We start from the raw sequence: 115,343 nt of genomic DNA, 5'->3' as shown, positions 1-115,343 counted from the left end.
GCAATGCCGGAATAAAATACGGAACGGCCAGCATGACGCATGCTTTCGTGCACCGCATCGGGTACATTTTTGCCCAGGGCTAAGGCCAGACGAAACCGGTTGCTAATGAACAAGGCATAATCGATACCCACCCCTAATGCCAAAAAACTCACGATGTCTGTTAAAAAGACAGAAAGCTGAATGTGCGTTTCAATCAACGACACAACAGCCAACGCCAGTTCGGATCCCATCACAGCAATAATTAAGGGCAAGGTGATCGCGGCCAAAGACCCGTATACAAAAAACAAAAGAACCGCCAAAAAAGGTAGGGCGAGTATGCCACTTAAAGCCAAAGTTTTGGAACTGTCATGCGATACGGTTTTTCCTGCGGTATCTTGCGTAACCTCTTGCCATTGCCCGTGATGCTGCCGAATTAAGTGGGTAAACGCATTCACCTCGGCCAGTGAGGTTTTAGGGGCTGGCAAATAGAGCGCCTCATTTGTGGACATGCGATGAAGGCTTTGGCTCGCAATATGCTCTCGGTGAGCCAATAGGGTCACTTGGTGAAAGGACACACCCGTAATCAAAAGCGGTTTAGGCGTCTGGACGGGGTGAAGTCGTGACAGCTGGTTTGTCGCCCACGTGGCACGGGTACCGGGCCGATTAAATCCATTCGCCGTTAAATGTTTTGTGACATTTAACGCCAAAGGCAGCGTCATCGCCAGAACAATAATCCAGCCGGCAATGACAAACCATTTTCGCCGGGTCAAAAACAACGTCCACCCGTTCGCCATCATGTTTCCACCTCAACTAGGCTGAAATCTCCCCATAAAAATAATGGTATCACAATCCCCATAGGCTATTTCCTTGACCTTCACTTTGCAACGATATTTTCCGATGCGCCTTACAATGATGCGGATGGGTAATGCACAAATTTACCGATATTGGTTACACTAATTTATGCATGAAAGATTTTCCTTAAGTCACGTGATTATCGGGTTAAGCATCAGGCTTACGCGACTCTTTTGTGAGGATCAAAAACCCTCACAACGTGATAGCATAAAACAATTCAAGGAGGAATCGATATGGCTCTGGTAGGAAAACCTGCCCCGTCTTTTGATATGCCGGCTGTCATGCCTAATGGTGAAACCGAACATGTCCGGTTAGAACAATACCGTGGCAAATGGCTCGTGCTTTTTTTCTATCCTCATGACTTCACCTTTGTGTGCCCGACCGAAGTCACAGGATTGTCTGAGGCCTATGACCGTTTTCATGAGTTAGATGCCGAGATTTTGGGTGTTTCGACGGACAGTCCTTATGTTCACAAGGCGTGGATGGCACAAAACCCCGATCAAGGTGGCATAGGACAAATTCGATATCCGTTAGCCAGTGACTGGACACATGATGTATCCCGACGCTATATGGTCTATGTGCCCGAAGAAGGTGCAGCATACCGCGGATTATTCATCATCAATCCTGAGGGCATTGTGGAATATGAAGTTGTACATAACCTCAATGTTGGTCGTTCAGTCGATGAAACCTTAAGGGTGCTTCAAGCCATTCAGGCTGGAGGTTTATGCCCTGTCAACTGGACGCCGGGCAAACCGTTGTTGAACCCCTAACAGCCTCCAATGTCTCAAACAAGGATAAAAAGGTGCTGATAGCCAGCACCTTTTTCTGATCGGAAAAATCATGGGAAATACCTGGTTTATCGTTCTAAACATCCCCTTTTGGAGCGTATGCTTGGGTGGAATCTGTAGCCTCTTGTCCGGTTCCACAACCAGCCAATTATTTTTTCGGACACGGCAGCAGAACCGTAACATTACCTAAGAGACTGGCGTTACATTAGTGAAGCAAGTGATCGATGGCCTCGCGGATACGTCGCCACCATGGGAGGCTCGAAGCCCTTTCTTAAGGACTTTGTTCATGGTCTCTAAGGGAACTTCATGAGGTGAATATGATGCCAAGACCCGTAGAGGGCCAGGCACGCTATATGCCTGGTCTTGATGGATTACGCGCATTAGCGGTATTAGCCGTGATTTTTTACCATTTGCAGTGGCCCTTTGCTCCTGGGGGATTACTGGGAGTCAACGTGTTCTTTGTCCTGTCTGGTTATCTCATTACCGATATCTTATTGGCGCATTATGAAAAAACAGGAAACCTCAATCTCCGCCATTTTTGGGTGCGGCGAGCTCGGCGCTTGTTACCTGCCTTGTGGGCTCTCTTGCTGATTGTGATGAGCTGGGTCATTCTCTTTGATCCCCATCAAATTATAGCGCTTCGTCAAGATGTGCTGGCTGCTCTTTTTTATGTGAGCAACTGGTGGTATATCTATCATCATGTCTCATATTTTTCACAATTTGGCCCCCCTTCTCCCCTCACGCATTTGTGGTCCCTAGCCGTTGAAGAACAATTTTACCTGTTGTGGCCTCTACTCCTCTTTGGGCTTTTACGTTTTGTGAAAATACGGCGACACCGCCTTATTCTCATCCTCGGATTGGCGCTAATCTCCGCGGGGCTCATGGCCATTTTGTACCATCCTGGAGCTAATCCTAACCGTGTCTATTATGGGACCGACACCCGGGCTTTTGCCCTCTTAATCGGCGCTGAGCTGGCCTTCCTCTGGCCAAGCCGCCATCTTCCTGTACTCTCTCAACGAAAACGCCATCTCGTTGATTTGCTTGGCCTGTTGGGACTTCTCATGTTTACCGCTATGGTGATTTTCACCAATGAGTATCAACCCTTCCTATATCGCGGCGGTATGTTCATCTTAGCGGTCACGAGCGCGTTTTTAGTGGCGGCTCTCGCGGCTCCTTGGTCCTACCTCAACCGTATTTTAGGAAGTCGCCCGTTAAGATGGCTCGGGGTGCGTTCTTACGGCATTTACTTATGGCATTATCCGGTGATTGTATTGACTACCCCGTTAACCTCTATGGGGACCCCCAATATCCTCCGGGGCATTTTACAAGTCATAGCCAGTATTCTTATTGCCGCTTTATCGTGGCATTTTCTCGAACAACCGATACGGCAAGGGCGGTGGGACAAAAGCTTTCGTCAAATCGTCCATCCCTCCCAGTGGAAGACGCTCTCATACAAAGCCTGGACCGGAGCGATTGTGCTCTTAATGCTCATAGCAGTCGACACCAGTGGAATGAGCGGTCTTTTGTCTAAAACCACAGCGGTGGCAGCAGATCCGGTCACAACCACACAAATCCTTCCATCATCCTCCTCCACAAATCCGGGCACAAATGCACCATCTTGGCAACCGATTTCCAAAACCCTTGTCAAATCCATCTCATCATCCAGTCCGCGACCGTCCTCATCGTCTTCAACGCCTAAGGGCCCATCTTCCGTTGCATCGTCCCAGAGCCTTGATCCGCATCAGGACACGGTCACCGCCATTGGCGATTCCATCATGATTGATGCCACGCCCTATCTGCGGCAATTACTGCCCGGAATTGTGATCAGTGCCCAGATTGGCCGACAATTTATCCAGGTACCGGAAGTTATTGCCCAATTGCGCCAGGCAGGATTCCTCGGACATTACGTGATTATCGAATTAGGAACTAACGGACCTTTTACCTTACAACAACTTGATGCGGTCATCACCTCCCTGGGTCATCGCCAAATTATTTTCGTCAATACCAGGGTACCCCGACCATGGCAAAATATCGTTAATAGCACGCTCGCCCAAGGTGCACAACAATTTCCTCAGCGCGTACACATCGTAAACTGGTATCAAGCGAGTGCTGGAAAACCGTATGATTTCTATCCGGACGGGGTTCATCTCAATCCCCAAGGTGCGGCATATTATGCGTCGTTAATCGCCCATGCCGTAAAAATTTTAGAAGATCGCTCTTTAAAAGGTGATTTAGCTTATCCTTCTCATTGATATGACTGAGCGGTGGTCGCGGTATTTTCGAAAAAAACAGAACACCTACAGACAACATCTCGGGTCAATTCCACCAAATCAAAAAACCCGATAACAGCCGTGCCGTCACGTGAAGGCGCTTTTTAAACCCGACTTCTCTCTAGCCCCTAAGAAGAATTGCGTGACGTTCTAATGTCTCGGAACATTGCGTGTTGTCTCACCATAAATTCTTGATTGACACGATTTTTGGGATAATTCATGATGAATTCAGCACTGATCGGTTGAAAAATCTCATTAGTCTTGCAAAAGGAGATAATAGTGCATGCAATTCGTTACCGGTCAAGGAACAATCTGGTATGAGGTTTATGGTATGGGGCCGTCGGTGGTTTTTCTTCATTCAGCTTTAAGCGATCACAGGCAATGGACAGAACAAATCACCCTATTGTCTCATCACTACCAGTGTATTACTTACGATTTACCGGGCCATGGATTAAGCGATAACGTTCCGGGTCATGACGATCCGGCGGATACACTGATGGCGCTGTTAGATTATTTACAGGTAGACACCGCGACCTTGGTAGGATCCTCTTTAGGGGGCGCAATATCAATCCACGCGGCAATTCATTACCCCCATCGAATCCGCTCGATTGTCTTATTAGGTAGCGGACTCTTTGGGTATCAACCGGAGCTTCATATCCCGGAACCATCCATCTACAAGGAATATGAAGCGGCCTTAGCCACCCGTGATACCGAGCAACTTCTCAACCTGGCGGAGGCCATTTGGCTGATTGGCCTTAAAGGCCGTAAACAGGATGTATCTGAGGATCATCGCGAATTGTTTCGTCTGATGTACCGGGATTTTCTCAATAATCACCCTGAGGGCTTTGCTTCCTATCTTGATATAGATGATACTCACGCAGTCGAAAATCTTACCATGCCTGTCATGGTCGTTGTCGGGGACCATGATACGGCCTTTTGCTGGGCGGTCAGCGATTATTTAGAACAGACATTAGCGCAAATTATCACTGTTCGTATACCCAATGCCGCACACTTTCCTAACCTGTCCAAACCCCAAGAGATTACCGAACTGCTTTTGGGATTCCTCAAAAAGATCTACCCATAACGGTGTGTGGAAAGTTTTCATGGACCAAACGATAAATCCAAAGGGTGATCACTCCATAGCACTCGACGAACAGATTCATCCCTTGGGGTCCATGTTCTAGTCAATTCGTCCAATAATTCCTCCCGTAAACCAAATTGGTCGCGACGCATCTTAAGAAATTGGAGGCACCCCGGATGATTTTTCAGACTCACGATGCCGATGTTCATTTAGTCAATCCCTCGGATCCTAAAGAAATTGAACAGTTAGTTCATGTATATAATTCCCACACCCTTTTTATCCAGACACATCTCGGAAAGAATGGGATAAATCGGCAATGGATGACCGATGAAATTCATTTCATGAAAGAAGCTGGATTTTGGTCCTGTAAAGTGGTAAACAGAGCATCTCAGGACATTACTGGACTGATCGATTTCAAGCCGGATATCGAATCGTATTTATCCCTGCTGATGATTCATCAAAACTTTGCTCATCAAGGATTAGGTCAACAAATTTATCAGGCGCTGGAAGATTACTTAATTTCTTCTTACGAGACTCGTTGTATCCGCATCGACCTCGTCAAAGACTACAGTGACCGGGTTATGAATTTCTGGATTCGCAACGGCTTTCATCTCGTCGATAACATCTGGTTGACTTGGGGAACGAAGTCCATGCCAGCCATGGTCATGAAAAAATCCCTGTGAACAAATCAATTATCCACACGACCAATTCTTTCGCATCCTTTGGGCTTTCGGGAGCTTTATCATCATGAAGGTGAATCTTCTGTTTGAAAAAACCGCCCGCACGCATTCCCCTTATTAAGCATGAAATCACCAAAAAATACGAGGTTCTACAGGCATTTTTAACGTCTTAGGTTTGAGGACCCCATTCGTGGAAACATCTATATCATTTTCAACGTTGTCGACTTTCTCGTATTTTTTGAGCGTTGTTCAATGTTGCTTTCCATTTATTGTTTGAGGCAGGGCCACGAATCTCAGACGGTTATAATAAAATGAAGGTTCATCAACCACATTGCCAGCATCGATTTTTTAGGTTCTATCACCCATTTGTGAAGTTTCCCATCCTCGGCAATTTTATCCGCCTTCCCCCAAATACCAAAAGTTCATTCATCATGGTTATAAACCCTATCGCTCAACGTTTGTAAGATAGGAGGAGAGGTTATGACCCTAAAGCGAAAAATGCCCCGTCATATGCCAGACGTAGACTGTTTATACGCCGAGCAATTCGACAAACTGGTTCGCTATGCCCAATTCCTATTAGGGAATAATCGTCATAGTGCAGAAGATGTCGTACAAGAAGCGTTTACGCGCTTAATTCATCAACCTTTAAAAGACTATCGAAATACTCCCGCTTGGCTCCGGACCGTCGTGACCCATTTGTGTTTTGACCGGCTGCGAGAAATAAATAAACACCAAGAGCATTCGCAAATTTTGGACGCGGCTAGTCCTTCTGCCGAAGATTTATCTCTTCAGGAATTGGATCGGCAGCTCCTTAAAAAAGCTTTGACCCAGTTATCCTCCCGGGATCAAGAAATTTTATGGCTCAGACACAATGGATACCGATATAAAGAGATTGCCCAAAAAATGGGCATTGATTCTGCCCAGGTCGGCATGGTGTTGTTACGCGCGTTAAAAAAATTGCGACAAGCCTATTACACAGAACAGGAGGGTGCGCATGAACAGTTGTCCGCTCGACCAGCAGTGGCTCGAGTTCCTCGACCACGAAACAACTGACTTTATCGATGAAGAACTCACAGAACATCTTGCCTCTTGCAGCAGTTGTCAGGCCCGATTGCGCGACATGGCCGTTCTGAGTGCCATGAGTGCTGAAGCTCTAGGTGAAGGAAATTCCCCACACCACTTATGGCTTAATCCACCCATTCGACTTCCCCGCTACAGCCTCATTGCCTCACTCTTAGCTTTATTGCTTATCGTATCCTCTCTCATTCCGTTTAGTCGCCGGGTTCTGGCCAGTGTATGGCAAACGCTCTCTTTTCGCCAGGTCAATGCCTTCCAGCTAACCCCGCAGCAAATCGCCCAGATCTCTTCGCAAATTACCGAAGGAGGACACGTTAATATCCGCCACTATGGGTCCATTACTATGACATCATTAGGCCATATTCAGACCTCTGTAAATTGGCAGTCACTGGCCCAGCATGATCCCACCGTGGCCATTTGGCCTAAATCCTGGCCCACACCCACTGCGACGATCCAGCCGCCTAGCCGTCTGCAACTAACTTTGAATATTCCGGCCATCAATCAATTGTTAGCCGAAGAAGGGGATACAACACGGTTCCCGGCCTCTCTCAATGGGGTTCCAATCGTAATCAAGATTCCTGCCATCACGCAGTTAACTGCACAAAGTCAGAAGCCTTTCATCACCCTCATCATTGCTCACGTTCCGCAACTGGTGATTGCGCCAGACGTTAATGTCAAACAAGTTATTAAAGCTCTTCAAGGATTGCCATTCTTGCCGCCTCCGGTATCGCAAGAATTATCATCGGCGGGTAATCAGTTGGATTCCACGTTGTTCATTCCCACCCAAGCCCCCATTATCCATTGGCATGTTCAAGGCGCGCCAGCCATCATCGATATCATGGGTAATACCGATCAAATCACGTGGATTCGACATGGCGTGCTCTATAACCTGAACTATTCAGGACATCTTTCTCTCAAACAATTTGAAAGGCAGGTCTCTATATGGTTTCCAACGCCATAGAAGCTGTAGCCTTAAAAAAGATATACCGCACACGCACCGCAGTCCACAATGTCAGTCTCATTGTCCGGCCAGGAGAAATCTTCGGATTTTTAGGGCCCAATGGTGCGGGCAAAAGCACGGTCGTCAAAATGCTATTAGGGTTGGTTTCTCCCACGGCGGGCACTGCCCGTCTTTTGGGCCATTCTTACCGGGATGTGCAGATTCGCCAAAAGATTGGATACTTACCTGAACTCTTCCGATATCCTCCTTGGTTAACGGTCTCTGAGATCTTGACGGAACATCAGCAACTGTCCGGCTTACCCCGTGATTCCCAACGAATCGAAGAGATCTTGGATCAGGTTGGTCTCAAGGGACGTTACAGAAGCCGGGTCAAATCCCTGAGCAAAGGATTACAACAACGTCTTGGCCTTGCTATCGCCTTGATCGGGGATCCCCAATTGCTTTTTCTCGATGAACCTACGTCGGCATTGGATCCCTTAGGGCGTCACGATATGGCTGAACTGTTTAAAGCCTGTCGTCAACAAGGACGTACAATTTTTCTTAACAGTCACTTGCTCAGTGATATGGAAAATTTGTGTGACCGTGTGGCCTTAATAGACCGGGGGGAGATTCTCTATATGGGCTCTTTGACCGCGGCCTTAGACAATCAGCATGGTGGTTACCGCATCTATGTTGAAGATTTATCAACACAATGTTTAGACGCACTGCACACTCAGGGGCTAACTTTAACATGGGTTGGACCATATTGGCATTTCCCGCATTCCCGCAGCGATTTGCCGCGTCTTCATCAAATTCTTCATCAGTATGGCACGTTAGTCTATGAGGTGGAAGAGGAAAAAAGGAGCCTGGAACAATGGTTTCGAGAACGACTACACCATGCATAAGAAAAGTTACTCTCTTAAAACATTACAACCACATCTGAAGGACGGGAAGATTTCATGTACAATCTTCGCTTAATTATTGCCATGACCGTTAAAGAACTCATTCGGCGTAAAACGCTGCCCATTCTCATCGCCATGACTTGCCTCTTTCTTATCGTCTTTGACCTGGAAATTCAGCAACAGCGTATCTATTCAGCCGCTACCAATCCCTTAGGCAATCTCACCACCCTCTTCGGAGATAAGCTTTTAGCAGCATTTTTTATGAACTTGGTCATTGCCTTTATTGGTATTTTCATTGTGGCGGGATTCATTCCTAATGACATCGATAACGGTACCTTGTTTGTGGTTTTGGCGCGCCCCATTAAACGCTGGCAACTCATAGTGGGCAAATGGCTTACAGTCGCTTTCCTGGAGTTGCTGTATTTGCCTTTAGTGATCGTTACGGTCCAAGAGATAATCGTCTCCCATTTCCCGGGTGCCGCGTTGAATATTCCCACGCTCATGCAATTGCTTGCAGCGTTTATCACTGAAGCCTGGGTGATTAACATATTAGCCCTCTTCAGCTCCATCGTTTTGCCTCACATCACCGCAGCCATTATGGTGGGGCTAGCATTTATCGCGAATTTCATCCTAGGATCCATCGCGCCATATTCACCGTCGAATTCTTGGACCCACCACCTCTTTGTGCTATTCCAATTCCTTCTCCCAACCGATGACTTATATCGGCGTGCTTGGTATGAATGGAATGGTGGGGCCTCCAATCCTTTAATATTGACCGGAGGGCCTTTTGGGGGGAACCATCCTGTGCCCGTTGCCATTGTCATTTATGCCCTATTTTACATAGCCAGCACACTGTGGCTGTCATGCACCGTGTTTGACCATCTTGATTTTTAGGTGTGACGTAAATCGGCCGCTACAGCCAAGAATTCTAATCTCAGCAGACAATCGTCCACAAAATGGTACGTTGTGCAAATAGTGATGCAATTATAGAGCAGCCAAGAATAACATGGCCAATATACTCAAAGAACTAAGCCTGTTTTCGGTTCATATGAAACATCCACCAAAAAATCAATACCAACACCAGTTCAGTGAGTGAAAAGGGCGTGATTAAAGGGGAGCCAAATGATGGTTGCAAAACTGAAATCATAAGCAAAGGGATTGCCACTATCACAGAGATCAGGGGACCTAGCCAAAGCGCAACTCTTTTTGAGGCATAGCCATTAGGCTGACCATTTAAACCAAAATGGGTGGCCACGCGTTCGGGCAGATAGGGGGCATAATGCCGACTGATCAACAGTTGTATCGCCACCGCTACGATCATCACCATAATAATCAGAATCATTCCATATGGATTGGATGGTTGAATAGCTACCGCAGTCAAAGGTATATGGTTTGTTGTCTTTAAAGCGTAGGGCAACTTCGAGATTCCGGGCGATGAAAGCAATATGGTCTCGGTGGGGGAAAGGATGACAAGAACCGGGAAATCTCCGTATTCAAAGACCCACGCGGATCGCCCATTTGCCAATACAAATCGTCCAGCATGGTAAGATCCTGTGCTCGTACCAATGATACGCTCCTCAAGAGCATAGGATCCGTGATGATTCACCCACAAGGTATGCACATCGCTTGCTGCCACTTTGACCGTGCCGACTCCCGTATCGACCGTTAAAATACCCCTTTGCAACGACCACCCGGTTCCTTGAGTCGACAAAGAAAGGGACAGACCAAAAATGACCATGACAAGCCCGAATACGACGAGAAACACTGTGATGCTTTTGGCGTTTTTATAAGAAGACCCATGTCGCCAATATAAAATAGCACTGATAGCGGCCATCGCAAATATTATGAGAGCTGGAAGAAAGATCCATGGCCCGGTGACTCGTAACGCTTCAGCATAGGTTAGGCGAAAATTCATGAGACAAACTCCTTTCCCTGTCCCTTCTCATCATCAGCATACTCCAGGCAATAATGCCCAAGGAGCGTCGTAAAAAATGTCACCTGAAATTAGGTCGCCAGGCTCCATATTTTGTCTAAGAATGGTTTTTAACCTGAAACTTCCCTGAAATTCAATGGATTTATCAGTGAGATGCAATTCGATCTGCTATTATCGGTAATGCCATACGCTCATCCCAATCAAGTACTTGTTTGCGTATGAACTTTGCCAAGGGGCGGATGCTGTGGACGGTCATTCTAAGTTCGATACACGTTTTGTTGTTTGGTTTACGGGATTGTCGGGAGTTGGTAAATCAACACTAGCGCAAGGACTCGCTTCCCGTTTAAGAACGTTAGGTTATCCCACGACCGTATTAGATGGGGATATTCTGCGAAAGGGCTTATGCCAAGACTTGGGTTTTTCTCCGCAAGATCGGCACGAAAATATTCGCCGTGCTGGACATGTGGCCAAAATTTTAGTGGATGCGGGCGTCATCGTGCTGTCCGCCTTTATTACACCGTTTGAAAAAGATCGCCAAATGCTGCGCCAATTATTTTTACCGGAACAATTCATTGAAGTCCATGTCGACTGTCCATTAGAAATTTGCCAACAACGCGATCCCAAACGGCTCTATCAAAAGGCGCAAGCAGGGCTTGTCCCTGAATTTACCGGAATTTCTTCACCCTACGAACGGCCGATCCGACCCGATCTTCGCATTCCTACCGACCAATTAGACGTGATACAAAGTTTAGATGTTCTTTGGCAATTTTTACAGGGGCGCTATCCTCTGATATCACCAAGGCCGTGTTGACATGAAGGCGCTCTTGATAACAGGCAAAATGCCCCTATAAACAAAAGGCTTATTGGAGGAGGTGGAGGTATCACGGAGCAATTGACTTGTGTCATCGGGATGCACCGCAGTGGGACATCACTTACGGCTCAGCTTTGTCATGAACTCGGTTGGCGCGTGACGGGACCGGAAGATTTTTTGCGGCAAGGTAATCAATATAATCCTCAGGGTTATTGGGAAACTTCCGATCTCGTGACCATTAATCGAAGAATTCTCTACGCCTTGGGCGGCGATTGGCATGTTCCTCCACACTTTCGATCACACTGGGAAGAATCTCGAGAACTCCTCCCGTTAAAGAAGCGGGCCATGGCTTTTATTCAGCAGATCACCTCGCCACAAGCTACCTGGAAAGATCCCCGATTAACGCTCACATTACCTTTTTGGAAACCGCTTGTTCGTAACGCGCGCTATATCGTCTGCATTCGCAATCCTCTAGACGTTGCCCTGTCTCTTTCCCGGCGTGACCATATGACACAAGAACATGCTCTAAGTCTCTGGCTTCTTTATACCACGCAAGCCCTCTTGCACACGCAACAGGCCCGCCGTCTCATCCTCTTTTATGAAGATTTAATGGGACCAAAAGCTCCAACACAGCTTGAGCGGTTACAGCGGTTTTTAGAGAGAGACGGCACCCAAACAATACCGTTGCCAGTCATTCGCCCAGAATTGGCCCATGGTCAACACGGTTTAAGCTCTCCTGCAATCATCGGAAAAATTTCACCCTTAGCGCAGGAGATGTGGAATGCTCTTCTACGTTGGCGTGAACAGAACTTCACGTCAGACCACGAAGTTCTCGCTCTGGCTCGATCCTTTCCCATTCCACGAACACCATGGCACACCATGCAAAAATACCGCCTCAATTTCTGGATGCGGCTCATTAAGATGCAGTTATTGGAGGGACCAGGTTCATGACGCTTAATAGCGGAACTCAGTTATTGCCATGGAAAGAAGACAAGTTGAAGCGCTACGAGAGATCCTCTTTGGCATCTCTCATGCCTGTTATGATCGATAATCGAACCATTGCCGATATGTATCAAATTGCTACGGGAGCGTATGCCCCTTTGACCGGATTTTTAGAAGAGGCTGACTACCTCACCGTTTGTTCGGACATGCGCCTGACCAATGACAGTCCCTGGCCCATTCCCATCACCTTGGCAGTCGACGAGGAAGTTGCTCGGCATTTGCATCTCGATCAAGAAATTGTTCTGATTGACAGCCACCACTTGATACGGGGACGGATGACCGTCACGAGTATTTACCGGCCTAATTTGCGCCGTGAAGCCAAGTGGGTTTATCACACCACCGACTTATCCCATCCCGGTGTCCGCTATTTATTAAGCCGAAAGCCTGTGTATGTCGGTGGGCCAATTACCGTTGATTACATTCCCGATTTCACTTTCGCCCCTCTTATCTGGCGGCCTTCTGAAGTGCGCCGAGTTATTTCAGAGCGGGGATGGAAACGTATTGTGGGATTTCAAACACGCAACCCCATCCACCGGGCTCATGAATACATTCAAAAAACCGCTTTAGAAATCATGGATGGACTGTTAATCCACCCACTGGTGGGCCCGACCAAAGATGATGATATTCCCCCCGCGGTGCGCATAAAAACGTATCAACGGGTCATCGACAAATGGTACCGAAAAGACCGCGTACTGTTAGCGGCTTATACCGGTGCCATGCGTTATGCTGGACCCAAAGAGGCTATTTTACATGCGATTGTACGCCGCAATTACGGATGTACCCACTTTATTGTTGGCCGCGATCACGGCGGCGTCGGCCATTTTTATGGCCCTTATGATGCCCATCACATTTTTGACCAATTTCGTCCCGGGGAACTCGGCATTACCCCACTCTTTTTTGATGATGCCTTCTATTGTCGACGCTGTCAGGCCATGACCTCGGCTAAGGGCTGTCCCCATGATGAAGTCCATTGGGTTCGTCTATCGGGATCCGAGGTGCGAAAACGCCTCAATGAGGACGAGCCGATCCCTGAAGAATTCATGCGCAAGGAAGTTTCCCAAATTTTGCACCATTACTATCATAGGGAAAGACAAGGCCATTAGAGAGGTCCTTGCCTTTCACCTTTAGATATTCTGTCTAACCCCATATCCGCTATGGAATATCTTCTTTAAGGGTTTAAGGAATTTCCGCCATTTGCGGTGTCGTCGTGTTCTCGTCGATTTGCATCAGACGAGATGCGACCCCCCATGGCAAGAACACAATTAAACTGACTAACACCACAATAACGCTGCCCACATCAATATTTATCCATTTTTGGGCACCCACGCTGCCGATATAAGTCATCGCCGTCAAAAAAGCAATGTAGACCACATACCAGATCGCATTTTTCGCCCCTTCATGGACCTTGTAGGCCACCCCGAAAATAAGGGATGCGGCAATGAGCAAGATGCTGGCGTAAGGCACAGAAGGCCATCCGCTCCAATAGACAATTAACGACGCAGAGGCAAAGGCAATGGCAGCAACGAGTCCACTCTGCTGCAATTTGCCTTCGCGGCCTTGTTTGCGCAGGGCTAACATAACCACAGGATTGACGGCAAAACCTAAATACCCCGCAACGACCGCATCGCTAATCAGGTTATATATCGAGGGCAAGGGCGCAGCAATATAGGCCACAATCGCCCCCACCACCGTAAAGACGACAAGCGCCCATACCGGAATTGCATAATGCTGGTTAATTTCTTTCATCCGTGCACTCACGAGGCCTGTCCGACTCATAGCTAACAGAATTCGAGTGCCTGCCCCTTGATAGATATACCCGGTCACAAAAGGCCCCAAAATCGCGATGACGACGGTAAAGGCGATGAGCCATCCAATGTGGGCGCCACTCGCGATCGTTAAAAAGGGATTGCCGGCAATCGATGAAATCGCACTCCACGATCCCGCATGGAGTTTTAAGGCCACCCAGTTAATCGAGGTCAAAAAGCCTACGGCCAATAAGACATAGATCAAGGTTTGACCTAAAACGACCCAAATAATGGCGCGGCCAATAATCTTTGGCGACCGCACCTCTTCCGCATAATCTGGAATGACTCGAATACTGCCAAAAGCAAACATGCCTAGCGGAATTGCGGCAAAGATTCCGCCCAATCCAAAAGGCACGATCCCGCCATATGCTGTAAAGTTGGAAAAATGGGCAAAAGCGATAAATCCGATAGCTACTAAGATATATAAAAGAAGCTTTATCACACCAAGAAAATCCGTGGATTTAGCAAACGCACGGACACCAAAATAGTTAAACGGAAAAAAGAGCACCATCAATACGACCCCTAATAGGGCACCTAAGGTGGTCGGGCTGCCAGCTGAATTGATTAAGTGAGGATAAAAATAATTGATGCCTTCTACCGACGCTAAAGCTTCCACGGGAGGAATAAATAGATACCATATCAAGTCTGCAAATGCATTAATCAGATTGGTAATTTTCCCGTAACTATAAAGGCTGTACCGGGACGGTCCTCCTGCTTCGGGATATAGCGCACTTAAATCGACATAGGTTAGTCCAACGAACAGATACATAATAGCACCGACGATCCAGGCAATCACAACACCCGGTCCCGCTAAAGCGGTCATACCCGCCGTAGAAAACAACACGCCGGTACCGACAGCACCGGCAATACCAATGATAATGAGATCTTTCAAATCGAGATCTCGTTTGAGACTATTCATTGATTGTCACTCCTTAAGATGTGATATCACATGATGCGGCTGCATGTCTTACCAAGGGAATGAAATGTCTCATGAAACAATCGCGATGTAATGATGGCCCTCGCTATTCATTGTACAGAATAATCTGTCGCCTTTTCTAGTGCGGTTTTCTAAATTCTGGTCATTATTCACCGCGCATTAGGGAAACCCACTGCCACCTCCTATCTCGAATGGCATCAGTTATCACGAAAAAATAGGAAGATAACCAACAAGTATTGACCAGAATTTTTAAGCAGTTATGGTTGAATATAGCAGAAAAGAAGCGTTGTTCCGTATTTTGCTTTTTTAAAGTCGCCGAGACTTACAAGAAATTGCTTTGAGCGCTCGTTATCACTAAGCCGGTTAGTATAAGACATGCCATCATCTGTTTTTGTTCATGTGTATTATTTCCTGGGAGCTAGCAACTTTCTTTGAATTTGTGAATCGAAATCACGTCAAACAGCCATCTCGCCTAATTTTCTGGTACCATGAATGTAATTGACTTGCTCTGGGCTCACGACAATTGGCATGCAATAATTCGTGTTGACTCAAAAGAGATCGATGCCCAACCCATTAACACAACCAGCCTGAAACGATTTTTGGAAGGGGCGGCTTTATGAAAATAGGCCCACACTTAATGGCTCTCTTTCTCGCGGGAAGCATATTCGCAGGATGTGGAACTATTCCTTCGGCTCATCCAGCCACGATACCGCACAGAAAACAAAACATTCCAATACAGACAATACAAGCCGCTTTAAGTCACGCAGCCCCTAGCGGCACAATCTCTCATGTTCACATCATCAGCGAAAAAGCTATTTCAGGACAGAGATATGCTTATCTTTCCTATAATAATCAGGATACGTTAGAATATGCCGGCCTATTGGAATCGCCCAGTGGCGTCGATACGATGACATTTTCTCTCAAGAAACCCCATACGACGCCGCTGCAAGCTGTTGAACTCAATGACCAGACCTATATCTTGGTTGTCGGTAAGGTGACAAATCACCCGGACATCATGACCATCGTCCTAACATTTGCTAACGGTCAAGTGGCGGATGTGCCGGTTTCGCATGGATATTTTTGGTATTTTCATCGTGTAGGAAAGTCAAAAGGTCCTAGATTTTTTACCCATCTAATAGGCGTATCGACAACAGGCGCAATCATCCAAAATGCCCACTCCTGATAAGTACGGTGCGCTTTGAGAACCGACGTTTATGCCCATGGAACTTCTGGACAAGTTCCTAGAAGTGAATCAAGTATGGGACGAGTAATGCTTCAAATCGGACGAATCGTTCATCTTTATTCGCCGGGGGCTGAATCCGAGAATCACCAGGTAATGGCGATTTTTTATGATTCAATTCCAATGATCAAAAAAATCGCGGATCACATGAGCAACCTCCGGACGCGCGTAATGCACAAAATGACCACTGTTGACTTCGTATAGCAACACGGGCAAGCCCTTTTCATCAATTTGAGTCAGGGGAGTATAGTGGGTCATATGTTCAGGAACAACTAACAAGGTAGCCGGTTTAAGTCGATTAAAAGCCATAACCGGTTTGCTGCGGTAGATCCCCAGCAATAAATTTATCGCGAGCGGGTTGAATGTGACCAATTGATGAGCGGTGTAAAAGGCCTCACGTAATTCATTAGTAATCAATAAATGCTGGGATTCAACAAATTCTTGAAATGCCTTTTCCAATTCCTCACTCGAAGGTCCTGAACCCTCGGTAACGCGGCCGCTTTCACCAATCCAGCGCGTTAACACCCGAATACCTCCCCAAGATGCCAAAAAATTGAGTGCAGGAACCAAATACCGAAAGGGCTTGGCAATATCTTCGGGAAACCGGGGAATGGGTTGATAGCCAGCGTCCAAGAGGACTAATTGATAAACACGCTCAGGAAATTGATCGGCATAGGCCAAAGCCATAATACCTCCGAGAGAATGCCCAATAATCCGAACCTGATTCCACTGCTGCTGTTCACAATAGCGGTGAATCCATAAGGCAAAATCTTTCCAGCTCGGAACTTTGCTAAAAGGTTCACTGCGTCCAAATCCTGGCAAATCCAGTCGGTGAAATTGATAGCGTTCCTCTAACACGCTGACTAAAGGCCCCGCTGATTCCGCCGTCCATCCCATAGCTGGCAAAAAAATTACGGGATCTCCTTGGCCGCTGACTTGCGCATATATTTTAATACCAGTCCCTCGCTTCCCTTTACCCAACCGGTCCTTCTCTTTTTTTGAAGGGTTAAGTCTCTGTTCCACTCCAACCTCAACGATTCTAAGCAAAAACCTTTTCAGCCCGCTAGAGTAAAAAAACATCACTCTCACGACCTATTAAGCAATCCCGTTCATTCTGACCGTATTCATGATAACGAAGTCATCTTCACCCTGCAGGACTCTTAAAGAAAAAGATAATGGATATTTTTAGGCGCTCGATGTGTCGTTTCCTTCTCTTTTCCCTCCGGGCTGGATAATCTTGCCCCGCCTAAATCAACAACCCGTGAGCAACACATGTTTGACCACAGTCTTTTCACCACGCAAACGGTTACGACCAAATGCACATCTTTAAACATGGGAGATAGCAGATTGGTGACATCTCTTTTGAACATTTTTGAAATCGATCCGATAAATCCTGACATGAGGTATTAGGAAGATGAATATAAAGATTGATCCACTTGGAATCTATTCTACGGTGCATTTGACCCTGATCTTCTCATACTTCCCTGTGGCATGGTCTTGATATGACCTATCCTCCAAGGAGTGTGACGTGTTTGAATCAGTTTTGGTTCGCCCCGTCGTTTCAAGAAAATCGCACCGCCACAGATTTTCAAATCCGCTTAGTACACAGTCTTGTTGAGGCCGGTTTCACTTTGAGCTCACAAGTCGAAAATGCCAATGTCGTGTTCCAACTCGTGAGCGATAAGACGCGTCCGTTTCGTCGTCAGCATTACGCCGTTTATGTCATAGGTGTGGCTTTTGTTTCATCTCTCGATCCGCATCGCGATCTTTTGAAGCAATTTTATCCCATTCATATCCGGTCTCTATCCAATATCCTCATTGTGGTCGCAGGCTCTCTCGATAATCCCTCTTTCGTCATTACAACGCTGGAACGAGGTGCTGTATTGCTGTCATCGCAAGATGATAGTGTTGAACAACGTTACCAGAAACTCACTGAGCGCATTGCGCCATTAATGCGCAGTCACCTCATAATCCGCAATCGCTTTCATCCTGACTTACGGCCCTCTTTGTGGAACGGCACACGACAAACCCATAGCCTATCTTATGCCGGAGAAATTCTCGAGAGTTGGGATCTACTTCCGGCCCCTTTCCCCATGGACGAATATCTCACCCCCGAAGATATGGCCCATGTGCGTCGCCTGTTCGGTATTGGTGGGCTGAGTTATGGCAATCTCAGCGTTCGGCACGACGATGACAGTTTTTGGATGAGCGCAAGTGGAGTGGATAAAAGCCGACTCCATGACATCGGCCGAGATATTCTTCTGGTAACGGGATTCGATGCTGAAGACGAAAGTATTCACTTAAGTGTTCCCGAAACAGTGACACCACGGCGTGTCTCAGTCGATGCGATTGAGCATTGGAAGATTTATCAACAACATCCTGAAATCGGTGCGATTATCCATATTCATGCCTGGATGCCAGGCGTTTTGGCCACAGAATTTAACTATCCTTGTGGTAGTAAAGAATTGGCGGATGAGGTGGCTAAACAGCTTGCAGCAGCCGATGATCCCGCCCATGCAGTCATCGGATTAAAAAATCACGGCTTAACGATTACCGGTGATAGCCCCGAAGAAATTTTAGCCCGCGTTCATGACCGTGTGGTTCGGCAGGTTCCGATGCAATGACGGTGATGGGTCTTCATTATCATTTATCGTGGCCGCATGTATTACGGCAGAAACTGATCCCTAGGACACGCTCATGGGGTGCCATGAGTACTCTTCACTACGAAGAGGTGATGAAGCCTTCTTGGACGAGATCGACTCCTCATGTGGAGATAGCCCCATTATTAGCGGGTATTTGTGGATCAGATCGGGGATTGATTCTGGGACATAGCTCTCCTTATTTAGCGCCTTTGACAAAATTTCCGGCTGTCTTAGGTCATGAAGTGGTAGGACGTGTTGTCGAAGACTCTCCTCAGTGGTCGAAGGGGACGGTGGTTGTCGTCAACCCCGCCTTATCCTGTACGTCGTTAGCATTAAAGAATCCCTGCCCCGCCTGCCGTAAAGGTCGTCCCGATCTTTGTTATTACCGCGGCCAGCACGACATCGGTCTACTCATGGGATTTCATACTCATTTTCCCGGCGGATTTGCCGAACGGATGTGGGTTCCTTCTCATCAGGTTTACCAAGTTCCTTCGGAGATGAAACCAGAACGGGCTGTTTTGACTGAACCCTTAAGCATTGTTCTTTATGGATTGTCCCACATTGAATGGTCTTCAGTGCATCGCGTTTTAGTCATTGGTTCCGGCACCATTGGACTTCTCACTCTATTTGCGCTGCAAGAAAAGGATCTAACCCACGATTTGGTCATGGCTGTTGCCCGTTATCCTCACCAACAAAAGTGGGCAAAACGGCTCGGTGCTGAAGTTGTTTCTAATCTCAGCGCTCCCGCTTTAACGGAAATCACCGGAACACCCTATCCCCACATTTGGCATACTCCCTCGTGGCGTCCCCGCGGGTTCGATCTCGTGATTGATGCTGCCGGATCTTCATCCTCCTTACAAGGAGCCATCAGCTGCGTGCGCCCAGGAGGCCAAATCTTGCTGTTAGGGGCCGCTAATGAGATGAAATGGGATTTCACGCCGATATGGTCTAAAGACATTACCTTTTATGGCACGTATGGCTATGGTCCCAACCCTGACCAAACCTTTAATCAGGCCTTAAACCTCTTACATACGACAACTATTCCCATTGAACAACTCATCACCCACACATTTTTCTTGGATGATTATCAAAACGCTTTCGCCACCTTGGAGAACCAAGGCCGGGAACCGATTAAAATCTGTTTTAAACCACGTGACCCAGACTTTCCCCCCAAAGCATGAAAATCACAGATCCCAAAGTTAAAATACCCGCCTGCGGCATTTTGACACATATCCAATCTCCAAAGCACGTCAGAGCGAGGGGACTACCGAAAAGTCATTTCCTCTCATCTTCACCCATGCCTCATAAAGGCTGTTGCACAACCATTCCCTTATTGTACCGGGCATCAAAGTCCTCATCGGACATGGAAAATAGGCGAATGGCTTCAATAAAAGCAACAATCATTGGAATAAAAGTCCAGCTAAAAAGTATATAAAGAATTCCTTGCGTCTTTTGACCAAGATAAAATTTGTGCACGCCTACAAATCCAAAAAATAACGCCAAAATTCCTGCGCTCACTTTACTCTTCATAATAAATGCCTCCTGATCCTATTGCGTTCCTTCTCTTCCTATCGGGTTGAGGAAAAATGCCAGTCCGTTCCTAGCGCTCATGTTGACAGTGATTGTCATTATCAGTATAAAGAATCGGTTTGTCTGCTGCACTGTAAAACTCCGTCGTTCAGAGCAAAGATATCAAGATGTTGTGACGTTGACATTCTAAGCATAGGAGTTTAATGCTTTTGACCCTCCTTAATGAGATGGCTTGTCACTAGCTATTGTCACTCAAGTGCACACAATTTTACAGCAGAATTTGCACGTCATCACGGTTTCTGACTCAATACATTCTATTTCAAGTCGGTCACACTCATATTCTCTACATAGATAATATAGGACGAACATCATACCATCACCATTACCACGCGACAACTCCTATGGCACGGGCACACCGAAACATTTGGGTGGGCGTGGGGATTAGCTCACGGTTTTCGCACTATAAGCCCGAATCATGAGAGATGCGATTATGCTGTTTGGGTGGAACAAAGCGCTGAGTATGACTGGAATCTGACAATCTCTTTTCGCTCGGCGCCATCCTTCCATGAAAAAAAACCGACGGTTGTTGAAATGATACCGTGAAGACAGTTCCTCTCCAATTCTCAATCTGGTTAGAATTCACGAAGGAAGGGAGGAACTTTATTATGTCTCATAAGGGCGAACAACTTTCGTGACGACGGGAGGACCGAGTCAAACCATAGTTTCACGTAATGAAAAAGCTTCAAATCTTAGAGGTTCTGAGACATCTATCTTATACTGTATGATTGTAGGCAAGTTTCATCCGCTCGAGAAAATCAAGCTTATCCGGGGAAAGGGGTTTTGAGAGAGCGTGCATCGGCCATTTTTTCGTCTCGTGTTGACCATCGCCGTCTCCTTAGGTCTCTCGGCTTGTGGTTTCAATCCGCCCACTTCATCATCATCTCAAAATTCGGCGAAAGCGCCAGCGTCCACTCAAAATCGCGTTCGCCAATCTCCTCAGCACAAATCCTTAATACCGTGGGGTGCCACTGCCGCCAGTTCAATTTTGCCAGGCGACATCTTAATTGCTGATTCGCATAACAACCGTATCTTATTGGTTACACCACAAAAAAAGATTGTCTGGCAATACCCTAAACCGGGACAAGCATCGTTACTGCATGATGATGACGACGTGTTTTTCGGTCCCCATTTTGATGAAATTATTACCAATCAAGAAGGCTATAACGTTATTTCCATAATTAATTTTAAAACCCGGCAAATCGTTTGGAATTATGGACATGCTGGGGTAGCAGGAAGCCTTCCGGGATATTTAAATACCCCAGATGATGCGTTTTTGTATGACAAGCCTCAAGGCGATATCATTACCGTGGCCGACATTAAAAACCAACGGATCCTCTTTATTTCCCGAAAAACCCATCAGATTATTAAACAATATGGACAAACCGGGATCATGGCCGTTAACCCACCGACAAGCTATTCTGCACCCAACGGAGATTTTCCTGCGCCCAATGGGGGTATGCTTGTCACCCAAATCAATGGCAACGACGCCATTTTACTGAACCGACACAACCAGGTGCGTTATACCGTGCATTTTCCGTCCTTCTTGTCCTATCCCTCAGACGCGAATTTCACGCCGCATGGGAATATTATCGTCGCATTTTATACCAATCCCGGTGCAGTGGTTGAGATGAGCCCAACCGGTAAATTGCTGTGGTTATACCGTCCGTTAAGTGGCCCTGGTCGTCTCGATCGCCCGTCTTTAGCGGTGAAATTACCTAATGGCTTGGTTCTCCTCAATGACGACTATAATGATCGCGTCATTGTGATTAATCCTAAAACCAATCAAATAGTCTGGCAATATGGGCATACGGGTATTCCGGGCACAGCCCCAGGTTATCTCAATATTCCTGATGGCTTAGACCTCTTGCCCGCAGGTATCATCCCCGGGGGACACAATGCAGTGGGCCATCATCTATGGAGTTATCCGCATAATGGCTACTAAAGGGCAGAAATGATCAATGAAAAGACAAAATTATGCATGGAGTAATATGGTTTAGTTCTTCGTGTGATCTTTGGGCTGGCGCAATGCGGTAATGGACAAGACCGTCGTGGAAAAGGTACAAGACGATTTACTACAAACCATTTTCGATCCATTTGTATCCTTAACCACTTGCAAAGGACTCCCGCAAACCGGGCAACGGCCACTGGCAACCTCTAAGCTGTTGCCTAAATTGCGGCGGCGCCGGGTAAGACGCCCTAACCAAGAATGCTTTAAAGCATGATGCCGTTTCCATTGCAGTAAGGTGCGAATCACATATTCGCGTTGCGCGGGAGAGAGTGGTTGGGGAATACTGGCATTCGATCGGGTAATAAAATCCACTAAATGAGAAAACTGCACGATATGCGCCCCTGAAATTTCTTCAATATACAATTGAAGGGAATTAGGCACGGCAATTAAGGAAAACCAAATATCTTTAGGTAAATCGGGAAAAGCCCGCCGCAACGTTTTGATATGCGTCGCATTTTGACGGTGAGGAGCATAAATCCGCCGTTTCTGCATGCCAACTACATGAGTCCAATACACTTCACGGCGTTTTCCGTGCAAAGCCCCTTGAATATTCTTCGTTTCAATCACAAAAATTGCCGAGGACCCCACGACAATATGATCAATTTGACAAATACCCGATGCAGTCGAAGTGCAAGGCACCGTAATATCATGAAAAACATCGTATTCCAGGGGATCTAAAAGCCGTAGAGCCCCTTGCACAATTATTTCGCCTTGCTTTCCACGAATATAAGCATTTGGTGGACGCAGCGCGAGAACCAGAATCGTAACAGTAATTAAAATTAAAGTTCCCGCAAATACAATCCCCATACTGGCCTGCCTTTCTGCTTTCTTATTTTAAAGGCCCAATTCCTTATTTCTTACTATAATTTATTATAAGACAACGGAATTTTCACTTAACATCTTTTTTAGCAATATTAAACGACTATCTGACGCAATGGCATTTCCTTAAGGAACGTATAGGAAAAACGCGGGGAAGACACAAGATTTGCCGCCTATATTGGCACAGTAACTGAAGATCCGCTCAAAGCTGGACAACGTTAATGTCCTTCTCTTGATAATTTAGAACATCTAGATGCAATCACACCGCTCTTAAAAAAGTGAGTCCCAAGCCGACATTTTGATAAGAGAGAATTACCGTTAGAACAAAAAAGAACAAAACGATTACATGATGAGATGTATTTTCGCGGCCTAAAAAGGCATAAATAAGGCTCTCTTCCCATTTCGCATTCACGCCATGATAGGAACAACCCATAGGATTGTTCCTATCATGGAAGTGGTCTCTTTTAAGACAGTAACAATGCATTTTATCTGGTGTTCACGACTCAGTCATTCCCATGATAACCGCGAGTCTACTCGCTCATCCAATGCTCATTTGCGTTCAATGTCCTATGAAGATCGACAGCATAACCAAAAAGATCAGTCCACCGATGATGAGCCAAGAGATAGGATGGGCAAAATTTAGTGTCCATCCCACGCCAAATCGTTTAGCCACGAGCCATTTGGGATCATCCGGATTGTAATACCATAACCCCGCTTTCCACTGAGCATCATCATCACGATGATCATAAGGGGTGGTAATAAAAGAAGAATGTGTCGTCAGCCGACTACCTTCCTGACCCGTGAACAAACTGATTGCCATTACGGCGAACACAGCGATTAATACCGGACTCGCCAACACCATAGGCGATGGATGTTTGAGCCATCCCCACATGCCAAAGATGGTAAGCATCAAGGAGAGAATCAGCGCCATTTCTACAATTCCCAAGGCATGAATCATGCGGCGTACAAATACATAATACTGGATGAAAGAGTCGTGAGGTTCACGCGGATCAATATCGGGTCGCAGATGGGTAAGCAAATAGGCTTCAAAGAGACTTATGCCCAACACGATAACAGCACCCACTAAAATCGGTTGAAAAACCGTTAGCCAATTCTTGGTCACACGCGCCGTTACGTTGCCCTGGGTAGACCAGTGAACAGGTAGCATTTTTGGCAAATGAGGATAAATAATCCCCGCGATTAGGCTAAGGATTCCAATGAACACCGCGTTAATGATTAACCATCGAATAAAAGTCTTGCGGAGCATATTGGTATCGTTTGTGTCAATGAACGCCATTCTTGCCTGGAGATGCCCTTGGTACCAGTCTTCATGCTGTTTTCTCATACTAATGCGTGCATGGGCGATTTCGTAATTTCCGATCAGGAATAGTAGCAACAGCCCACTTGACGTCAGGACCATGACCTCGTTCATAAAATGATTACGATAATAACTGACAATCCCCGCAATGATTCCCACCAGAAAAATCCCGATCTCATAATCCCGTCTCACAGATTTCAGATATGGATCCCCTCGCCGCTCATGCGGTATGCGGACGCCAAAAACCAACGTTTTGGGCATCAGATACGGCACGATAGCATAGGTCAAGATCATCGCAAGCCAAATAGTGATCACCAAAAAATTTGGTCCCATCATGATCCGTTCCCTTCTTGAAGAGTAGATAATTCATCCAGCGTTTCACGGCAATATTGAAGGACCTGGGCTCTGTCCACAGAAAAAGCACGAGCTTCGGCTAGGACGAGGCGTAATCGCTCTCGCCATGCCCTGTCAAAATCGGCAGGCGGTTTTGGCCTAATGACTCCTCCGCTCCGTCTGGTGAGAATAATGTAGCCATCTTGTTCTAAGATTTGATATGCCTTATTCACCGTGTGTAAGTTAATGGAGAGAAGTTCCGCCACCGTGCGAATAGGTGGTAAGATATCACCCGGTTTGAGTGTGCTCCGGGCAATCGCCTCCACTACCTGATTGCGCAATTGCACATAAATCGGTTCATCGCGATGTTCATCGACTACGAAAATCACTATCTGTCACCTCTGTTATATTACAAATATAACATATAGAACATAATTAGCAAGGTTTGCACACATGCTTTGCATAGGGATCAACGCTTTAGTCATGGAGATCGCAAAATCTCCTTCGTAACAGAAAATTGAGCTAAACTTACCGCGGCTTATTTCTCCATATTACTTGCTCACCGCTCGCAGCAGCCAAGAGGTTGGCCGTTAACGATGACACATGATAGAAAGAGCATCTTTCACGTTAAATCGACACCGTATTTGCAAAGGTAAACGGATCCTTATGTTGACCTGTCATGATTTCACCGAAAATGCCATCATTCATGGTGTGATTTTCAAGAATTCGCTACGGTATAATCAAATTGGTAACATTAGTTAAAAATTATGTCGTCATCATTTGGGGGTGTCCATGATAAAAACTCAACATGCCTTGTTGCTCACGTCGGCATTAGCCTTAGGACTTTCTACGGTTTCACCGTTTAATTCGGCAACCGTCAAGGCCTTCAGCTTGCCGGGGCCCATTTACAAACTGGCGGACAAACCCACCGTCTATATCGAGCGCAATGGAAAAATGCATGCCATAGCCAATGAAACCATCTTTTACGATTTAGGTTACCAATTTAGTGAACTCCGTGTGGTAAACGCTTTACCTGCTCCTATCGGCAGTGCTGTCGATCTTTTTAAGTTACCCAATAAACCGCAAGTCTATTGGTATTCGAATGGCATGTTACATTGGATTGCCTCAGCTCAAATATTTTCGGCACGCGGCTTCAAGTGGGACAATATTTATACGGTCTCACAATTACCGGCTCCTATCGGAAGTCCTATTGCTGCATCCTCAACTCCACCGGCTACGATCCTTCCCTTAGTGGGATTTCCAGACGTTATTGTCGGTCAAACTAAAAATATTGTCGTTGACGGATTAACTTCGGCCAATACCGTAGATCAATCCTACTCGGGCATAGTCCCTGTAACATTGTCTGATAGTTCCCACAATTTTTCCATTTGGAACGGGTCGTCGTGGGTCGATTCGGGTACTGTCGATGTCTCTCTTCATAACGGTACAGGAATCATCCGGGTGAAAAGCGGAAATACCCCGGGACAATGGGCTAACTTAACCTTTGGATCACCGGATAATCAAATCACACAGCAAATAACCAGTGTTCCCGATACCACACAACAGGTTGGATGGCGTGTGTTTACTGATAGCTCCCAACCCATGCCCGTATCCGGCGAGCATCCTGCATATATCAATGGGTCTTCAACATTTTTAATTGAACCGGTCAATGCCTACGGACAAATTGTCCCGGGAACCTTAGCCGATAAGGTGGACGTTACAGCTGATCCGCAATTACCCTTTACCGGTCCATGCCCCGGCGCCTCACCTATGTGTAACGTTATTAGTTCTCCTTATGTCAGCACCAAGGGCATAACTTTCACCGATAATCACTCTTTTCTTTCGCCTTCCACGCCCATTGTGTTTGCATTGACACCACAAGCTCCTGCCCAAGCACGAGTGACGGCCGTAATCCCATCGGGCTCCTCTTCAGAAATTACCCCGAGTGCCGTAGTGAACACAACCGATGGAATTGACATCCAGACCGTTTCCGGCATCCTACCGCATCACTCTTATGTCATCCAATTGCAATTAGAGACGTCATCGGGGCAAAGCATTTTAGGCTTACCTGAATTGGGATTGCGTACAGATACCCAATGGTATCTGTATCAAAATCACCGTGCGACTCCCTCTACATTAACCTTCGAAAAGGCAGGAAACAACCATTGGTATTTCCTTTATAATACGGGTTCGCAAGACAACAGCCCGGATATCTTAGGTTTATACGGTAATCCCGGTGAAAACGATCTTCCGCCAGCATTGCAAGGATCTTTTCTCGAGTTGATAACCAATAGCTTCTAAACGACCGGAGCACAAAGCGCCATAATCGACATGTTGAATAGACTTGGGCAGGAAAACTACCACCGTGCAAGGATTATAATTTCCCTTGCACGGTCCTGATTTCATAATGCCAGCTCTTTGACTTATTCATCAAATTGCTACCGGAACACAATGAAGCCATGGGGATTCACGAGTTCTCTCCAACCAACTTGTTCCCACTTAAATGTGCCCTGGCCACTACCTGTTTTTCCACGATCTGCGCATAAATTGGTCAGTATTTTGCGAAAATTTTATGGTCCCAGTTCTCTGTATCAACTGGGATATTTCTTAAGAGGTTTGATACGCTTCCCTCTGAACCGGTGGACGCCGCCTACGGCGATGGGCTCGCTTTCTCATACCATCAGGCGTAATGTTGTACACAATGAGTCCATCAACATCATATTTAAATTCAATCGTACATGTGGAGCAAAAGAACCAGCCGGGAGCGGTTAGCCTTCCAACCCAACGGTTGCCGCATTCAGGACAAACGGGATACGTTACTCGCATAACCATTCTCCTTTACTCACTTTTATATTTACCATAACGTCACAAACGAGTTGTTGGTAACAAGAATTCGAAAAAAATTTGTTGGTTACCTGCACAATTCTCGTTATTTTCTATTTTATTATCGGTTTTTTCCTTCAATTAACGTGTCCTAGCATTATATTAGAATAATTTTCCATCTTGTGACGCTATATAGCGCTTAGCTAAAATAACCACGCCACAGCCAGCTGCACAGTGGTCTTCGATAAACCACAAAAATCCGCCGGCTTTAAAGCCGGCGGATTCATGTTCGTACCATATAGAGCTTTCGATTCTGTCATCTACTTAATCCTACCCCAGTGATCATTTCTTAGGCGGGAGGGGTCATAACCAGATGCACGAAACGTCCGAGGAGAGCCGTCATAAACTGCAAGCCTTTTTGGACATCGGGGTCTTTCATCATCGCCATCATGCCACGAATCCCCCCAAAGGTTGATGTTTTCATTTGCGTCTTCTCAGCAACATCTTTCACGGTGGCCACGATTCCGTCTATATTCAAGTTTCCTTCATGCGTCCATAATCCCGGAAAGAGTTCCATCCACGGGATTTCCGTCTTCAAGGTTCCCAACAGCCCAATCCCTTGCCGCATGACATCCCACCCATGCACGGCATCAATAAATTGCAACACCTCAACGCCCACCTGCAATAATTGGGTCATTGTTTCTTGCGGAATATCTTTAATGACCCGCAACGCGGAAATCGCTGTCATCACCACCTCGTTTTGAGTGGCGAGGACCGTTAAAGCCATGAGATTGTTCCAGTTTGTCGATTGCAACGACTCAATCACATGATTTTCGTTAATCCAGCGGAAAAATTGATCGATAGTGTCCCCAGGAGGCAATAACTCGGAGAGGTCATCTAAATATTCTAGGGCTAAGAGTAAATCATCAAACGCCCCACGCTCATTAGCAATTTCGAGCGCGGTGAACAGTTTTGGTAAAGCTTCAAGAATTCCCGGATGCGTCATATTCTCCATCACCCGGAGCATTGACGACACGGGCAGATGACTAGAAATCTTCGCAAATCCCACAAGCAATGCTTGCACCTTTTGAGGATCTTCAATGGCTTCCACAGCCTGCGCCAACGTCATCAAGGGTTCAGCAATGGGGTCTTGACTTAACAACTGGGTTAATTTCACCAAATTGTCCGGTTGAATGCGAAGAGCTTGATCAATGAGCTGTTGATGGGATTGATAGTAGGATCCGACTTTATCCGATAACTGGTCGGTGTCAATGGCATCGGGATACATGCCCATAAATTCGACCAATGTTGTGAGCATGTCGATAATGCCGCTGTCATTCAGAATTTCTAAGGATTTCAGCAATTTAATCGCGGCATCTAAAACTTCAGGCTGTTGGGCTTCGTCGAGAAACTCATCCATTAACACATCTTGGTCGAGATGGGACAGGCTCTCTAAATTTTTCATAGTGCCTCCTTGTCGTCACAAAAGACAGACATTTTGTTTGGTCTCGAATTCATAGACCAAACAAAACATCTTTTGTGGATGGATTGTGCAATGCGTTTTAATAATTCTCAGTCTGAAACCCATTGACCGACCCGACTAGGAGCTTTTGACCCATGCCTTAAGGGACCGTTGGTTCCCTATTTCTTATTCTTTGTTCTGTTCCGTTAAGAGAAAACGACATAAAGAAAAAGATTGTCCTTTACTCTTTAGTCTTTAGAAACATAGGCTGGTTGGATGGCAGCATTTCCACATCGACGCTCTCATCGGCATTTATTAACAACTTACAACCACCAATAATGCTCCCCTCTGGACCACGATTACTCTGTCTTCTGTCTTAATCCTCTCAAACAAGAACATGTTTTGACGGGTCACCACAAAAATTTTTTTAACACCGCTTTAATACATCCCGTTCTTCGATATCATACGATTAATGAATATTTAACGTTTCAAGAACAATCGTCTTGATGCATAATATCTCTTCATCGTCTAATGGCTCACTAAAGGGGTATGACGAACGTGGTTCAGATCGAAGTCAATGATGTTTCGGTTAAATACGGTAGCTACCAAGCTTTACAGCATGTGTCTTTGAAAATCCCACGGGGCGAATATTGGATATTACTCGGAGAAAACGGCGCCGGAAAATCTACCTTACTCCGCTGTTTAGCCATGTGGATGCGCCCCACACAGGGATCGATCGTAATTGAAGGCAGTAATGCGGAACACAATGAACGCGTCTTGCGCTCCCGCATCAAATTTGTTCCGGATACACCGGTGTTTTACGCAGAACTGACAGCATGGGAACATGCGCAGCTTATTGCCACATTACACCACCTCAACAACTGGGAATCTAAAGCCCACGAATTGTTTCGAATTTTCTTCTTGGATCAGCATCAAAATACCTATCCTGTCAGCTATTCCCGTGGGATGCAATATAAACTGGCGGTGTTGCTCACCCTCATTGTTAAACCCGCTCTTTTGTTATTGGATGAACCGTTTGGTCCTCTTGATCCCACATCCCAATCTCATCTTGCCACGATTTTGAAACAATTGTGCCAAGAAGAGCATATGACCGTTGTTGCCAGCACCCATTTATTGCCCGAAGTCATTGAACCCGACCATTTGGTATTCCTCAATCAGGGTCGTATCCTTCTTGATGAATCATGGGAACCCGTCAAAAACCAGTATCCGGGTTCCGTGGCGAGTTTACCCTACCGTTTGAGTCAGAGCCTTTTCAAGAATCCCCCACAAATGGAGATCGTCCGTGAATAGACACAGTCCCACAACAAGCTGGCAAATGCTGAGCATAATTCATTGGCGGCGATTTCGCTCGCAAAGTCTTTATTGGTTACGCAATGTAGGCATTGATCCCAATGACCGCGACATTTTTTCCCGCCTCTATGTCTTTTATCTCATTGCCTTTGGAGGCATTTGGGTCGCCGTCAGTTATTCCGGACTCTTAACTTTATTGTGGCATAGTGGTCATAGTCTCCACGTTCCCATCAGTGTTGTGATGCCACCGGTTGCCATTATATCCGCCATAATCAGTATCACGCTCACGGCTTCCCGCTCCCCCTTGTATTTGAACCATGGTGATCTCGAATGGGCCATCACCTCACCAATCTCTGCCCGTGCTTTCATGCCCTTTTATCTGGTTCCGAGACAATTTCGCCTGGTACTTCTTACCCTATTGATCGCCTCGCTTGGGGCCGCGTTCGTTCACGATCCCCACCAAAGAGCCTTGGCCATTTCTTGGGCGTTATGGATGCTTGCTGCCAACACTAGTGGATGGATCATTGCCGCCCTCCATTTTTCACGGCCTGCCAAGCCCTACAGATATTTTTGGCTCGCGGTTCTCGTTTCTCTTCTTCTCCTCGTCTTGCCCTTTCACCAGCAATTTATCATGCTAGCCCAAAGGGTCGATCCCTTGCCTGCTCACTTCGTGGAGTTATCTATTGCCCTAGGAATTCTTTGGTTTATAGCCGTTATGATCTCTTCGCGCATTAATCTCATAAGCGTGCACGAAGCCAGTGGCCTTTATGCCGATATCCAGGACCTAGGAATCATTTATTTGCCCAATCGCGATTTGGTTCAGCAAATTCGTAACCAAAGACGTTTAGCGGGACACCGGGTTATCGGTCATCTTCCCTCGTGGCCCGAACCCTACTTCGAGTTAGGGCGCTTTGTGATTACGCTTGTGCGCCGTCCTCGTTTTCTGTTCACGTTAGTGGAGTTATCCTTATTATTTCGATCGGCCCTCATCTTGTTGGGAAAAACGTCCAATCACTGGGCTTGGCTGTTCTGGCTCTTTATCGCCTACCGATTCCGCCGAGGACACCTGGCACAATTTTTTATCGAGGATATGACCAATCCTTTTCTTTATCAATTTTGGCCAGAACCTATCGTCATGCGGTTCATTCAAAGCAGTATTCTCCCCGTCTTCACAGTATGGCTTCTTACATTAATTCTCTGGGTAATTTTGCCCCTCGGCATACCCTTTACGGCCATGCATCTCCTCGTTGCCAGTTCCTTGATTTTGGCGTGGGTCTTGGCAGAAGGCGTTGCCGTCCTCAAAAGTCTTCATAGCCAACAAACCGCCGAGAACTATCATGCCGCTGCCGTTATAGCCTCAGGAATCGTCCTAGTTTTTGCCGCCGTAATGCATCATATGGCATGGACGCCTTTGATCCCTTTCGTGTTATTCAGCGTCCTATGGCAATACTACCGCCGTGAAAAAACGTCATCTTCCCGGACCTTCTCCTAAGAATACAAGGATTGCACCAAGAGAATATGCTCATGGCCATCATATGGGGGGATTAGATTTTTGGCATTCACCTAAACCCACGATTTCGTGATATCCTCAAAACAATTCACATCGCATCACTCAGCGACAAGATGCATTCCATGGATTTGCTATGAAACAACGTTGAGGGGAATTGGGGTTGTCCATATTCGAGGAGGTTTTTCATGTCCCAAGTGTCCATTTCCGTTACGATGAGCCCACAAGACATTATCAATCGGATAGGTTCTACTTTTTACCAGCGCGGGATGCAATATGTCAAAGCTCACCGTGTCGTTGACATCAGGGAGGATTCTTTAAGTCCTGGAACCATTCACGCAACCGTACAAGGCAGTGCGCCCTATCATGTTCAATTGACGATCGACCCCACAGGATATTTCCGCGAAGGGTCTTGCACGTGTCCTGCGTTTTGGCAATATGGTGGCTGCAAACATATAGCCGCCGTTCTCATTGCCTTGTCGTCTTCTAAGAGAGAAGTCCCTGAGACCAAGGCGCGGTCAAATTCGCCCTCCTCTGCCAAACCAGCCTCATCCCGGCTCGTACGCCAGTTTTTTGAGAGTTTTCGCGCTCAAGATGTCCTTCCTACCGCGTCTCCGTCATCAAAAGAAACGCTTCGCGTTCAATTTTTCTTGGACATGCCTTTCAATATCTATGACCCCATTTTTACCCTCGAGATGAAAGTGGGGAATGATCAGCATCTTTATGTGATTCCTAAACTGGCTCAATTCTTAGAAGACATTCAAGCAGGGCGTGCTCACGTCTTTACCAAACGATTTACCTATAACCCGAAAATACACCAATTTCGGCCGGAAGACTGGGCCGTCATTGATTTGCTGTTACAAATCTTGAGCCAGTTTGACTTTTTTCGTCAGCAATTCTACATCAGCGAAACGCGCTATTCCTTGGGATCAGAGCGGAAGATGCCCATTTTGCCCGTCATGTGGCCCAAATTCTTGCCATTATGGCCGCACGTTGAGGTTTTCTGGGCCTTGGCCGGGCAAAAAATTGAATGGAGTCCCGATCCGTTACCGCTCGTTTTTCGCTTAAATGCAGCCCAGGAAGGAGAATATCTTCTCTCCTTTGATAAACCGCAAGCCACGATTTTACCTGAATACGCGTGCGCTGTCGCCGGTTCCACGATTTATCCCTTAGCCCCAAACCATGCCAAGGTCTTACACCAATTGCTCAACTTGCCCAGTACCTCCTCTCATGTCCAAATTCCGTTATCCCAAGACGACGTGGAACAAGTCGTCACCACCATCTTGCCGTCGTTAGAACAACTTGGGACCTTGCAAATCGCCCCCGAAATTTCTTCCCAAATTATTTCTGACCCGCTTCAACCTCGCATTTACCTGGACTGGGATGGGGATCAAATCCAAGCCCTCTTGCATTATGTTTACGGTCCGTCCGTCATTGTGCATGGAGATTTAGAAAGGGAACACTCCCAACAAATTATCCACCGTGACCGCGTCCAAGAAGCGCAATGCGTCGCCAAACTCCTGCGTTATGGTTTTGTACAAGACGAGAGCCAATTCCTCCTCACGGACGAAGACGCTATCTACGAGTTTATGCAAACCGGGCTTAAAGAGCTGAAAACATGGGCCGATGTGCACATCAGCGAAGCCTTTGCTCCGGTATACCGTCCAACCTATCCTCCAAAGCTGAGGCTCGATACGGATGCGGAAAAATCATGGCTTGATGTATCCTTTGATTGCGGCGACCTGGCGGAAGATGACGTGAGACAACTTCTTCGGTCCCTCAAAGAAAAAAGACGGTATCACCGGTTAACAGATGGGCGTTTGCTGTCTTTAGAAGAGGAGCATTTTCAGGCCACGGCACGTGTCATCGACCAGCTAGATGTGGATCCCGTAGAACTCAGCGAAAAACCCCTTACCCTGTCTATTGTCCAGGCTGTTCCCCTTATCGATGCCGATCCCACCCAGCAGGCGTCCCTCTCTATTGGCAAATCACTCCGGCGTTGGCTCGATGATTTACGCCATCCCGATAACTTGGACATTACTCCGCCCAAATCCCTTCAAGCGACCTTACGCGATTACCAAGTGACCGGATTTCTGTGGATGAAAATGTTGAGTCAATACCGCTTTGGGGGCGTGTTAGCCGATGACATGGGGCTTGGTAAAACGCTACAAAGTATTGCCTATTTATTATCGGAACGCGAATCAAATTCCTGGCATCATCCTGCCTTGGTGGTGGCTCCCGCCTCGTTAATTTACAATTGGCATCATGAATTGGCCATGTTTGCCCCGAGCTTACGCACCCTCGTCGTCGCCGGCGATCCCCAAGACCGGCAACGGCAGTGGAAGCAGGCGGACGAGGAGATGGTTGATGTGTTCATCACCTCGTATCCCTTGTTGCGGCGGGATAGGGATTATTACCGGGATCAGATGTTTCATGCCGTCATTTTTGATGAAGCCCAAACTCTGAAAAATGCGGGGACACAAGTCGCGCAAGCTGCTTCTCACATCAAAAGCCCGAGACGGTTTGCCCTGACGGGTACGCCCCTTGAGAATTCGCTGAATGACCTCTGGTCCATTTTTCATATCATCTTTCCAGAGCTATTGGGAAGCCGCCAAAAGTTTTCCCGCATGAAACCCGAGCAAGTTGCCCGCCGCGTTCGTCCGTTTATTCTGCGCCGGCTCAAACACGATGTGTTAAAAGAATTACCCGATAAAATCGAATCGGTGCAGACGACGGAACTCAACCGGGAGCAAAAAAAGGTGTATCTGGCCTATTTAGAAAAGGTACAAACCGAAGCTCGCAAGGAGCTAGAACAAGCCGGGTTTCAAAAAAGCCGAATCAAAATCTTATCCGCCTTAACGCGTTTACGCCAAATTTGTTGCCATCCTGGCCTTTTTCTCGAAAACTATGAGGGAGAATCCGCCAAACTCGACTTGTTAATCGAACTGGTTGATGAGGCACTGCAAGCAGGCCACCATTTGTTGATTTTCTCCCAATTTACGAGCATGCTGGCCCTCATGGCCCAGGCCTTCGACCAACGACAATGGCCCTATTTCTTGCTCGATGGGAATACGCCTGCCCAAGAGCGACTTCATCTTGTCAACCGATTTAACCAAAAAGAGCGCTCCATCTTTCTCATTTCGTTAAAAGCCGGAGGCACAGGACTGAATCTAACCGGAGCCGACACGGTCATTCTCTATGATTTATGGTGGAATCCGGCTGTCGAATCCCAAGCCACCGACCGGGCCCACCGTATCGGCCAGAAAAATGTGGTGCAAGTCATCCGTCTCATCACGCAAGGCACAATAGAAGAAAAGATCTATGCGTTACAGCAAAAAAAACGTGATCTCATTGATCAAGTCATTAACCCGCAAGGCGAGGACCTGCCTCTTCTTTCCGAAGACGACATTCGCGAAATTTTGCAGCTTTAACGTTTAGCTGACAGGGGTACGCGCGCGTATCTGATGCATCCATCTTAAAATATGTGAGTCTCGAAGCCGTAGCATGATTCAATCTGAAATCCGAAAGGTGGATGACCTTCGAGGTCGTCGCTCACCCCAGTTTTAGGGATGAGCTGTCACAAAAAGAGCGGGAAACGCCTCTTAAATGTGATCTGAGCTGACCGTATCGGTCGGCTGATCATCACTCATAAGGTGTCAAAGAATTCGTGCGGAGTAACGTAAAATTTTGCAAGTAGGAAGGAGATTAGACGTTGATTGTAAAATCTTATGGATCGTGGAGCTCTCCCGTTAGTACGGATATGCTCACTCAAGACACCGTTTCATTCGATCAACTACAATGGGGTGGAGACATGCTTTATTGGATCGAAACCCGACCTCAAGAAGAAGGGCGCAATGTCATTGTACGTTTCGATCCACGTACCCAAGAAATTCAAGACATGACACCACCTGGTTTTAACGCTCGTACGAGAGCGCATGAATACGGTGGGCGGGCTTATGTTGTCCATAATGGGGACATTTTCTTTTGCAATTTTCCTGACCAACGTCTCTATCGTCAAATTCAGGGAGGAAAACCCGAACCGATCACCATAGATCTCCCTATTCGCTATGCCGATATGATTTTTGATAGCGTGCATCACCGAATTATCGCGATTCGAGAAGATCACAGGCTATCTGACATCCAAGCCATGACGACGATTGTCAGCATCAATCCCGAAGGCGATGACTGCGGCACAGTGTTGGTTTCCGGTCATGATTTTTATAGCGATCCTCGTTTAAGTCCAGACGGTCGTCAGCTCACATGGCTGGCCTGGAATCATCCCCAAATGCCGTGGGACGGAACAGAACTTTGGCTGGCTGATTTGAGTCCAGAAGGCCACATCATCCAGCCCCGGCGCCTTCAAGGTTCACCAAACGAATCGATTGTCCAACCCATATTCTCACCCACGGGCGTTCTCACGTTCATATCTGATAAAAGTGGATGGTGGAATCTCTATCAATGGGTTAATGACACAGCTCAGCCGTTATACCCCATGGCTGCCGATTTTGCCATCCCCTCATGGGTTTTTGGTATCACGACTTACGGTTATTTAACGCCAGACCAAATTATCGCTGTGTATACCGAAAATGGTTCAAAGCATTTTGGATTGATTGATATCCAAACCCACAATTTGACAGAAATCAAAACGTCGTATACGTATTTTTCCTTACCTGTCACCCACAATCAGCGCGTGGCGATGATTGCCGGTTCGTGGCAAGAACCCGCTGCCTTAGTGTTGTGGGATGAAAATCATAGAGAACCTGAAATCATCAAACACTCACAAAATATGAACATGAATTCGGAAGATATCAGCGTACCCTCTTTCTTAACCTTTCCAACGTCTCATAATCAAGAAGCTTACATGCAGTTTTATCTCCCTAAAAATCATGCCTTTGAAGGACCTTCGGATGAAAAACCGCCCCTGATTGTGGTTTGCCATGGAGGGCCCACTAGCAGCGGCACGCCACTGTTTCAGCTAGCCATGCAGTATTGGACCACACGCGGATTTGCTGTGGCGGATATCGATTATGGCGGTTCAAGCGGTTATGGGCGCGCATATCGTCAGCGACTCGCCGGACAATGGGGAGTTGTCGATGTGGAAGACTGTACACAGGCCGCTTTATATTTAGCCGAGCAGGGACTCGTGGATGGGAAGCGCATGGTGATTAGGGGAGGCAGTGCGGGAGGCTTTACCACCTTAGCCTGCTTAGCATTTCGCGATGTATTTCGGGCCGGCGCCAGTTATTACGGTGTCAGTGACCTCGGAGCTTTAGCTCGTGAGACACACAAATTCGAGTCTCGGTATATGGACAGTATGGTCGGCCCTTGGCCGGAGGCAGAAGCCATCTACCGTGCACGATCTCCTTTATTTCATGCGGGCCAAATCCACACCCCCGTCATCTTTTTCCAAGGTCTTGATGACAAAATCGTCCTTCCCAATCAAGCAGAAATAATGGTTGAGAAGCTGAGGAAAAATCATGTCCCGGTGGCCTACATCGCTTTTCCTGAAGAAGGACATGGATTTTCGACAGGCCCCCAATATCAAACGTGCTATAGAGGCCGAATTATATTTTTATAGCCGTGTTCTAGGATTTGCGTTACCGGAAGACATTGAACCGGTACACATCGAAAATCTGGGCTAGGGCAGAAAGGTTGTACTCGGAAAAATTGTCCTATTATAGACAGCGTTCCGGTATAAAAATATACTTACACAACGAGGGCGACAGACCACATATTGTCAAATGTTGTCTATATAACGTACAATGTCGTTAAATTGATTGGTCATGGTGTTGACCATTAACCGCTTAATTTTAAGCTAATGACACCTATCTCCACATAGGAGGAGGTGTCATTTTTTATTCTTTTTTCACTACTGTAATAATAGGATGCATCGTGGACTTGCGCCATTGGTTGAATATTTTGGATATGTTATGCTACACTTAGTAAAAGTTTTCCAATTCCATAGTCATTTCGCAATCGGTGAGTACACTTGATCAACAGTGTAAGACATCATTCTTCGCACTGATTACGAGCCCCAGTACCAGGATTACGACATCATGGGGTTGACGTGTTCGTGGAACAAATCGGGATTTCCACGTAAAAAACTGCTCTGTGCTCATGGGAATACAAAAATCAGTCGATGAATACATGTGCATGAAGAGCATGTCACCATGTAATGATATGGATTTTTCGCGGATTTTTCCTATCTGGTGCAAGATTTCACCGGTGTGTTTACTGATCCCACGGGTCTTATTAAGACTGGTCCTGTTAAAGGTAGAAAAGCAACACAATATGTCATGGAAACCATTCTAGGAGTAAAGGGGGTACGATTATGCATTGGTTACGGGTTAACCCATTACACACTGAAGTCACCGGATCCCTAGATGTTCCTCCGTCAAAATATCATTTACACCGTGCCTTAATTCTCGCAGCACTTAGTCACGGGCACTCCGTCATTTCCGGTTCATCAACTGCCTTACACGTTCGCCATACCTTAAGAGCTCTACGAGATTTGGGGATCCCCATAGACAACGTGTCAGAGGGGTATCACGTTAAGGGGCAAGCGTTTTCTCCCCCAAGAGGTTATGTGAGAGTTGGCAGTTCCGGTTCCACCGCTCAATTTCTTCTCGCTCTGTGCTCCCTCTCGCCTCATCCCCTCACCATGATCGGTTCGCCCAATTTAAGTCGGCGTCCCCTCAAACCTCTACTCCAAGCCTTCTCACGATATGGCATTGCCTGGCAATCCCGTGGTTATTCATTGCCCGTAACCATCCTTCCAGGTGCCCCAAAAGGTGGAGACATTACCATTCCTGGACTGTTAAGTCAGTGGGCATCGAGTCTTCTTCTGGTATCACCGTTTGCTTCAAGGCCCACATCTTTACGCATCTCGCCGCCCGTTGCGGAAGAACCTTATGTGCAATTGACATGGCGCATGATGACCCTGTTCGGTTTAAAAGGTTCTGTTGATTGGGAGCGCCATGAGTTCATCATTGCCCCTCAGAGTCTTAAAGCCAGGGATTACCAGGCACCGCCAGATTTTTCGTCACTGGCGTTTCCACTCGCTTTTCTCGCCTTACATGGGGGAAGCCTTCAAATTCACTCCTACCGCGACTCCCAAGATCATCCCGAAGGCACCATTATTAAATTATTAGAGGACATTGGCCTCAAACTTCACAGACATGATGCAACCGACACTTTATGGGCTGAATCCGACGGACACATCCGACCCTTTTCGGTTAGTGTCCGCGATACACCCGATCTGCTTCCAGTATTGGCTGTTTTAGCAGCGGCAGCTTCCGGTCGCAGCGTCATCACCGACATCGAATCAAATCGGCATAAAGAATCGAACCGCGTATTAGCCATGTTGCAGCTAAGAAAAATGGGTGCACATATTGAAGAAATCGGCAACACCCTGGTCATTCATGGAGGTAAAAGGCTTCATCGAACCGAGTTATCGTCTTTCAATGATCATCGGGTATTAATGGCATTGGCTTTAGCGGCTAGTCACGCCGATGCTCCTTCACGGATTTCGCATGGGTATGCCTACCGCATTTCTTATCCTCAATTTCTTGATGTGATGCAGTCTTTAGGCCTTCAGGCCAACGTCGTGGACGAAGATTTTACAGATACCTTCAGAGACTCTATTGGGGAGGATCTGCAATCCACAAGGAGGCAAAATGTTGATGATTGTGCCGGAACGCCTTAATCAAGTCCCTGACGAACGACCCGCTATTTATTCCCCGGATACGGAGCACCCTCTTTCCTATGGTCAACTACGACAATGGGCCAAGGAAGTTTCCCAAGGACTCTTGTGCCGAGAAATCCAAGCGGGCGATGTCGTGATGTACCAGTTGCCCAACCACCGTGAGTTTGCAGTTTTAACCTTAGCATTGTGGAACATCGGTGCCATTCCTTGTCCTGTCCTGCCACAACTGAATCGCCACGAACTGCACTTCATCGCCCAAACAACAAAGACACGTTGTGTCATCGCATGGAAAACATGGCGCAAAACGGATTACCAAAAACTTTACCAGGTAGCTTTTGCTGAATTGCCTCATGTGCAGCAAATTTTTCTCGATCCAGAAAAGAAAGGGCAAATTTGGCACGATTTTGGTGGACTAGCCCATCGCGCTCCTCTGACCGACCTTCGTTGGGAAAGCGACTCTCCTGCCCAAATTCTATTCACATCTGGTACCACCGGGGTTCCCAAAGGTGTCGTTCACACTCACCGAACATTGGCTCAGGCCCTTCAAGCGCACACCGATTCCCTTCATCTTGGGGCTGATGATACCGTTTGGGTTCCCAGCCCCCTTGCCCATCAAACAGGGTTTCTCTATGGCATGATGTTAGCATGGTATTTAGGCAGTGCGGCGATTTATCAAGCCTGCTGGGATCCCCTTCACATCAAAGAGATCATGAGACGCTTCCAGCCCCGATTTATTCAGGCGGCTCTCCCATTTCTTCGAGATGTGTTAGATGTCACTCCAACAATCTCCTCCCTACGCTATTTTATTGTGACAGGGGCTCCGGTTCCTCGAGAATTAGCCGCGCAAGCCCGCCAGCGCCTTCAGTGCCATGTGTCAGGCGCTTGGGGTTCCACCGAGTGCTGTTTGGCAACGGTATCCACACCGGAAGATCCTCCCGAAAAAGGCTGGCAAACCGACGGAAAACCCTTACCCGGCACCCATCTTCGTATTGTTGATGATCAAGGACGCATCCGGGCAGCTGGGGAAGAAGGACGTTTACATGTGAAAACACCTTACACCTTTGTCACCTACCTGAACCAGCCTGAAGAACGAACGCGAAAGCTCAACGACGAAGGATTTTTTGATACTGGCGATATGGCATACCTGGATGCCGAGGGATTTTTGCATCTCACTGGACGTGTTCAGGACGCAATTAACCGGGGCGGAGAGAAGATTCCGGTAAAAGTCCTTGAAGACATGTTGTATACTCACCCCAAAATCGTGGATGCTGCGTTGTTTGGCATTTCTGACCCGCGTTTGGGAGAACGCATTGGCTTGGCATGTGTCATTGAGCCCCACAGCACATTGTCTTTAGAAGAAGTTACCGAGTTTTTAAGGGACAAGGGGATTGCCAAAATCTACTGGCCAGAACGTCTCTGGCTATTAGAATCCTTACCTCGCACAGCCAGCGGCAAGATTCAAAAATATGTGCTTAAGCAACAATTCACAGACACTCTGTCGACTAAAGGAGATTAAGAACAATGCATTCTGCAGATTATGAACAGTTGTCCCAACAGGTTCGTCACTTCGTCTTTCACCGGGCTCCAGAGTTGGCACGCGATATCGAGGATTTAGGAACGTGCGGTCCTGAAATATGGCAAGAATTGCGCCAAGAGGGATTCTTGCGTCTGGCAGCACCTCAGGAATATGGAGGAATAGGTCTCGATTTCATCCAGTATTTGCAGCTTTTAGAACTATTTTCGCAAATGCATGGATCTTTACGGATGATCGTCCATGTAAATAATGGGATCTGGCGGGCTTTGGCCAGACGGGCTACTAAAGAACAAGTTGAACGGTTCGTGCGGGCTCAAGTTGCCGGCGACATTGTCGTCGCCTTTACCTTAACCGAGCCGAACGCCGGAACCGGCACCGACATACAAACCACATGTTACAAAGATGGCAATACCTATTACGTCTCTGGAGAAAAATGGCTCATCACCTTTGGCGATACGGCCGATTGGTATCTATTGTTTGCTCGCTTGGCAAAATCCCAAGGCGATCATGGTACTATTGCCCTCATGGTGCCGCGCAATACGCCCCGTCTCATAGTAGAACCGATGCCACCTGCCATGGGATTGCGCGGCACCGGCCATGCCCATTTGATTTTGAACGATTGTCCTGTTGACGTCTCGTGTCGGTTAGGTGAAGAGGGAGAGGGCCTTGACATTGCCTTTCAAGGATTTTTGGAGCCAAGCCGGATAGGAATTGCCATGACCTGCGTGGGACTGGCGCAAAGAGCATGGGACTTGGCTGTAGCCCGTGCTCACGAACGGGTGACTTTTGGAAAACCCTTGATTAGTCGGCCTGTCATTCGAGAATGGCTCGCCGACATGGCCACAGATATTACCGCAGCGCGCCAACTGACATTATATGCGGCTAAAAAGTGGCAAACGCATCACCATGCGCCCGCCGAATCCTCGATGGCGAAACTATTTGGGAGTCAAATGTTGCAACGCGTGACCGATCTCGCCTTACAAATTCACGGGGGTGGAGGATATTTTCAAGGATCTGAAATCGAACGAATTTACCGCGATGCCCGGGCTCAACGCTTTGAAGAAGGAACAGCCGAAATCCAAAAAGTGACGATTGCCAAGGCTCTCTTGTCTTCACCCCTGCCGGCGACGGAGAATGCGAAGCCATGACCACCAGTCCCACGGGATTCGATCCCCTTGCCATCATAAACCAGCCTCTGACTATTGGACCCTTAGTGTTACCCCATCGCCTTGTCATGGGATCTATGCATTTGGGACTCGAAGGACACCGGCAGTTTCTGGACCGTTTAGGAACCTTCTATGGGGAACGTATCCGTGGCGGTGCCGCTCTTATTACCTTGGGTGGTGTTGCCGTCACCCAAGAGGGTGGAGGTCAAGACATGCTCGGCTTTTATGATTCAGACCATGTGGCTATGTTGGCTGAGCTTGTCGAACGCATCCACCGCTGTCACGGACTAGTGGGCGTGCAGCTCTTTCATGCCGGTCGCTATGCGAAAGAGGCGGAAACGGGACTAAAACCTCTCGCTCCAAGCTCCGTATATTGCTCGATGACGCGAAATACTCCACAGAGTATGACAGTGGAAGACATTGAACGCACCCTGGACGCCTTTGTGCATGCGGCACGCCAAGCGTATGATGCCGGATTTGATGCCATCGAAATCATGGGATCAGAGGGATATCTTCTCAATGAATTTTTAGCGCCTTTCACCAATCGCCGCGACGATGCCTTTGGTGGCGATGAAATACGCCGGCAACGTTTCCCATTAGCCGTCGCTCAGGGTATTGTCGATGCGGTTGGGGACAAAATTGCCGTAATCTACCGCATATCCGGAGAAGATTTTATTGAAGACGGCACTCCTTCAACCGCAACCATCCGGTTCGCCAAGGCGTTGCAAGATTCTGGTGTTCATGCCCTTAACGTCGGCGTAGGTTGGCATGAATCCTCTGTCCCTACTGTCGCTGCTATCGTGCCTCAAGGGGCATTCCAAGCCGTTTACTGGGCCCTTCGACATGCCGTCACCATTCCCATTATGGGCGCTAATCGCCTCAATACGCGGGAGATTATTCACCACGTACTGAACAACGGTTCAGTGGACGTGATTAGTGCAGCTCGTCCTTGGTTGGCCGATCCTCAATTTGGGAATAAAGTGCGAGGATTAGTCCCTCATCGTTTAAATGTATGCGTCGCATGTAACCAAGCCTGTTTGGATCACGTGCTGGCCAAAAATCCGAAACCCGTGTCTTGTCTTGTTAATCCGCGCTGTAGTCATGAAAATCGACCCATCCATAAAGTATCTCGCGTAAAGCGCATTGCTGTGGTCGGCAGCGGTCCCGCAGGACTTGAAGTGAGTCGCCGGGCCCGCGAACTCGGTCACGAGGTAGTTCTATTTGAACAACACGATGAAATTGGAGGGCAACTGGCACTCGCCGCAAAAATTCCCGGCAAGCAAGACTTTCACTATACTCTCGACTATTACCAAGCCGAACTTGACCGACTGGGCGTCTTGATCCGTACCAGCACCACCCCCGATGAAGCCACCTTGTTAAATTTTGATGTAGTCGTTCAAGCGACAGGATCCCAACCCCAGTGGCCATCATTTGCTCCCATCACTGATGAGCGTGTCGTCTCATTTATTGACATCCTAAAAGGAAAACGTCCGCTTAGTCGTCATGTCGTCATTGTGGGATCAGGAGGCGTAGGGATTGATGTCGCCATATTTACCGCGCATCATCACCATGGCCCCATCACCTTATTAAGCCGTTCGGGCATATTAGGGCGAAGTTTGGGACCTTCGACACGGTGGATTTGGATCCGAGAATTACGGGCCTTAGGGGTTCACGTCGTCGGTCCCTTTCAATCGTTAGCGGTGACCGATAAAGGAATCCGTTACGAAGAACCACTGGGGAAATTCCACGATGTTGACGCGGACCAGATTATTTTATGTGCGGGATCTATCCCCAATCCTTGGCCTTACTCCCTTCCGTCTCATATTCTCACACTCAGCATTGGCGCGGCCAACAACCCTGCCACGATTGATGCTAAGCATTCCTTTCGTCAAGGTTATTGGGCTGCACAACTCTTAGGACAGGTGAAGGAAGGCCCCTAGTATGGTGCATGATGGGATTAGTTTTCTATTTGGTTTCTCATTGTGGGTTAGTTAGTTATCTTATTCCTCTTATTTTTCTCAGAGAAAGGATGGATTGTTCATGCCCTTTAAAGAAATTGATTTCACCGGAAAAAAAGTTTGTATTACGGGAAGTTCCCGCGGCATTGGCCGCGCCACCGCCTTGGCAATGGCTGAGGCGGGGGCTGACGTGATTGTCCATTACCGCCGTGATCGCCAAAGTGCCGAAGCGGTTGTCGATCAAATTCGCACCATGGGTCGTGACGCCATTGCTTTCCGCGCGGATTTAGAAAATATCGAGGAGATTGACCAGCTCTTTGATGTGATTACCGAACGTTGGGGACATTTAGACGTTTTCATTGGAAATGCCGCCGCTACCGCATTCAAACCCCTTGAGTCTTTGACGCCTTATCATTTTGACCGCACATTCCATGTGGTTGTCACCAGCATTCTCAAAGCCGCACAGCGATGCCGCCCTCTCATGGAAGATAATCCCCATGGCGGCCGTATTATTGTCATTAGCAGTATGGGGTCTCGATTTGCCCTTCCGCGCTATGCGAGTTTAGGAACCAGCAAGGCTGCCTTAGAAAGCTTAGTGCGATACATCGCCATGGAACTCGGTCCTTTTCATATTACATGCAATGCCCTATCACCAGGAGTCGTGGATACGGACTCGGTCACTTTTTATGCTCAAGACACCGTGCAATCCTTTCACGATGATGTGAGTCGGCAAACACCTTTAGGGCAACTAGCCCGTCCTGAAGACATTGCCGACGCCATTATGTTATTAGCGACGGATCATGCCCGCTATATTACCGGGCAGACCATTGTGGTCGATGGAGGTTTAACCTTAACACCTCCCGGCTATGATGCCATTTCTCCTGAGTAGCCAAGACATCTCACACAATAGATAACGTAGACAAGGTAGACAAGGTAGACATCGTATTTTCAGATTATCAAGGCAGTCCAGTTGAGTGAGAGTCAAAAATTCCAAAGGCGGTGAATTTATGAATCAGCAACAAGATTTTCAAGTCATTCCCCAATACTTTGATAAGTGGGTGCACACCAAACCCGGCACCTTATATCTGGTGGACCACAGTTTAGAACGTGATGAAATCATATGGACCTACGAAACCTTCGCCGAGCGGGTTACAGCGGCCACCTCGGCCTTGTATCATGCCGGAATCAGAGCACACGATGTGGTCGCGGTGCAATTACCGAATAACTGGGAATTTGTCGCCTTAACCGTCGCCACATGGCAATTAGGAGCCGTGATTTGCCCTATTATGCCCATTTTCCGCGAACATGAAGTGCGGCAAATTCTCCAAAAGACTCATGCCAAACTGTTGGTGGTGCCCAAGAGTTTTCGCCACTTGACATTCACCGAAATGGCGCAGCATTTGGCTGATGAATTTCCTCATCTCACCATTTGGATGCGGGATGGACAAGATTTTCCGGCACTTGAACAAGTTCTCGATCAACATAAAAATGCCAAGGACGTTCCTCTTAGTCTGCCCGCGATAGATGACTTAGCGGAAATCGTCTTCACTTCGGGCACAACCGGTCGTCCTAAAGGGGTCATGCACTCGCATAGAACGTTGTTGACGGGCCTTTTATTGCAAAAGGATTTTTTGCATTTAGGTGATGGCGACGTCATTTTCATGCCATCCCCCTTTGCCCATCAAACAGGATTCCTCTATGGCGTCTTATTTCCTCTTCTTCTAGGAATCCCCGCGGTTTATCAAGATATTTGGGATCCCGACGTGGCCCTCTCGTTGCTCTCCCGCTGGCGCGTCACCTTTTCGATGGGAGCAACCCCATTTTTGAGTGACTTAACGAGCCGTTATCATCCCGGTCAACATGACTTGTCAGCCTTAAAGATTTTTATCAGTGCGGGTGCCCCCATTCCCCGAATTTTGGTAGAAAAAGCCCACACCCAGCTTGGCGTCCATGTTTTGGCCGGGTGGGGCATGTCAGAAAATTCCTTAGTGACACTGGTTCGGCCTGAAGACGAATTGGAGAAGACCTATACGACCGATGGGCGGCCTGTGCCCCACATGTCTTGCCGCATTGTCGACGAAGCAGGGGAAATTGTACCGCCAGGAACAGAAGGGGAGTTGGAAGTCAAAGGACCCCAAAACTTTCTGGGGTACTTCGATGACCCTGAGACGACGCAAAATCTATTTAAACCGGGAGGATGGCTTCGAACAGGCGATCTCGCCATCATGGATGACGAGGGGTATATTCGTATTACCGGACGCGCCCGCGATATGATTAACCGTGGTGGTGAAAAAATTCCCATTGCGGATGTCGAAGAATTATTATATCGCCATCCTGCCATCAAAGAAGCCGCACTCGTGGGCGTTCCCGACCCCCGTCTCGGCCAACGGGCCTGTGCTGTCGTGGTTTTGCAACCCGGAGCGCATTTGAGTTTGGCAGAACTCACCAGCTATCTCGACCGCTGCCGGTTAACCAAGCAATTTTGGCCCGAACGCCTCGAGATTATTGACGAAATGCCCAAAACCCCCAGTGGGAAAATCCAAAAGTTTCGGCTGCGTGAATGGATCCATGATGGCGCACCTAAAGAGATGCCGCATCGTTACGATTAAGGAAACAAATCATTTTAGCTAAAACTCGCAATGATTAGCGAAGCATTTTGGCCACCAAATCCAAACGCATTCACTTGCGCGGTCTTAACCGTCTTGGCCCGGGGCTCATGTAACACCACATCAAAGTTAACCTCCTCATCGAGCTCCCGGGTCCCTAAAGTCTCAGGAATCCGGCCTTCATGCATCGCTTTAACCGTGGCAATTACCGACATGGCGCCGGATGCTCCCATACTATGGCCAATATGCCCCTTAATCGAGGTAACAACGGGGTCGGCGTGCGCATACACTTGATTTAAGGCTCGAATTTCGGCCCGGTCGCCAACGGGGGTACTAGTTCCGTGAGCCATCACCAGATCAATATCCGAAGGTGAAAAACCACACGATTTTAAAGCGCGTTCCATTGCCATCGCTTCCCATATTCCTGACGGCTCGGGTGCTGTCACATGATAGGCATCAGCCAACGAGCTATAGCCATGAACATACGCCAAGATGGGCGCCTTACGGGCCTTAGCATGGATTAATGATTCAATGATCACGACGGCGGCTCCTTCGCCCATGACGAAACCGGTGCGGTGTTGATCAAAGGGCATGGAGGCTTCGTTTGCTCGCTCAGCTTGTGACAACGCATGGGCATGCCATAAACTCGCACTCACCACGGGAGTGAGAAGGTTTTCCATTCCTCCACAAATGGCCACATCTATGGCCCCGGATGTAATGAGTGACGTCGCCAGACCTATGCTATCAATGCTTGAGGCACACGCTGTGCTGAGCGTCAATTGGGGACCATGCAAATGATATTGCATCGCAATTTGAGACGCCGCCATGTTGGGAATGACCGCGGCCATCAGTCGCGCCGGCACCTTATGAACTCCCTGGCTCTCATAACGGCTTTGGGCATCCACGAGTTCTGGAACGCCGCCCATGGATGTCCCTAAAATGACACCGGTGCGTTGACTATCAAGTTCCCCTAACCCCGCATCACGCAGTGCATCATGGGCGGCTGCTAAAGCATATAAACTAAAACGGCTGGCATTACGCAAAACTTTCGGATCCTGGACAAATTGTTCGGGATGAAAATCATCTCCTACAGGAGATTGCCAGATCCGCAATGATTCGCCAGGAATAACCACCGGTTCTATCGCATGACGTCCTGCTAACAACTTAGACCAAAACTCATCAACGCTGAATCCTAACGAAGAAATTATCCCCAAACCGGTAATGGCACACGTGGGCATCGCTCTGTCCTTTCGATCCTATGACATGAAAATGGCAAATCATAATCCCATCATGAGCCAGAATCGTCTAAAGACTGATGCGTATTGTGATCCCTCTCGGAAGAAGCATCTGCTGATAACGAAGTTGAGCCGTGTAATTCTTGTTGGAAGGCTTTAATGCCTTTGGCTAAATCCGAACCCAAATGCGGCAGTCTTTTGGGACCAAATACTAAGAGGGCGACGACTAATAACAAGATAATGTGCATGGGAGCCAACAAATCGTCCATAATGGGTCGCTTCCTTTCGGTTCATTTCGGGTCCTTTAAATGTCTTTACGGTTCCGAAATCACAGACCACTACGATTGTTTCATACGCATCGACATCCCAAAAGAGGTCTCGAACACTGTCGTTCTTTCGTGTTCGTTACTCTCTTTCTATGTTGATTATACCGCCAATCCGTTGCTTAAAGTTGTCTTCGGTTAAAGGGAACTTATCCACAAAATGCTTTCGACAAATTGTGTTGCATTAAGAAACTTCTACCAACATCTTCACGGCGATAACATGGCTTAAACGCTTATAAGGCCTATATTTATTGAGATGTATGTAATTTCTGTTTTATCCGGTTTTTCCATTTATTTTCAATAGCATTTGTGTTGCCTAGAGGTTACAATCGTCATCGTTCGACAAATGTTGCGGATGCAAAATGTTTTTCCGGTCACAATCTGGCCAGAGACACACCACCCCAATCATTTGCTATGCACCACCATTTTTCAACAGGAGGCCATGATCGTTCATGCATATTTCTTGGTCGGACTTTGCTTTGCGTGACTTAAAACAATTTGATGCCTTTGAAGCCCAAGCCTTGAAGATCCAGTTAGAAGAGGTTCTGCAAACCTATCCCTGTCAGGAAGGAGAAAGCATCCGTATTCGTTATGATGATGAGTACGTGGTGATTTGCCACCGTTATGCATGGCCAAAAACGACATCCATCTTACGCATTCTCTACGAGCCATTAGAAATATGATCTTTTAGGCACAGGGCAGCAAACTAGCCTACAACTCCTTCATGCCTCTTTATGGCTCAGGTTCATAGGTGCAGCACGCGGGCATGTAACAACGCCAGATTCCATCTGGCGTTCATCATTTAACGATGGATCCCATAATCAGATCACCGCAAACGTTATTCCCGGTGGCGCATCACCTCAAAACGAAATCGATCGGTCACAAAATGATCCTGCGACCACAATATGGGCAGAGATTTCTGATTGGAATGCGCTTGACGCAAACGCAATAACGGGGTATTTTCCGCCACTTGCAAATAATGAGCCATGGTCCGGGTCGCCGGAGCCACATCAATTTCTGTCTGGGCAAAGATGACCACTTGTCCCCATTGCCGTTCCAAATATTGAAAAAGCGACTCATCAAGAAGCTGCGGGCTCTCCGGGGCGAACTCTTTGGGTAAAACATCAATGCAATATAATACTGGAACGCCATTGGCGGTCCGCACCCGGTGAATTTCCATGACCTCTTCCATCTCCCAAGCCTTAAATAATTCTCGTTCTTTGGGAGTCGGAGTTCGCGATATCATATCGATATAACTTGTGCCAGCTTGGTAGCCATGCCGCTCAATCCATTCGGTAATACTAATTAATGATTCAAGGCCGCCTGAAATCGTTTGAGATTCGGCGACAAACGTTCCAATCCCCCGTCTTTTAATTAAATACCCCTGCACACTAAGCAGGGAGACGGCTTCGCGAATCGTGGCACGGCTCACCGCAAAAAGTTTAGCCAATTCGTCTTCAGGGGGAATTTGATCGCCCGGTTCCCACTCTCGGCGGATAATCCGGGAGCGAATCGCTGAGGCCACTTGCATGGGCAAAGGCAGGCGCGCAGGTAAACTCGTCATATTTCTTTCCTTTCCGCTTCCGCTGCTGACCGTCATGCTCTTTCCGCGCCGGGTGTTTTGGGCCTTAACTCCGTGATCAGGTGCATGGTTGTCGGCACAGGACACACGCTTCGCTCTCCTTTTCCTTAACGCTGAAGTAATGGCTTTGCGACATTCCCTGGAAATGCTGGGGGGATTTGCCACAGGGCCATGAGTGTGGCTCCGATATCCCCAAGCCCCGAGCGGGACGAACCCACAGCCGGACGTAAACGGGGACCATAAACCAACCACGGTACCATTTCCCGGGTATGATCGGTACCAGTAAATGTGGGATCACATCCGTGATCCGCACTAATCCAGAGCTGGTCGTCCGGACCCAATCTCTTCCATAACTCAGGAAGAAAGGCATCGAGTTCTTGTAACGCCTGAGCATATCCTAACACATCACGACGGTGCCCAAAATGGGAGTCAAATTCGACCAAATTGGTGAAGATAAATTCATTGGCATCTATATTTTTGTCTAGTGCTGCTAACGTCTTTTCTAGTCCATCGTAGTTTGATCGAGTGACGAGGTGGCGAGAAAATCCCTGTCCCGAAAAAATATCTCCAATTTTGCCGATGGCCGTCGTCTGAATACCATGAGCCGCCAAGTGATCGATTACCGTTGGTCCAGGCGGTTTCACCGCAAAATCATGGCGCCTAGGCGTCCGGGCAAACTGTCCGGGCTTTCCGGTAAAGGGTCGTGCAATAATGCGTCCAATGCGGTACTGCTTTTCATCCAGCACATCCCGCAAGGTTTTACACCATTGATATAACAATTCTGGCGCAATAATTTCTTCATGTGCCGCAATTTGCAATACACTATCGGCTGAGGTATAGACAATAGGATAGCCGGTTTGTAAATGTGTGCGGCCAAGCCGATCAATAATTTCCGTGCCCGAAGCGACTTCATTGCCTAAGATGGGTCGTTTGATGACCTGTTTTAACAGGGTCAGGATGGGTTCAGGAAATCCCTGGGGAAATGTCTGAAAGGGTTCTTGAATGCGGATCCCCATCATTTCCCAATGACCGGCTAGCGTATCTTTGCCATTGGCTAGGGGAATGACCGGAAAAGAGATCCCTTGTAATGGCACAGCTTGATCGTTTGGCAAGGGGACCAAGCGGTGTAATCCCATAGCAGCTAGATGCGGCACAGAAAAATTCGGCGTGTAACGCGCTACATGGCCAATAGTATTGGCTCCCTCATCGCCAAAGCGGGCGGCATCCGGTGCCGCACCAATGCCCCCGGAATCGATAATAATCAATGTGATGCGCACAAGCTTTCTCCCCTTATTCCGAAATCTGCTGTCCTATACCGCAACCATTTAGAAATCCGGACGAACAGTCCCAAGCACTAAATGGGCATCGGTTTCGGTGGGCTCTCCCCAAGAAATCGCGGATTTCAGATTGCGAAGGGCCTCTTCGGCACTCTCTTTTGAGCGGGCAAATACCTCGGCCACCACCTCACCCGGTTCAAAACGGCGCCCGATCTTGGCATAGCACATCAACCCCACCGCCGGATCCACATGATCTTCTAAGCGGTGGCGCCCTGCTCCCAGATTTAACGCCACGTCCCCAATTTTCCGGGTATCCATAGCGCGTACGGTTCCCTCATCTTGTGCTTCCCACACTAAGACCACTGGTGCTAATGGCAAGCCTTTGGCCACGGCATGAAATTCTCCTCCTTGCGCGTCAATCCAGCGCCCAAACATATCCCATGCTTTCCCCTGATCAAGAACCGCTAGAACCTGTTTCCGCGCTTCCGTGAGGGACTCTTTTGTAACCAAATGCACGAGTTCGGTCGCGAGCGTCACAACTTCTTCATGGAGATCCTCAGGTCCTTGACCTTGAAGACATAAGGCTGCTTCATTGACTTCAATGGCATTGCCCACAGCAAATCCTAGCGGCTGATTCATCGTCGTTAATATTGCACTGACCCGGCGATGATGGTGTTGTCCGATTTTGACCATCAGTTGAGCTAATTGCATCGCCTCTTCCACATGGGCCATAAATGCCCCATTGCCCACTTTCACATCCAACACCAAATGCTTCGTCCCCGCCGCTAATTTTTTAGACATCACCGAAGAGGCAATCAAGGGAATGGAATCAACGGTACCCGTGACGTCACGCAAGGCATAAAGGCGCTTATCGGCGGGGGCGAGTTGGGCGGATTGAGCAACAACGGCGACGCCAATATTGTCTATTTGTTGCCGCAGTTCTTGGATGGTAAGTTCTGTGCGAAATCCCGGAATGCTTTCGAGCTTATCGAGGGTGCCACCCGTATGCCCAAGTCCTCGTCCCGACATCTTCGCCATGGGAAATCCTAAAGCCGCCATCACCGGGGCTAACACGAGCGTCGTCTTATCGCCCACGCCCCCCGTGGAATGCTTATCGACAATTCCTAAGGGTTCTAAAAGAGGGGCACCGGTAAATGCCATCGCACCGGTTAAAGCAAATATCTCGTCTTCGGTTAATCCGCGGCAATAGACTGCCATCAGCCAGGCTGCAAGCTGATAGTCAGGCCAAGACTGATCCACAATGCCGTTTACCAGATCTTGAATCTCCAAGGGAGTAAGCGCATGCCCATCGCGCGTTTTCATTATCAAAGGAATCATCATATCCCTCGCTTTGCGGTTATTCTTCCTGTAAAATGTCACGGGTGCGGCTCGCGCCAATGCGGTTAGCACCGGCAGCGACCATCGCCCATGCCTCTTCGCGGCTATGGATACCCCCAGCGGCTTTGACTCCAGTGCCTGCGCCCACAACCGAGCGAAGCAACTGCACATCTGCGACCGTAGCGCCTTTTTTGTCAAATCCCGTTGAGGTTTTCACAAAATCCGCTCCCGCAGCCACGCTGAGCAAGGCAGCCATGACCTTTTCCACATCGCTTAAAGCCTGCGATTCCACAATGACCTTTAAAATGATGGGAGCAGGAGCTGCTTGTCGCACCAATAAGATGTCGTCGAGCACATAGCGAAAGGCGCGGGCTTTTAACGCCCCTCGGTTGATGACCATATCAATTTCATCTGCTCCTTGCTCCATCGCCCACGTACTTTCATAAGCTTTAGCCGTCGACGCGCAAGCCCCTAAAGGAAAACCCACAACCGTTGCCAGCTTCACTGCCGTACCCGCTAAGACCTCATGGGCGGTTGGCACGAGCCAGGAGTTAATACAGACCGCATAAGTCTGCCATTTTAACGCGTCCTCACATAGCTGTCGAATCTGTTCAGGCGTGGCATCCGGGTTTAATAAAGTGTGATCAATGAAAGAAGCCAAATCATTGTTCGCGCTTTTCTTATCTGTCATATGAGGATAAAGGGACTGAATGGCTTGGATTCTCTCCCATTCTTCCTCATACAATACGGGCCGAATTTGTTGAACGGCATTGTCAATGAGTGTCATAAAAATCCCCTTTACATCTGGCTTCTTCGTAATTCTTTACAACACCTTAAGACATCAAAAGCTTTCATTACATCGTCACACCGTTTTTCCTGTACCGTTATTTCACAGTGAAAGCTTCCCAGTCTTTATAGACCATAACATCCTGCAGCTACGATAGCGGCAAAAATCCGCAACCAAAGAACGGGGTTTTACATGTGAGACCAGATAAGATTTCGCTCATCCATAAAAGGATGCCGGTTTCTTCGGGCGTCCACCGTTTTTCTCTGAGTACCGGATTTGTCTCAGCTATCTTGTTTCCTCCCAGTTATCGGTAGTGAACTGGCTTTATGCGGAGCGGTGGACATTCCCTGCCAAATTGAATGTACAGACAGTTGATGGTATCCTCTGACATCTGATGTCTTACTTATCATAATGCCAACTCATTAATGACACAACTCACTGAGAATCGAATTTGTTCATGCATTTTTCAGTTAATGATATATAATGACCATTTCCAGTACGAATCAACGCATTTCACCAAATTAAGGCGAAGGTGGAACGCCGTGGTCTTTCAAGTACAAATTTGGTGCATCTAAAAGTGAAAAAGCTTGGATATTTGCCTAAATGACAGTGTTGCGCAATTAGCTGGATGAAAAGCCTATACTTTTTCGGTTCAACATTTCTTGAAGCAAGGTTCCCACCAAATCTGTGCCGTGCCCCGCTAGCAATGTTGTCACGTTAGCAGGCAAAATGCGCTGAAACACATCAAAAACGGCCTGAACTTTCTGGATATCAGCTGGATCATTAAATCCTTCAGGGCAGACCCATAGATGCCCGTTTGGAGAGCCCATGGCTATATCACCGCTGACAACCACGTGGCACGGCAAGATCAAAGACATTTCATCCAAATAGGGAGCCTCTTCATTTTGCCATATGGGATAGGGTATTCGGCACCTGAGGGCAGAAATATTTCCTGGCAATCCATCGCCTTCTCCATAAAACTGCACATGGTGTAGGCCACTTTGATGTAGTGTTTCCGCTCTCGCCTGTTCGGGCACATAAACTGGACACTGAAAATATTCTGCCAAATACCGAGCTCCCCTGGTATGATCATGTGTCGTCAGAATAATGGCCTCAATGCCACCTAAAGTCCACAAATCACTCGGCAATGTGGGTGTCATGGGTGGATCGATCACGATTACGCGGTCATCTTGCTGTATTAAATGGCCAACCATCAGCCAGTGATCTTCCGGGTCCGGTGTTTCCCATCGCCAAATTTTTGGCAATACAGGTCGAAACATGGCCGTTTATTCTCCCTTTTTATCAGATGCGGTCCCGTTTGTTTTGTGCCAATAATACCATGCTTCAGAACTCGCTTCATGGAAATTAACTAAAATATTCCATTCTTTGCGGAAAGTAAGTAAAGTACGAGAAGACTAGAAGAAGTATCTTGCGCTCATCTTACAAAAGTGAAATTAAACTTCTTCTTTTCATGACAGAAATCATAACATCCGATGCCATATCAATCTGATGCCATATGGTGTACATGGGAAACATGTACATGGTCAGTGTGTGATCAAACAAATGAATCCTCGACCGTAATCATTGGCCTTGACGCCGAGGGCCCCTCAGCAGACCCCTTTATGGCTCGGGTTGCCATTTATGCGGTGGAATTGGACCATCATCGGGATGATGAACCATATGGGTAAAGTGTTCAGATTCCTGAACGATTTCACAAATGAACGCGTTAAGTTGTTCCCGCTGGTCTTGGAACCAAAATGTATTAATCGATTCTGGCACTTGAATGTCATCAAAACGTAATTGTTGAACTAGCGGGAGCCAATATCCTTCTCCTTCGGGCCATTGGGTCTCAAAAACCCTAATTATCTCTTTAGCTTGTTGTAAAAAGTTTTTAAGAGTTCTCCGATACTTTTTAATGCGGAGATATTCACTCTCCAGATAGCCCTCCCCGTTAAAGTAATTATAGAGTTTGTTAGAACCCATAGTGTTCTTCCTTCCCTTATCTGTGGCTCTAGATGCCTGACACTGACGTCCGAATAGAGTATACGTAAGTATGACAGCCTGGTACGCATTCAAACTGCCAGAGCCACGCAATGTGTTACACTTTATCCATGAACGTGCATATTGGGTCGCCCCCGGCAAAACGAACAACGCCAGTTTTGTCGTTGGGACTTGATTTTTCATTCTTGACAACAATATCAATGATGCAGTGTGGTGTTATCACGTCTTGCGAATTTAAATAACAAACGTTGGATGAAGCCATGTTATATAATGCCATGCATCTTGAGTGGCGCCAACTTTGCCGTCATCGGTAAACCACCAGGCATTCAGACGGTGCCTATGTGCAAAATCCGCAATTCCTGTAGTACCCTGTAGAAACAAAGCCTTGCTCCACACTTCAGCCCAGGTAGGCCTTTGGTGAGCAACAGTGACGCTGAGAAGGCCCTCCCCACCGGGTTCATGCGTCAAGGGATTAATGAGATGGTGAACATTTCTTCCCTGGTGGAACCACTGGTGAATGCGGATGGACGAGGTACACACCGCCATGGCAACAGGAAAGGTTAAGACCATTCCCATCTGATCGGACGCGACCGGATGCTCAACCCCTACCTGCCATCCCCCCGGCTCCGGAACAGAAGATCCTAGCATTTGCATGTCGCCGCCCGCATTCAGAAGCATGGGAGGAAGGGGTCGATTTATGGCCATAAAATAGCGGGTAATGAGTCGGGCGCCCCAAAATACCACTAAACTTTTTCCAATGCCTCCAAAATCTACGGGTGAATGTAACCGGACTTGACGTAATCGAGGTCTGCGTTCAAGCCACTGGGCTTCCGCATGGGACCCAAAGGGGATCTGAGCCCCCACATATCCTAATCGTTCAAGATCTATAATGACCCGGGGATCAAATAACCCTCCGGTGAGGCGCCAGGCACGATGACTCACCGCTAGGGCCGCATACAGCACGTCCGAAACGCTGACCCATTGTCCCAAGTTTCGGTTTAGCCAAACGGCTTCACTGTTCTCCTGAAACCGTGACAGTCGGCGTTCCACAGTCCGGAATAATATGCGCAAGTCATTTTCCAGTTGCTCCATGCCCTCGAAGGTGTCCCCATCGATAAGCCACTGGACCGGAGAGGCCATTTGTCGCCAGCATCTTTCAATCAACACAGACGCCTTCTCTCTGAATGAAGAACGTGATATTTTTCGAGAATTTACGGTTTGCCAGAGGCTCCGGTTACAGTATGGATGGTCGGCGGAGTCGTGGGCATCGCTGGCAAGCTTATGGGAGTTAGCTGATTAGACGATAATGCTGGGGAAAGTGGTAACAAATTAGTAACCGGAGAACCTGTCAGACGATCCATTTGTTCTACGGTGTGATTAATTGCTTTTTCGGTGGCTATAACTTGATTATTGGTTTGAGTTAATGCCTTCACGGCCGCATCATGTTGAGCCTTTTCAGCCCGACCTTTCGCTAATAACTCCGTCAATTGCTTGCGCAATTTCTCGGCCTGGTGTGCATCGGCTTCCCACGCTGCACGGATATTTTGCACATGGCGATCTTGTAAAGCAATTTGGGCAGAAACTTTCTGTGCCACCCAAATAAGAGGCACGGCGATGCTGGTCATTGTGATGACAGACATAGCCAGGACCGTACTCCACGGTGTTTTGTTACCTAAATAGGGGCCAGATAATTTAGTCGTCGGTTCCGCCATTGCTGTCATCGCTCCCGCCATTATCATCACTGGGCTTCCCGGATGCCCCTGTTACCGTATGCACGACAGGAGGCTGAGACACGGTCTGTGCTGCTCGTATTGCCGCTTTCACAGCACTTAACCGGGTTTGATCCGCGCTTTGAAGGGCTTGCAATTGGGCTAAGGTCTTCTGGGCCTGATTTAATTCGGCTTGCAAAGATGCAGTACTAGCGGTTATCTCCGCATCACGTTGAGAGGCCTGGCGGACCGCTGACTGTAGTGCCGTGTCTTCTTGCCGGGTTGTGACATCGGCATTGGCATACACCTGCTGGGACGGCACCGCTGGAGAAAGAGGGGGCGGCGCCGCACTCGCTGCCCAGTGAATTCCGAGCAGAGAAGCAACTGTACCAAGACTGGTTAATCCTCTTTTGCCCCAGATATTCATAATGTTCTCTCCTTAATCTTCACACGTTAAATTTCTTCTTTAAATGTCCTTCTTTTTCTCATGGATTTGCCGGTTCCCCGGGTACTCGACCACAGTCTTGGCATGAGTCATCCGGTCCATACCATAACGCAATATCACAGCCATCCCCACAAGTGCAGCGGATATTTCATAAAATAAGGCTAGTGCCCGCGTATCAGAACCGCTCCACAACCCATGAATAAGTACTAATACCCACATCAATAAGGCTCCCCGGTGAACCGTCATCCATTTGAGGCGTCCAAAATTTTGAGCGAGATAGGCTGACAAGGCAACTAAGACAAGCCCTTCCGCCGCAATCACGCCAAAGGCCACACCATAAGGACGATAATGGGAAAAACCCGGCACCAAAAGCCCCATCCACCCCACATGAGCATAGTGGTCTAATGCCAATGTCGTGCCATGTAAGGCAATTAAAGCTAGAACACTTAAGGCCAGTCCCCTGTGCCACATAAAAAACCGACGGTTGAGATGCCGTTTCCATATCGGATGACTCATCCCTATACCCATGATGACCACAACCGTTAAAAGGGCATATGCCCCAATTCCTGTGGCCCGTGCCAGCAACCACGTCCATAAGGGACGTAAGGCCGGATGAACCATAATCCAGCGATAGGCCAAAAATCCCAAAATACCCGCTAGCAGTTCCAACCAAACGATGGGACCCCACAATTTTGTTACCGATTTCATGTATTCTCCTCGCTGCCGCCTTTGTTGTGCTGCTCGATGTCTTGTTCATCCATAACACATGTTCTGAGGGAATAGAAGAGAGAATGACATCATTATTGTCACTAATGGTTCATTACCAAAAATGCATCATATTTTCTTTTAGTATAGGGAAGACACCTAAACAAAGCCAATATTAATCACTTTATTATATAGACACTAGGGATTGTATAGCATGCCGGATCAAAAAAGTACGGGCGTGTGAAGAAACAAAATCCGTTCATATGGGCGAAGGCAGTCCAAAAATTATTTTGGCTTCATGGTTATCATAACGCAGGGCACGACCACGTCAAACTCCTCAAAATATCAGCATGGTCATAATCATAGTTGCGGGAACATTTTTATAAGCCAGATGACGGCTCGAGGTTTATTACAGGTTAGATTAAACAATACGGCGAGCTGCAAGAGTGTCATTTATGTATTCACTCTTACACCTCGCCTCCTAGAGGTTATTGACCCTTTTCTTGTAAAGACGTTGCGGCTTGATTGTCCGGTCCGCCCCCTACACTTTGCACACCCGACTGTGCATTAGGGCCTGAGTTCACATTGGGACCAGACTGTACATCGGCACCCTTCTGATCATTCACGCCCTGATCGATGCCATCTGTCTCATTCGTATCCGCCGTCACCAGCGCCTTAGTCTGAGCTGGCACCACTTGAGACGGCAAAGAATGAGCACTCGCTATAGTTGTTGCAGCCCCAAGCAGTCCTGCTGTTGCGATAAGCCCTATCATCGGCTTGACATACCATATAGCCATGCATTGCCCTCCTTATTGTGGGAAAACCTTGTGGCTCCCACATCCACAGGGTATCCTTCCTGGTTAACACGAAAGTGAAGGGAACATGACAATCTCATGACAAAGCAAGCACAGTGCAGCGAAAGGATGTTGAAATCCTGATGGGGTGCGTTAACTCTCAATACGCCCTTATGACGCCAGTTGGGGTAAGACAATAGTAATTTGAGCCCCGCCTTGCGGACTGTTGGCGGCAAAAATGCGTCCTCCATGACGCTCTACTATAGTTCGGGCCAGCGCCAAACCCAAACCCGATCCCGGACTTTCCGTATGTTTCACAAAGGGATGAAAAAGATGCGGCAACAAATCGGCAGGAAATCCCGGTCCGTTATCTGTTAGCGTCAATATAACACGAGAGGTTGTGTCGTCTAATACCCAATGAATTCGCAATTGCGGACGGCCCCCGCCATATCGCCGGGCATTTTCCCCAAAGATATTCAATAGTTCGGCGAACATGTCCGGGTGAAAACGCACCGTGACGTTAGGTTGTCCATCCAATTCTACCGGGATCGTTTGTGACAGAACCCATGTTGCCAGGTAGGATTTCAGGACAATAGCCTCAGTTTTTAGGTCCTTTGCCTCGTCGGTTTCAGCCAATTTGAGAATCGCTTCAATAGTCCGGTGAAGCCGTTCGAGTTGTTCATGAATGACTTCGAGCCCTTCTGCGACCAAGTCCGGTTCGGATTGCCCCCAATTTCTTAACATATTGGCATAACCAATGGCTGTGGCAATAGGTGTCCGCAGTTGATGAGAGGCGTGGGCCACGACAAGCCTCTGGCGTTGAAAACTCTCGTCTAATTGATTGACCATGTGATTAAAGGCCTGGGCCAGGTCATACACTTCATCACGTGGTCCCTCAATATTCAAGCGCTGGGCCAAATCGTTGCCGGATCGAATTTGAGCCACCGCGTTTTTAAGCCAGCGAACCCGAGAATAGGATCGGTAGACCAACAAAGCACTCACCAAAGAAGCCAAGACTAAGGCCGTGATACCAACGACTAATAAGCCTTGTCCCACGGTTTGAATGGCATTTAATGTCCCCCGAAGTGATACCGCCGCCTCAATTTCACCAATTTTGTGTCCTTGTTGCCAAATCGGGGCCCAAGCAAGGACAACGCGACCACGGGGAAGGGTCATTAGAGGAGCTGACGATCCCCAAAGCGGTATATGAGCCCAATACAGCAACCGGGGCGACAAGGGTTGAATGGGCAAAATGGCTCTACCCAGATCGCTGGAACGTTGCACAATGTTGTTACCTTGGGACACTTGAAGATAAAGCGTGGACCGACCTTCAGCCGCAGCAATCATTCCCGGATCATTAAGGGATAGATGTTGTCCCTTGACCCCGCCGTTTGACGCTAACTGGGCCGATTGACGGGCTACAGTTTGTGCTTCCTCCTGCGCCTGCATCACCAAATGATGGCTGAGATTCAACACAAGACTGCCCCCTAGAAGACCAAACACAACCAGTAACGCGGCAATAAGAGAGACGGTGAGGCGACCAGCTAATCCCATTTTTTCTTACCCGTTTCGCAAAACATAGCCCACACCTCGAATGGTCTCAATGTCAACATCACTGCCTGCACGGCGTAATTTACGGCGCAATCGGCCCACACTTACATCAACCATGTTGCTCTCGCCCCGAAAATCGATACCCCAAACATGTTCCAGTAAGACCTCTCGGGTCTGCACCAATTTGTGATTGCGAACAAAATGCTCTAGCAGACGAAATTCCAGCGCACTGAGAGTCAAGGGCTTTCCCGCCACCTCTGCCCGGAATTCATCAATGACCAAGACGAGGTTCTTCATCACAAGTTTCTCGGCATCATGCTGCAGCATGTGGTTTCGGCGTGTCACCGCGCGAATTCGGGCGGTCAATTCTTCGAAATTCACCGGCTTAACGATATAATCGTCCCCACCCAGTTCGAGTCCTGCCACAATATCCGGAGTCTGTCCGCGAGCGGTCACCATAATGATGGGAATGGATGCCTGAAGCCGGATACGCCGGCAAATCTCAAAACCACTCAAATCGGGCAGCATCACATCCAACAAAATACAGTCATACTGATGTTCCACAAAATAGCGCAAGGCATCATGACCATTATGCACGACGTCGACCGAAAATCCCGCGTGACTGAGTTCTAATTGCATTAAACGCGCAAGCGAATTTTCATCTTCGACCACCAAGAGTTTCACTATTGTCCCCCTATGACGCGGCACTTGGGCTTCTAAATCCATCATACCGGAACGGGTCAAGCCGTCATGACATCTCAGGTTCCCTGAGTCCCTTTCATCATAGGCGCTACAAATACTTTGCCAGTCCCCCGTCCACATCGACAATGGTCCCTGTGACGTAAGATGCCCGTTGGGAGAGAAGAAAGACGACAACAGCCGCCACTTCTTCCGGCTCGCCAAACCGTCTTAAGGGAACATCAAATGCCTCACATAATTCCGCAAAAAATTCTGGGGTTTTCCCCTCCCATTGACCGGAATAGGCAAAGCCAATATTGACCGCATTGACTCGGATAAGACGAGGCGCGAGTTCTTTCGCTAAGGTTTTCGTGAATGACAAGCACGAAGCACGATTGACGCTGGACGCAAAAAAGCGAGGATCCGGCTGCTTGCCAAAGACGGCTGACATATTAATAATGCGTCCACCATCTGGCATCACCGGCAGAACCCGGCGTGCCATCCGCACCTGCGCCATCAGTTTAACATTGATATCGCGCTGCCAATCGTCATCGCTTAAGGTAGCAAAAGAGCCGGGATAGGCTTTTCCCGCATTATTGACGAGCATATCGACCTTTCCAAACCGCTCAGTCACTTCGGTAACAAAGGCATCAATGCTAGCGGGATCTGTCACATCCAGATAACGGCTCATCACATTCTTGGCATCTACGAGGTCCGGATCAAAATCCTCAGGATGGCGACTTCCCGTTGCAACCTTCACCCCTTCATCCAGTAGTTCTTTCACAATGGCTTGACCAACACCGCGCGATCCTCCGGTGACAATGGCCACTTGATCATGCAGTCCTAAATCCACGTCATCTCGCTCCCTTAAAGATAATGTTCGCACTTGGTAATTAATTTCCTGGTCTAACGACGATCCTTCGTCAGTCTTTGGGGCTTAATCAAAGGTCATGACTTTATGCGTGTTTTCGAGCATTTCCCGGTAACCCGAGCGCGGCGGGGCAAAAATGTCCAGAGCCAGGCACGCTTTGTCGTGAGTGATGGCTCCATGAGGCACATTCGGGGGCACAATATACACATCCCCTTTTCCAATCAATTTCCTCACGCCGTTAAGCTCAAATTCGTATTCCCCCTCTAAAACAAGACCGATTTGCTCTTCCGGATGGCTATGGATAGCGGCCACCGAATGGGGCTTCATATAGACAAAAGACAACAGAAGATTTTGGCCAAATACTCCTTTAAGCCCCACTCCTTCCGCTACGATGGAAATGGGGAGTTGATCAATATTGATGTATTGGGGTAGAAAATCTTCCAAGACCTCTACTACCCGATTTTGTGGTTGGGCAAAATATTTATTATCTTGAGACGATGTGTCATTGGCCATGTTTGGCTTCTCCTTCCTCGTGGGTTTGCAGTAATTGGCTAATCCGTTCTCCCGATGCTTTTAACAACGGCGCAAATTGAAAGGCTTGTTCGCGGGAAAAGCGCACCGTGGGACCTGAAATGGACACGCCCCCAATGGCGTCCCCACTGTGATCAAACACCGGCACTGCCACACAAAACACCCCATCAAAATATTCCTCGTTATCCAGGGTAAAGCCGCGGTGCCTGGCGACTTCTAATTCGGCCTTCAATTCAATCAGGTCGGTAATGGAATGAGAGGTTCTTTTCTCAAGGCTCAGATGTTCAAGGAGACCTGGTTGATACGCCAGGACTGCTTTGCCGAGCGCACTACAATTAAGCGGAATGCGCTGTCCGACGGACACCACAAAAGACAAAGCATGATCAGAGACCGCACGCTCCACATACTCCATTTCATCTTGCACGAGCATGGCCAAGTTGACCGTTTCTCCCGTTTTCTTCTGCAAATCTTCTAAGACATGGCGAATGCTTTCCCGAACTCCGGTTAACAAAAATCCTTTCATCCCTAGCTTATAGAGTCCATGCTGGGTCTCTGTCACGTAGCCATGGCGTTCTAAAGCTTGTAATAAACGGTGCGTGGTTGACGAAGGCAAAAAAGTCTCTTCCGCAATTTTATGCAAGCGGGCTTCTTTAACCCGGATGAGGTAGTCTAATAATTGAAGACCTCGTTCTAAGGCCCGCAGTGATGGCATGCGGGATTCTTCTTGTTGTGGTGCCATGACCTCCCCCTTCTTCATTCCCCCCTGACATTTCAAGACCAATTCGGTAAAATGAAATCTATATTCCATTTCTTAAGATAACTTCGTCATCTCAGCAAAAATTCCTTCTTGACCTGGATAGATTGCCAAAAATTCTTGGAAATGCCCGAACAGGCAGGAAACCAGAGGGAACTAAACGAATTCATTTTGTCAAAATTGAACGTGTAGGAGGATCGCCATGTGCGAAATGTTAGCCGTTTCATCCCCTGATTTTATCAATATATCAGAACTCTTGGCATGGGCCAGGAACCTCGAAGAACTAGGCGTTGCAGGTTATGGCTGGGGTATGGCCTGGGTTGATGAGATGGGGCTTCACCGGTATAGGTCTTTATATGGCTTACGGAACGATCCCTATGCGGACGATGCACTTAGGGCGGTTAAGACGCGCCGTACGTTTATTCACTTAAGACGGCCGAGCCTGATGACGACACAAAGTCCCCTTAATGCCCAGCCCTATTGCGATCCTCTGAGAACCTATGCATTTGCCCACAACGGCTTCTTAAGTCGTCATAAGGCCTACCGGCAAGAATTTGCCGGACAGTTAGAAGGAACATCCGACAGTGAAGTTGGCTATTATTATTGGCTCCAGCAAATGCAACAAGGCCGCACCATCACCGAGGCTCTTATTGACACCCACCAGCATTTAGAAGGACGGGCGAATTTCATGGCATTAACATCACAGGGAAGATTGGCCGTCTATGCGGGCAATGAAGAAAATCCGTGTTACCTTTTCCGCATCGCCTCCATGCAACTGGTGACAACCAGCTTACATAGTCTCGATGATTATGTATTCGAGGTGATTTTTCCCCAGGCAACATCCATCGAACCAATTCCTTATGCAAAGGCCATGGAAATCTCATAAGTCCGTTAATCTATGACCATCTGAATATAATCACTGAAGGGGCCACCTGGATACTGGGTCCCTTCATGATATAGTTTTATATGTTGTAATAGCACGTGTTGATAAACAGGATTGCCACACCGCATACAAGGATGAAAGTCTGACGAATCGATCTTTTTCCGGAACCCTTGCTGAACGACCTTGGAATGGCTAAAAAAGAGCGAGAAGCGTAAGACTCCCACTGCAAGCCTGCCTTAGGAGGCTTTGCAGTGGGAGTTATTTTCAATAACTGGGCATAGCCACCCAAGTTCTTCTATTGTGATCTGTATAGGTTGGCTATGCCAGTTCCTGTAACAAGACGGTTGCGAAATCAATCTGCAACATCCGCCAATGAAAGGTTAGTGCCTTTGAACCATAGGCCTTGCCTTTTAGAAGAGATACGTTAACAGGAATTATTGTCCTTAGTGCGGAGACTCAACAAATGTGTCATGTTCTTGCCATCTTAATCCCGACGATAATCCCCAATAGTAAAATACTAACGCGACAAGTCCTACCACTACCGTGTCCCAAGGTGAGGAAATGAGATTGTGACCACCAAAATTCTTGCTCCCCATGTAAGATAGACCCATCAACACAATCTGAAAGATGGGGAACCATAGACCCATGCGCCAGTCACCTTGAGTAATGCGGCTATGTTTACGATAAAAGAGCAGGAGCAATAAACCAATAAACACTGAAGGAATCAAAATGTGTACGGAGGCCCATCCTGACCAATAAATCATTAACGTACTGATCATAAAGGCAAAAGGAGCGAGGATCTTGTACGCTGGCAATACGTAAGGTCTTGGTTCACGAGGATATTTTGCGCGAAAAATCGCCAAACTCAAAGGACCCGGAGCATAAGACAACAATAAGGCACTCGCCACTAATGGAAAAAGAGACGAGAAAGATGGTAACAAAATAATATATAACGACGACACCACCAACACTAATAGAACGGACGGCAACGGAATCCCATTTTTGGTCATATGCGTAAAGATTTTGGGCAAGTACCCATCATAGTAACTCAGCGAATATCCCACCCGGCTTGCGCCACCAAAATAGATATAACCATCTTTAAACGAGGCAATAAGCATGGTAATCATGGCAATGAGCCCGATAATTGGAAGCCCGATACCATGACCAATAGAAACAAAGGGATAGGCCAAACTTGATAATCCAGACCAATTTCCCGCTTGGACGCCAATCCCGTTCCAGTTGATGGCGCCAAGATAGGAAAGACTTTCGAGAAAATAGATGACCAGCGTAATAATCATGGTCAAAAAGACCGCTTTTGGAATGGTTGTCCCTGGGTCCTTAACTTCTTCGGCATAATCGATCGGCTGCCGAAAGCCACCATATCCATAAATCGTTGCAGAGATAGCGAGAAACAGACCCGAGGTTCCAAAAGGAACAAACCCGTGAAAATGGTGAAAGTTACTGGGATGCATATGCGCCAACAGCACCAAACTGACCACAACAAGGCCAATAATAGTTAATACCGTAAAAATGTTATTTAACTGACCCATATATCGAATACGCAAAGTATTAATCCAAAAGATGACAACAGTCACGGCGATGGCGGAAACGATGCCAGTAGTGGTTAAGGTCCCACCTTTATATAAACCCGGGAACCAATAACTCAAGTATTCCACGAAGGCCACAACAATCGACGGAACCGCTAAAGCATAACCCACAAAAGACCCCCAAGCATTCATCACGCCGACAATGGACCCACTACTTTTGGCAGGATAGTAGGCCACACCTCCTGCCTTGGGCCACATGGTTCCCAGTTCCACATAAGCCATGGCAACCGCCATGATTAAGAGAAAAGCAATAATCCACGACAAAATGCCAGATGGTCCGGCCAAAGCTAGCACAGACACGGGCGTGAACCCAACGGCAGGTCCCAATATGCCGCCCGTGGCTAAAAACACGACGGTCCAAAAACCTAATTCTTTTTTATAGCTGCTTTGTTTAGGGTCAGCGGATTGATTGGCATAATCCAAATCAGACTTCACGGTGCATAACGCTCCCTTCTTATATCGATATTCAAGATTCCTCTTTAAACCCACCCCAATTTTGTGCGGGCCCAAATAAACGAAGCCGTTCGAATCAATGGGCTGATTCATCTGGGTGTGATGGTAGCGATGGCCATTCAAAGGCAATCTTTAAAGCTGTCGACATGGCATTCGTCCCCGAAAAAAAGTCAATAACTGAAACCAACTCAACCAATTCCTCATCGGTCATTCCCATCTTTCGCAACGCGAAAGAATGGCTGTCAATTCAGTAGCTGCAACCATTCACCATGCTGACTGCCAAGGCCAACATCTCCTTGGTCTTGGCGTCGATCTGGCCTTGCATCATGATTTTCTTGTAGCGCTCCCAGTTGACCTTGAGATATTCGGGTTTTAGAGCCATCACCCGCCAAATAGCGGGAATGCGGTTCCATCCCCGAACCTGCTTCATTTCTTCATAAATCTCTTTAACTATTCCGACCGCCTTATCTTCAGCGACACCCTCGACTAAGCTCATCGACTCTCCTCCTAAAAGAGTTCACGGTATTCTTTGACTTCCCAGTCAGAAACATGATCCATAAAGCGGTTAATTTCGTTTGTTTTGAGTGCCGTAAAGGCTTGGACAAATTCAGGCCCTAACAGACTAACTAGCACCTCATCCTCATTTAAGGCGTCAAGAGCCTCCCCAAGAGTTTTCGGAAGGGACGATGCATCCGATTTAGCGTAAGCATCTTCATTCTCTACGGGTGGAGGTACCGGCAATTGCCGTCTTATGCCATCTAATCCCGCGGCATACATGGCAGCCATCATCAAATAGGGATTATTGTCCGCTCCCGGTAAGCGGTTCTCAATGTGGGTTCCTTGTCCCCTTGCGCCAGGAATACGAATCATACACATCCGATTTTCCAGGCCCCACGTCACATTACTCGGTGCAAAAGTATAAGGACGCAAGCGGTGATAGGAATTGATGGTCGGATTAGCCAAAGCCGATATGGCCTTGGCGTGGTGCAATTGCCCGGCGATAAAATGTTTAGCCAAGTCACTTAGCCCATAGTCACCTTCTGGGTCAAACAAGGCATTTTGACCGGTGGCCTTGTGATAGAGCGAATGATGGAAATGACTGCCACTGCCACTGAGCCCTGTTAACGGCTTCGTCATAAAAGTCGCCAAGAGCCCCCGTTGGGCCATCATTTCTTTAATTGCCGTCTTGAGAGTGAAGGCCACATCCGCTTGGGCAATACCCCATTGCGGATTAATCGATATTTCAAATTGCCCTGGGCCATACTCGGTATTAGCGGCTTCGACGTGAATCCCTACAGCCGCTAGGCCGCTGACGATTTGATACAAAATTTCGTCAATTTCTCCCTGTTTAATTTCGGAATAGCATTGAAGACCAGTCCACGTCGGTTCAAAGCCGTGTTCATCATATTGCTTAAAGATGTAAAATTCGAGCTCAGCCGCACCATAAGTACCCAATCCTTCTTTATCGAATTCCTTAAGGACGCGCTGCAAGACTGACCGGGGTGCCACCGGAACGGGCACTTCATCTAACGTGTACAGATCCGCAATCACCCGCGCACTCTTTTTCGCCCAAGGGATGATGTGGAAGGTTTCCGGATCGATTTTTAATAGCCAGCTCCCATAACCTCCGGCAAATCCTGCGCCCGCCGCTAAGACAAAGTTGGCGGAGGTATCGACCGATAACATCGCAGAAGGATATTGCACACCTTTTTGCATCACGGTTTCCTGAAAATATTTCACCGGGATGTTGCGGGCCCGGGATACATTGGTGATGTCATTAAACACGACCCGGATCACTTCGATATCGTTGTCCGCAATCAACCGGTTGATGTCTTCATATGTCACGTATCACGCCTCCTGATCATCTTAAGAACAAATTTAAGAACAAATATGTCTCAACTCTGTGGCATGGGAAAATATGGTGAGATAGAATAACAAGAGAAATGGAATGTAAATTTCATTTTTAATTCGTGATTGCCAGGCATTTTTCCTGCTGAATGTGACACAATTCCCGAAATTTTTTGTGTATCGGGAGAATTTTTAGGCGGAATACCAAATTTTTTTGCCGAAGAAGATCGCCATAATGAAATGAGATGATCACAACTCTCAGTGAAAAGGAGTACTTTATGGAACTCGACGATGTGCTTGAGAAAGTTCAGGAGCAAGATATTCGCTTTGTCCGGTTTCTCTATTGCGATAACGGCGGCATTATTCGTGGCAAATCGGCCTATGCTCCCACCCTTCCCGCCAGATTATCCAGCGGGATTGGACTTACCGTCGCCATGCAAGCAATGAATAGTCTTGATCAACTGCAAACGGTAGAAGGCATGGGGCCCGTCGGGGAAGTGCGTCTCGTCCCTGATTTATCGACTTTTCAAATCTTGCCGTATGCGCCCCACACAGGAGCCGTCCTCACCGTCATGACAACCCTTGACGGAAAACCATGGGACGCCTGTCCCCGTCATTTTCTAGCACGCATGGATCAACAAGCGAAGGCTATGGGGATCACGATCCAAGCCAGTATTGAAAACGAATTTAGTCTCGTCCAAGATGGGAAACCATGGGATGAGACGTTATGTTTCTCGTCGCAAGGCATGTTAATTTCCCAAGATTTTCTGGATGATCTCGCCACGAACCTCGAACAGCAAGGGATTATTCTGGAGCAATATTATCCAGAGCTCGCGCATGGTCAACACGAAATTTCCGTCCGCCACCGCCCCATCATGGAGGCCGCCAGTCAACAACTCTATATTCGAGAAACTATCCGCGCCATCGCTAAACGTCACGGACTTCAAGTGTCCTTTGCCCCCAAACCGTGGTTAGATCAAGCTGGAAACGGAGGACATATTCACTTTAGTGCCCTCGATGATGAAGGGAATAATCTGTTTTACGACGCACGTGATCCCTACCGACTCAGCACGATGGGTTATCAGTTCATGGCTGGCATTCTTCACCATCTGCCCGCTTTACTGGCGCTGACGACGCCGAGTGTCAATTCATACCAGCGTCTTGTGCCTAATGCCTGGAGTTCTAGTTACGCCTGTTGGGGCCCGGATAACCGGGAAGCGCCCTTACGCATCGCTTCCCCGATTAAATCGCAAGAACAACAAAGCGTGAATGTGGAGTTTAAACCGGCAGATTTAAGTAGTAATCCCTACTTAGCTTTAGGCGGACTTATCGCCGCCGGTCTTGATGGTATTACCAAGAAGCTTGATCCCAAAGATCCCGTCCTCAGTAATCCTGATGATATTCCCGCGGATGAACGGGAAATCCGGGGGATTATCCGCTTACCTTCATCATTAGATCAAGCACTGAGTCATTTAGCGCAAAATGCCGTGTTGCACGATGCCATGGGGGAATTGCTCATGCAAAGCTACTTAGCCGTCAAACATTCCGAAGTCGCTTTTTATCAGAACAAATCTCCGGAAGAGATTGCCGCATGGCACAGGTTTCGCTATTAAAGTTGATAGACGCGGCGACAATTTTCCCAGGCAATCAGGTTCATCCAACGTTCAGCCACTTCAGGCAAAATATGATGGTCTTGGGTAATCCTATCGCAATAGGCTTCTAATCCCTGTTTCCAAAGCGTTGCGGATAAATAGAAACTTTCCGGACGAGTATGAGAATCGGAAGCAAACAGCACGCGAGTGGCCGGAGCCAATTCCAAGGCTTCGGCCACAATGCGTTTGGCCCCACTCGCTGCCAATGGCAGCGCTAAGGACACATCAAAATAAACGTTAGGATAGACAGACGCCAAGAATCCGGCTTCGCGGTGATAGGGATAAGTATGAAGCAACGTCACTTGCAGTCCTTGGGGAATAAAGGTTTCGAGGAAATCTCGCAATAACAAGGGATTGCCCTTATACAAATTGGTATCAGGATCACCAAGGCCGGTATGAAACTGAAGAGGCAAAGCTTCTTCAATGAATACCGGGGCCAATTCCCATAATAGATAGTTGAGTAAACGCGGATCGGTCAACCGCGTTTGGCCTTGCTTTTTCATCTCAGCAAAGGCCGCCTGCGCATCTTCTGAATGGACAGGATAAACCTCTAAACCTGAACGGTACGCTATAATCGATTTCATTCCTACATAGCCCTGGCTCCGGGCGTGTTTCACACGGTCCTTTACCGCCAAAATCCAATCTCGCACATCGGCAAATTGATACAACAGTTCCTGGGCCGTGGTTTCTAGCCGTAAAATCTTCATAATCGGTATCGCCAAGACACTTTCTAGCTCGGATAAGGGCCAGCCGCCTTGCGGCGTAAATCCGGTGTCAATCAACAGGCGCTCATATCCTGCTTTGTGAAACAAAGAGCGGGAATAGGATCCAAAATCCGTTTGGCGCAAAGACATTTCTATCTCCTTGGCATCACAGCGGGTCCCTAATTCTTGCGCCGCAATGCTCAATGCTTGCCAATAGGTGACGGTTTGTTGGATATCTTTCAAGGGATACGAACGTGGCGCCTCGGTTAACGCATAAGCAAACAGTTCCATATCCCCAGCTAAGCTGGGGTCGATTAACGCATGACAATGATGGTCCCATAATGGAATTCCGTCCATCCAACTCATACAAATTTCCTCCAGCCACCGTGCAGTGTTTAATGACAAAGGGTCTTGTCGAAGTACACCATTGAACACTGCAGATCGTCGATCTCGGTACTCATTCCGTGCATATCGGAGTTTCCGGCACCCCAGCGTGACGCGGCACCTGGACATACTATGTCGATCTCAGACAGAAAAACGTCCCTCAATTCACACTAGCCAAACATTACCGGACTCTGCAAAAAAGGTCAACAACAACGACACGATAACGACATGAATTTGCTTTACGTCCCCTTAATCGTCCTATGGTTCGGTTTTTGTTTCTTTTCCATGTAATTATTCGACGACAATACCGGATATTTCAGAGTGCCTATTTGCGCTCGCCCTCACCCTCCGAGTAACGTCAACCGATAAGGAATCGCGGATTGACCACAATGTGAAAGAACCCAGATAATGGCAAAAACCTGATCAGCATTTTGCTCCGGCATCGTCCACGTCTATCCCATCATGGCCGCCAAATGTCGGTGTCTAAAGACCGTCTCAACGGCCACCTATTTTTCATCTCGAAAAATATAATCAATCATAATGTGCTTGCGATGCTCCACGTTGTTATGTTTTCTATGCACACAAAATCATACGATTCTATTAAACCGAGGAAAATCGTGTCCGCCTTTGTGAAGACGCTTTTTACTGTGCCACTCGGCTCGCCAATGTACAAGTCGGCACTGCCAAGCGATGGCTTGTCGGTTATCGTAATGGAAAGACAGAAGACGCTGTGGTCTTCCGTCCTCCCGTGTCGTCCTTCAGTTCGCTCAATGGGGTATCGTTTTGGGACTTGATCGAGGTTATTGTGGTAGGAGAGTTGAGAAAAGAGGGCTTTTCACTGCAGTTGATTCAACGCATCCACAAGAATTGTCAACAATTGTCAGGTAGAGCGGCCTTTCGTCTCGTTGCCCCTTAAAGGTCGGAGGCCGCGAGATTTTTGTCTCGCGTCAGGACGTATTGGTCGAGGTAGGACGGGAGCGTGGGAAACAAGCCTAGGCCGAGGTGTTTGGCCCGTTTTTGAAGGACATTGATTATGAGGCCACCAGGAGGCGTAGTTCTCGCCCCGCGTTAGATTTGAATGGCCGATCATCTCCGGGAAAAGCGTCCAGCCGGAAATTATTCGGGAACATTTTAAAGCAAAAAGTTCCCCTCATCAGATTTCGGAGGATTTCAATCTGACCGTGGCTCAAGTCGAAACGGCACCTCGGTTTGAGTTTTCTCGCACCGCACGATTTTCCTAGATTAATCGCTAATTTTGCAGGGAAATTAATGATTGTATGCTAGCATTATTTCTGGAAAATGCGATAGGAAATTTTCAAAAAAGAACGGTTAATCCATGAATTTTCATGAATTGCCTCCTGAGATTCAGCAACGACTTCAGTATTGGCAAAAACAAATTGAACCCATTCAAGGATGGTGCTCTCCTGTTGCTGGCATAACTTTGTATCATTTGGTCCAGAATAAAATTCCCGTACCTGTTGTTGTGGAGTTAGGGTCATGGAAAGGGCGGTCCACTGCATGGATGGCCGCAGCCTTAGCCGATCAGCAATCCGTTGGAAAAGTCATTTGCGTCGATACCTGGCAAGGCACTCCGAGTGAAAAAGAACATACCGAACTTCTCGCCCATTATGGTCCCGATCAACTCTACCAAGAATTTTTACACAATATGGACCTATTAGGTCTTCGGGACTGGATTGTTCCCTTAAGAATGACAACCGCCGAAGGGGCCAAGGCGTGGCCAATTGACCAACCTATTGGATTATTATTTATTGATGCTGATCACGAATACTATGCTGTACGCCGGGATTTCGAACTCTGGAGCGGTTACGTAAAAGAAGGGGGGATTATTGTCTTTGATGACGTCCCCAACTGGCCTGGACCGACACGATTGATTTCTGAATTACCCTCATGGTGGAAGCATGTCGGCTATTCGGATAACCAATGGATTGTCATGAAAACCACCTAATATCATAAGAAAGTCTGAAGAACAATTAGTTGCACTACAACAAACTTTGCCAGTCTGGAGGAAATCCAATCTTATCGAGATCGATAATGGATTCATACTCTGACAATAAGGCTTCTAAATGAATTAAAAAATTCTTCCAATCCTGGCGATTTGGATAGAGCTCACGTAATATAAAAACCCCAGTAAATACTTTTATGAATTCATCATGGTAAGTTCGCGAGGTGAAGTTGTCAGGATTCTTGTAGCCTAATGGTCCGTATCGGTGGGCTAATTCATAGGCAATACGTGTGCGAAAGGCTATTTCTATAGGTTCCAAAATCCCTGTTAAGAGACTTCGAAACTTTTGATCAAAATCAGCAAGTTTGATGATTTGATCAAAGGTAGTGCTATCACGAAATCGTTGCCGGGTATTATCCATAAAGAACAAAGCATATCCGGTTAACCGATAATATTTTATTCGCGTCAAAATTTCTAAAGCTTGTTCGGTATCTGAAATGACAAGCCCTCGATTGCGTAGAATTTCCAATTGTTCTTCAAAAGACTTTGCATTTTTAACGATAGCAGGTTCCTCTACATCACTTGGTTGCGACATGATTGATTCACCTAAATCATAAATTAAAAAGTCCCACCCTGGTCCGCTTCACTGTAATAGTGAGAGGCGTGGTGGGCTCTGTTGTTATTATTATCACACACTGAGCGATCCCTAGTCTATATTAGCGATCTCAAATTAGAAAAATAATAAATAAGATTTTCTAACTCCTCTTCCTTGATGCAATGTCCTCTTGCGCACGTGTCATTCACCACGTGCGCAAGAGCAGCTCAATCATTTGGTGCGGAACACGATTCGTGTACCTGCTTTCGTAGAATTAGGATGGTGGAAAGGCCGTTTCACACCGCAGCCTAGGTGACCATGAAAATTATTTGTGTGGAAAAATGCAAGGCACTCCGACTGACACAACATACGGACCTCCTCGGCGATAATTATTCTGATGAATTCTGACATGAATATTTGCAAAACATGGACCAATTAGGACTTCGAGACTGAAATCGCTTCGTTAAGGACCACAATCGTCGAAAGAAGCAAGGTTTGTCCGGGCTATTGGACTATTATATATTGGTGCAGACCATGACTATTATAAACTATGCCTTATTGCGAGATGTGGAACTCTAGAACCGTTATGTATAAAGAAGGAATCATAAGTCAAATTATGGTTTGACTATTAAGGGGTACTCCGAGGAAATTAGAAGTTCAGGCTTGTTCGCCGCAACAACGCTAGTGGCAGGCATCCATAAAGGCATGTTATTACAATGCCGTAGTACCATCACTACGTGAGTTAATCTCTCCCAACACAGCGCTCACAACAAAGTCTTGGCAATCGTATGGCTGCGCATCTCAGTTCTTTTTCTCTGCGATATCAATCAGAGCCTCTGGAACCTGCCTTATGACCAGGCTGAGAGGATTTAAGGCGGATAAGATATTCAAGAAGACCAAAGAGGGCTGCAGCAAAAACGATTACGACGGGATTGACGCCGATGATGGTCAGAACCAAGGCAAAAATGGCGACAACGCCAGTAGCAATACGGTGAGGCACATCCTTCCATAAAGTCCAGACGACATCGACTAAGAGTCCAACAACCGCGACCTCCATTCCCCTTAATGCGCCGGTTACCCAGACACTATGCAAGACATCCGTCAACTTCGCCAACACGAGAATCAGTAGAAAAGACGGCCATAGGGCCGCAATACTGCCCAAAACGATGCCACGCCACCCGAGAAGTCTATAGGAGATTGCCGCTAAAACATTAGTCGTTGTGGGACCGGGGGCAAAAGCGGACATTTCCACCACATGGTCAAATTGGGTCTGAGTCAGCCATCCTTTTTGCGTAACAATTTGAGCCCGAATAAAGGCTAATACTGCAAAACCGCCACCAAACCCTAAGATCCCAATCTTGGTATAGATTTTCATCAGTTCCCACAGGGTTACAGGACTTGATGAGGTCGATTTCTCTATCATCGCCATCTGACGTCCTCTCTAAAACCGTTAAGGTTTTAACCTAATTGTCCCAAATAGTGCCGCTCCTAAAATAAAGGCCCAATAGGGAATCTTTTTCACCCGTAATGCTAAGATCGCCACCACAACGGCCAAAAGCGCACCCAATACCGTGTGAATAAGGGAAATGCCGAGGGTCACACTGACCCCAGCGATCAAACCCGTCACCGCCGCTAAAGTCATCACCATCACATTTTTTATCGCAGCCACGGATTTGAATCGTTCATACCAATGGGTCAGCAAAGCGATAAAAATTTGTGACGGCGCAAAAACCCCCAAAGTGGCCACTCAGGCTCCCAAAGGTCCCATAACACGTTCACCAATAAAAGTAGCACTAATCGCCACAGGTCCCGGAGTCACCTGTCCCATCGCGATGGCTTGATCAAATGTCTCAAGGGAAACCCAGTGATGGGATAAGCTGATGGATTTCATCAAGGGGATCATGCCAAACCCACCACCAAAACCGAGAGCTCCCACCCAAAGAAAATTCCAAAACAACAGAAGGAGTGTGCTCATATGTCCTGTGATCAACTCCTTCTGTTTTCTCAAAATGATTAAGTCGATTACACTATCTTGGTATTTCATCTTCTATCCTAACCGATTTTCCATGACATGTTGGCATTTCCTGTGTCGTTTCCATCACCTTCAGGCGATGGGCTCATTATTTGAATCGGGGTAGCTCATGGTCTTAGGGATGGATCTCCACAGTCTTAGAGACTGACTGGCGTATCACCCCAATGCCGAGAAAATAAATGAGGGCTAATAAGAGCCATGCTGGACGATATGATGAGAAAATGCGGATCATCAGACCGAACAGAGGGAGAAACAACACGATGCCAATAAAACCGCTCATCCCGATAAGGCCCAGTGCCATACCCCGTTCCTTCTCCGTGGTTATCTGGGCAACCCAATTAGTGAGTAGGGCATTCCATCCATCCAATCCCGCGCCTAATCCTATAAAAATGAAAAGCAACATCCACTCCGGGGTGACGGAGGGCACAAGGGCCCAGAGTATCAAAGACAGCAAACCTAAAGCCGCTGTCCACATCAAAAGCCTCGGAATCGCGATACCATGGTCACTCAGTTTGCCCAAATATATTCGGGCAATAAAACCACCGAGTAAGGCTAAGGCAATAATGGGACCGGCAATCGTCATATGAATATGCCAGCGGTCATGCAAATCCAAAATGGCATAAGTTAATAAAGCATATTGACCAGGAGAGAGCAAGAAACTCACGAGCAAGGGATTTTTCAAAAAAATTAGCTGGCGTTTGAGTTGAGGGACATTCATGGAGTGCGCCGCCGACCTGGCAGGCTGTTTAGCGCGCTTAGAAGGGGCTTTAAGGACCCCACCAAATAACATGGTCCAGCCACCGGCACTTAAGGCAATCAGCACAAGAACAAGCTGAAGGCTCCAGCTTTTGACCAACAAAGGAAACAAACTCGCGGCAAGAATCCCTCCAAGCGGCGTCGCTGCTTGCCGAAGGCCAATCGCCATCCCTTCATTTGGCGATCCGGCGTACATTTTTGTGATAGCGGTCGCACCCGTTAAGAACAAAGCAGGCAGAAAAAATCCCACAAGGGCCAAGAGCACAATCAATGGAACAAATGTCTTCGGCAACAACGCGGCTAAAAGGAGCATAATGATTAAAATGGATGCACCAGATACGAACGCAATGGTTTTCACCCCATAGCGGTCTAGGGCTAAACCGGCCGGAATCATCCCGACCACAGCACCCAAAGCCACTGTCGCAAATAAAATACCCATTTGGGTAACGCCTAAGTGCGCATAGTTTTTAAAGGCCTCACTTAAGATAGACAGCCCTTGCTGAGACATGGTTATGGCCAGTTGGTCGATAAAAGCGATGATGAGTATCTGAGACGGTTTTAGGGGTTTTAATCGCATCCTTTTCACCACTTCTCCCGGTCATAAGTTTGACAATAAAAAACAACGAAACCTGTCCATGACCGCACTAAACTTATTTTCCCCCATCATGGCCTATGAACCCGACTCACCCTACGTCCGTTTTTCTCATTTCAGCATGCCTGATTTCTAAAAACCCGTATGGATTCAAAAAACGTCAGGCCTTTGTAGGGGTCTGACGTCTTGAAGTGCTGTATTAAGGTAAGCATCAAACCATTCCCACCTTGACAGCGGGAATGGTTTGACGCTTACGGATCACCAGCGAGTGGCCATTCATCCCCGGGCCGAACGACCCGGAACCTACCAGACCCTGCGTGACCATATGCCGCCGAATCATCAAGCAAGGCCCACGGATGGTCTCCCGAAGCTTTTCTGCAGCAGGCTCGACGCATTGGGCCGACGTGGACCCAGCTCTTCAACACGCTTTGACAGCGCGCCGGTTCCGGAACAAATGTATCCGCGATTACAGGGCTTGATTCGATTACAGGATCTGTTTGCCCCGGCGATATGAGAACAGGCGGTAGAGCGGGCTCTGCACACCGATATTCTGAACACGCGTGAGATTACGGCGGCCCGCTGGGACCTCTTGCCCGGGGATGATTGGGGCTTGACCACGCTCACGTTGGTCGAAAGTCAGGATTTGTTTGAAATCGTGGATGACCGCCATCAAGCCAAGGGGATCGCCATGGCAAGCCAAGTCCCCATAGATCCGTGGCATGCCCTGTTTCAGAGCCCACGCAGCGATTCGCGATCGGCTCATTCATGGGGCCTATCGCGTGAGCATTCAAGGCGAATCTATGCGCAAAGTCTTGTCAAGCCCAGCCGAACGCGATACATCAAACGTAACGGAGTAATCCTGTGGGAAGGGTCAAGAATTTCCGGACGCGACGGGCAAGATTTCCGATCCACCTGGTAACGACTTTCCGATCTCCCTGGTAAATCACACCACAATATGCAGTACTCGCCACTTAATCGACGAAGGCCACGATTAAGACGTTTCAATGTTTAATCCGAATCAGACCTTTCCCTCACGCGCAACCATATTTTCACCAAAGGAGCTTAGTGCTATGTTCTATCCCAGACTGGCAGTATTAGTATTTCCCAGTTGATGACTGAACGGTTAGGTCTATATCGAAAAGCCCGGATTCTTGGAATTCTTCGGGCAGTTCTGTTGGAAACTGTGCAAAAGAAACCCTTGATTGATAAAAAAAGTGTTACAGCGCAAGGTTACCAGCCGAAACTGATAGTTGCCAACGGTCGGCACCAAACCCTCAACGAAAACCGCGAAGGACAAAATACTCTATCTTCCTGACTGTTTACCAGCAAGTCGCTTGGGAACGTGATCCTCCCGTAAAAAGGGAGGATCACGTTCCCAACTTATAGCCATTTCTTTGATATGACTGACAATGGTCCATTAAAATTTGTACACAAAAGCCAAAACGCAGTACATTTATGCAGGGTTGCATAATCGACCAGTATTTTCACTAGTTTTACCCTATGGTTACCCATATCGAGAAGGTCGTAGTGGCTCTGAAATTAGGTTAGGAAGGAGTTCAAAATACCATGGATCCATTGAATATTAAAGATCGGAGAGGTGAGCCTTTTATTGTCCGACAAGCCACTCCAGATGATACGGAAAGCATTCTAGTCCAAATGGATATCGTAGGACGAGAACAAACCTACATGCTACATGACACGGTAACTCGAAGCGTTGAAGATCAAAAACAAACCATACGGCACATGGGAAAGAACTACTTACTTTTAGTAGCAGAAGTACCAGCAGTCGGGGTTGTTGGATCGTTAGAAATAGTGCGCGGCACGTTTCGGAAAAGCCAATTCACAGCAACTTTCGGAATGGCCCTTCTTCCCGCATGGCGCGGCAGAGGAATTGGACAGCCCTTGGTTGAACGTGCCGAGCACTGGGCGCGTATTCAAGGCATCCGAAAAATTAGTATTGCTGTTCTGGCTATAAATGACACCGCTCTCCGATTTTATCAACGCTTAGGCTACACTGAGGAAGCTAGACTCCCCCGCCAGTACTGGCTTGACAATGAACCAATCGACGAAATTTGGCTAAGAAAATTTCTTTAAAATCTTGTAGATTGGTATGATTCAACCTCCTATGGGAGAACCTTCCTGTTCTCCCATCCGAGAGCAATTTCTTGATCAACCAAATCGCCAGGGAACCATGCCTGACTTCTCACTAATCCGGGAAGATCCGCTGCCAGATTAGGGATTACTTCCGCAAATTCATGAGGGGTATAATTCCCGAAAATTTGACGAATCAGTAACCATAGAGGACGATATGCCGGATAATGGCGATAAGCAACAAGGGCAGTTGCCGCTGCCCGACCATTCTCTCCTCGAGCCCAAAACGTGGATGCCAATCCATGCCAAGCCCGGTATGATCCCGTTCCTTGCTCATGCAAAGGGATGGGCGTTGTATCGCCGATAGATAAGGCCTGTGAAAATGACTGTTCAGCAGCCGCCCAAGCTCGGTTAGCACGATGAACCTCTCCTCGATAGAACACCGCATCAGCAAACGGGTGTGGCGAAGCGGTTTGTTCAGCCCGTGAAAAAGCTGCTGCCGCTACTGCCCACACTCCTTGGCCCGCTGCTCCCTTCCCTAAAGTCAACCAAGCCACCGGCACTAGAGAGTCCGGAAGAGTGCCCGAATCCAATGCCTTTTTGGTGGCTTCTTGCACCATGTGCCACGCTTCAAGTGAAATAGCACTCTGGGCTAGTTGCCACCAGAGATACCCATTGCCCGGTTCTTCTCGTACTGCCCTTTTAAGAAGATTATAATTTCTGTCGGCCTTGGCCTTTTCCGTCCATATATCGCGTAAGTAACCAAAATGCCACAATCGCGCATCCAACGATGCCAATTGATAACCATGGCGGACAACGCTACCAGCAACCTGTTCATGAATTCGGCCTTCGTAGCGAATACCAGGCAATTGCCGAAAGAGTCGAGTAACCCGGGCCCAAGCTACATCTTGAGCATCAGACAGCAAAGATACTTGCCATAAATCATAGGCGTGAAACTTGTCAGTCTGCAATGCCGCGCGGATAAGAGGGGCATCATCGGGGTGCAGTTGCTCGTCCGCATCCAAAACTAATACCCACGGCGTTTTCACGTAATCAAGAGCAACGTTTCGGGCTCGCGCAAAATCATGACGCCACGGTATTTCTATGACACGCGCTCCAAATTGCCGCGCAATTCTTGGCGTATCATCACGAGAACCCGTATCCACCACGACCATTTCATCAACAATTCCCTTGACAGATTGCAGACACGAAGGTAACCATCGGGCTTCATCACGAACAATCATAGCCAGAGTCAATTGCCCCATACCGTCCCTAGTACGTTTGTTCTGTTGCAGGTCTTTCATCTAAAAGAGTACGTCCTTTCGTCAGCGGTTCAAGAATATCCATCGTGGTTTGCATCAGATGTAACGCGTCGGCGTCGTGCTCTACTGCAACACGCAGTGCCAAACGCCATAGGCCAAAGTAAAGCCCTCGAAGAGTCTGGGTACCAGGAGCCTCGGAATTGACCGTATCATGCAATCCCGCCCATAGTTCTTGCAATGCGCTGGCATGGTGAGCCAACGCATCCCATCGCTGGGCGCTCAATGCTTCTTGGGCGCCCACACAGTGCCTCCGTCCATACCGCCATAACTCTTCGAGCATGCCCCCGGGACTCAAAGTTTGTAGATGCATATTGTAATAGGGGTTTTCAGCCATTCTCATCCCGATTTCGCTCCTTACGTGGCAAATCCTCCTCCTGATGACGACGGTCCACCTAACACAACATTTTGGAAGTAATTATAAACTCCCAGAGCTCCAGTTATCGAGTTAGCCATGGCGAGATATTCCTGCCGGGCCGTTTTAGCTACGCTCTGAGCTTCTGCCGCAAGATTTTGCTTTTGAAGGGTCAGACTGTTTATCTCAGTTTCCAATGAACTTTGCGCGGTTTGCGACACGCTTGTTGATCCTTGCGCAAAAACCTGAAGAATAGGCATCAGTTTTTTCGATAATTTTTGGAAGTAAGATGCTACAGAATGCGGGTGTGTCGTCAACAACGTGCTGAGGTTAGCAGAAATTTGACTTGAACCATTAGGATCCCACGACAATGTACCATCTTGTGCGCTATAGTTCCATTGCAATCCCACATCTGCCATAGTTAATGGTCCGGCAGCCGTTTGCGCGACAGTTTCCCCAAGAGCCGTCTGAGCCTGCTGCACGAACGCTAAGGGCTGGGGCGAAGAAATCACCTGATGCGAGTTTGATTTATAGGATGATGAGGAGCTCGAACTAGATGACGAAGACTCAGGAGGTCCAGCATTGACAGGGAGTGTCAGCGTATTGACATCTTGAACCAATTGATTCCAATCCTTTTGGAACTTTGTTATCGATGATTCCATTTGGGAAACGTTTGGCCCCACAGTAATGGTAGTCGTCCCAACGCTTAGGAGTTGCGCCGTAACGCCAGGGACAATGTTGGAGATCGTATTACTGTTAGCTTGCAAAGTAGTGTTGCCAAGCGTGTACTCTGCCGGCTGGGCTACAGCCTCCGTATTGTTATTACTTGTACCGCTGCTGATAACAGTACCTCCTGACGACGCATTTACAAGACCTAGTTCGCCGCTTCCATTATTAAGAATAGAGGTGCTGCTACTTTCTCCGTAATAAATGAACTGATTCGGTTGATTGGCTTGAACGACCAACTGATAGCCGTTTGCGGTATCCTGCACAGCAGCCTTCACGTACTGTCCGGCTGACGAATTTATCGCGGACGCTATCTGTTCTAAGGTCATACCCGACGTTATCGTTACCGACGCGCTGGTAGTAGTCGGGGATGTTCCGGATGTTGGTCCTAGTGCAATGGTGAAGGTTCCGCTGATATTTGCAGCTTGTGTCGCTGAACTGAACACCGCGCTATGGTCGACCTCAGCTTGAGCCAATTGGTTCACCGTCAACCCGAAACTGCCCGACGCGGCCTCGGAGCTAGCAGCAGCGGTAGCCACACTCGGTGAACTACTACTCGCACTTTGAGCGTCAAACGGCAATCCACTACTTAATGTGGTCAACTGGCTCATGACAGCACTTGCGTCCGCCTGAAGTTGGCTCCATGCGCTACTGGCAGCCTGCACTTGGGAGAGAGTCTGGTTAAGTTGCTTTTCTTGTAGCGATATGGGGGCCAAAGCTAGACTTTCGATGACATTCGGCGAATACGTCAGCATCAGGGAACTTATGGGGTTGTTGGCTTGATTACCCCAAATTTGACTCGGACTCAAGGTCAGTAAAGGATTCGTACTCATCAAACGCATGCCTCCTAATCTAAAGTTGTCTGGCATTGGTAAGTAAGGCACAGCCTCTTAAAGGCCATGCCTTACTCCATTCACATTATCCGAGTAATTTTAGGATCAGGGATGGCAACTGATTAGCACTTTGAAGCGCTGCCAGGTTCGATTGCAACAAGGTTTGTTCCTTCACGAACTCCGAAGAGACAGCTGGCATATTGGCATCCATAATCGTTGCCCTTGACTGCGTAAGATTCGTATTTTCCGACTGCAGGTTGCTGGCAGTATATTGGAACTGATTGAGCAAGGAACCCGTGTAACCTTGTAATGCCGACAAGGAAGATATAGCGTGTTGCACCTGGGTAATAGCATATTGTGCTTGCGTAGAAGTGGTAACGTTTAGGTTTCCAATACCTAAAGAATTCGCATCTACTGCTGCGAAATTGGCATTTACGATGTCAGCACTGCTTTGAGATGGCCCTACTTGGAACGACAGCGTACTTTTATCTGTTGGTGGGTCTATGGTAACCGTACCAGACGTGGCGGTAGTGGACACCGATGCCTGGTTGACGGTCATAATCATCGAAAATGGAGCAACAGATACTGAACCATTACTTCCTGACAGGTTATTGAATTGGATATCCACGGTCCCACTAGTTGCACCGGTAGTAACAGTCACTGTGGTAGGTTGGATCGTAACAGTTACACCGTTAACGACCATTGTACCCTGAATGGTAGCCTGATCTTCTCCTGTAGTAGTATTAAGTGCCTGCACCGAAACTGTAAATTGTGCATTCTTGACATTCTGTGTAAACGCACTTCCTGAATCTGCTCCAAGGTAGACCGCACTAATAGTAGCCCCGGTTCCGACTCCTGTTCCATTCGTAACAGAAGCTCCGTAATCGCCGCTAAGTACTTTAAGGTTATTGTAATTGGTAGTTTGAGCGCTCTGGTTTACAACGTTGACAAGTGAATTTATTTCTTGCTGAATAGCCTGCAACTGAGACGATGAATTCGTGTTTTGAGCCGCTTGTGTGGCTAGGGACTGCAATTGTTGCAGAATTTGCATATCGTTGTTGACACCACCCACAGCCGTTTGCACCAAATTGGTTGCTTGAGATACGTTTGCTGAGGCCTGAGTGAGTCCATTCAGCTCTCCCTGCATAATATTAGCAATAGCTAATCCTGCGGGATTGTCTGCTGGCGAATTAATCTGAAGCCCCGTAGACATTTCATTGGACAGTTGGTTCACTTTAGCAAGCGTGTTAGAGTAGGCGTTTTCAGCAAACAACGCGGTAATATTAGTGTTGACGTACATTGAAGGTTTCCTCCTTGAAGGTTAAGTATTGACCTCTCTCATCCTGAGTTGAGGTCGGGCGGATTTTCCGCCCCATCAGCGTCATGCCCAAAAGGGCTCTAACACTGACAAAAGTGCTGATGCCACACGGTCGGGATGATAATCCTCAGCTGTACGCCGAGCCTCATTCCGCAGGGCATCTAAACTTTGATAATGACCAAAAACCCAACGTAATTTCTCAATAAGGTCCTCGAGAGATGGCTTCGCCCACTGTTGACCGCGAAATAATGAAAAAGGTTCGGAATCAGGAACGGGTTCAAGCCCGTCTATGGCTAATGGTAAACTGTTTTTACGATTCATAAACACAGAGGATCCCGACCAATCAGTTGCAATGACTGGCAGACCACTCGCCATAGCTTCTAAAATGGGCAATCCCCATCCTTCTCCTCGTGTGGGTAGTACAAACGCGTGAACCGAACGGTACAACGCAGCCATCTCAGTCGCTGAGACAACAGAATCTAAAAGTACGACGGGAGCCGTATTTGACAGGTCTTTGCGCAGAGCTCTCCACTGCTCTTGTTGTGCTTGGGAGGCTGTAGCAATTTTCGTAACCTTTAAAATGAGAACAACGGGATCAGTAGACCGAAAAGCTTGTGCCCACGCCCGAAGCAATATATCCCATCCCTTTCGCGTTTGCCAATCGAAAACGCTTAAGAAACGAAAACGATGGTCCATTGGCCAGAGTTTCGGTCCATCGGGATGGAATCTATCCGTGTCAAGTGGCAGAGGAACAACGCTTAAATGCTCCGACGCAACGCCTATTCGGAGGGCTTTTTCATAGTCCCATGTCGATGGCACAATCACATGATCTGCCTGATCCAATTGCAATTTCCAAGTTTGTGGCCATTCGTCTGTTTCCCACATCGTATATACAATATTTGGACCACGATAGTCGGATTGCAGAGCAAAACCAGGGGCAAATTGCACTGCGGGCGTACCAGAGCGTACGACAACGTCCTCCCATGCGGCCACATCAATGCCTTCGTGCCCTGCATATACGACAGGATCATCAATGTCAAGCAACCGGACAGCCACATCATGATGTTGAAAAGCCTTAAGCCATAATCGCGTCGCTTGTCCGTACCCGGAAGGGCTTCGACCGGGAGCACGCAACAGAACGGCTCTCTCAGGATAGACTCTCCTCGTTCCTTCCCGTGGCATAACTTCGCTCTTCAAAATAGCCTCAAGTTCTTCCGCTGCGTGGTCCCATGACCATGCTTGTCTCCATTCGGCAACCGAATGAACAACAGGTAGATTTTCAGTGGCCTGCCTTAGTAAAGTTACCAAGTGGTCTTCATTAGGTTCGAAATACCAGCCTGGTCCTTGGCTTTCATACGATTCAGGTGTAAAGTACCGAACGTTTCCTGAAATCCACAAAGCATTCTCACGCGGCACGAACTCCCTAGCCGGGCCGAAATCGCTAACGATAATTGGAATACCGCAAGCCATAGCTTCCAAGAGTGGGAGACCAAATCCTTCGCCGCGGTATGGGTGAACCAAAACGGATGCCGACCGATATAATGAGGCCATTGCCTCTTCAGTCAAATTATCAGTGATCCAATCAATAGCCGGATTTTTCGGATCGGAGCGAAAGGCCTCAAGGGCATCTAGAATAGAGGCATCATCGTAGGCGAATTGACTTCCCACTGCTTTAATAATTAAAATTACCGAGTTATCCGCGTCAAAAGCTTTTTGATAAGCACTCAACAAAATGTCTATACCTTTACGCGAGATTAATCCACCAACGAACAGAAAGCGCGTTGCATAACGATCCCACCGTTCGCATCGTGGACCACCCGCATAGAAATGATCGGGATTGATACCTAAGGGAATAACGCTTATCATCTCGCCCGGGATGCCTCCCGCAACAAACATGTCACGAACAGCCTCACTGACAACCAAAACGCGACGAACATACCGACGAATCGGATTGATCCAGCTTTTGGGAACGGCACCGGCTTCCCAATGTTGCAATAGAAAAAAGGGACCCATGCGAGAAGAAAAGGTTGGTGGCCATCCATGGCGGACGTGCGCGTCTACCGTTTTAAATCCGGCTCGGTGCGCTAAAAACCATTTCCAATCTTCCGGAACTGGATTGGGCACAGCGTCCCATGAATGAACAACCACATTAATATTTCGAGCGGCCAGGGATCGAGATAACGCGCGATTCACGTGATCAAAACTTGCCGCACGAAAAAATGGTCCATCCCAAAAGACATCCATGTCAGTCGCCTACTTCCTCGCTTAGCGTCTATTCCCTTAGACTGAGAACTAAAGGCGCAACGCCACCTTTATTCTCAAAACCAATATAATCCTGCGAAATTACCTATTGCAAATTTTAGTCGCGAATTTTGGTGATAAAATTACGTGTCAGGTCGTGGGAGTCGAGTCAGTCTTGTATGTAAAAAAACTTAAAAAGTTCACAATCCATTGGGGAGTCCCCTTGTAAATTTGAAAGCGATCAAACAATCAAATTCGCAGGAGGATGGTCCCATGGCTATGGACGACCGTCTTCACTTGAGAGACCAGGGGGTCCACGGGATGGTATCAGCTGTGTGCGATGATCATCGTGACCTCACCAACGCCGTAGCCGAACAGTTCCATGACGGAAGCCGACAATAGTGTCAGACCCACATGACCCGCAAGTTTATGCCAACATCGCCTCAGGCGAAATTGTTAAATTTTATTAGAACGTAGCATATTCAGACAAAGTTTCTTATAATCTTAATAGGAATTATCTTAATTAGTAGGAAATTACATTAACCAATGGAGAATTTATACATGAATAAGCCAATATTTGTGCATAGCGGTTGGCGAACAGGTAGCACCTATATATGGAGTAAGTTTCGTTTGCAGGGTGATTGCATGCCATTTTATGAACCATTTAATGAAGTTTTGGTTCATATTACTCATGATATGTTACCGTCATTTCAGCCGTCCAATTGGGATTCCCACCATCCAGTAGTCACGACCTCATATTTTTCTGAATATGGTTCTTTGATTTCTACAGGAGTACAAGGTTTTAACCCAAATTTTACCATTAAGAACTACTTTCGCAATGAGCAAGAGTGCCTTTGGGATCAAGCTGCCTATTTGGCCATGCTTATGCATGTTAGTTATCAGAGTCATCGACGTCCCGTTTTCAATTTTTGCCGGTCACTAGGACGAATCCGGTGGTTACGACAAACCTTTCCCGGAATCCATATTTTGTTACTCCGTAATCCGATAGACCAATGGCTATCAGGTCGTGCCCAACTACGCAAAGGAAATCCCTATTTTGAAATCATGCCACATCTAGTAATGGGTCAAAAGGAAGTCCCGCCAGGTATTCGAACCTTGGCTCAGTACTGGAAGCTCCCTCAATACCCAAGCAACATAGCATTTTTTGATGCTTATCACCAGATTAGACCACTTGTCACAAGCTACTCAACTACGCAGTCGTTTGGAATCTTTTTGGATTTGTATTTATATTCCACGTTAATGGCACTACCTTTTGTAGATATTGTTATTGACATGGATGAATTGGATCTTTCCCCTTCATATAGGCAGGAAGTATCGAATATTCTTCGTGAAACCTTGAGCCTCTCCTTACCATTCGATGACGTGCACATAACGCACTACGGTCTGGGTAATCGACCGCCGCATTGGCAAAACGTGATTATCAACGCGTTGCAACGTATGGAGAATCAGTGGTTACCTGAGATGTACCGCTCAATTCCAGAGTTGCAGCCAGAACATATTAATTACATAATTCACAAAGTTCGTGAAGACCCTCTCTTGGAACCGCGAATCCGCTGGTAAAATATGAGTTCTATTCATTTTTCCAGTTGTCAACTCACCCGGCGACCATGAATCGGCTCCCTCTCTTGTAGACTATATCACACTGGTTGTGACTAGATACTTCAAGCCATGCTATGGATCGTGTCGTTGGTTACTAGTATAGGATTCTACCCTTCGCGACCTTAGCTAGATGGGTTGTTTAGCCATTTTTGACAATTATCTTTGACCCATGGATGCAAGTTCGCTTTCATTCATTGACTTAAAGTGATTGGAATGACAACAGATCAATGTGCTCAGAACGTATTGTTCACAAGTATATCGTTCACAGTGCGATCCCATGGAATTAAAGGCTCCCAACCTGAAACCTCGCGATATCGACTCGCGTTACCGACAAGCACCATGCGTTCTCGGGGACGAAATCTATTCGGATCTTGAATGACTTGGATATGGTCTAAATGGGATTTCGCTATTAACGCATGCAAAATGTCTTCAAGTCTCCGTCCCCGCCCGGATGCTAAATTATATGTCCCCGGACGAACTGGTGGACTCAGTGCCATCACATACGCCCGGGCAATATCCCGAACATCTAAGAAGTCGCGAATAACTCTTAGATTGCCTACAGTAATAATAGGTGGACTTTGCTTTTTCCATATGCTATGGATTTGAGCAACGAGATCCGGCACAACAAATCCGGTTGATTGCCCCGGGCCAACATGGTTAAATGGACGAAAAATAATTAAATCGAGGTTAGGCTTCCGTAGAAGCGCAAGAAGGCGTTCTGCACCCCATTTTGATACGCCGTAAGGATTAACGGGATTGATCGGCGCATCTTCATCTAATGGTTCTCCATCCTGACCAGCAAGTGGATCATAGATTTCTGCTGAACTCACAAAAATAAACCGTTTCACGCCTGACGCCTGAGCTGCTTGAAAAAGTTTGACGGCACCGACAGTATTGACTCCTATTACCGAAGCCGGCATACGCCATGATTTAGAAACAGAGCTGATCCCTGCGAGATGAAGCACCGCGTAAGGTCGCGCAGTTCGAAAGAAATTCTCAAAACGCACGTCACTACGTGTTAAGTCCATCGAATAAGAAGACGCCGAGGGGCTTGAAGTAGGCCCCCCAACAGGAATAACTTCGTACCCGTTCTCTTGTAACATACGACACACATGACGTCCAACAAATCCGTTCGCTCCCGTCACAACTATTTTTCGCATCACCCTTGCTCCCGTAAATGCGAAATAGCTTGCTGTGAGACCAGTTGTTCTCGCACCAATGCCCAGTCAGCTTCCACCATCAGACGAACAAGTTCATCAAAACTTGTAGAGGGACGCCACTTGAGTTGGGTACGAGCCTTTGTCGAATCCCCGACTAGAATGTCCACCTCAGCAGGGCGGACAAATCGGGGGTCAATCGTCACATAATTCTCCCAATTTAATCCAGCTATCCCGAAACTCTTCATTACCCATTCTTTCACTGAATGAGTTTCGCCAGTAGCAAGAACGTAATCATCAGGTCTATCTTGTTGTAACATCCTCCACATACCCTCAACATAATCTGGAGCGTATCCCCAGTCGCGTTTCGCATCTAGATTACCTAACGCCAGCTTCTGCTGGAGTCCAGCCTTAATCCGTGCAACCGCATGCGTTACTTTCCGCGTAACAAATTCCATTCCCCGACGTGGTGATTCATGATTAAATAAGATCCCGGAACAAGCATATAAGCCATAACTTTCGCGGTAATTCACAGTAATCCAATGCGCGTACAATTTCGCCACACCATATGGACTGCGAGGATAAAATGGAGTTAATTCCGTTTGCGGCACTTCCTGAACATTACCAAACATTTCACTTGTAGAAGCCTGATAGAAGCGGATGTGACGATTAACGTCCAAGATAGCGTTTAACAACCGTGTAACGCCCAAGCCGGTAACCTCTCCCGTGAGAATCGCTTGGGACCAACTTTCAGGCACAAACGATTGTGCCGCCAAATTATACACCTCGTCTGGTTCACATTCTTCTAAAATATGCCGTAAGGACTTTTCATCTAGCAAATCACCTGATACCAGGCGAAGTTGGTCATGAAGATGGTAAATACGTTCCGTTGGTACGGTACTAGTACGGCGAACAAGCCCATACACTGTATATCCTTTTTGTATGAGCAACTCAGCGAGATAAGATCCGTCTTGACCCGTGACACCTGTAATCAATGCTGTCTTCATCCTACAACGCGGGTAAACTCTGTGAATTCATCGTTAAACTTAGACATTACACCAGTTCCCGCTGCTCCTTTCTATCTTAAAACGATTACGCCGGAATGAGTTTAATACTCCATGCGTGATCGTATTGACTGTATCCATTCGACTCATCACAACAAAATCCTCTTATCGAAATCGATTTGTTTCACCACTGAGGTTGATCCCTTTGTGCTTATTAACTCCTCCGACTACTCCCCTCCTTAATTAAATCGCTGACTTTGAAACGAATGCCCGTTCCCACATTCAACCGCGATAATAGCGTTTAAGAATTTCAGCGACTTCTTGTCGACTAAACTCCTTAGGCAAGTCTTCGCCCCTTCTAAGCATTGTTCTCACCTGAGTTCCAGATAGATAAACATGATGTTCTGGCGCATGTGGACAAGTTTTGCTTGTGGCCATTCCATCACAACGTCGGCAGAAGAAGGCTTGTTCAAAGAACAATGGTGTAATGCCAAGCTCTTTGGGTGAAAACCGATTGAAAATCTTATGGGCATCATAGGGTCCGTAATAGTTACCCACACCAGCATGGTCTCGACCAACAATAAAGTGAGTACAGCCATAATTTTTTCGTACCAAAGCATGGAAAACGGCTTCGCGCGGTCCGGCATAACGCATGGCTGCATAATACGCGCTGAATAGCACGCGGTCTGGTGGATAATAATTCTCCAACAATACCTCATAGGTTTGAATACGAACAGATGATGGAACATCGTCGGCCTTAGTTGGGCCTACTAATGGGTGGATAAAGAGAGCATCAACTATTTCCAACGCACATTTTTGAATGTATTCATGGGCACGATGAATAGGATTGCGAGTTTGGAAACCAGCAACCGTTTGCCACCCACGCGATTTAATATGCGAACGGACTTGGGAAGGTGTCATCACCCTCATGAAAGGCTGATCCATCAAAGGAAAACGTGGGATATGCAGAACATCCAATTCCCCGCCCAAATATACGGGCCCTCGCTGCAACAAGCGTTTCACCCCAGGATGATGAGGATCATGTGTTCCATAGACAAGGTCTGCCTCTTGCTCGCGATTAGGACGGTAAATAGACGTGAGATGAAGAATAGCATACGGAGCAAGATCTGTTCCCTTCAACAGAATGTCCATTCCCTCTTTAAGACAACAGGCATCGTTCTCCGAAACAGATAAAGTGACAGGCACAGGCCATATCAGACCGTCTGGGAGGCGCATTTCGTGGCAAACCGTGTCATACGTAACTTCATCCATGAATCCAGTAAGCGGCGCGAATGCCCCAACTCCTAGTGCATAAACATCCGCGGTGGCAATTTCATCAACAACGAGTTGATGTGATGGCAGAGGGCGAGATATATCGTTAAATTTGTCACGAGGAAATAATGTAGTCATAGATTGATTAACTCCTAATTGCGTAGTGAAATTGAATCCGTTTATAAGTAACCAGCAGCTCAATGCAGCATTACTCTCACGAATAAGAGAAATAGCAGAAAACACCAATTTTTAAATCCTAGCTTACATGCAAATTTTTTGGTTCCGTGCGAACACCTTTTGCCAGTACAATAATTTGTTCTACATAGTCCTACCTATTTCCTTTTTTGTGTGTCGGAAAAATTCGGGAGCAGCCACTTTGTCTGAATAGGCTGGTTTAAGTGTGGGTCATGCATACACGAATGTAGCATGGCAGGACTTTCTACACGATCTAGTCTGTAGAACTTGGAACTGCCCTTAACTGTCAATTATCTGACGGGATTCCGATGTTGCTGAAGCCATGCAACGGCCGAGGATGGGGCACATAAAATCCGCAACGTGCTGAGTCGGTTTCCGAAAGCATTTTCAGGCGGACGTGACTCATCTGCTGTATACAGTAGCAGATGCGATCAATGATGGGATGGTGCCGTTCCTTGGAAAACGAATTCGTCTAAGATGTTTCGAGAAAGAACCGACGGTCGTAGAGGCTTCACCGCTTTTAGAGCGAAAAAGCCTATTAAAATTCATCTTTGGTGTGGTCATTCGTGACACAAACTGTGGCGCATGAGGATTAAAGCGGATCATCGGGCGACCAGTCATCAACCGCGGCAAGATCCGCCAAAACTCGCGGAAGATGATGAACCGGACTGTGTCACGGCATAAGTACGAACTCAACGCTTTTTATATCCGTTTTAGAGCGGGACCTGCCTGGGGTTTTGATGTAAAGTAATCCGGTTGGTTCATAGTCGGGTTTAACTGGTACTCATTCTGGGTAGGTATTCGCGATTTGTTGTGATATGGTCTTATTGACAACGATTGAACGGCCCTTTATCCTCACGGTTGCGCAGTAAACGCTGGTCAATGTCCGCAACCCCCACGATGTGAATTATCACAAAGGTCCTTTGACTGATCTCTACTACACGAACTATTCCCCGTCGACTTGTATTTCTTCACAATAATTGCAGTTTGAGCAAAAGATATCCACAATTGTCCACAGACTTATCCCCAAAATTTTCACATGATGTGCCCAAGTTGTTCAAAACTTGCCCTTCGAGGCGAATTTCTTCGCATCTTCACCGAGCAAGTGATACAGAGCATCATGCACATCTTGCAAAGTCGGGGCATGAGGTATCTGCACACTATCACACGCTGCATTTTCCCTAATGACCCACTGTGTCCCGTTGCGAAAATGTACAATCAGGGTCGCACCCTGACCAAAGTCGGCCGCACAGTGAAAAAGTTCTGGGGGCAATACAGGTAGCTGATTCAGCAAAGTCACTACCGGGGCAATGGTTTTGGGGGTGTTCAGATTAAACGACTTAACCGAACTCCCATAACGCCATGCTCTGTAGTGCACCCTGATCTCGCGAACAGCCGTGACCGGGACAATGAGACTGCTCTGAGGTCTTGAAGACATCGGCAATTCGGCCAAAATATATTGCATATTGGTCGTGTGAGCATTCACGGGGAGAAAATTAATGGCCACTTGCGTAGTCTCTTGTGGTCCCTGAGCAAATAACAGACCGTGTGTAAAGGATTCACTATGAGCCAGGCTTGACATCGCCTTGCTTATGAGATGATATCCCTCTTTTTTCATCTCATGAATATACCAATTTTCCGCGTGGTCATACGACGTCGGCAGTTGCCAAAGCTTTGAAAGATGATTCTTTGCTCCCATCACGAGCGGGGCGGCAAATGGCGAGGAGATAGGGGGAGCTGTCACCACATCACTATGAGGATACCGGGGAACTGGACGATAGACTGCCGCCGTCACATTTGTCGCAGCCATGGGCGAGAGGTTAAGATCATGGCCTCCCAAAGGCGATAGAACTAACAGCCCACTTGACAAAACTACTGGTAATCCCCAATGTCCCATTTGCTTCCACATAATGCGTCAGCCTCCAAATGTGTCACATCATACTGTTAACAACGCTTTATTCTGGCAAATAGTCACATAAATATGTAAATCAACCCCGAGAAAAATTCCCTGGGCCTTTTGACTTTTATCGTGCTAATAATTATGAAAGAAGACGGACTAACTTAAATTAAAGCGCCGCAATACCACCTCTTTTAACCACCGTCTCACCGGGCGCCGGATAAAGCCCGGGAGAATACGCGATACCGTAATAACTAAACGCATACCTTTAGAGTCTAAAATGATGCGTCTTAACCATTCGCGGTGGCTCTCAATGGATCCACCACCCGCCCAATTCGCCTGCAAGACCTCTTTTTCCAGCACATAATAGGCAGGCAATCCCAGAAGATCTTGATGTTTGGCCCACATTTGCTTCTGGATACGTTGCCGATTCTGGGCAGAGGTCGTCCGCACCATCGAATTCGGACGGACCCGGTACTGGTAATGGGGGTAGGGGAGCACTTCACCGTGTTCACCAGATTTAGCCAGGCGAAGTAATAGTTCCCAATCTTCCCAGCCATAGCGGAACGATTCGTCATAACCCCCATGGGCAAAAAACCGGTCTCGACGAATCACGATACCCGCATGGGCTTGATTCTCCGCCAATAACGTAGGGGCATAGAGATCCTGGGGTCCCCAAAAACCATGGGCTCCCTCAAAATAATGAATAATGGGATAGACCAACGAAAGATCTTGATGCCGCATCAAAGCCTGTACACTGTGCCGTATGGTCATAGGAGCCAGTAGATCATCCGCATCACAAAAAGCCAAATATTCACCCTGCGCTCGTTTCGCCCCGTAATTGCGGGCTCCAGGGAGCCCGCTGTTGGCCTTATGAAAGACGCGGACATGATGATGGGCTTGTCCTAAGCGGTCTAAGAGAGCAGGAAAGCCAGGTTCTGTTGACCCATCATCGACCAAAATAATTTCGATGCGGGGATAGTCCTGGTGTAAGAGGCTCTCAAGCGTCTCCTCTATCGTTTGGCTCGCGTTATAACAAGGGACAATAATACTGACAAGGGGCTCGTCTTGGGAGACTTTGTCGTCAAGTTTTGGCGGATTGGTAAACCATGTGGGAAGCTCGATAGGAGCTTGTGCCATTCTCTTTATCGTGTTCCGCGCCGTTTCACCTAGTATTTGGCGTTTCTCGGGATGGACGATAAGTGTAGTGAGGGCGTCATCAAACTCATCAGCATCAAAGGGATCAATCAAAAAGCCAGCGCCCTCGTCTAACATTTCCCTCATGCCGCCAAAACGACTGGCAATGATCGGCTTGCCCAATGACATGGCTTCGAGGCAGACATTGGGCCAATTTTCAAAACGGCTGGGAAAGACCACAATATCCGCATCTAGGTACTCGCGTTGAAGATTTTCCCGGGTTACCGGACCCATAAACTCAAAGGCCTGCTGGTGCTGAGGAGGAATTAAGGACAAAAGATAAGATCGGTATGATCCCTCTTTCCACCACGTATCGCCCCCAATTAAGCGTAGCGACACGTTTTGTCCCCGGTCTATTTGTCGAATTATGGCCTCAATTAGTAAGTCAACGCCCTTGCGGTGTTCTAAACGGCCCACATATAACACCTGAACAGCAGATATATCCGTAGAAGAATTAGGGGCGTTTTGATCTAACAGGGGATGGGTAAATGCTGGAATGGGATGGCGCATAAGATCATAATTCCGGGGAACGTCTTTTTCGTAAACGGCCGCTAAATCTCGGCTGGGTACACTGACCACATCAGCATAACGCAAACAATACTGCTCCATATTATAAATTGCTTGCCGGTATAACGACGGGGGTTCCTCATTTAAGGTGTCACACAGATGAAGGGTCATATGCCCATGGACCCACAGGGTGATCTCGGAAAATTCGCCTAATAACCGCTTGGCTTTAATACTAAAGTACCCTTCCCCGTTGTAATCGGGAAATTCCACAATATCAAAAGGCTGTGTCTCTTGGAGTGTCTTGAGTGTCACATAAACAGCGTACGAAAAATTATGTTCAGCGGTGCGAAATCCCTTGACAGCCCGAAGCGGAATAATATGGTATGGGCGTTCGGGCGGTGGAGCAATTTCGTCACGGTCTTCAAGAAACTTAGCGGCTGTGAGGACCGTGACTTGATATCCCTGCGCAGCCAAAGAGGCTGCGTGATGGTCGACATAGACGCCAATCCCTCCTGATAGATTGTATCCAGCTAATTCACGGCTTGTAATTACGATATGTTTCATGCAAGGCATCCTTTAATCACGTATAGTTACATAACGTCCAACAGCAGTTTTATACTCACCGAGTATACCTGAACCGTTCCCATTGAGACAACATGTGCTCTTTTTCATCAAAATCTTGGAAATATCGGCAGGACATTACCAATCATGACGAGAATTATTAAAAGAGACGATTGTTCTTTTGCAAAGTGAGGGATTACTGTTCCAATGATGATGAAAACACGACCTTTATGGTTTTCGGCTGTTGCGACCTTCGGATTAGCCGCCCTGACCGCAGCCATTCCCCATAGAACGCTAGCGACAGCCAAGGCCGCTACGACAAGACCTGTAGCACTGTTTGCGACTACACCGCAAGCCCGCACCGGACAAAGTGTGACCTTGATGGCAGCCACCAACACGCCTTTATCGACGGGCGAATCCTTAGCCATTATGAACGCCACCACCGGACAAATTCTCAATCAAGTCACGTCAGGTACCACGGTGAGCACTACGATCATCCATCATTATCCCCAAACGGATAAGTTCGTGGCAGTTCTCACCAAAGACAGTAGGCCTTTGGCCGTGAGTTGGGTGGCACGCCCCATTGGCAACAATGCCGGTTATCAAAATGCCGCCGGCCAATCCGTGGCTTTAGTCGCTCCGACCACGGCTATTTCCGGTATCAATTTTACTGTGACGGCAGAACCCACCGGGTTTAAAGAACCCGTTTATCAATTTTGGTGGGCGATGCAAGGTGGGCAGTGGCATTCGAGTGGCCCCTTTAGTTTCGCCAACTCGTATACGATTAATCCACTCCGTAATGGCTTCCTGTCGGTCTTGGTCTATGCCCGGGAATTCAGTGCACCCCACAATGAAAACGCCGATCAACAAGCCATCTATGAAGCCAAATCGGATACCAGCGTGGTTGATATTGGCGATAATGCAGAGAACCCCGGAAGTCCAATCAACGCCAACAGTTTTGTCTCGTTAAGTTTTACTAATGAAGTGGCAGTGGGTAACAATATGACGTTAACCGCAAGTGCCACGGGCATTACCAATCCCCTTTATCAATTTTGGTTTGAATCGCCCACCAATGGGTGGCAAAGCAGTGGAGAATACAAGGCGACAAATACCTTTGTCATTCCGGCGACGGTGCCAGGCCCTTGGCATGTCGTCGTCTATGCCAGGCCTTTAAATGCCCCTTCAAATGAAACGTCAACCCAGAGAATTAGTCTAGAAGTGGCGAGTCCTGAATCAACTATTACAGTCCATAACTAACCGCGCATTCCATCAGCTGATATTAAGTATCGGCTAGAGATTGCCACAACCATTTCTCATTTGTTCGATGTTTCTTCCGGTTTCATAATCAAGAGGACAGGCACGAATCAAAGGGCCTGTCTTCTAATTTCAAAATGGGGCTGGCCTTGTTAATGTGTCCTGAATCATGCGATTCCGCCCCTCAATTTTGTACATTGGCGATCTCTTTTGCGCTGAGGCGCATCGGACGCGATTTTTCAGCCCTGTGGGCTGGGACTGGGGGACAGGAGCCAGGGCGTTGTCCCCCAGTGAACAAGTATCTGGCCATTCTACACTCCGACGGGCACCCATGTTGCTTGCCCTTCAGCGACGGCCATTTTACAGGATCTCCTAAAAAAGTCCCCCGGTCCCCTCTGCCCGATGTGCAGGAGCCCACCGATGGATTCTGCGAGGATAGCCTCCCATCCGCGTGTGTGAGTTAGCTGGAGTGGCACGTCCGGCATCACGGATGGCGAAACAGGGGGAGATCGACCCCGCCTGGGGGATGTTTGGACGTCAATCGGGTCCCGTCCGCGCTCTCAGGTTCTTCAACGTCCCGGCTCCTCACACGATCACGCCCCTTCGGATTCCTCGTGAGCGAAGGGGCTGGGTCGATCGCATAACGAGCGGCCAAAAAATTCCAGAGATACGCCACGCTGGTCTCGAGATCCCACTGATCTGTGGGAATGCGCAAGTCGGGCTGTTCCGGTCGTTCGTACGGCGAGGCGAGACCAGTCATCGCCGGCACCAAGCCGGCACGGGCTTTTTGATAGAGCAATTTGGGATCCCGGCGCTGACACACCGCCAAGGGACAATCCACATGGACTTCCACAAATTGCCCTGGAGCAAAAAGGTTCCGCACCATCCGCCGATCCCGCTCTAACGGGGTAATGAAAGCCGCCAGCACGATGAGCCCGGCCTCGACAAGAATTTTCGCCACGTGCCCTGCCCGCCGGATATTTTCATGGCGGTCCGCCACCGAAAACCCCAAATCCGCACACAAACCGGTACGCAAGACGTCCCCGTCTAACACCGTATGAGCCAGCTCGCAAGCCTGCAGTCGCTGCGATAGCCCATTCGCTAATGTCGACTTGCCGCCGCCCGACAAGCCCGTAAACCATACCACAAAGGGACGCGGAGTGGTCGCCATGAACATGCCCCCTTCGATCTGAAAAGCTGCGAACCGCGTCGGCACGTTTATGGGTATGATACCAAACAGGCTGTACCCCGTCCACCATTTTTCGACATCGTTCGTCCACCACGGGCCCCCGAAGGTTATACTCACAACCTGTCACCAGGGGCCAGTGCGCCATGGTGGAAGAACTCATATCAAGCGCACGAGGAAAGAACAATTCGTCGACCGATTTTGTGGTTGCGGGCATGTGGTCCGGCAGTACCTACCTGTAGGCCAAATTTCGGATTATAATCAAGTGGTGTCGTTATTACTCCCTTAATTCACACTGATGAATCCCAACAATATCCATGCCATGCTCGATCCGTCTTTGCTACTTGTTGAATGGGACAAAATGGATACGAGAGATCGGGCGTTGGTGTTGGGTTTGGTTTTGAGATTGGCAAGGGGCAAAGAATAACAAAAAATGGCGCGGCGCAGTCACGTGCTTCGCGCCTACCAGACCGTCGGCACCTAGGATGACGCTGCACGCAGATGGCACGAGGCCATCACGACCGCCGCGCTGGACTTCGGCCAGCGGGATATATTCTCCAACACCATTGGGGCACAGCAGGGGAAAAGAAGTAGAGGCCGAGATGCCCTAAAATTGATAGTGTAGCGTAAGCCATTTTACGATATCGCCAACGTCATAGGTATGAATTGCGATTCCGCTGGCGATGTCTTTGATCTCACGATCATCAATCGGTTGGATACGCTGTCCATTGGCTTCTGCTACCGCTAATCCGAGTGCCATCGCTGTCCGTTTATTGGCATCCTCAAAGGCATGGGTAGTAGTGGAACTATGAATCAAAACCGCGATTTTATCCGCGACAGTTGGATAAAATTCCTGCCCAAAACCGGCTTGAGACGGTCGTGCAAGAGCGGCCTCCAAATAGGCGGGGTATTTATCGCCCATGCGACCGATTTCTGTCACGTCAATCACATAACGTTGCATCGCGACCGCATCATCATAATTCGGCCAGTCTTTTATTTGTCTGCCAATCTCTTAAATGCCTCCAAGTGCTCTTGACCATTCTGCGTCCCAAAGTTTGGAGCCGTTCATTAACCGAAGAGTTTGTCTGGCCTCGTTGCGGTTGCTGCACCCGAAGAATCATAGATGCTGGTACTTTTGTCGAACACATTGTCGGCACCTTCTTTCGCACAACATGTAGCTTCATTATGAGTCACCTTCCTCTGCCCGTCAGTGTCTCGGTAAAGTACTCTAGTATTTTCTCGTGTTTAGATAAATATACATGGATACATAGCAAGAGCAAGAGCAAGAACAGGAACGGAAGAGTATTTCATAGTCTACTCCTCTTATCCCTTCTGTTGATGTCAGAAGGGATAAGGAGAAAAGGTCATTTTTGATATGTATGCCCAGTCCAATGGAGTGGTACCACGGAAAAGCTCTATGTGATTTTGAACAGGCTAACATCGTGAAACACGACACCATGGTGCGTATTCACGCGCTCTGTCTGAGTCTTCCCTATAGTTATGGGGATATCTACAACTCTTCCGCGGAGAGAATGCCGAATGCGTGGTGCACGAATTAGTGGACCTGTTTACCCATATCGGCGGCGTCCCACGCCGCTTCGTGTTCGACAATGCCAGGATGCATAGGGGAACAGATTCGGATAACAGACCTATTGGCTCGATTTCAAGCCCACTATGGCTTTGAGAGCACTTTCTCCTTATGCTGGATACGAAAGGGGCACTATGGAAAACAAAGCGGGCTATTTCCGACGCAATCTGTTGGTTCCCGTCCCCGACGTGTCGGACGTCTTGACCTTCAACCCAGTCTTATTGACGCGGAGTGAGCAGCATTGGGAGCGGTTGTATTAAAAGAAAAGGGCAATCGTTCATGGCATGGTTTTGCCGAACGGCAAAGTTTCCAAGGATTCTGAACGTGCCATCACGGCCACCGGATTGGGTATCCTTTACCATCCCGCCCAAGATCGAGATGACCGGAGATGAGGCGAAAGTAAGGTGGACTCCTTTGGCCAGACAAATTTTTGGCCCTAAGGTGTGAGACTGTCCCTCGCTTTTTTGGTCTTATTTTGAGGGATTACTCTGGGGACGCGTCGGCATCCGTAGGAGCTGGACGCGCCCCCAGAGTCCCAGCCCATTGGGCTGTTACGACGATGGAACAGCATGTCATTCAATGGTATCGAACGCTGACACCACGAGTGATCGAGGATAACACACAGTCTTTGTGTGAAGGAGATCGCACAATGGCTAACATTTTCAGAGACCCGTTAACCGATATTACGTACACCGATTTAGAACAATGGGCTACCACGGTTCCGTATCCTCAAGAAAATGAGCGGTTAGATTTTAAACGCGAATTTTCATCGAAAGTCACGGCTTCTATTGTCGCGATGGCTAATCATGCAGGTGGAGTCATTGTCATTGGCGTCGACGAGCAGAAAGAGAAAGGCAGCGGAACGTCCAAAACGATGAAGTGGCCGCCAGTTGGCGTGCCCACGAGTTCGGCTTTCGACACGTTGCAGAATCACTGCTATCAACACATTCAACCCGTTTACTTACCGGAACATCACCTGGTTACCATCCCCGACCATCCCGATAAGGCGATATTACTCATTCGAATTGACCCGCAAACAGTCCCCCGCCCGTTGTGGCATGATGAAAAAGGCGTCTTATACCGATTTGGCGACGCAAACCGACCAGCTCCTTTAGAGATTTTGCGCCGACTCTTCAGCTGAGAAGGAGTTATTTCACCACTGATGCAAGAATATGAACAACCAGCGAGGCATTTGGCCGTGGTCGAGAGTCATGGAACCTGTTTAAGTTGTGCCGTATTATTGCCACAGTCCGCTACATCCTTCGACAGTGCGACAAGAAGGACGCTTATCGGTTTAGCGGAAACATTTTTAAAAGAACGAGACCACCGTCCTTCGGTCCGCAGTAGCGTCGGAGTTTTGGCATTTACCGCATCGTCTGCTTCATGGGATATTCTCGACATGGATGTGACTTTTCAGGCTAATGGTATCGTGACGATGACGTCCTCATTCAACGCCAATCCGCTTTCTTTGAGCGTCATCTTGTATCAGTTGAGTTGGGTGTTGCCGATCTTGGTGCACGACGACTTTATCCAGATTTATCGTGGTGGCTACATACGTCGAATGCCACGGGCACTTATCAATTGGCCGCAGCGAGGAATCGCGATAAAGCCGATCGTCAATCGTCAGCCATTCAATAGCGTTCAGCGTGGAGGACACCAACTGATAAAGTCTTACGAAAACATCCGACGCTCGAAGGAAGACCTATGCAACGTCGAGGAGGACTTTTGCTCTGCTGTGTTACAAGATGCGTCATTTCTCGATTTTGAAGACGCGCTTCATCAGGCTATTCCAAACTATGGATGGCGAATGCCAATATAGGCGTTTCTCGCCCATCATCCCCGATTTATCCAGTACGTTCCCAGACCCCACCGCTTGGGGGGCGCACGGGCTCGGGCCGAGGACCGATGGAGTAATGCTATGTGGTATATTAGGGGGAAGAAATGCGAGGTGAGAACAATTCGTCGACCGATTTTTCTGCATGCGGGCATGCGATCCGGATCCACATACCTGTGGGCTAAATTCCGAGAGCTCCCAGGGGTAATGGCGTTTTATGAGCCGTTTAGCGAGGACCTCGGTCGGATGTCGCCCACATTTTTACGTCATCATGGCCCCGACACGTGGCGCTCGGGACACGCGCCAACCGCCCCGTACTATCTCGAGTATGAACCGCTCCTGCGTCCGAGCGGGGGTGTTCACGGATTTGCATCCGAATTCAGTTATGCCAACTATTTTGTCACGCAACAGGAACTCCCGGCACAACGCGCCTACCTTGCGTCTTTACTGGCGCAGGCCGAGGCGGCTCAGACCGTCCCGGTGTTGGGGTTTTGTCGATCGCTGGGACGCACGGCGTGGCTGAAAACCCAGTTCCCCGATGCCGTGCATCTTGTGTTAATCCGTAATCCCGTCTATCAGTGGCTGTCCGGCTGGCAATTTTATACCCAGACTCAAAACCCCTATTTCCTGACACGTCCTCTTCTGATTGCTCAGTATCCTGGCGATAACCCGTATATGCACCTCATCGCGCAGGAGTTCCGGGAACAAATCACAGCGCCCTCCGTCCCTATTGCCACCGTGTATGAAGTGTTTCTGCACGTTTATGCGGCCAGCACCCTTGCCGCCCTCCTCGACGCCGATCTCGTGATCGACATAGACGTCTTATCGGCGTCCGCTGCCTATCGGCAGTTTATTACAGCGCAACTCACAGCGCTGACGAGTCTTCCACTCGATGTGACGGATTGTCGGGTCTCCCAGTATCCTATAGAGGGCGGCCCCGTGCCCTTTAAGGCCATTAACCATCACGTCGTTACCCGCTTGCTGGCCTCCGACGCCGCCCATACCGCCCGCCCCCCACGATCCTGCACCGCGCTGCCCACCACGCTGTTAACGAAAATCGAACTGAGCGTCCCCTAACGGGACGCTCAGGACCGTCACGGGCCTCGAATGCGCACAGGGCCCTCAACGCAACCGATACCCAGCACCTCAAACCGCTCCCCAGCCCTTCCGTCCGGTCTTTCTGACCAGAGCTCGTACCAGTCGCGACCATGGCGCTAGGATCGGCGCATTACGGGCCAGGGCGCGCTATCCTGGGAGAGCCACGGAACGCCCTTGTGGCAGTCGATGGCGACAAGGGCTACAACCCACGATAATTCTCGTGCGGCCCCTGAGCCACAAGACTCGTCAGCGCCCGATCAAATTCGTCAATCATGGTCTGATCTGAATAGTGCTGCACCGATGCCCGACAGGTGTCGGCGCTTGGCAATGCCACGGATTCTCGGATTATGCCCTCCAACACTCGCCGCAGACCCACGATATCCTGCGGCGGAAACAGCCAACCGTTAACGCCATGCTGGACGATCTCCGCGGGTCCAACAGGGCAATGACTCGCAATCACGGGGATTCCGTGCGCCAACGCTTCGACGAGCACCAGCCCGAATCCTTCCCAGTCCGAGGGAAGCACTAAAGCCGTCGCTTCCCCCGCCGCGTCAAACGGATTGTCCTGAAATCCCAACCAATGGATGCGATCCCCCATCCCTAACTGGTTTGCTAACTCCTGCAACAAAGACCGGTCAGGACCATCGCCCACTATTTTCACCTGCCACGGAAGCGCAGTTAATCCCTGCAGGGCGTAAAAGAGCTTGTCCAAACGCTTTTGACGGTTGGCCAATCGTCCAACGTAAAGAAAGGTCGGTATGGAAGGACGTCTTAAGATCTCGACGTGCAGAGACACCCCATTTCGCACCAGGTAGATGGTACCTGAGCCAACGGTTCGCCGCACTTCATCATACAACCCCTTACCGATCGCCACATGGGCATCAGCCAATCCAATGAGATGCGCGCTCCCCGGAAAGGCCCGAAGTGACGCTTGAACCCAACTAACAATCGGCGGTCGCGGCCGCGTGTGTCCTGCTGCGACACGTGTCACCGCACAAAGATAGGGAGCCGCAGCCACGACCACCTCAGGCATGTCGTCGCGCCACTTTTTTTGCAAGCACACCGCCTGACCCCAGGCACCGTCCACCCCAATTAACCGACGATCCTCCGGCGACTCTTCGCCCACAAAATAACGGGCGTTGACCCGGGACTCCCACGTCGAATCATCAGAACGCTCCGGCAGCCACGTGGTTACCTCATGGCCTTTCCGCACTAATCCGGGCACCAATGTCTTCAACAAGATTTCCACGCCGCCTTGACCACTCATATGAGCCGTCACAAACGCAATCCGCATCGGTCTTCCCCTTCTTCTAGATTTGCGTGGGCACTGATCGTGATGAACGAGTCCCCATAGGGATCGGCACAACCGAACGCGGTGCCCCGGTGTCCGGTGGCATGCATCGTAATGGCCCCTCCTTCACAGCCCCCCGGACCGGAAGTGAACGCCTTATGCCGTCACCCCGGGGGCAAGCACTGAGATTGGCTGCCCGAGCAAACGTGCCGAGGATCCCCGGCGACTCTCACTCGTCCATGGCGACACCCGAATAGGCACGAATTTGCTCAAACAGTTGCCAAAACCCTTGGGCCGTCTGGTCCCAGTTAAAGCGTTGCGCATGCCGAATCGCCTGGGCTTGCAACATCGCTCGCTGGTCAGGATCTTGATACAACGTCTCAAGGGCCGCATCCATCGCATCCAGATCCGGCAACGCAAAATCGACCATCCGGGCCGTCGTAAAGTGTCGCTGGGCGGGAACCAAGATCCCGCCCGGTCCCACAACCTCCGTCGTCGCACTATAGTCCTGCGCCACCACGGGCGTCCCACACGCTAACGCTTCGGCATCCGTGAGGCCGAAGCCCTCCGCCATGGCCGTCGACAACTTGACATCCGCGGCATTATACATGAGCGTCAAGTACGCTTTTTCCGACCCTAAAAACGGATCACCGGGATTATGAATGCGAGCCTGCTGCTCCGTCAAGCCATACCGTTGCAACAATACCCGCAAGTCTCCGCCTTGCCCGCGCGGCATGGCATGCATCAGCAAAAAAGCCTCTGGATGACGCCGCCGGAAGCGGTCAAAAACCCGCACCGTGTCGGGATAGTTTTTGCGAATGGTATTGCGGTTAACCGCGACAATGACAAAGCGTCCGGAGAGTCCCAGCACCTCTTTGCAGGCCGCTTTCGAGGTGAGCGCCTGTTTCGTGCCGTGGTGGTTGATATAAATCGGACGGTCAGGCGACGCGGGATACAACACCTCGTGCTCGACGCCATGCCACAAGACTGGCACATCCAGACCGGCCTCGGCCTTTAAGGCGCGCGCCCCATGATGCGACATGGCCACCACAGCGTGTGCCGCCCTTGCCGCGTCCACCCACTCCCGCGGCAAGGGTGTACCATCAATGGGCGCATAGATCACCGTTGGAACGGGAAATCGCCCTTGCAACACTTTCAACCCGTCCACGACCGTATACAGGTCTTGGAGGATAAACAACACATCGGGTTTCACCTTGGATAGCAATTCCGGAAGGCGCCGGATCCCAAACCCATCCCCCCGGTCGACTTTCGTCGCCGGGTAGAGGGCAATGGGGCCGGGCCAGGGATCGCCGAAATAATTGGTGGCCAACGCGGCCAATTCCGCGCCGCGGCGCGCCCACCGCGCTGCCAAATTGGCGGTCACGGTGCCGTACCCGGTATTGGCCCCGGCATCCGACCAAATCAAAATCCGCACAGGTCGTTCCTCCCTTTTCTTGGCGTGTTCTCTGGGGGCCGAGCGCACCCGGTTCAATCCCTGCGATCGCACCCTATAAATCGGGCATTTTCTGTTTGCGGCCCAAGGACGCCCGATCGCGGGTGAGATGTGCCCGACTAAGAGCGCGACTCAAGACGGGTGAACTGGGGAGTCTGGGTCCCCCCTAGCGGGCGGTTCCGAGTCTCTGAGACGTGACGTGGTCGTGGACCCAGGCGGCTTGCGTCTGCAGATACCGAATTTGTTGCGAAATTGCGGCGTTATCCGGCACCACCGTCCGCGCTTGTTCGTACAAGCGCAACGCCTCGTCCCAACGTCCTTTGAGCTTCGCCACGTCCGCCAACCCGACGAGGGCCTTCCACGTCGCAATTTGACTATCAAACGAGACTACGCCCCGGTACGTGGGCGCGTGCTGCAACGCCGTCTGAAATCCTTCCGCGGCGGCATCCAAGAGTGTCACCGCCTGCGCCAGTTGGAGTTGCGCCCGCAAGTACCAGCCTCCCGGAAAGGTCGGGGCGTCCGTGGTTTGCCGCTCGGTCACCGCCAATGCCTCGTCCAAGCGTCCTAGCCGCCACAAGGCTTCGGCCAACACCTGCCGCAGTTCCGCCAACCGCCCATAACCCGGCGTGGCCACCGCCAGGGTTTCCGCCTGCCGCAAGACCTCAACGGCCTCCTCGGTATGCCCAGCGAGAAAGAGATCGCGCCCGAGAAATCCGAGCGGGACCACATCATGGGGCGCCTCCGCCACCGCTTGCCGCAACAACCGAATATTCCGATCCCATTTGCCTTTGCGTTGCACCACGGCGGGGTCATAGCCGGCATGGTCGACGCGAATGCGGACCACCGGGCGCGGCCAGGGTATGAGGGAGGCCCCCGCCGACGGCGGCGCAATCTGTTCATGAATCCGCCCCACCCAGCGAAATCCTTGTCCCACGCGAAACATGCGCGACGAATCGTAATTGGGATCGACCACCGAGCCAATCCGGTTCATTTGGACAATCCGGAGAATGGGCGGCGGGTCAGCCGCGTGGAACAGGCCCGCTACCACGCGCGGGACGGCCACATCCTCAGGAAACAGCCATTCGTCGGCATCCACCCATAAGACCCAATCCGTGCGCACCTGCTCCAAACCAAAGTTGCGTGCTGCACTAAAATCATCCGTCCACTCATACGCCACAACACGCGCCCCCGCCTCCCGGGCCCGTGCCACGGTCGCATCCGTACTGCCCGTGTCCACCACCAGGACTTCGTCCACAGCCGGGATTAACCGGGCCACCGCCGTGCCGATGGTGTCTTCCTCATCGCGAGCGATGAGAGCGGCGGTGACGGTGACGGCGGGCACGGCCAACACCCGCTCCAGCCAGTCCGGCACCGTGGGGGCGACGTGCTGCAGGCGTGCCCAGGTCGCCGGTACCCACGCCGCCGCAGGATCCAGCATCCAGGCGCGATCGTAGGCCGTTCGGGCCGGGCCTCGTTGTCCTAAGTGTTCGAGACTCTCCCCCAGATAAACCCACAACTGCGCGCCCGCGGGAAAGTGCATGAGGCCTTCCACAGCCCGCGCTTGCGCCGCCGACCACCGTCCCGCCCGCAATAACTCCGCCGTCGTCACTTCATACTGCTGCAATGTGGTCTTCTCCATGCCCTTGTGGCCCCCTTGTGTCGCCCAATCACCAAGCTCAAACAAAGGCCGGCCCGTCACCGGACCGGCCCCTGCCCCCATGCTACCGACAATGCCTTCGGATTAAGTGGAAATGATCCTCCGATCTTATAATCCCGAGTTCACGGCGGTATCGGTCACCCCGTCTCCACTGATCGTCAAGGTATCTGTCACATCGTAGTCTGGTGCTGATCCCGTGGCGCTTGATAGCGTCTCATTCCCCGCCGTGTAGGTCAACGTCGCCTCGCCGCTCGAGAAGGTGAGAGTGCCCGACGACAAATCCGACCCCGAAATCGAGCCGCTCTCATCAACATCCCCGGTTCCTCCATCATTGGTGGAACTGAATGACACAGTAGCACTGGGTACGGTGGTGATCAGGTAATCATATTGATCCAGTGTGGTGACCGTCACCGTGCTAGTTGTTCCCGCGGCCGTACCCACAAATCCAGAAATGGCGTACGATGCCAGTGTCTGCGTCGCATCTCCCACGGTATACGATCCACTCGTGCCATTCACGTAGTACACGGTCACACCCGTGGAGCCTGCCGGCACCTGAACTTGCTCGATGTCGGCCCCGGTCGGCGTCAAACGGAACGCGCCGGTAGTAATGGCCGTGGTCCCCGAGGGATTGGCGGTCAAGTCGACCGTGATGGTAGTCGGCGCCACCACCGGATTGCCTCCCGCATCCACCGGCGTCACCGTGAACGCCACAGGCGTGTTGGCCGCCACCGTCACCGGGCTCGTGACCGCGGTGCCATTCTCAAACAGAGCCATGGTGCTATACGATCCCGGCACCACGGAAATACTGGCACTGCCCGAGGCGGCCGGCGACACCGCGCTATCTGTGGCCGTCACCGTCGCGGTGCCTTCTTTGCCGGCCGTCGCCACAAAGTCAAAGCTGCTCGCGGTCGTCCCCGAGGTCGCCGTAAACACGTAGGTTCCCGTCGTCGAACCCGCCGCCAGAGTTCCGCCCGTTACAGATCCAGTTGTTAACGTCAACCCGCCCGAAACGGTAACTGTCGCACTGCTGACTCCCACCGGGTTCCCATACTGGTCTTTAAACGTCACGGTCCCGTCGACCGTGTTACCCGCTTGCGCGTAGCTGGGACTGCCGTAATCCACACTCCCGGAAGTGGCATCGGTCAGCGTAATAGCTGCCGTGGTCGGCACCGTGGAGGTAACGGTAACCGTGGTCGCGCCTGACGTACTTGCCAATCCACTCACGGCGGTATACGTCGACGGAATCATGCCGGTGATGGTAAATTGCTCACCCACATAGGGCTGCATGCTTACCGTTGCTGAGGCGGTGCCCTGGCTATTGGTATCAACGGTCACACCGGATGTGGCCGTGGTGGCCCCGCTCGTGCCATTAATCGTGGCGGTTCCCGATCCCCCCGTGGCGGAATAATAGAACACCACCGGCACGCCACTCAACGCCACCGGATTGCCATATTGGTCTTCCAACTGGGCCTTCACTACCGTCGCCGCGTTCGCTTCGGGTACTTCTTGCGCCGTGCTGCTCACCACCAATTGGCTTGGGGCTGCTGCCGTTTCCGTCACGGTCAGACTGGCACTGCTTAAGGCGTACGTGGCACCGCTGGGGCTCGTCACGGTAACGACATAGGTTCCGGCGTCCGCGCTGGTTCCAGTATTACTGAGGGTCAACGTGGCTTCGGAGGCGTTATTCACGGTAGTCAACGGCACGGAGACACTCGGCGCTCCACTGGTCAAGGCCGTGCCATTCACCAAAATGTTCGTCGCCGTCTGTCCATTGTGCGTCACGGTGACGTTCACGGTGCCGTTGCTGTCCACCACGGGCGTCCCATTGGCATCCGTGACCACCGCCGTCACCACGGTGCCACTAGATCCTTGGGCAAAGGAGGGAGTCTTATCGGTCAATTGAATGGCTGCCGGGTTCCCTGCAACCACCGCTTGGATGGCCGTGTAGGTGGTCGGCAAGTTCGGGGAGGAGACGTCGACATAGATGGTCCCGCTTTCTCCGGTGACCGAATCCACCGTCGCACTGGCCGCCGTGGGACTGGTTGTGCCATTGCCCGAAAACGTGGTCGTCGCCGATGTTGCGCCATTAACCGTTCCCGGCCCACTACGGTAAAGGTCAGCGGATAGGTGCCGCTGAGCATCGGATTGCCTAATTGGTCAACCACTTCGGCTTGTACCGGATCGGCACTGGATTGGTTCACCGCCACCCGTTGGGTGCTCGGAGTCACGATGATTTTGGTTGCCACCTGCGGAATGGTTTTCACGGTGGCGGTACCCGTCGCCACGCCCGACACGGGGCTGCCCGCAGTCGGCGTTAGGTCACTGGCGGTAAAGGTGTCGCTCAATCCGGCCACAGTCCCCGCGTCCACCACGAAGGACCCCTTGCCTTGGCTGAGCGTGAGGGTGCCGCTAGTCCCGCTAAAGGTGAAGTCGCTGGCTTGACCCGTGGCGGGAGCAAACTTGACCCCACTGCCGGAACTGGCAATGGTGACCGTGCCATTAAAGTTGGCCACCGGGTTCCCGTTCGCATCGACAACCGTCGCGGTGATGGTGTCGGTCGCTTGACCGTCGGCAACGAGGCTCGACGACGCAGCCGAGAGTTTCACGGCCGCTGCTTGACCAAACGCGTCAAATGTGGCTTTGGAGAATTCCGAGAATTGTGCGTCTTGAGGTGCATTAAGGTCTTTAGCAAACAAGACGGCTTTATAATCACCCGCCACATCTGCGGTTACGGAGAAGTCTGGTGAGGACTGGTAAGGACCGCTTGAGAACCATGTGCCGTCAGGTTTTTGAATCCAGAGTTGATAGACCGGATTAGTGAGGTTCTTGGAGCTGGCGGTGAAGTTCAAGGTCGTTCCAGGTGCTACGTTGGTAAGACTCGGAGCGGTTAAGGTAGCGCTGGAGTCCACGTTCACAAACTGGTTAGTGTTGGTGGCTTCTGAGTCGACCGGAACGCTTTGCCCCTTGTCTTTTGCGTAGACGACAACTTCATAGCTTCCTTGCTCCAAAGGAGGTAACTGGAAGGTGTTGCTGGTGCTCCAACTGGATCCATGCCAGTTTCCATGGGGCCCTTCGTACCAGAATTGGAATAAAGGCGTGCCAGAACCGGTTTGTTGAGTGGTTGCCGTGAATGATACCGTATTGCCTACCGCCACAGTACCTTGTTCGGAGCTTAAGCTCACGCTAACCACGGCGGGAGCACTGGCTGCAAAGGCACTCGCAGCAGGCAGCATGGACAACAAAAGCATAGAAGAGCCAAGCGCTACTCCACTGGCTTTTTTCGAAATGTTTTTAGCCAAGGTTGAAAAACCTCCTCAAAATGAGTCCTGCATTGAAATTCACTTGCATGAGAAACTGTTTGGTGTTAAATTTCTGTGTCATCCTTCCGGATTACCCGGAGGTTCTTGCTTCGTTCCGGGCTTAATCCCGGCCACGTTATCGAGATAATACTCCAGAGCCGCGTTGACTATAGCCACTTGGCTTTGGCCGGTCTCATAGGACCTGCGTAAAAGCCGTTCTTTAAGCTCAGGTGTAAGGCGGACTTGGAATGATACGTAGGCGCGGGACCGTCCATAAAAATTGGCCACAACGTACCACCTCTCACCTCCTGCAACTTTCAGGAATTGCCTGAATTTGGTTGCTTTTTTAGACGCGAGGCTCGTCTTCTCCTGCCTACCCGAAAGGCGAACCATTCCATTCACCAATCCATTGTGGGTGGTTTCAACCTTTCTACCAATCAATTCGTGGTCAGTTTGGAAAATCCTCTTTTCATTGGGAGATTTTTCTCGAAAAAAGGAGAAATATCCCGATGGAGGAATGATATTCCTGAACCATTCATAATGTTACTCATTACGCTGGATGGGGTCAATAGTGGTATCAACCATTATTCCAACGTTTTCATTGGTTAATTACCCAAAAAAGCGAAAGAAGGCGACAATATTCGTCCCTTCCTTCGCTATATGTCGTAGAGATTTATGAACAGGTACCAGATATTCCGTCGAAATAAATCGTATAAACAGTACCTGCAGGACCAGAAATTGGCACAGAAATTGTTGCCGTGTTATTTGTGCTCGCCGTTGTGCTGATTTGATAAATTGCACCCGGTTGCCCGTTATTTATGGATGCTTGAACATTACTGGGCACAACGCTCACACTTAATCCTTGGGGAATTGGCTCGGACCCATTAGCTAAGACAATCGTCAATGTCCCTGATGCCAACGATGCCGTAATGGCGGGACTTGATGGCGTCATCAATGTGACCGTATTTTTCGCTGCTTGGTCCTGAAAATCCATTACGGCAGATGTGACGCCATCATCCGTGACAGGCTCTATGCTCACTTGATAGATTTGGTTATTGAAATTGAACACGGGGTTTGACGATGCCAAGGTTAAAGTGATGGTATTTCCCGAGGCGGTAGCATGGGCAATTTGGTACATCTGATTCGTACTCACATCTTCGAGTTGAAATTGTGATCCATTGCTCAACAAAGTCTTGGGATTGACCCGCCGGCTCATGGTCAAAATCACCGTGTTGGGAACGGTACTGCCACCGATCTGGGCATTGACCAGCGCCATTTGTACGCCTTGTGCATTTTGCCACTGAATCAGGGTCGTATGAGGCTCGTGCCCAGGAAGACTGGCCGCCACTTCATCAACTTCTCCCACACTGCCCCCGCTTAAAAACACCTGCGCCATGCCTTGCGCATTCGTCACGCTCTGCGAACTGCTTAACGTTGCCGTTCCCCCTGATGACGGCCATAGAGTAAAGTTCACAGACTGACCCACCACAGGATTGCCAAAACTATCGGCCACTTTGACATCAATGGGCACGACAGTTCCGATGGCGGCAAGCGAAGAAGGAACACAAAGTTTTAAGGTGCCGCCATTGGCTAAATAATTTATGGACATTTCGGCCGGTGCAATTCCGGAAATGGGACCTTGTCCGGCATCAGGTTGACCCGCGATTTCCAAGTTCGGTTCGTCAGCGTTTGGGGAAACCCAGATGTTTTGGTTCCCTGCCTGATCCGAGTTCACTCGGATGACTCCGACTTGGGTCTGGCCATTAGATACCGTGACAGCCTCTCCCACGCCTTTTTGTGACAGAGTAAGCGCGATATTCGTCAACGGCACTGCATGGCCGGATGCCGTTAGTCCTTGGGCCATGACCCCGATTATGTGCGTACTCCCGGCATGAAAAGATAAAGCGGGCATCGTCATGTCGTGCCAATGCCAGCTGACAAAATGAATTTTTGCCGCTGTAAAGGATCCTAGCCCCGCCACATCGCGCAAAGAGACCTGCTCCCCGGGACTGCTGGCTTCCACCATCGCGGCGGCGGCATTGGCAGCACTAAGAGTGAGCGTAGCGATGCCTTGGCTATTGGTCATGGCGTCTTGTTGAATCACATTGACACCACCTTGCACCAACCAATTGACCGGGGCATCTGGTACCTGGTTGCCGGCTTCATCCGTGACCAAGGCTTTGATCTGTACCTGTTGTCCCGCCACCGCATACTGGGAAACAAAATCGGTTGCTGGGGTGTTAGCTATCCAGCCCATATAGGAATAAAGGGTGTCGCTGGGACGGGGAAAATGGCCAGGACTCACTTGAGCAACCAGTTCCGTTTGTCCAGCGTGCTGCGAAGAGAGCGTCCAACGATTTTCATGGCTACCTGTGCTAAACAGTAAAGACGTCAAAGATGCGGGCGTAATCGGTATGGCAACAGGTCCTTGATTCGACGGGTTGATTAACACATTTTGGTTGGCGCCATTATTGGTGGTAGGAATCCAATAATAGGCTTGGGGTTGGTTGTTGACGAGTTCTTCCAACACAGCATTGCCGACCTCCGGGAATGCTGGCACTTTATACTGGTACACCACGTTAGAGGAATCAGATACCGCATTGTCTCCAACATATAAGGCCGCCTCTTGGGACGAAAGGCTTTGCCAGGGCCCATATGTGATGGGCACAGAAGACCAGGTTACCGGCAATGAGGCCGGTAAGACTTCGGTCCCAGGGTTTTGCCCAGCATCTACCACCACCGAGCCGATGTCAACGCCCGTTGCCTTGGCAGGATTGACAACGGGCCCTGATTGCAACTGAAAAGTTATTTGTCCACCCACGGGTGACGCGGGAATTTGAAGGACCTGGTTATTGAAGCTCACAGGTCCAGTAATGGTTTTAGACCATGTGGGGCTAGTATTACCCCCCTCAGTAAAATTCACCGTGAATGACGATCCGGAAGACAAGCCCAGTTTCGTCAAGTCAATACTCGCCGCATCGAATCCGAAATCAATAGTAATGGTGGGAAGACCTTGTGCAGACGAAGTCTCCATCACATCCGGGCCATAGGCTCCCGAATCATAATTTACCGGTATCGTGAGGATCCCGTGTTGAGAGGCAACCGGTAAAAGATAGTGGCCTTGAACCTTTATGGTGCTTTCATATCCGGCTGTTTCCCAAGGCAGATAGGCAGTTTGTTGGACCCCGGTATTGCGGTAGAGAGATTCTTCACATATATGAGACAGATTAGCCGATGTCATATCTAAATTGGGCGGAATGTAGGCCGCATAGGCAATGGTCCGAGAAACGGGATCCACCAGGGCATCTTGCGGCAAGGAAACTGTGTAGCCCACAAGAGTCAGCGCTGAGGCATCTTGGGCGAGTTGCGATGAGGAAGGGTCTGTGGGATTGGTAACGTATAGATCTGCTATCGCCACGCCGTTTTGATTGGTATACGTTTCGTCATTCAATCCTTGGGCAAAACTGACATGGTCATTCGGATTGGAATCATTGGTGGCGGTAAATAACACGGGAACATCCGCTACCGGTTGCTCATTCGCATTGCGGACTACCGCTTCAACTTGCGCCACATGACCGAGCAATAACGCGTTAGGATTACCGAGTTCCAAATTGGGATTGGCCAATTTGACCTGAAGCTGGTAGCCTTGGGGCATAAAAGGCGCCACCGTCAATGTTTGATGAGTCCACACGGCATTCGTAGCATTATTGGGCGCCATTAAATCTTTCGCATAGACCACGATATGATATGTCCCAGGACGTGAGGGCGTATATGTCCATCCTGACGATGAACGGTAATTCCCACTGGCACTCCACTCACGTTGCGGATTCTCGATCCAATATTGATACACGGGCTGAACGAGATGTTGAGCCTGAGCGTGAAATAATACCGCATTACCAGCTGTCGCCGTGGGAGGCGATGAGAGCGAGACTGCACTATCATGATTGATAATTACTGTTTGAGCTAACGCACTATGCCATTTCCCCATTTCAAGAGCCTTTTGATCAAGCGCGTAGACTGTCACCACCTCACTGCCCGAAGATGCGGATAGAATCAAATCATTTTTCGGTGAATAATTTTGCATCATCGACCAACCATGATGATTTTCTACCCAAAATTGATATTCCACCAAGCCTCCGGGATCGCTGCCGTGAGCTAATATCATGGTGCTCTGATCATTGCCCGGCGTTTCACTAACGGTTAATGATGCAACAGCCGGAAGATTTGCCGCTTGGGCAATAGGCGCCAAAAACACCTCGCCTTCCACCACCAAACTGAGAATCAGACCCATCATTCCCCAAAAGCGTCTCAATACAACCCATCCTCTCCTCATTCTATGAACTCCCGTCAGTCAGTAGACCCGACTGACTTCGACATAATTCGACAATAATAAGGGAAGTCCTTTTTGAGGATGCGATCCAATTTCAGACAAATTAGGAAATGATGTAAGTTCAGTCTCTATAAAAAATCTCCTAAAGAAATCCTCGACACCCTATGGGACGCGGTAAAAAACCCGGTCTCTGTGAAAGAGACCGGGCACTAACCCAACAGTATCTAAATGGGAAACAAGTAGGTTATTTCAATACATCCAGCGTGTTGGTGTTGTCGTCCGTGAAGTATACGTTCAATTGGCCGTTGTTGTTCATCGCATAGACTCCGAAGAGTGCCGAACCTGCGCCAGTTGTGGGGTTAACGGGGGTGTTATCCAGCACTTTTTGTCCTGCCACAAACGCATTGCCATTGTTCAAGTCGATTTCTACCAAGTTATTGTTGCCTTGGTTCACCACCAGCAAGTCGCCATTCAAGGGGTCGAGGGTAATTCCCACTGGAGCATTCAAGGCGCCGCCTTGGTAGATGAGCTGTCCTTGTCCCTGATTCGGAGTGTTGGGTCCATTCCAGTAGAACGCTCGAATAGAATTGTCTGCGGTATCCGTGACGTAAACCATATGGGTGGTAGGGTCATAAACCATCCCTTGCGGTCCTTGCACATTATTGGCATTCGTTCCCGAGTGTGCGAGGCCGCTACCAATTTCGAGGAACTTGGTGTCGGTGTTGAAGTTGGGCGGAGCAAATCCATACATAGCATCGATGGTACCATTAAGTGCATTTGTCACCAAGAAAGCTGGGTCTGTCGCATTGGGTACGAAAACTTGTCCCCATGGTCCATCCAGATTCGAGTTGGTAATAATGCTGCCTCCATTGGGGAAGGTCGCTCCATTGGGCGCCAACACTTCATCATTACCGTTGGTGCCATCGGTTCC

Annotated in this window: 94 protein-coding genes, 2 pseudogenes and 1 riboswitch (2 of these 97 cut by a window edge); of the genes and pseudogenes, 40 read left to right on the top strand and 56 right to left on the bottom strand. The window is 48.7% G+C overall.

What is annotated here, in order from left to right:
* Positions 1-776: the 5' end (the start) of an MMPL family transporter gene (locus AOA63_RS12335; RefSeq protein ID WP_242848327.1), read on the bottom strand. It extends 1,384 nt beyond the left edge of the window; the window shows 776 of its 2,160 coding nt (coding positions 1-776); it begins with the start codon at positions 774-776; the stop codon falls past the left edge of the window.
* Positions 777-1,064: 288 nt separating this feature from the next.
* Here AOA63_RS12335 and AOA63_RS12330 point away from each other — a divergent pair, with 288 nt between their 5' ends.
* The 8 genes from AOA63_RS12330 (at position 1,065) to AOA63_RS12295 (ending at position 9,463) form a co-directional block, all read left to right on the top strand.
* Positions 1,065-1,601: a peroxiredoxin gene (locus AOA63_RS12330; protein ID WP_053959977.1), complete on the top strand. Its 537-nt coding sequence runs from the start codon at positions 1,065-1,067 to the stop codon at positions 1,599-1,601.
* 335 nt (positions 1,602-1,936) lie between these two features.
* Positions 1,937-3,871 carry an acyltransferase family protein gene (locus AOA63_RS12325; protein ID WP_197648394.1) on the top strand — a complete coding sequence of 645 codons (1,935 nt, stop codon included), beginning with the start codon at positions 1,937-1,939 and terminating at the stop codon, positions 3,869-3,871.
* A gap of 301 nt (positions 3,872-4,172) precedes the next feature.
* Positions 4,173-4,973: an alpha/beta fold hydrolase gene (locus AOA63_RS12320; RefSeq protein ID WP_053959975.1), complete on the top strand. Its 801-nt coding sequence runs from the start codon at positions 4,173-4,175 to the stop codon at positions 4,971-4,973.
* A 173-nt stretch (positions 4,974-5,146) separates the two neighbouring features.
* Positions 5,147-5,653 carry a GNAT family N-acetyltransferase gene (locus AOA63_RS12315; protein WP_053959974.1) on the top strand — a complete coding sequence of 169 codons (507 nt, stop codon included), beginning with the start codon at positions 5,147-5,149 and terminating at the stop codon, positions 5,651-5,653.
* Positions 5,654-6,130: 477 nt separating this feature from the next.
* Entirely contained in the window at positions 6,131-6,703 is a 573-nt protein-coding gene (locus tag AOA63_RS12310) for a sigma-70 family RNA polymerase sigma factor (RefSeq protein WP_053959973.1), read from the top strand.
* Positions 6,645-7,688, top strand: a complete 1,044-nt coding sequence (locus AOA63_RS12305; protein ID WP_053959972.1) for a hypothetical protein — start codon at positions 6,645-6,647, stop codon at positions 7,686-7,688. The genes AOA63_RS12310 and AOA63_RS12305 overlap by 59 nt, the downstream gene beginning before the upstream one ends.
* Positions 7,670-8,572 carry an ABC transporter ATP-binding protein gene (locus AOA63_RS12300; protein WP_053959971.1) on the top strand — a complete coding sequence of 301 codons (903 nt, stop codon included), beginning with the start codon at positions 7,670-7,672 and terminating at the stop codon, positions 8,570-8,572. The genes AOA63_RS12305 and AOA63_RS12300 overlap by 19 nt, the downstream gene beginning before the upstream one ends.
* Before the next feature lie 54 nt (positions 8,573-8,626).
* Positions 8,627-9,463, top strand: coding sequence for an ABC transporter permease (locus AOA63_RS12295; protein ID WP_053959970.1), 837 nt, complete (start codon positions 8,627-8,629; stop codon positions 9,461-9,463).
* 133 nt (positions 9,464-9,596) lie between these two features.
* Here the strand turns inward: AOA63_RS12295 and AOA63_RS19985 are convergent, their stop codons facing one another.
* Entirely contained in the window at positions 9,597-10,484 is an 888-nt protein-coding gene (locus AOA63_RS19985) for a DUF1648 domain-containing protein (RefSeq protein ID WP_053959969.1), read from the bottom strand.
* Between the two features lie 262 nt (positions 10,485-10,746).
* On the opposite strand from AOA63_RS19985, the gene cysC (AOA63_RS12285) reads away from it, so the two are divergent.
* The 3 genes from cysC (AOA63_RS12285) (at position 10,747) to sat (AOA63_RS12275) (ending at position 13,418) form a co-directional block, all read left to right on the top strand.
* Positions 10,747-11,313 carry an adenylyl-sulfate kinase gene (gene cysC / locus AOA63_RS12285; RefSeq protein ID WP_053959968.1) on the top strand — a complete coding sequence of 189 codons (567 nt, stop codon included), beginning with the start codon at positions 10,747-10,749 and terminating at the stop codon, positions 11,311-11,313.
* A gap of 99 nt (positions 11,314-11,412) precedes the next feature.
* Complete coding sequence (locus tag AOA63_RS12280) at positions 11,413-12,264, top strand: sulfotransferase family protein (protein ID WP_053959967.1); 852 nt, start codon at positions 11,413-11,415, stop codon at positions 12,262-12,264.
* Positions 12,261-13,418, top strand: coding sequence for a sulfate adenylyltransferase (gene sat, locus AOA63_RS12275; RefSeq protein ID WP_053959966.1), 1,158 nt, complete (start codon positions 12,261-12,263; stop codon positions 13,416-13,418). The genes AOA63_RS12280 and sat (AOA63_RS12275) overlap by 4 nt, the downstream gene beginning before the upstream one ends.
* Before the next feature lie 73 nt (positions 13,419-13,491).
* Here the strand turns inward: sat (AOA63_RS12275) and AOA63_RS12270 are convergent, their stop codons facing one another.
* Positions 13,492-15,039, bottom strand: a complete 1,548-nt coding sequence (locus tag AOA63_RS12270) for an APC family permease (protein WP_053959965.1) — start codon at positions 15,037-15,039, stop codon at positions 13,492-13,494.
* Between the two features lie 634 nt (positions 15,040-15,673).
* On the opposite strand from AOA63_RS12270, the gene AOA63_RS12265 reads away from it, so the two are divergent.
* Complete coding sequence (locus AOA63_RS12265; protein WP_053959964.1) at positions 15,674-16,240, top strand: hypothetical protein; 567 nt, start codon at positions 15,674-15,676, stop codon at positions 16,238-16,240.
* 171 nt (positions 16,241-16,411) lie between these two features.
* Here the strand turns inward: AOA63_RS12265 and AOA63_RS12260 are convergent, their stop codons facing one another.
* On the bottom strand, positions 16,412-17,377 hold the full coding sequence (locus AOA63_RS12260; protein ID WP_082343948.1) for an alpha/beta fold hydrolase: 966 nt from the start codon (positions 17,375-17,377) through the stop codon (positions 16,412-16,414).
* A gap of 452 nt (positions 17,378-17,829) precedes the next feature.
* Here AOA63_RS12260 and AOA63_RS12255 point away from each other — a divergent pair, with 452 nt between their 5' ends.
* Together AOA63_RS12255 and AOA63_RS12250 are read left to right on the top strand one after the other, a co-directional pair.
* Entirely contained in the window at positions 17,830-18,921 is a 1,092-nt protein-coding gene (locus AOA63_RS12255) for a class II aldolase/adducin family protein (RefSeq protein ID WP_053959962.1), read from the top strand.
* Between the two features lie 143 nt (positions 18,922-19,064).
* Positions 19,065-20,120, top strand: a complete 1,056-nt coding sequence (locus AOA63_RS12250; protein WP_171822709.1) for a zinc-dependent alcohol dehydrogenase — start codon at positions 19,065-19,067, stop codon at positions 20,118-20,120.
* Between the two features lie 121 nt (positions 20,121-20,241).
* Here the strand turns inward: AOA63_RS12250 and AOA63_RS12245 are convergent, their stop codons facing one another.
* The gene (locus tag AOA63_RS12245; RefSeq protein ID WP_053959960.1) at positions 20,242-20,469 is read right to left on the bottom strand and encodes a TM2 domain-containing protein; all 228 of its coding nucleotides are present in this window, start codon (positions 20,467-20,469) and stop codon (positions 20,242-20,244) included.
* A gap of 850 nt (positions 20,470-21,319) precedes the next feature.
* On the opposite strand from AOA63_RS12245, the gene AOA63_RS12240 reads away from it, so the two are divergent.
* A complete protein-coding gene (locus AOA63_RS12240; RefSeq protein WP_053959959.1) occupies positions 21,320-22,471 on the top strand; it encodes a hypothetical protein in 1,152 nt (383 codons plus the stop codon).
* A 51-nt stretch (positions 22,472-22,522) separates the two neighbouring features.
* On the opposite strand, the gene AOA63_RS12235 is transcribed toward AOA63_RS12240, so the two are convergent.
* From AOA63_RS12235 to AOA63_RS12225, 4 genes are all read right to left on the bottom strand, one after another.
* Complete coding sequence (locus AOA63_RS12235) at positions 22,523-23,344, bottom strand: nuclease-related domain-containing protein (RefSeq protein ID WP_053959958.1); 822 nt, start codon at positions 23,342-23,344, stop codon at positions 22,523-22,525.
* A 271-nt stretch (positions 23,345-23,615) separates the two neighbouring features.
* Positions 23,616-23,768 (bottom strand): hypothetical protein, encoded by a 153-nt coding sequence (locus tag AOA63_RS20055; protein ID WP_206742829.1) that lies wholly within the window; start codon positions 23,766-23,768, stop codon positions 23,616-23,618.
* Positions 23,769-23,915: 147 nt separating this feature from the next.
* Entirely contained in the window at positions 23,916-25,010 is a 1,095-nt protein-coding gene (locus AOA63_RS12230; protein WP_053959957.1) for a DUF1648 domain-containing protein, read from the bottom strand.
* A complete protein-coding gene (locus tag AOA63_RS12225; RefSeq protein WP_053959956.1) occupies positions 25,007-25,396 on the bottom strand; it encodes a GntR family transcriptional regulator in 390 nt (129 codons plus the stop codon). Before AOA63_RS12225 ends, AOA63_RS12230 begins: the two co-directional genes overlap by 4 nt.
* Before the next feature lie 403 nt (positions 25,397-25,799).
* Between AOA63_RS12225 and AOA63_RS12220 the strand changes: the two genes are divergently transcribed.
* Positions 25,800-27,308: a hypothetical protein gene (locus AOA63_RS12220; protein WP_053959955.1), complete on the top strand. Its 1,509-nt coding sequence runs from the start codon at positions 25,800-25,802 to the stop codon at positions 27,306-27,308.
* A gap of 871 nt (positions 27,309-28,179) precedes the next feature.
* On the opposite strand, the gene AOA63_RS12215 is transcribed toward AOA63_RS12220, so the two are convergent.
* Positions 28,180-29,295 (bottom strand): DUF1641 domain-containing protein, encoded by a 1,116-nt coding sequence (locus AOA63_RS12215; RefSeq protein ID WP_053959954.1) that lies wholly within the window; start codon positions 29,293-29,295, stop codon positions 28,180-28,182.
* Positions 29,296-29,850: 555 nt separating this feature from the next.
* Here AOA63_RS12215 and AOA63_RS12210 point away from each other — a divergent pair.
* The 10 genes from AOA63_RS12210 (at position 29,851) to AOA63_RS12165 (ending at position 47,082) form a co-directional block, all read left to right on the top strand.
* Positions 29,851-30,603 (top strand): ABC transporter ATP-binding protein, encoded by a 753-nt coding sequence (locus tag AOA63_RS12210; protein ID WP_053959953.1) that lies wholly within the window; start codon positions 29,851-29,853, stop codon positions 30,601-30,603.
* Complete coding sequence (locus tag AOA63_RS12205) at positions 30,596-32,095, top strand: hypothetical protein (protein ID WP_053959952.1); 1,500 nt, start codon at positions 30,596-30,598, stop codon at positions 32,093-32,095. Before AOA63_RS12210 ends, AOA63_RS12205 begins: the two co-directional genes overlap by 8 nt.
* A gap of 203 nt (positions 32,096-32,298) precedes the next feature.
* Positions 32,299-35,541: a DEAD/DEAH box helicase gene (locus AOA63_RS12200; RefSeq protein ID WP_053959951.1), complete on the top strand. Its 3,243-nt coding sequence runs from the start codon at positions 32,299-32,301 to the stop codon at positions 35,539-35,541.
* Between the two features lie 281 nt (positions 35,542-35,822).
* Positions 35,823-37,688 (top strand): alpha/beta hydrolase family protein, encoded by a 1,866-nt coding sequence (locus AOA63_RS12195; RefSeq protein WP_197648393.1) that lies wholly within the window; start codon positions 35,823-35,825, stop codon positions 37,686-37,688.
* 192 nt (positions 37,689-37,880) lie between these two features.
* Positions 37,881-37,945, top strand: a riboswitch (Fluoride riboswitch).
* 496 nt (positions 37,946-38,441) lie between these two features.
* Entirely contained in the window at positions 38,442-39,815 is a 1,374-nt protein-coding gene (locus AOA63_RS12190; protein WP_053959950.1) for a 3-phosphoshikimate 1-carboxyvinyltransferase, read from the top strand.
* Entirely contained in the window at positions 39,793-41,331 is a 1,539-nt protein-coding gene (locus AOA63_RS12185) for an AMP-binding protein (protein ID WP_053959949.1), read from the top strand. The genes AOA63_RS12190 and AOA63_RS12185 overlap by 23 nt, the downstream gene beginning before the upstream one ends.
* Before the next feature lie 5 nt (positions 41,332-41,336).
* Complete coding sequence (locus AOA63_RS12180; RefSeq protein WP_053959948.1) at positions 41,337-42,497, top strand: acyl-CoA dehydrogenase family protein; 1,161 nt, start codon at positions 41,337-41,339, stop codon at positions 42,495-42,497.
* Entirely contained in the window at positions 42,494-44,455 is a 1,962-nt protein-coding gene (locus AOA63_RS12175) for an FAD-dependent oxidoreductase (RefSeq protein WP_053959947.1), read from the top strand. The genes AOA63_RS12180 and AOA63_RS12175 overlap by 4 nt, the downstream gene beginning before the upstream one ends.
* 100 nt (positions 44,456-44,555) lie before the next feature.
* On the top strand, positions 44,556-45,362 hold the full coding sequence (locus AOA63_RS12170) for an SDR family oxidoreductase (RefSeq protein ID WP_053959946.1): 807 nt from the start codon (positions 44,556-44,558) through the stop codon (positions 45,360-45,362).
* Positions 45,363-45,480: 118 nt separating this feature from the next.
* Positions 45,481-47,082, top strand: coding sequence for an AMP-binding protein (locus tag AOA63_RS12165; RefSeq protein ID WP_053959945.1), 1,602 nt, complete (start codon positions 45,481-45,483; stop codon positions 47,080-47,082).
* A 14-nt stretch (positions 47,083-47,096) separates the two neighbouring features.
* Here the strand turns inward: AOA63_RS12165 and AOA63_RS12160 are convergent, their stop codons facing one another.
* Together AOA63_RS12160 and tatA are read right to left on the bottom strand one after the other, a co-directional pair.
* Positions 47,097-48,317 carry a beta-ketoacyl-[acyl-carrier-protein] synthase family protein gene (locus tag AOA63_RS12160; RefSeq protein ID WP_053959944.1) on the bottom strand — a complete coding sequence of 407 codons (1,221 nt, stop codon included), beginning with the start codon at positions 48,315-48,317 and terminating at the stop codon, positions 47,097-47,099.
* 50 nt (positions 48,318-48,367) lie between these two features.
* Positions 48,368-48,583: a twin-arginine translocase TatA/TatE family subunit gene (tatA, locus tag AOA63_RS12155; RefSeq protein ID WP_082343943.1), complete on the bottom strand. Its 216-nt coding sequence runs from the start codon at positions 48,581-48,583 to the stop codon at positions 48,368-48,370.
* Between the two features lie 506 nt (positions 48,584-49,089).
* Between tatA and AOA63_RS12150 the strand changes: the two genes are divergently transcribed.
* On the top strand, positions 49,090-49,320 hold the full coding sequence (locus AOA63_RS12150; protein ID WP_053959942.1) for a hypothetical protein: 231 nt from the start codon (positions 49,090-49,092) through the stop codon (positions 49,318-49,320).
* A 155-nt stretch (positions 49,321-49,475) separates the two neighbouring features.
* Here the strand turns inward: AOA63_RS12150 and AOA63_RS12145 are convergent, their stop codons facing one another.
* The 16 genes from AOA63_RS12145 to AOA63_RS12070 all read right to left on the bottom strand — a co-directional run bounded on the left by AOA63_RS12145 (position 49,476) and on the right by AOA63_RS12070 (position 63,645).
* Complete coding sequence (locus AOA63_RS12145; RefSeq protein ID WP_053960691.1) at positions 49,476-50,201, bottom strand: GntR family transcriptional regulator; 726 nt, start codon at positions 50,199-50,201, stop codon at positions 49,476-49,478.
* Between the two features lie 125 nt (positions 50,202-50,326).
* Positions 50,327-51,496 carry a phosphopentomutase gene (locus tag AOA63_RS12140; RefSeq protein ID WP_053959941.1) on the bottom strand — a complete coding sequence of 390 codons (1,170 nt, stop codon included), beginning with the start codon at positions 51,494-51,496 and terminating at the stop codon, positions 50,327-50,329.
* 48 nt (positions 51,497-51,544) lie between these two features.
* Positions 51,545-52,819, bottom strand: coding sequence for a thymidine phosphorylase (locus AOA63_RS12135; RefSeq protein ID WP_242848326.1), 1,275 nt, complete (start codon positions 52,817-52,819; stop codon positions 51,545-51,547).
* Between the two features lie 34 nt (positions 52,820-52,853).
* Positions 52,854-53,621 (bottom strand): deoxyribose-phosphate aldolase, encoded by a 768-nt coding sequence (gene deoC / locus AOA63_RS12130; protein WP_082343942.1) that lies wholly within the window; start codon positions 53,619-53,621, stop codon positions 52,854-52,856.
* A 620-nt stretch (positions 53,622-54,241) separates the two neighbouring features.
* A complete protein-coding gene (locus tag AOA63_RS12125) occupies positions 54,242-54,901 on the bottom strand; it encodes an MBL fold metallo-hydrolase (protein ID WP_053959940.1) in 660 nt (219 codons plus the stop codon).
* A gap of 340 nt (positions 54,902-55,241) precedes the next feature.
* Positions 55,242-55,604: a hypothetical protein gene (locus AOA63_RS12120; protein WP_053959939.1), complete on the bottom strand. Its 363-nt coding sequence runs from the start codon at positions 55,602-55,604 to the stop codon at positions 55,242-55,244.
* 252 nt (positions 55,605-55,856) lie between these two features.
* Positions 55,857-56,762: an FAD:protein FMN transferase gene (locus tag AOA63_RS12115; RefSeq protein ID WP_053960688.1), complete on the bottom strand. Its 906-nt coding sequence runs from the start codon at positions 56,760-56,762 to the stop codon at positions 55,857-55,859.
* 71 nt (positions 56,763-56,833) lie between these two features.
* The gene (locus tag AOA63_RS12110) at positions 56,834-57,361 is read right to left on the bottom strand and encodes a hypothetical protein (RefSeq protein WP_139061594.1); all 528 of its coding nucleotides are present in this window, start codon (positions 57,359-57,361) and stop codon (positions 56,834-56,836) included.
* Positions 57,315-57,758, bottom strand: coding sequence for a hypothetical protein (locus AOA63_RS12105; protein ID WP_053959937.1), 444 nt, complete (start codon positions 57,756-57,758; stop codon positions 57,315-57,317). Before AOA63_RS12105 ends, AOA63_RS12110 begins: the two co-directional genes overlap by 47 nt.
* A gap of 39 nt (positions 57,759-57,797) precedes the next feature.
* Positions 57,798-58,484 (bottom strand): hypothetical protein, encoded by a 687-nt coding sequence (locus AOA63_RS12100; RefSeq protein WP_053959936.1) that lies wholly within the window; start codon positions 58,482-58,484, stop codon positions 57,798-57,800.
* A gap of 485 nt (positions 58,485-58,969) precedes the next feature.
* Positions 58,970-59,278 carry a hypothetical protein gene (locus tag AOA63_RS12095; protein WP_053959935.1) on the bottom strand — a complete coding sequence of 103 codons (309 nt, stop codon included), beginning with the start codon at positions 59,276-59,278 and terminating at the stop codon, positions 58,970-58,972.
* A 168-nt stretch (positions 59,279-59,446) separates the two neighbouring features.
* Complete coding sequence (locus AOA63_RS12090) at positions 59,447-60,829, bottom strand: sensor histidine kinase (protein ID WP_053959934.1); 1,383 nt, start codon at positions 60,827-60,829, stop codon at positions 59,447-59,449.
* Positions 60,830-60,835: 6 nt separating this feature from the next.
* Positions 60,836-61,510 (bottom strand): response regulator transcription factor, encoded by a 675-nt coding sequence (locus AOA63_RS12085; protein ID WP_053959933.1) that lies wholly within the window; start codon positions 61,508-61,510, stop codon positions 60,836-60,838.
* Between the two features lie 106 nt (positions 61,511-61,616).
* On the bottom strand, positions 61,617-62,390 hold the full coding sequence (locus tag AOA63_RS12080; protein ID WP_206742828.1) for an SDR family NAD(P)-dependent oxidoreductase: 774 nt from the start codon (positions 62,388-62,390) through the stop codon (positions 61,617-61,619).
* Between the two features lie 51 nt (positions 62,391-62,441).
* A complete protein-coding gene (locus tag AOA63_RS12075) occupies positions 62,442-62,888 on the bottom strand; it encodes a cupin domain-containing protein (protein ID WP_053959931.1) in 447 nt (148 codons plus the stop codon).
* Complete coding sequence (locus tag AOA63_RS12070) at positions 62,878-63,645, bottom strand: IclR family transcriptional regulator (protein WP_053959930.1); 768 nt, start codon at positions 63,643-63,645, stop codon at positions 62,878-62,880. Before AOA63_RS12070 ends, AOA63_RS12075 begins: the two co-directional genes overlap by 11 nt.
* 217 nt (positions 63,646-63,862) lie before the next feature.
* Between AOA63_RS12070 and AOA63_RS12065 the strand changes: the two genes are divergently transcribed.
* Positions 63,863-64,546: a class II glutamine amidotransferase gene (locus tag AOA63_RS12065; RefSeq protein WP_053959929.1), complete on the top strand. Its 684-nt coding sequence runs from the start codon at positions 63,863-63,865 to the stop codon at positions 64,544-64,546.
* A gap of 440 nt (positions 64,547-64,986) precedes the next feature.
* Here the strand turns inward: AOA63_RS12065 and AOA63_RS12060 are convergent, their stop codons facing one another.
* The 3 genes from AOA63_RS12060 to AOA63_RS12050 form a co-directional block, all read right to left on the bottom strand.
* Positions 64,987-66,585, bottom strand: a complete 1,599-nt coding sequence (locus AOA63_RS12060) for an APC family permease (protein ID WP_053960687.1) — start codon at positions 66,583-66,585, stop codon at positions 64,987-64,989.
* 94 nt (positions 66,586-66,679) lie between these two features.
* Positions 66,680-66,985, bottom strand: a complete 306-nt coding sequence (locus tag AOA63_RS20225) for a carboxymuconolactone decarboxylase family protein (protein ID WP_278277069.1) — start codon at positions 66,983-66,985, stop codon at positions 66,680-66,682.
* Positions 66,986-67,110: 125 nt separating this feature from the next.
* On the bottom strand, positions 67,111-68,448 hold the full coding sequence (locus tag AOA63_RS12050) for a glutamine synthetase family protein (RefSeq protein ID WP_053959927.1): 1,338 nt from the start codon (positions 68,446-68,448) through the stop codon (positions 67,111-67,113).
* Between the two features lie 248 nt (positions 68,449-68,696).
* Between AOA63_RS12050 and AOA63_RS12045 the strand changes: the two genes are divergently transcribed.
* Positions 68,697-70,064: a glutamine synthetase family protein gene (locus AOA63_RS12045; RefSeq protein WP_242848325.1), complete on the top strand. Its 1,368-nt coding sequence runs from the start codon at positions 68,697-68,699 to the stop codon at positions 70,062-70,064.
* Here AOA63_RS12045 and AOA63_RS12040 read toward each other — a convergent pair.
* Positions 70,061-71,173 (bottom strand): amidohydrolase family protein, encoded by a 1,113-nt coding sequence (locus AOA63_RS12040; RefSeq protein WP_053959925.1) that lies wholly within the window; start codon positions 71,171-71,173, stop codon positions 70,061-70,063. The genes AOA63_RS12045 and AOA63_RS12040 overlap by 4 nt on opposite strands.
* 1,088 nt (positions 71,174-72,261) lie before the next feature.
* Between AOA63_RS12040 and AOA63_RS20605 the strand changes: the two are divergent.
* Positions 72,262-72,432 (top strand): annotated as a pseudogene (locus tag AOA63_RS20605) (hypothetical protein); the annotation flags it as partial.
* 95 nt (positions 72,433-72,527) lie between these two features.
* Positions 72,528-73,157, top strand: a complete 630-nt coding sequence (locus tag AOA63_RS12035) for a class I SAM-dependent methyltransferase (RefSeq protein ID WP_053959924.1) — start codon at positions 72,528-72,530, stop codon at positions 73,155-73,157.
* A gap of 34 nt (positions 73,158-73,191) precedes the next feature.
* Here the strand turns inward: AOA63_RS12035 and AOA63_RS12030 are convergent, their stop codons facing one another.
* The 4 genes and pseudogenes from AOA63_RS12030 to AOA63_RS12015 all read right to left on the bottom strand — a co-directional run bounded on the left by AOA63_RS12030 (position 73,192) and on the right by AOA63_RS12015 (position 77,114).
* Positions 73,192-73,749 (bottom strand): Abi family protein, encoded by a 558-nt coding sequence (locus tag AOA63_RS12030; RefSeq protein WP_053959923.1) that lies wholly within the window; start codon positions 73,747-73,749, stop codon positions 73,192-73,194.
* A gap of 823 nt (positions 73,750-74,572) precedes the next feature.
* Positions 74,573-75,178: a chromate transporter gene (locus tag AOA63_RS12025; protein ID WP_139061591.1), complete on the bottom strand. Its 606-nt coding sequence runs from the start codon at positions 75,176-75,178 to the stop codon at positions 74,573-74,575.
* A gap of 21 nt (positions 75,179-75,199) precedes the next feature.
* Positions 75,200-75,724: pseudogene (locus AOA63_RS12020) on the bottom strand (chromate transporter).
* A gap of 172 nt (positions 75,725-75,896) precedes the next feature.
* A complete protein-coding gene (locus AOA63_RS12015) occupies positions 75,897-77,114 on the bottom strand; it encodes an MFS transporter (RefSeq protein WP_053959922.1) in 1,218 nt (405 codons plus the stop codon).
* Positions 77,115-77,718: 604 nt separating this feature from the next.
* Here AOA63_RS12015 and AOA63_RS20600 point away from each other — a divergent pair.
* The 3 genes from AOA63_RS20600 (at position 77,719) to AOA63_RS12000 (ending at position 79,223) form a co-directional block, all read left to right on the top strand.
* Positions 77,719-78,048, top strand: coding sequence for a hypothetical protein (locus AOA63_RS20600; RefSeq protein WP_431607695.1), 330 nt, complete (start codon positions 77,719-77,721; stop codon positions 78,046-78,048).
* A 192-nt stretch (positions 78,049-78,240) separates the two neighbouring features.
* Entirely contained in the window at positions 78,241-78,444 is a 204-nt protein-coding gene (locus AOA63_RS12005; protein ID WP_053959920.1) for a hypothetical protein, read from the top strand.
* Positions 78,445-78,695: 251 nt separating this feature from the next.
* Positions 78,696-79,223 (top strand): GNAT family N-acetyltransferase, encoded by a 528-nt coding sequence (locus tag AOA63_RS12000; RefSeq protein WP_053959919.1) that lies wholly within the window; start codon positions 78,696-78,698, stop codon positions 79,221-79,223.
* Positions 79,224-79,252: 29 nt separating this feature from the next.
* Here AOA63_RS12000 and AOA63_RS11995 read toward each other — a convergent pair whose 3' ends face one another.
* The 5 genes from AOA63_RS11995 to AOA63_RS11975 all read right to left on the bottom strand — a co-directional run bounded on the left by AOA63_RS11995 (position 79,253) and on the right by AOA63_RS11975 (position 86,015).
* Positions 79,253-80,524, bottom strand: a complete 1,272-nt coding sequence (locus tag AOA63_RS11995; protein WP_082343936.1) for a glycosyltransferase family 2 protein — start codon at positions 80,522-80,524, stop codon at positions 79,253-79,255.
* Positions 80,493-80,876: a hypothetical protein gene (locus AOA63_RS11990; RefSeq protein ID WP_053959917.1), complete on the bottom strand. Its 384-nt coding sequence runs from the start codon at positions 80,874-80,876 to the stop codon at positions 80,493-80,495. Before AOA63_RS11990 ends, AOA63_RS11995 begins: the two co-directional genes overlap by 32 nt.
* A 20-nt stretch (positions 80,877-80,896) precedes the next feature.
* On the bottom strand, positions 80,897-82,453 hold the full coding sequence (gene fliD / locus AOA63_RS11985; RefSeq protein WP_053959916.1) for a flagellar filament capping protein FliD: 1,557 nt from the start codon (positions 82,451-82,453) through the stop codon (positions 80,897-80,899).
* Positions 82,454-82,538: 85 nt separating this feature from the next.
* Positions 82,539-83,753 (bottom strand): flagellin, encoded by a 1,215-nt coding sequence (locus tag AOA63_RS11980; protein WP_053959915.1) that lies wholly within the window; start codon positions 83,751-83,753, stop codon positions 82,539-82,541.
* Between the two features lie 81 nt (positions 83,754-83,834).
* Positions 83,835-86,015, bottom strand: coding sequence for a glycosyltransferase (locus AOA63_RS11975; protein WP_053959914.1), 2,181 nt, complete (start codon positions 86,013-86,015; stop codon positions 83,835-83,837).
* A 270-nt stretch (positions 86,016-86,285) separates the two neighbouring features.
* Here AOA63_RS11975 and AOA63_RS20380 point away from each other — a divergent pair, with 270 nt between their 5' ends.
* Positions 86,286-86,414 carry a hypothetical protein gene (locus tag AOA63_RS20380; RefSeq protein WP_278276980.1) on the top strand — a complete coding sequence of 43 codons (129 nt, stop codon included), beginning with the start codon at positions 86,286-86,288 and terminating at the stop codon, positions 86,412-86,414.
* A gap of 243 nt (positions 86,415-86,657) precedes the next feature.
* The gene (locus AOA63_RS11970) at positions 86,658-87,593 is read left to right on the top strand and encodes a hypothetical protein (RefSeq protein WP_053959913.1); all 936 of its coding nucleotides are present in this window, start codon (positions 86,658-86,660) and stop codon (positions 87,591-87,593) included.
* A 272-nt stretch (positions 87,594-87,865) separates the two neighbouring features.
* Here AOA63_RS11970 and AOA63_RS11965 read toward each other — a convergent pair whose 3' ends face one another.
* The 5 genes from AOA63_RS11965 to AOA63_RS11945 form a co-directional block, all read right to left on the bottom strand.
* Entirely contained in the window at positions 87,866-88,792 is a 927-nt protein-coding gene (locus AOA63_RS11965; protein WP_053959912.1) for an NAD-dependent epimerase/dehydratase family protein, read from the bottom strand.
* Positions 88,792-89,796 (bottom strand): GDP-mannose 4,6-dehydratase, encoded by a 1,005-nt coding sequence (gene gmd, locus AOA63_RS11960; protein WP_053959911.1) that lies wholly within the window; start codon positions 89,794-89,796, stop codon positions 88,792-88,794. The genes AOA63_RS11965 and gmd overlap by 1 nt, the downstream gene beginning before the upstream one ends.
* Before the next feature lie 279 nt (positions 89,797-90,075).
* Entirely contained in the window at positions 90,076-91,308 is a 1,233-nt protein-coding gene (gene sat, locus AOA63_RS11955) for a sulfate adenylyltransferase (RefSeq protein WP_197648392.1), read from the bottom strand.
* 1,009 nt (positions 91,309-92,317) lie between these two features.
* Entirely contained in the window at positions 92,318-93,169 is an 852-nt protein-coding gene (locus AOA63_RS11950) for a hypothetical protein (protein WP_053959909.1), read from the bottom strand.
* A gap of 147 nt (positions 93,170-93,316) precedes the next feature.
* Positions 93,317-95,425 carry a glycosyltransferase gene (locus tag AOA63_RS11945; protein ID WP_053959908.1) on the bottom strand — a complete coding sequence of 703 codons (2,109 nt, stop codon included), beginning with the start codon at positions 95,423-95,425 and terminating at the stop codon, positions 93,317-93,319.
* A 204-nt stretch (positions 95,426-95,629) separates the two neighbouring features.
* Here AOA63_RS11945 and AOA63_RS11940 point away from each other — a divergent pair, with 204 nt between their 5' ends.
* Complete coding sequence (locus AOA63_RS11940) at positions 95,630-96,679, top strand: hypothetical protein (protein ID WP_053959907.1); 1,050 nt, start codon at positions 95,630-95,632, stop codon at positions 96,677-96,679.
* A 481-nt stretch (positions 96,680-97,160) separates the two neighbouring features.
* Here the strand turns inward: AOA63_RS11940 and cysC (AOA63_RS11935) are convergent, their stop codons facing one another.
* Both cysC (AOA63_RS11935) and AOA63_RS11930 read right to left on the bottom strand, forming a co-directional pair.
* A complete protein-coding gene (cysC, locus tag AOA63_RS11935) occupies positions 97,161-97,847 on the bottom strand; it encodes an adenylyl-sulfate kinase (RefSeq protein ID WP_242848323.1) in 687 nt (228 codons plus the stop codon).
* 622 nt (positions 97,848-98,469) lie between these two features.
* Positions 98,470-98,859, bottom strand: coding sequence for a type II toxin-antitoxin system death-on-curing family toxin (locus tag AOA63_RS11930; protein WP_347474804.1), 390 nt, complete (start codon positions 98,857-98,859; stop codon positions 98,470-98,472).
* Positions 98,860-100,099: 1,240 nt separating this feature from the next.
* Between AOA63_RS11930 and AOA63_RS11925 the strand changes: the two genes are divergently transcribed.
* From AOA63_RS11925 to AOA63_RS11915, 3 genes are read left to right on the top strand one after another with little or no spacing between them, the layout of a single operon-like run.
* Entirely contained in the window at positions 100,100-100,591 is a 492-nt protein-coding gene (locus tag AOA63_RS11925; protein WP_053959905.1) for an AlbA family DNA-binding domain-containing protein, read from the top strand.
* 21 nt (positions 100,592-100,612) lie between these two features.
* Positions 100,613-101,269 carry a hypothetical protein gene (locus AOA63_RS11920; RefSeq protein ID WP_053959904.1) on the top strand — a complete coding sequence of 219 codons (657 nt, stop codon included), beginning with the start codon at positions 100,613-100,615 and terminating at the stop codon, positions 101,267-101,269.
* Positions 101,270-101,323: 54 nt separating this feature from the next.
* Positions 101,324-102,361, top strand: coding sequence for a hypothetical protein (locus AOA63_RS11915; protein ID WP_139061588.1), 1,038 nt, complete (start codon positions 101,324-101,326; stop codon positions 102,359-102,361).
* Positions 102,362-102,581: 220 nt separating this feature from the next.
* Here the strand turns inward: AOA63_RS11915 and AOA63_RS11910 are convergent, their stop codons facing one another.
* The 8 genes from AOA63_RS11910 to AOA63_RS11875 all read right to left on the bottom strand — a co-directional run.
* A complete protein-coding gene (locus tag AOA63_RS11910; RefSeq protein ID WP_053959902.1) occupies positions 102,582-103,676 on the bottom strand; it encodes a glycosyltransferase in 1,095 nt (364 codons plus the stop codon).
* Positions 103,658-103,783 (bottom strand): hypothetical protein, encoded by a 126-nt coding sequence (locus tag AOA63_RS20375; protein WP_278276979.1) that lies wholly within the window; start codon positions 103,781-103,783, stop codon positions 103,658-103,660. Before AOA63_RS20375 ends, AOA63_RS11910 begins: the two co-directional genes overlap by 19 nt.
* Positions 103,784-103,902: 119 nt before the next feature.
* Positions 103,903-105,108, bottom strand: a complete 1,206-nt coding sequence (locus AOA63_RS11905; RefSeq protein ID WP_053959901.1) for a glycosyltransferase family 4 protein — start codon at positions 105,106-105,108, stop codon at positions 103,903-103,905.
* Between the two features lie 184 nt (positions 105,109-105,292).
* Positions 105,293-106,765 carry a tetratricopeptide repeat-containing glycosyltransferase family 2 protein gene (locus AOA63_RS11900; RefSeq protein ID WP_053960686.1) on the bottom strand — a complete coding sequence of 491 codons (1,473 nt, stop codon included), beginning with the start codon at positions 106,763-106,765 and terminating at the stop codon, positions 105,293-105,295.
* Positions 106,766-108,678: 1,913 nt separating this feature from the next.
* A complete protein-coding gene (locus AOA63_RS11890; RefSeq protein WP_053959899.1) occupies positions 108,679-110,082 on the bottom strand; it encodes a hypothetical protein in 1,404 nt (467 codons plus the stop codon).
* Between the two features lie 78 nt (positions 110,083-110,160).
* Positions 110,161-110,370: a hypothetical protein gene (locus tag AOA63_RS19030; protein ID WP_076006115.1), complete on the bottom strand. Its 210-nt coding sequence runs from the start codon at positions 110,368-110,370 to the stop codon at positions 110,161-110,163.
* 385 nt (positions 110,371-110,755) lie between these two features.
* Complete coding sequence (locus AOA63_RS11880; RefSeq protein ID WP_053959897.1) at positions 110,756-114,376, bottom strand: Ig-like domain-containing protein; 3,621 nt, start codon at positions 114,374-114,376, stop codon at positions 110,756-110,758.
* A gap of 280 nt (positions 114,377-114,656) precedes the next feature.
* Positions 114,657-115,343, bottom strand: the end of a protein-coding gene (locus AOA63_RS11875) for a hypothetical protein (RefSeq protein WP_139061587.1). 1,320 nt of this gene lie beyond the right edge of the window; only the last 687 of its 2,007 coding nucleotides appear in the window; the start codon falls outside the window, past its right edge; it ends in the stop codon at positions 114,657-114,659.

Origin of the sequence: Sulfobacillus thermosulfidooxidans (assembly GCF_001280565.1) — a bacterium.
Taxonomy (GTDB): domain Bacteria; phylum Bacillota; class Sulfobacillia; order Sulfobacillales; family Sulfobacillaceae; genus Sulfobacillus; species Sulfobacillus thermosulfidooxidans_A.
The sequence above is the reverse complement of the archived record's forward strand: the minus strand, read 5'-3'. Positions and strand labels throughout refer to the sequence as shown.

Excerpts from the sequence above, each read along its gene's own strand:
- AOA63_RS12230 (WP_053959957.1), bottom strand. The coding sequence starts at position 25,010 with ATGATGGGACCAAATTTTTTGGTGATCACTATTTGGCTTGCGATGATC.
- AOA63_RS12035 (WP_053959924.1), top strand. The coding sequence starts at position 72,528 with ATGAATTTTCATGAATTGCCTCCTGAGATTCAGCAACGACTTCAGTAT.
- sat (WP_053959966.1), top strand. The coding sequence starts at position 12,261 with ATGACGCTTAATAGCGGAACTCAGTTATTGCCATGGAAAGAAGACAAG.
- AOA63_RS12270 (WP_053959965.1), bottom strand. The coding sequence starts at position 15,039 with ATGAATAGTCTCAAACGAGATCTCGATTTGAAAGATCTCATTATCATT.
- AOA63_RS12220 (WP_053959955.1), top strand. The coding sequence starts at position 25,800 with ATGATAAAAACTCAACATGCCTTGTTGCTCACGTCGGCATTAGCCTTA.
- AOA63_RS12120 (WP_053959939.1), bottom strand. The coding sequence starts at position 55,604 with ATGGGTTCTAACAAACTCTATAATTACTTTAACGGGGAGGGCTATCTG.
- AOA63_RS11945 (WP_053959908.1), bottom strand. The coding sequence starts at position 95,425 with ATGAAACATATCGTAATTACAAGCCGTGAATTAGCTGGATACAATCTA.
- AOA63_RS12310 (WP_053959973.1), top strand. The coding sequence starts at position 6,131 with ATGACCCTAAAGCGAAAAATGCCCCGTCATATGCCAGACGTAGACTGT.
- AOA63_RS12125 (WP_053959940.1), bottom strand. The coding sequence starts at position 54,901 with ATGTTTCGACCTGTATTGCCAAAAATTTGGCGATGGGAAACACCGGAC.
- AOA63_RS12015 (WP_053959922.1), bottom strand. The coding sequence starts at position 77,114 with ATGCGATTAAAACCCCTAAAACCGTCTCAGATACTCATCATCGCTTTT.
- AOA63_RS12075 (WP_053959931.1), bottom strand. The coding sequence starts at position 62,888 with ATGGCCAATGACACATCGTCTCAAGATAATAAATATTTTGCCCAACCA.
- AOA63_RS12190 (WP_053959950.1), top strand. The coding sequence starts at position 38,442 with ATGCATTGGTTACGGGTTAACCCATTACACACTGAAGTCACCGGATCC.
- AOA63_RS12330 (WP_053959977.1), top strand. The coding sequence starts at position 1,065 with ATGGCTCTGGTAGGAAAACCTGCCCCGTCTTTTGATATGCCGGCTGTC.
- AOA63_RS11950 (WP_053959909.1), bottom strand. The coding sequence starts at position 93,169 with ATGTGGAAGCAAATGGGACATTGGGGATTACCAGTAGTTTTGTCAAGT.
- AOA63_RS11880 (WP_053959897.1), bottom strand. The coding sequence starts at position 114,376 with ATGATGGGTCTGATTCTCAGTTTGGTGGTGGAAGGCGAGGTGTTTTTG.
- AOA63_RS12070 (WP_053959930.1), bottom strand. The coding sequence starts at position 63,645 with ATGGCACCACAACAAGAAGAATCCCGCATGCCATCACTGCGGGCCTTA.
- deoC (WP_082343942.1), bottom strand. The coding sequence starts at position 53,621 with ATGACACTCATTGACAATGCCGTTCAACAAATTCGGCCCGTATTGTAT.
- AOA63_RS12170 (WP_053959946.1), top strand. The coding sequence starts at position 44,556 with ATGCCCTTTAAAGAAATTGATTTCACCGGAAAAAAAGTTTGTATTACG.
- AOA63_RS12320 (WP_053959975.1), top strand. The coding sequence starts at position 4,173 with ATGCAATTCGTTACCGGTCAAGGAACAATCTGGTATGAGGTTTATGGT.
- AOA63_RS12115 (WP_053960688.1), bottom strand. The coding sequence starts at position 56,762 with ATGGCCTCTCCGGTCCAGTGGCTTATCGATGGGGACACCTTCGAGGGC.
- AOA63_RS12265 (WP_053959964.1), top strand. The coding sequence starts at position 15,674 with ATGAAAATAGGCCCACACTTAATGGCTCTCTTTCTCGCGGGAAGCATA.
- AOA63_RS12305 (WP_053959972.1), top strand. The coding sequence starts at position 6,645 with ATGAACAGTTGTCCGCTCGACCAGCAGTGGCTCGAGTTCCTCGACCAC.
- AOA63_RS12160 (WP_053959944.1), bottom strand. The coding sequence starts at position 48,317 with ATGCCCACGTGTGCCATTACCGGTTTGGGGATAATTTCTTCGTTAGGA.
- AOA63_RS12235 (WP_053959958.1), bottom strand. The coding sequence starts at position 23,344 with ATGGGGATTGTATTTGCGGGAACTTTAATTTTAATTACTGTTACGATT.
- AOA63_RS11910 (WP_053959902.1), bottom strand. The coding sequence starts at position 103,676 with ATGCGGATTGCGTTTGTGACGGCTCATATGAGTGGTCAAGGCGGCGTG.
- AOA63_RS11965 (WP_053959912.1), bottom strand. The coding sequence starts at position 88,792 with ATGCGAAAAATAGTTGTGACGGGAGCGAACGGATTTGTTGGACGTCAT.
- gmd (WP_053959911.1), bottom strand. The coding sequence starts at position 89,796 with ATGAAGACAGCATTGATTACAGGTGTCACGGGTCAAGACGGATCTTAT.
- tatA (WP_082343943.1), bottom strand. The coding sequence starts at position 48,583 with ATGGACGATTTGTTGGCTCCCATGCACATTATCTTGTTATTAGTCGTC.
- AOA63_RS11980 (WP_053959915.1), bottom strand. The coding sequence starts at position 83,753 with ATGTACGTCAACACTAATATTACCGCGTTGTTTGCTGAAAACGCCTAC.
- fliD (WP_053959916.1), bottom strand. The coding sequence starts at position 82,453 with ATGAGTACGAATCCTTTACTGACCTTGAGTCCGAGTCAAATTTGGGGT.
- AOA63_RS20380 (WP_278276980.1), top strand. The coding sequence starts at position 86,286 with ATGGCTATGGACGACCGTCTTCACTTGAGAGACCAGGGGGTCCACGGG.
- AOA63_RS12260 (WP_082343948.1), bottom strand. The coding sequence starts at position 17,377 with ATGTTTTTTTACTCTAGCGGGCTGAAAAGGTTTTTGCTTAGAATCGTT.
- AOA63_RS12280 (WP_053959967.1), top strand. The coding sequence starts at position 11,413 with ATGCACCGCAGTGGGACATCACTTACGGCTCAGCTTTGTCATGAACTC.
- AOA63_RS12005 (WP_053959920.1), top strand. The coding sequence starts at position 78,241 with ATGACTGAACGGTTAGGTCTATATCGAAAAGCCCGGATTCTTGGAATT.
- AOA63_RS12315 (WP_053959974.1), top strand. The coding sequence starts at position 5,147 with ATGATTTTTCAGACTCACGATGCCGATGTTCATTTAGTCAATCCCTCG.
- cysC (WP_242848323.1), bottom strand. The coding sequence starts at position 97,847 with ATGGCGACCACTCCGCGTCCCTTTGTGGTATGGTTTACGGGCTTGTCG.
- AOA63_RS12245 (WP_053959960.1), bottom strand. The coding sequence starts at position 20,469 with ATGAAGAGTAAAGTGAGCGCAGGAATTTTGGCGTTATTTTTTGGATTT.
- AOA63_RS12025 (WP_139061591.1), bottom strand. The coding sequence starts at position 75,178 with ATGGCGATGATAGAGAAATCGACCTCATCAAGTCCTGTAACCCTGTGG.
- AOA63_RS11995 (WP_082343936.1), bottom strand. The coding sequence starts at position 80,524 with ATGAAAGACCTGCAACAGAACAAACGTACTAGGGACGGTATGGGGCAA.
- AOA63_RS12000 (WP_053959919.1), top strand. The coding sequence starts at position 78,696 with ATGGATCCATTGAATATTAAAGATCGGAGAGGTGAGCCTTTTATTGTC.
- AOA63_RS12215 (WP_053959954.1), bottom strand. The coding sequence starts at position 29,295 with ATGAAAAATTTAGAGAGCCTGTCCCATCTCGACCAAGATGTGTTAATG.
- AOA63_RS12185 (WP_053959949.1), top strand. The coding sequence starts at position 39,793 with ATGATTGTGCCGGAACGCCTTAATCAAGTCCCTGACGAACGACCCGCT.
- AOA63_RS11920 (WP_053959904.1), top strand. The coding sequence starts at position 100,613 with ATGCAAGAATATGAACAACCAGCGAGGCATTTGGCCGTGGTCGAGAGT.
- AOA63_RS12100 (WP_053959936.1), bottom strand. The coding sequence starts at position 58,484 with ATGAAATCGGTAACAAAATTGTGGGGTCCCATCGTTTGGTTGGAACTG.
- AOA63_RS12135 (WP_242848326.1), bottom strand. The coding sequence starts at position 52,819 with ATGAAAACGCGCGATGGGCATGCGCTTACTCCCTTGGAGATTCAAGAT.
- AOA63_RS12295 (WP_053959970.1), top strand. The coding sequence starts at position 8,627 with ATGTACAATCTTCGCTTAATTATTGCCATGACCGTTAAAGAACTCATT.
- AOA63_RS11940 (WP_053959907.1), top strand. The coding sequence starts at position 95,630 with ATGATGATGAAAACACGACCTTTATGGTTTTCGGCTGTTGCGACCTTC.
- AOA63_RS12325 (WP_197648394.1), top strand. The coding sequence starts at position 1,937 with ATGATGCCAAGACCCGTAGAGGGCCAGGCACGCTATATGCCTGGTCTT.
- AOA63_RS12165 (WP_053959945.1), top strand. The coding sequence starts at position 45,481 with ATGAATCAGCAACAAGATTTTCAAGTCATTCCCCAATACTTTGATAAG.
- AOA63_RS12175 (WP_053959947.1), top strand. The coding sequence starts at position 42,494 with ATGACCACCAGTCCCACGGGATTCGATCCCCTTGCCATCATAAACCAG.
- AOA63_RS12300 (WP_053959971.1), top strand. The coding sequence starts at position 7,670 with ATGGTTTCCAACGCCATAGAAGCTGTAGCCTTAAAAAAGATATACCGC.
- AOA63_RS20375 (WP_278276979.1), bottom strand. The coding sequence starts at position 103,783 with ATGCATGCCACCGGACACCGGGGCACCGCGTTCGGTTGTGCCGATCCC.
- AOA63_RS12065 (WP_053959929.1), top strand. The coding sequence starts at position 63,863 with ATGTGCGAAATGTTAGCCGTTTCATCCCCTGATTTTATCAATATATCA.
- AOA63_RS11900 (WP_053960686.1), bottom strand. The coding sequence starts at position 106,765 with ATGGAGAAGACCACATTGCAGCAGTATGAAGTGACGACGGCGGAGTTA.
- AOA63_RS12110 (WP_139061594.1), bottom strand. The coding sequence starts at position 57,361 with ATGATAATGGCGGGAGCGATGACAGCAATGGCGGAACCGACGACTAAA.
- AOA63_RS19985 (WP_053959969.1), bottom strand. The coding sequence starts at position 10,484 with ATGAATTTTCGCCTAACCTATGCTGAAGCGTTACGAGTCACCGGGCCA.
- AOA63_RS12105 (WP_053959937.1), bottom strand. The coding sequence starts at position 57,758 with ATGAATATCTGGGGCAAAAGAGGATTAACCAGTCTTGGTACAGTTGCT.
- AOA63_RS12180 (WP_053959948.1), top strand. The coding sequence starts at position 41,337 with ATGCATTCTGCAGATTATGAACAGTTGTCCCAACAGGTTCGTCACTTC.
- AOA63_RS11975 (WP_053959914.1), bottom strand. The coding sequence starts at position 86,015 with ATGGATGTCTTTTGGGATGGACCATTTTTTCGTGCGGCAAGTTTTGAT.
- AOA63_RS12030 (WP_053959923.1), bottom strand. The coding sequence starts at position 73,749 with ATGTCGCAACCAAGTGATGTAGAGGAACCTGCTATCGTTAAAAATGCA.
- AOA63_RS11970 (WP_053959913.1), top strand. The coding sequence starts at position 86,658 with ATGCCATTTTATGAACCATTTAATGAAGTTTTGGTTCATATTACTCAT.
- AOA63_RS12045 (WP_242848325.1), top strand. The coding sequence starts at position 68,697 with ATGATCACAACTCTCAGTGAAAAGGAGTACTTTATGGAACTCGACGAT.
- AOA63_RS12040 (WP_053959925.1), bottom strand. The coding sequence starts at position 71,173 with ATGAGTTGGATGGACGGAATTCCATTATGGGACCATCATTGTCATGCG.
- AOA63_RS12150 (WP_053959942.1), top strand. The coding sequence starts at position 49,090 with ATGCATATTTCTTGGTCGGACTTTGCTTTGCGTGACTTAAAACAATTT.
- AOA63_RS11990 (WP_053959917.1), bottom strand. The coding sequence starts at position 80,876 with ATGGCTGAAAACCCCTATTACAATATGCATCTACAAACTTTGAGTCCC.
- AOA63_RS12200 (WP_053959951.1), top strand. The coding sequence starts at position 32,299 with ATGTCCCAAGTGTCCATTTCCGTTACGATGAGCCCACAAGACATTATC.
- AOA63_RS12090 (WP_053959934.1), bottom strand. The coding sequence starts at position 60,829 with ATGGGATTAGCTGGTCGCCTCACCGTCTCTCTTATTGCCGCGTTACTG.
- AOA63_RS11925 (WP_053959905.1), top strand. The coding sequence starts at position 100,100 with ATGGCTAACATTTTCAGAGACCCGTTAACCGATATTACGTACACCGAT.
- AOA63_RS12095 (WP_053959935.1), bottom strand. The coding sequence starts at position 59,278 with ATGGCTATATGGTATGTCAAGCCGATGATAGGGCTTATCGCAACAGCA.
- AOA63_RS12145 (WP_053960691.1), bottom strand. The coding sequence starts at position 50,201 with ATGACGAGTTTACCTGCGCGCCTGCCTTTGCCCATGCAAGTGGCCTCA.